The 112763-nt window shown below is 71.5% G+C and carries 96 protein-coding genes, 1 tRNA gene, 1 pseudogene and 1 riboswitch (2 of these 99 cut by a window edge); of the genes and pseudogenes, 53 read left to right on the plus strand and 45 right to left on the minus strand.

Going from position 1 to position 112763, the window contains the following annotated elements; all coding sequences use genetic code 11:
- From QSJ97_RS02760 to QSJ97_RS02775, 4 genes are all read left to right on the plus strand, one after another.
- Positions 1-957, plus strand: the 3' portion of a protein-coding gene (locus tag QSJ97_RS02760; RefSeq protein ID WP_285670012.1) for a hypothetical protein. 321 nt of this gene lie to the left of the window's left edge; the window shows 957 of its 1278 coding nt (coding positions 322-1278); its start codon lies off the left edge, out of view; its stop codon occupies positions 955-957.
- Positions 958-1001: 44 nt separating this feature from the next.
- Positions 1002-1643 (plus strand): TetR/AcrR family transcriptional regulator, encoded by a 642-nt coding sequence (locus QSJ97_RS02765; RefSeq protein ID WP_285670014.1) that lies wholly within the window; start codon positions 1002-1004, stop codon positions 1641-1643.
- Positions 1644-1704: 61 nt separating this feature from the next.
- Complete coding sequence (locus QSJ97_RS02770; protein WP_285670015.1) at positions 1705-2556, plus strand: class I SAM-dependent DNA methyltransferase; 852 nt, start codon at positions 1705-1707, stop codon at positions 2554-2556.
- Between the two features lie 71 nt (positions 2557-2627).
- The gene (locus QSJ97_RS02775; protein ID WP_285670016.1) at positions 2628-3482 is read left to right on the plus strand and encodes a class I SAM-dependent DNA methyltransferase; all 855 of its coding nucleotides are present in this window, start codon (positions 2628-2630) and stop codon (positions 3480-3482) included.
- A 9-nt stretch (positions 3483-3491) separates the two neighbouring features.
- Here the strand turns inward: QSJ97_RS02775 and QSJ97_RS02780 are convergent, their stop codons facing one another.
- Together QSJ97_RS02780 and QSJ97_RS02785 are read right to left on the minus strand one after the other, a co-directional pair.
- Complete coding sequence (locus QSJ97_RS02780) at positions 3492-7871, minus strand: translocation/assembly module TamB domain-containing protein (protein ID WP_285670017.1); 4380 nt, start codon at positions 7869-7871, stop codon at positions 3492-3494.
- Complete coding sequence (locus QSJ97_RS02785; RefSeq protein ID WP_285670018.1) at positions 7871-9754, minus strand: autotransporter assembly complex protein TamA; 1884 nt, start codon at positions 9752-9754, stop codon at positions 7871-7873. Before QSJ97_RS02785 ends, QSJ97_RS02780 begins: the two co-directional genes overlap by 1 nt.
- Positions 9755-10262: 508 nt before the next feature.
- On the opposite strand from QSJ97_RS02785, the gene QSJ97_RS02790 reads away from it, so the two are divergent.
- The 4 genes from QSJ97_RS02790 to QSJ97_RS02805 all read left to right on the plus strand — a co-directional run bounded on the left by QSJ97_RS02790 (position 10263) and on the right by QSJ97_RS02805 (position 18220).
- Positions 10263-15569: a choice-of-anchor I domain-containing protein gene (locus QSJ97_RS02790; protein WP_285670019.1), complete on the plus strand. Its 5307-nt coding sequence runs from the start codon at positions 10263-10265 to the stop codon at positions 15567-15569.
- A gap of 236 nt (positions 15570-15805) precedes the next feature.
- Positions 15806-16360: a hypothetical protein gene (locus QSJ97_RS02795; protein WP_285670020.1), complete on the plus strand. Its 555-nt coding sequence runs from the start codon at positions 15806-15808 to the stop codon at positions 16358-16360.
- A gap of 50 nt (positions 16361-16410) precedes the next feature.
- Positions 16411-17544 carry a trypsin-like serine peptidase gene (locus QSJ97_RS02800; protein WP_285670021.1) on the plus strand — a complete coding sequence of 378 codons (1134 nt, stop codon included), beginning with the start codon at positions 16411-16413 and terminating at the stop codon, positions 17542-17544.
- 184 nt (positions 17545-17728) lie between these two features.
- Positions 17729-18220 (plus strand): DoxX family membrane protein, encoded by a 492-nt coding sequence (locus QSJ97_RS02805; RefSeq protein WP_285670022.1) that lies wholly within the window; start codon positions 17729-17731, stop codon positions 18218-18220.
- Between the two features lie 81 nt (positions 18221-18301).
- Here the strand turns inward: QSJ97_RS02805 and tsf are convergent, their stop codons facing one another.
- Together tsf and rpsB are read right to left on the minus strand one after the other, a co-directional pair.
- Complete coding sequence (gene tsf, locus QSJ97_RS02810; protein WP_285670023.1) at positions 18302-19195, minus strand: translation elongation factor Ts; 894 nt, start codon at positions 19193-19195, stop codon at positions 18302-18304.
- A 164-nt stretch (positions 19196-19359) separates the two neighbouring features.
- Positions 19360-20199, minus strand: a complete 840-nt coding sequence (gene rpsB, locus QSJ97_RS02815; protein ID WP_285670024.1) for a 30S ribosomal protein S2 — start codon at positions 20197-20199, stop codon at positions 19360-19362.
- A gap of 253 nt (positions 20200-20452) precedes the next feature.
- On the opposite strand from rpsB, the pseudogene QSJ97_RS02820 reads away from it, so the two are divergent.
- Positions 20453-21203: pseudogene (locus QSJ97_RS02820) on the plus strand (SDR family oxidoreductase).
- 177 nt (positions 21204-21380) lie between these two features.
- Here QSJ97_RS02820 and pepN read toward each other — a convergent pair.
- Both pepN and QSJ97_RS02830 read right to left on the minus strand, forming a co-directional pair.
- The gene (gene pepN / locus QSJ97_RS02825; protein ID WP_285670025.1) at positions 21381-24092 is read right to left on the minus strand and encodes an aminopeptidase N; all 2712 of its coding nucleotides are present in this window, start codon (positions 24090-24092) and stop codon (positions 21381-21383) included.
- 96 nt (positions 24093-24188) lie between these two features.
- The gene (locus QSJ97_RS02830; protein ID WP_285670026.1) at positions 24189-24674 is read right to left on the minus strand and encodes a hypothetical protein; all 486 of its coding nucleotides are present in this window, start codon (positions 24672-24674) and stop codon (positions 24189-24191) included.
- A 225-nt stretch (positions 24675-24899) separates the two neighbouring features.
- Between QSJ97_RS02830 and QSJ97_RS02835 the strand changes: the two genes are divergently transcribed.
- Both QSJ97_RS02835 and QSJ97_RS02840 read left to right on the plus strand, forming a co-directional pair.
- Positions 24900-26591, plus strand: coding sequence for an ArnT family glycosyltransferase (locus QSJ97_RS02835; protein WP_285670027.1), 1692 nt, complete (start codon positions 24900-24902; stop codon positions 26589-26591).
- Between the two features lie 188 nt (positions 26592-26779).
- Positions 26780-27205, plus strand: coding sequence for a c-type cytochrome (locus QSJ97_RS02840; RefSeq protein WP_285670028.1), 426 nt, complete (start codon positions 26780-26782; stop codon positions 27203-27205).
- A 6-nt stretch (positions 27206-27211) separates the two neighbouring features.
- Here the strand turns inward: QSJ97_RS02840 and QSJ97_RS02845 are convergent, their stop codons facing one another.
- The 9 genes from QSJ97_RS02845 to QSJ97_RS02885 all read right to left on the minus strand — a co-directional run bounded on the left by QSJ97_RS02845 (position 27212) and on the right by QSJ97_RS02885 (position 37340).
- Positions 27212-27727: a macro domain-containing protein gene (locus tag QSJ97_RS02845; protein WP_285670029.1), complete on the minus strand. Its 516-nt coding sequence runs from the start codon at positions 27725-27727 to the stop codon at positions 27212-27214.
- 15 nt (positions 27728-27742) lie between these two features.
- Positions 27743-28270: a lysozyme inhibitor LprI family protein gene (locus tag QSJ97_RS02850; RefSeq protein ID WP_285670030.1), complete on the minus strand. Its 528-nt coding sequence runs from the start codon at positions 28268-28270 to the stop codon at positions 27743-27745.
- A gap of 76 nt (positions 28271-28346) precedes the next feature.
- Positions 28347-28988: a TetR/AcrR family transcriptional regulator gene (locus tag QSJ97_RS02855; protein WP_285670031.1), complete on the minus strand. Its 642-nt coding sequence runs from the start codon at positions 28986-28988 to the stop codon at positions 28347-28349.
- Between the two features lie 305 nt (positions 28989-29293).
- A complete protein-coding gene (locus tag QSJ97_RS02860; protein WP_285670032.1) occupies positions 29294-29713 on the minus strand; it encodes a hypothetical protein in 420 nt (139 codons plus the stop codon).
- A 556-nt stretch (positions 29714-30269) separates the two neighbouring features.
- Entirely contained in the window at positions 30270-32363 is a 2094-nt protein-coding gene (locus tag QSJ97_RS02865; RefSeq protein WP_285670033.1) for a dipeptide ABC transporter ATP-binding protein, read from the minus strand.
- A gap of 104 nt (positions 32364-32467) precedes the next feature.
- Positions 32468-33688, minus strand: coding sequence for an ABC transporter permease (locus QSJ97_RS02870; RefSeq protein ID WP_285670034.1), 1221 nt, complete (start codon positions 33686-33688; stop codon positions 32468-32470).
- A 13-nt stretch (positions 33689-33701) separates the two neighbouring features.
- A complete protein-coding gene (locus QSJ97_RS02875; protein WP_285670035.1) occupies positions 33702-34637 on the minus strand; it encodes an ABC transporter permease in 936 nt (311 codons plus the stop codon).
- A 123-nt stretch (positions 34638-34760) separates the two neighbouring features.
- Positions 34761-36404: an ABC transporter substrate-binding protein gene (locus QSJ97_RS02880; protein ID WP_285670036.1), complete on the minus strand. Its 1644-nt coding sequence runs from the start codon at positions 36402-36404 to the stop codon at positions 34761-34763.
- A 189-nt stretch (positions 36405-36593) separates the two neighbouring features.
- Positions 36594-37340 carry a GntR family transcriptional regulator gene (locus QSJ97_RS02885; protein ID WP_285670037.1) on the minus strand — a complete coding sequence of 249 codons (747 nt, stop codon included), beginning with the start codon at positions 37338-37340 and terminating at the stop codon, positions 36594-36596.
- A 102-nt stretch (positions 37341-37442) separates the two neighbouring features.
- On the opposite strand from QSJ97_RS02885, the gene QSJ97_RS02890 reads away from it, so the two are divergent.
- From QSJ97_RS02890 to QSJ97_RS02900, 3 genes are read left to right on the plus strand one after another with little or no spacing between them, the layout of a single operon-like run.
- Positions 37443-37739: a UxaA family hydrolase gene (locus QSJ97_RS02890; RefSeq protein WP_285670038.1), complete on the plus strand. Its 297-nt coding sequence runs from the start codon at positions 37443-37445 to the stop codon at positions 37737-37739.
- Position 37740: 1 nt separating this feature from the next.
- Positions 37741-38922 carry a UxaA family hydrolase gene (locus QSJ97_RS02895; RefSeq protein ID WP_285670039.1) on the plus strand — a complete coding sequence of 394 codons (1182 nt, stop codon included), beginning with the start codon at positions 37741-37743 and terminating at the stop codon, positions 38920-38922.
- The gene (locus QSJ97_RS02900) at positions 38919-39935 is read left to right on the plus strand and encodes an Ldh family oxidoreductase (RefSeq protein ID WP_285670040.1); all 1017 of its coding nucleotides are present in this window, start codon (positions 38919-38921) and stop codon (positions 39933-39935) included. The genes QSJ97_RS02895 and QSJ97_RS02900 overlap by 4 nt, the downstream gene beginning before the upstream one ends.
- A gap of 42 nt (positions 39936-39977) precedes the next feature.
- Here QSJ97_RS02900 and QSJ97_RS02905 read toward each other — a convergent pair whose 3' ends face one another.
- From QSJ97_RS02905 to QSJ97_RS02925, 5 genes are read right to left on the minus strand one after another with little or no spacing between them, the layout of a single operon-like run.
- Entirely contained in the window at positions 39978-41186 is a 1209-nt protein-coding gene (locus QSJ97_RS02905) for a glycosyltransferase family 4 protein (protein ID WP_285670041.1), read from the minus strand.
- Between the two features lie 8 nt (positions 41187-41194).
- Entirely contained in the window at positions 41195-42670 is a 1476-nt protein-coding gene (locus QSJ97_RS02910; protein WP_285670042.1) for an oligosaccharide flippase family protein, read from the minus strand.
- Positions 42667-43857, minus strand: a complete 1191-nt coding sequence (locus QSJ97_RS02915; RefSeq protein WP_285670043.1) for a glycosyltransferase — start codon at positions 43855-43857, stop codon at positions 42667-42669. Before QSJ97_RS02915 ends, QSJ97_RS02910 begins: the two co-directional genes overlap by 4 nt.
- A gap of 37 nt (positions 43858-43894) precedes the next feature.
- Positions 43895-44737 carry a metal ABC transporter permease gene (locus QSJ97_RS02920; protein WP_285670115.1) on the minus strand — a complete coding sequence of 281 codons (843 nt, stop codon included), beginning with the start codon at positions 44735-44737 and terminating at the stop codon, positions 43895-43897.
- Positions 44738-44748: 11 nt separating this feature from the next.
- A complete protein-coding gene (locus tag QSJ97_RS02925) occupies positions 44749-45636 on the minus strand; it encodes a metal ABC transporter ATP-binding protein (RefSeq protein WP_285670044.1) in 888 nt (295 codons plus the stop codon).
- A gap of 100 nt (positions 45637-45736) precedes the next feature.
- Between QSJ97_RS02925 and QSJ97_RS02930 the strand changes: the two genes are divergently transcribed.
- The 5 genes from QSJ97_RS02930 to QSJ97_RS02950 all read left to right on the plus strand — a co-directional run bounded on the left by QSJ97_RS02930 (position 45737) and on the right by QSJ97_RS02950 (position 51678).
- Positions 45737-46801 carry a zinc ABC transporter substrate-binding protein gene (locus QSJ97_RS02930; protein ID WP_285670045.1) on the plus strand — a complete coding sequence of 355 codons (1065 nt, stop codon included), beginning with the start codon at positions 45737-45739 and terminating at the stop codon, positions 46799-46801.
- Between the two features lie 1087 nt (positions 46802-47888).
- Entirely contained in the window at positions 47889-49247 is a 1359-nt protein-coding gene (hemN, locus tag QSJ97_RS02935) for an oxygen-independent coproporphyrinogen III oxidase (protein ID WP_285670046.1), read from the plus strand.
- A 70-nt stretch (positions 49248-49317) separates the two neighbouring features.
- Positions 49318-50004, plus strand: a complete 687-nt coding sequence (locus QSJ97_RS02940; protein WP_285670047.1) for a hypothetical protein — start codon at positions 49318-49320, stop codon at positions 50002-50004.
- Positions 50005-50239: 235 nt separating this feature from the next.
- Complete coding sequence (locus QSJ97_RS02945; RefSeq protein ID WP_285670048.1) at positions 50240-51409, plus strand: ParA family protein; 1170 nt, start codon at positions 50240-50242, stop codon at positions 51407-51409.
- Entirely contained in the window at positions 51406-51678 is a 273-nt protein-coding gene (locus tag QSJ97_RS02950; protein ID WP_285670049.1) for a hypothetical protein, read from the plus strand. Before QSJ97_RS02945 ends, QSJ97_RS02950 begins: the two co-directional genes overlap by 4 nt.
- Positions 51679-51855: 177 nt before the next feature.
- Here the strand turns inward: QSJ97_RS02950 and QSJ97_RS02955 are convergent, their stop codons facing one another.
- Positions 51856-52533 carry an HAD-IA family hydrolase gene (locus tag QSJ97_RS02955; RefSeq protein ID WP_285670050.1) on the minus strand — a complete coding sequence of 226 codons (678 nt, stop codon included), beginning with the start codon at positions 52531-52533 and terminating at the stop codon, positions 51856-51858.
- Positions 52534-52676: 143 nt separating this feature from the next.
- Here QSJ97_RS02955 and glmU point away from each other — a divergent pair, with 143 nt between their 5' ends.
- The 3 genes from glmU (at position 52677) to QSJ97_RS02970 (ending at position 56907) form a co-directional block, all read left to right on the plus strand.
- A complete protein-coding gene (glmU, locus tag QSJ97_RS02960) occupies positions 52677-54074 on the plus strand; it encodes a bifunctional UDP-N-acetylglucosamine diphosphorylase/glucosamine-1-phosphate N-acetyltransferase GlmU (protein ID WP_285670116.1) in 1398 nt (465 codons plus the stop codon).
- Between the two features lie 26 nt (positions 54075-54100).
- Positions 54101-55924 carry a glutamine--fructose-6-phosphate transaminase (isomerizing) gene (gene glmS / locus QSJ97_RS02965; RefSeq protein WP_285670051.1) on the plus strand — a complete coding sequence of 608 codons (1824 nt, stop codon included), beginning with the start codon at positions 54101-54103 and terminating at the stop codon, positions 55922-55924.
- A 131-nt stretch (positions 55925-56055) separates the two neighbouring features.
- Complete coding sequence (locus QSJ97_RS02970; RefSeq protein ID WP_285670052.1) at positions 56056-56907, plus strand: hypothetical protein; 852 nt, start codon at positions 56056-56058, stop codon at positions 56905-56907.
- Between the two features lie 120 nt (positions 56908-57027).
- On the opposite strand, the gene QSJ97_RS02975 is transcribed toward QSJ97_RS02970, so the two are convergent.
- Positions 57028-57708, minus strand: coding sequence for an SOUL family heme-binding protein (locus tag QSJ97_RS02975; RefSeq protein ID WP_285670053.1), 681 nt, complete (start codon positions 57706-57708; stop codon positions 57028-57030).
- Between the two features lie 68 nt (positions 57709-57776).
- A complete protein-coding gene (locus tag QSJ97_RS02980) occupies positions 57777-58718 on the minus strand; it encodes a LysR family transcriptional regulator (RefSeq protein ID WP_352231048.1) in 942 nt (313 codons plus the stop codon).
- 93 nt (positions 58719-58811) lie between these two features.
- On the opposite strand from QSJ97_RS02980, the gene QSJ97_RS02985 reads away from it, so the two are divergent.
- The gene (locus tag QSJ97_RS02985; RefSeq protein ID WP_285670054.1) at positions 58812-59393 is read left to right on the plus strand and encodes an FMN-dependent NADH-azoreductase; all 582 of its coding nucleotides are present in this window, start codon (positions 58812-58814) and stop codon (positions 59391-59393) included.
- Between the two features lie 61 nt (positions 59394-59454).
- On the opposite strand, the gene folE is transcribed toward QSJ97_RS02985, so the two are convergent.
- Together folE and metZ are read right to left on the minus strand one after the other, a co-directional pair.
- Positions 59455-60090 (minus strand): GTP cyclohydrolase I FolE, encoded by a 636-nt coding sequence (folE, locus tag QSJ97_RS02990; protein ID WP_285670055.1) that lies wholly within the window; start codon positions 60088-60090, stop codon positions 59455-59457.
- A 196-nt stretch (positions 60091-60286) separates the two neighbouring features.
- A complete protein-coding gene (gene metZ, locus QSJ97_RS02995; RefSeq protein ID WP_285670056.1) occupies positions 60287-61477 on the minus strand; it encodes an O-succinylhomoserine sulfhydrylase in 1191 nt (396 codons plus the stop codon).
- 55 nt (positions 61478-61532) lie between these two features.
- A riboswitch (SAM riboswitch) is annotated at positions 61533-61612 on the minus strand.
- Between the two features lie 188 nt (positions 61613-61800).
- On the opposite strand from metZ, the gene QSJ97_RS03000 reads away from it, so the two are divergent.
- The 3 genes from QSJ97_RS03000 to QSJ97_RS03010 all read left to right on the plus strand — a co-directional run bounded on the left by QSJ97_RS03000 (position 61801) and on the right by QSJ97_RS03010 (position 66358).
- The gene (locus QSJ97_RS03000) at positions 61801-62511 is read left to right on the plus strand and encodes a glutathione S-transferase N-terminal domain-containing protein (protein WP_285670057.1); all 711 of its coding nucleotides are present in this window, start codon (positions 61801-61803) and stop codon (positions 62509-62511) included.
- Positions 62512-62674: 163 nt separating this feature from the next.
- Positions 62675-63397 (plus strand): tetratricopeptide repeat protein, encoded by a 723-nt coding sequence (locus tag QSJ97_RS03005; protein WP_285670058.1) that lies wholly within the window; start codon positions 62675-62677, stop codon positions 63395-63397.
- A 57-nt stretch (positions 63398-63454) separates the two neighbouring features.
- Positions 63455-66358 carry a M28 family peptidase gene (locus QSJ97_RS03010; RefSeq protein WP_285670059.1) on the plus strand — a complete coding sequence of 968 codons (2904 nt, stop codon included), beginning with the start codon at positions 63455-63457 and terminating at the stop codon, positions 66356-66358.
- Between the two features lie 222 nt (positions 66359-66580).
- On the opposite strand, the gene cobT is transcribed toward QSJ97_RS03010, so the two are convergent.
- The 6 genes from cobT to QSJ97_RS03040 all read right to left on the minus strand — a co-directional run bounded on the left by cobT (position 66581) and on the right by QSJ97_RS03040 (position 72020).
- Positions 66581-68476, minus strand: a complete 1896-nt coding sequence (gene cobT, locus QSJ97_RS03015) for a cobaltochelatase subunit CobT (protein WP_285670060.1) — start codon at positions 68474-68476, stop codon at positions 66581-66583.
- Positions 68473-68979: a hypothetical protein gene (locus tag QSJ97_RS03020; RefSeq protein WP_285670061.1), complete on the minus strand. Its 507-nt coding sequence runs from the start codon at positions 68977-68979 to the stop codon at positions 68473-68475. The genes cobT and QSJ97_RS03020 overlap by 4 nt, the downstream gene beginning before the upstream one ends.
- Before the next feature lie 120 nt (positions 68980-69099).
- Positions 69100-69660 (minus strand): thermonuclease family protein, encoded by a 561-nt coding sequence (locus QSJ97_RS03025; RefSeq protein ID WP_285670062.1) that lies wholly within the window; start codon positions 69658-69660, stop codon positions 69100-69102.
- A complete protein-coding gene (locus tag QSJ97_RS03030) occupies positions 69657-70055 on the minus strand; it encodes a VOC family protein (RefSeq protein ID WP_285670063.1) in 399 nt (132 codons plus the stop codon). The genes QSJ97_RS03025 and QSJ97_RS03030 overlap by 4 nt, the downstream gene beginning before the upstream one ends.
- 172 nt (positions 70056-70227) lie before the next feature.
- Complete coding sequence (gene cobS / locus QSJ97_RS03035) at positions 70228-71214, minus strand: cobaltochelatase subunit CobS (protein ID WP_285670064.1); 987 nt, start codon at positions 71212-71214, stop codon at positions 70228-70230.
- 134 nt (positions 71215-71348) lie between these two features.
- Entirely contained in the window at positions 71349-72020 is a 672-nt protein-coding gene (locus tag QSJ97_RS03040; RefSeq protein WP_285670065.1) for a J domain-containing protein, read from the minus strand.
- A 128-nt stretch (positions 72021-72148) separates the two neighbouring features.
- On the opposite strand from QSJ97_RS03040, the gene QSJ97_RS03045 reads away from it, so the two are divergent.
- Both QSJ97_RS03045 and QSJ97_RS03050 read left to right on the plus strand, forming a co-directional pair.
- Positions 72149-72415 carry a BolA family protein gene (locus tag QSJ97_RS03045; protein WP_285670066.1) on the plus strand — a complete coding sequence of 89 codons (267 nt, stop codon included), beginning with the start codon at positions 72149-72151 and terminating at the stop codon, positions 72413-72415.
- Positions 72412-72660, plus strand: a complete 249-nt coding sequence (locus QSJ97_RS03050) for a hypothetical protein (protein WP_285670067.1) — start codon at positions 72412-72414, stop codon at positions 72658-72660. Before QSJ97_RS03045 ends, QSJ97_RS03050 begins: the two co-directional genes overlap by 4 nt.
- 135 nt (positions 72661-72795) lie before the next feature.
- On the opposite strand, the gene gatB is transcribed toward QSJ97_RS03050, so the two are convergent.
- Entirely contained in the window at positions 72796-74310 is a 1515-nt protein-coding gene (gene gatB, locus QSJ97_RS03055) for an Asp-tRNA(Asn)/Glu-tRNA(Gln) amidotransferase subunit GatB (RefSeq protein ID WP_285670068.1), read from the minus strand.
- Between the two features lie 195 nt (positions 74311-74505).
- Between gatB and QSJ97_RS03060 the strand changes: the two genes are divergently transcribed.
- The 3 genes from QSJ97_RS03060 (at position 74506) to QSJ97_RS03070 (ending at position 76767) form a co-directional block, all read left to right on the plus strand.
- Positions 74506-75189 (plus strand): hypothetical protein, encoded by a 684-nt coding sequence (locus tag QSJ97_RS03060; protein WP_285670069.1) that lies wholly within the window; start codon positions 74506-74508, stop codon positions 75187-75189.
- A gap of 183 nt (positions 75190-75372) precedes the next feature.
- Positions 75373-75669 (plus strand): hypothetical protein, encoded by a 297-nt coding sequence (locus QSJ97_RS03065; protein WP_285670070.1) that lies wholly within the window; start codon positions 75373-75375, stop codon positions 75667-75669.
- A gap of 135 nt (positions 75670-75804) precedes the next feature.
- Positions 75805-76767, plus strand: coding sequence for a DMT family transporter (locus tag QSJ97_RS03070; protein ID WP_285670071.1), 963 nt, complete (start codon positions 75805-75807; stop codon positions 76765-76767).
- On the opposite strand, the gene QSJ97_RS03075 is transcribed toward QSJ97_RS03070, so the two are convergent.
- Entirely contained in the window at positions 76700-77536 is an 837-nt protein-coding gene (locus QSJ97_RS03075) for a TerC family protein (RefSeq protein ID WP_285670072.1), read from the minus strand. The genes QSJ97_RS03070 and QSJ97_RS03075 overlap by 68 nt on opposite strands.
- Before the next feature lie 111 nt (positions 77537-77647).
- Here QSJ97_RS03075 and QSJ97_RS03080 point away from each other — a divergent pair, with 111 nt between their 5' ends.
- The 3 genes from QSJ97_RS03080 (at position 77648) to ccrA (ending at position 79829) form a co-directional block, all read left to right on the plus strand.
- Complete coding sequence (locus QSJ97_RS03080; protein WP_285670073.1) at positions 77648-78076, plus strand: DUF488 domain-containing protein; 429 nt, start codon at positions 77648-77650, stop codon at positions 78074-78076.
- 142 nt (positions 78077-78218) lie between these two features.
- Positions 78219-78295: transfer RNA gene (locus QSJ97_RS03085), tRNA-Arg, on the plus strand.
- A 262-nt stretch (positions 78296-78557) separates the two neighbouring features.
- Positions 78558-79829 carry a crotonyl-CoA carboxylase/reductase gene (gene ccrA / locus QSJ97_RS03090; RefSeq protein ID WP_285670074.1) on the plus strand — a complete coding sequence of 424 codons (1272 nt, stop codon included), beginning with the start codon at positions 78558-78560 and terminating at the stop codon, positions 79827-79829.
- A gap of 150 nt (positions 79830-79979) precedes the next feature.
- Here the strand turns inward: ccrA and QSJ97_RS03095 are convergent, their stop codons facing one another.
- The gene (locus tag QSJ97_RS03095) at positions 79980-80534 is read right to left on the minus strand and encodes an SEL1-like repeat protein (RefSeq protein WP_285670075.1); all 555 of its coding nucleotides are present in this window, start codon (positions 80532-80534) and stop codon (positions 79980-79982) included.
- Between the two features lie 122 nt (positions 80535-80656).
- Between QSJ97_RS03095 and QSJ97_RS03100 the strand changes: the two genes are divergently transcribed.
- From QSJ97_RS03100 to QSJ97_RS03135, 8 genes are all read left to right on the plus strand, one after another.
- On the plus strand, positions 80657-82279 hold the full coding sequence (locus QSJ97_RS03100; RefSeq protein ID WP_285670076.1) for an AAA family ATPase: 1623 nt from the start codon (positions 80657-80659) through the stop codon (positions 82277-82279).
- 80 nt (positions 82280-82359) lie between these two features.
- The gene (locus QSJ97_RS03105) at positions 82360-83220 is read left to right on the plus strand and encodes a TIGR01459 family HAD-type hydrolase (RefSeq protein WP_285670077.1); all 861 of its coding nucleotides are present in this window, start codon (positions 82360-82362) and stop codon (positions 83218-83220) included.
- A gap of 257 nt (positions 83221-83477) precedes the next feature.
- Complete coding sequence (locus QSJ97_RS03110) at positions 83478-83936, plus strand: MaoC family dehydratase (protein WP_285670078.1); 459 nt, start codon at positions 83478-83480, stop codon at positions 83934-83936.
- 60 nt (positions 83937-83996) lie between these two features.
- A complete protein-coding gene (locus QSJ97_RS03115; protein ID WP_285670079.1) occupies positions 83997-84977 on the plus strand; it encodes a bifunctional riboflavin kinase/FAD synthetase in 981 nt (326 codons plus the stop codon).
- Positions 84974-85813 carry a lysophospholipid acyltransferase family protein gene (locus tag QSJ97_RS03120; RefSeq protein ID WP_285670080.1) on the plus strand — a complete coding sequence of 280 codons (840 nt, stop codon included), beginning with the start codon at positions 84974-84976 and terminating at the stop codon, positions 85811-85813. Before QSJ97_RS03115 ends, QSJ97_RS03120 begins: the two co-directional genes overlap by 4 nt.
- Before the next feature lie 272 nt (positions 85814-86085).
- Positions 86086-87579 carry a DUF4214 domain-containing protein gene (locus tag QSJ97_RS03125; protein ID WP_285670081.1) on the plus strand — a complete coding sequence of 498 codons (1494 nt, stop codon included), beginning with the start codon at positions 86086-86088 and terminating at the stop codon, positions 87577-87579.
- A gap of 30 nt (positions 87580-87609) precedes the next feature.
- On the plus strand, positions 87610-88986 hold the full coding sequence (locus QSJ97_RS03130) for a DUF4214 domain-containing protein (RefSeq protein ID WP_285670082.1): 1377 nt from the start codon (positions 87610-87612) through the stop codon (positions 88984-88986).
- Positions 88987-89049: 63 nt separating this feature from the next.
- Positions 89050-90054: a DUF4214 domain-containing protein gene (locus QSJ97_RS03135; protein WP_285670083.1), complete on the plus strand. Its 1005-nt coding sequence runs from the start codon at positions 89050-89052 to the stop codon at positions 90052-90054.
- 24 nt (positions 90055-90078) lie between these two features.
- Here QSJ97_RS03135 and QSJ97_RS03140 read toward each other — a convergent pair whose 3' ends face one another.
- Entirely contained in the window at positions 90079-90699 is a 621-nt protein-coding gene (locus QSJ97_RS03140) for a dioxygenase family protein (protein WP_285670084.1), read from the minus strand.
- Positions 90700-90913: 214 nt separating this feature from the next.
- Here QSJ97_RS03140 and QSJ97_RS03145 point away from each other — a divergent pair, with 214 nt between their 5' ends.
- Positions 90914-93421 carry a GcvT family protein gene (locus QSJ97_RS03145; RefSeq protein WP_285670085.1) on the plus strand — a complete coding sequence of 836 codons (2508 nt, stop codon included), beginning with the start codon at positions 90914-90916 and terminating at the stop codon, positions 93419-93421.
- 102 nt (positions 93422-93523) lie between these two features.
- Here QSJ97_RS03145 and QSJ97_RS03150 read toward each other — a convergent pair whose 3' ends face one another.
- From QSJ97_RS03150 to hisI, 6 genes are all read right to left on the minus strand, one after another.
- The gene (locus QSJ97_RS03150; RefSeq protein WP_285670087.1) at positions 93524-93826 is read right to left on the minus strand and encodes a hypothetical protein; all 303 of its coding nucleotides are present in this window, start codon (positions 93824-93826) and stop codon (positions 93524-93526) included.
- 273 nt (positions 93827-94099) lie between these two features.
- Positions 94100-94489, minus strand: coding sequence for a hypothetical protein (locus QSJ97_RS03155; protein ID WP_285670088.1), 390 nt, complete (start codon positions 94487-94489; stop codon positions 94100-94102).
- A 104-nt stretch (positions 94490-94593) separates the two neighbouring features.
- A complete protein-coding gene (locus tag QSJ97_RS03160; RefSeq protein WP_285670089.1) occupies positions 94594-95280 on the minus strand; it encodes a VPLPA-CTERM sorting domain-containing protein in 687 nt (228 codons plus the stop codon).
- A gap of 136 nt (positions 95281-95416) precedes the next feature.
- Positions 95417-96598 carry a 2-keto-4-pentenoate hydratase gene (locus tag QSJ97_RS03165; protein ID WP_352231047.1) on the minus strand — a complete coding sequence of 394 codons (1182 nt, stop codon included), beginning with the start codon at positions 96596-96598 and terminating at the stop codon, positions 95417-95419.
- Between the two features lie 105 nt (positions 96599-96703).
- A complete protein-coding gene (locus tag QSJ97_RS03170) occupies positions 96704-97804 on the minus strand; it encodes an AbrB family transcriptional regulator (RefSeq protein ID WP_285670090.1) in 1101 nt (366 codons plus the stop codon).
- The gene (hisI, locus tag QSJ97_RS03175) at positions 97801-98178 is read right to left on the minus strand and encodes a phosphoribosyl-AMP cyclohydrolase (RefSeq protein WP_285670091.1); all 378 of its coding nucleotides are present in this window, start codon (positions 98176-98178) and stop codon (positions 97801-97803) included. Before hisI ends, QSJ97_RS03170 begins: the two co-directional genes overlap by 4 nt.
- Before the next feature lie 76 nt (positions 98179-98254).
- Here hisI and QSJ97_RS03180 point away from each other — a divergent pair, with 76 nt between their 5' ends.
- The 4 genes from QSJ97_RS03180 to QSJ97_RS03195 all read left to right on the plus strand — a co-directional run bounded on the left by QSJ97_RS03180 (position 98255) and on the right by QSJ97_RS03195 (position 103110).
- Positions 98255-98731, plus strand: coding sequence for an iron-sulfur cluster assembly scaffold protein (locus QSJ97_RS03180; RefSeq protein ID WP_285670092.1), 477 nt, complete (start codon positions 98255-98257; stop codon positions 98729-98731).
- Between the two features lie 540 nt (positions 98732-99271).
- Positions 99272-99988 carry a hypothetical protein gene (locus QSJ97_RS03185; protein WP_285670093.1) on the plus strand — a complete coding sequence of 239 codons (717 nt, stop codon included), beginning with the start codon at positions 99272-99274 and terminating at the stop codon, positions 99986-99988.
- Positions 99989-100233: 245 nt separating this feature from the next.
- Positions 100234-100788, plus strand: a complete 555-nt coding sequence (gene ppa, locus QSJ97_RS03190; protein ID WP_285670094.1) for an inorganic diphosphatase — start codon at positions 100234-100236, stop codon at positions 100786-100788.
- Positions 100789-100974: 186 nt separating this feature from the next.
- Positions 100975-103110 (plus strand): sodium-translocating pyrophosphatase, encoded by a 2136-nt coding sequence (locus tag QSJ97_RS03195; protein WP_285670095.1) that lies wholly within the window; start codon positions 100975-100977, stop codon positions 103108-103110.
- 116 nt (positions 103111-103226) lie between these two features.
- Here QSJ97_RS03195 and QSJ97_RS03200 read toward each other — a convergent pair whose 3' ends face one another.
- Genes QSJ97_RS03200 through QSJ97_RS03210 form a run of 3 tightly spaced genes read right to left on the minus strand, consistent with a single transcriptional unit; the run spans position 103227 to position 106728 of the window.
- The gene (locus QSJ97_RS03200) at positions 103227-103823 is read right to left on the minus strand and encodes a hypothetical protein (RefSeq protein WP_285670096.1); all 597 of its coding nucleotides are present in this window, start codon (positions 103821-103823) and stop codon (positions 103227-103229) included.
- Positions 103824-103864: 41 nt separating this feature from the next.
- Entirely contained in the window at positions 103865-104911 is a 1047-nt protein-coding gene (locus tag QSJ97_RS03205) for a hypothetical protein (RefSeq protein ID WP_285670097.1), read from the minus strand.
- A gap of 8 nt (positions 104912-104919) precedes the next feature.
- Positions 104920-106728, minus strand: a complete 1809-nt coding sequence (locus QSJ97_RS03210) for a hypothetical protein (RefSeq protein ID WP_285670098.1) — start codon at positions 106726-106728, stop codon at positions 104920-104922.
- Between the two features lie 166 nt (positions 106729-106894).
- On the opposite strand from QSJ97_RS03210, the gene QSJ97_RS03215 reads away from it, so the two are divergent.
- The 4 genes from QSJ97_RS03215 to QSJ97_RS03230 all read left to right on the plus strand — a co-directional run bounded on the left by QSJ97_RS03215 (position 106895) and on the right by QSJ97_RS03230 (position 110123).
- Positions 106895-107452 (plus strand): tetratricopeptide repeat protein, encoded by a 558-nt coding sequence (locus QSJ97_RS03215; protein WP_285670099.1) that lies wholly within the window; start codon positions 106895-106897, stop codon positions 107450-107452.
- Between the two features lie 64 nt (positions 107453-107516).
- Complete coding sequence (locus QSJ97_RS03220) at positions 107517-108398, plus strand: ATPase (protein ID WP_285670118.1); 882 nt, start codon at positions 107517-107519, stop codon at positions 108396-108398.
- Between the two features lie 10 nt (positions 108399-108408).
- Positions 108409-109341, plus strand: a complete 933-nt coding sequence (locus QSJ97_RS03225; RefSeq protein WP_285670100.1) for a dimethylarginine dimethylaminohydrolase family protein — start codon at positions 108409-108411, stop codon at positions 109339-109341.
- 89 nt (positions 109342-109430) lie between these two features.
- Positions 109431-110123, plus strand: a complete 693-nt coding sequence (locus tag QSJ97_RS03230) for a peptidoglycan-binding protein (RefSeq protein WP_285670101.1) — start codon at positions 109431-109433, stop codon at positions 110121-110123.
- Positions 110124-110181: 58 nt separating this feature from the next.
- Here QSJ97_RS03230 and QSJ97_RS03235 read toward each other — a convergent pair whose 3' ends face one another.
- Positions 110182-110709 (minus strand): peroxiredoxin-like family protein, encoded by a 528-nt coding sequence (locus QSJ97_RS03235; RefSeq protein ID WP_285670102.1) that lies wholly within the window; start codon positions 110707-110709, stop codon positions 110182-110184.
- Between the two features lie 198 nt (positions 110710-110907).
- Here QSJ97_RS03235 and metA point away from each other — a divergent pair, with 198 nt between their 5' ends.
- Entirely contained in the window at positions 110908-111834 is a 927-nt protein-coding gene (metA, locus tag QSJ97_RS03240) for a homoserine O-acetyltransferase MetA (protein ID WP_285670103.1), read from the plus strand.
- 70 nt (positions 111835-111904) lie between these two features.
- Positions 111905-112763: the 5' portion of an alpha/beta fold hydrolase gene (locus tag QSJ97_RS03245; protein ID WP_285670104.1), read on the plus strand. The gene runs 86 nt beyond the window's last position; 859 of the gene's 945 nt are visible here — the first part of the coding sequence; the start codon lies at positions 111905-111907; its stop codon lies beyond the right edge, outside the window.

Here is a 112763-nt window from a genome sequence, read left to right on the forward strand (position 1 = left end):
GACGACCACCGCACGCATTTCGACATCCGCGACATGAAGATCGAGCAGGTCTCGGGCGACTGGGCCGTCACCTTCGGCGTCGACCGCGAGTTCTGGGGCCGCACCGAGGCGGTGCATCTCGTCGACATCGTCAACCAGACCGACCTGGTGGAGGGCATCGACGGCGAGGAGAAGCTCGGCCAGCCGCTGCTCAAGCTCTCGCGGCTGACCGGGATCGGCGAGTTCTCGGCCTACTACTTCCCCTATTTCCGCAAGCGCACCCTGCCGGGGCCGGAGGGGCGGCTGCGCCTGCCGCTGCCCTATGCCACCGAGCGCGCCGAGTTCGAGACCGGCGCCGAGGAATGGACCCCGGCCTTCGCCGGCCGCTACACCGGCGTCTTCGGCGATGTCGATCTCGGGCTGCACGGCTACTGGGGGCTCTCGCGCGATCCCTCGTTCCGGGTGAGCCGGGGCCGGCTGCTGCCGGTCTACAGCCGCATCGCGCAGGCCGGCATCGACGCGCAGTACACCTTCGGCGCGACGCTCTGGAAGGGCGAGGCGATCCTGCGCCAGGGCCAGCGCAACGCCAGCTTCGAGCGCGAGCTCTATGTCGCCGCCACCGGCGGGCTCGAGCACACGCTCTACCAGATCGGCGGCACCGATGCCGATCTCGGGCTGCTGCTCGAGGGCGCCTATGACAGCCGCGGCGACGAGGCGCTGACCGCCTTCGACAACGAGGTGGTGGGCGGCCTGCGGCTCACCCTCAACGACACCCAGGACACCGCGGTGCTGCTCACCGGCGCGGTGGACGTGACCGACGGCTCCGCCTCGGTCCGCCTCGAGGCCGAGCGCCGCCTCACCCCGCACATCACCGCCGCGGTCGAGGCGCAGGGCTTCTTCAACACGGCGGACGACTTCGTGAACCGCGGCTTCGCCGACGACAGCTTCGTGCGCCTCAAGATCAAGTACTACTTCTGAGCCGGGATCACCGCTTCAAACCACCCGGGAGACCGTTCCGAACCATGACCAGTGCGAAATCCGAGCCGCTGCCCTCCGCCAACGACGAGGCCCACAGCCGCATCCGCGGCGAGATCCTCGACGAGGCGGAGGCGCTGTTCTGCCATTACGGCTTCTGGAAGACCAACATGAGCGACATCGCCCGCGCCTGCGGCATGTCGACGGCCAATCTCTATCGCTACTTCCGCAACAAGCAGGCGATCGGGCTGGCCGCGGTGGGCCGCCATTTCTCCGCCGAGGAGGCGGTCGGCGCGGCGGCCATCGCCGAGGCGGGGCCGGACCCCGAGGCGCGCATCCGGGCGCTGCTGCGCGCGGTGGTGCGCCACACGGTCGAGGCGATGGACACCTATCCGAAGATGATCGAGATGGCGGAGTTCGTCTGCGGCGACGAGGAGGGCTATTCGCTGCTCGAGGCGCATATCCGCTGGCGGCGCGAGCAGATCGCGGCGGCGCTGGCCGAGGGCGCGGCCGCCGGCGCCTTCGATGTCGACGACGCGGAGCGCACCGCCATCGCGCTGCAGCACGCGGTCAAGGCGTTCTGCATGCCGTTCTCGCTGGCGCAGTGGCGCGACCGCACGACCGTGATGCCCGAGCTCGAGGCGGTGCTCGACCTCGCCTTCAGGGGCATCCGGCGCGCCGGCGGCTGATCCGCGCGCCATCGCGCCCGGGGCTCTGGCCTCGGCGCCCGCGGCGGGCTATAGCGCGCCGATGAGCGATCAGGATGACATCACCGAGGCCGATCTCGACGCACTCGCGGAGGCCTACAATGCCGGCCTCGCGCATGAGCGCGCGGGCGACATCGCCGCTGCCGTCGCCGCCTTTCGGCGGGCGCTGGAGATCGACCCGGCCGACCGGGGCGGCGTCGCCGTGCGGCTCGCCGCGCTCGGCGAGGGGCCGGTGCCCGAGACCGCGCCGCCGGCCTATGTCGCGACGCTGTTCGACCAGACCGCGCCGCGCTTCGACGAGATCCTGGTGGAGCAGCTCGGCTATGCGGTGCCGATGATGCTGCGCGAGATGCTGGAGGCCCGCGGCATCGGCCCGGTCGGGCGGCTGCTCGATCTCGGCTGCGGCACCGGGCTCGCCGGGGTCGCGCTCTCCGACCGGGCGGCGGAGATCGTCGGCGTCGATCTCTCCGAGGCGATGCTCGACGAGGCGGCCGAGCGCGACTGCTACGACGCGCTCTATATCGGCGACGCGGTGGCCTTCCTCACCGGCGAGGAGGAAGGGCAGGAGGAAGACGACAGCCGCTTCGACATGATCGTGGCGACCGACATGCTGCCCTATCTCGGCGCCGTCGAGGCGCTCTTCGCCGGCGCGGCGGCCTGCCTGGTGCCGGGCGGGCGCCTTGCCTTCTCGACCGAGCGGCTGCCGGCCGATGCGGCGCCGCCCGAAGGCTATGCCGTGGGCCCGGCGCACCGCTTCGCGCACAGCCTCGCCTATCTCGAGGCGCAGCTCGCGGCGGCCGGGTTCGCGCTCGAGGCGGCGGAGCCGATCACCGTGCGCTTCAACGAGGGCGAGCCCGTGCCGGGGCATCTGATCCTCGCGCGCCACACCGGCTGAGGCGGCTTTCCCGGCCGGGTTTCCTTGGGGTCAGGGTTTCGCTATGATCGCCCGGACTTCAGGTGATCGCCATGGCTCGACACGGTTCTGGAACCGGGTCTTCCGGCCCGGATATCGACACGCTCGCAAGGACATTCGAGGCCGCCTATCGCGCCGAGGCCGGCGGCGATCTGGATGCCGCGGTGGCGGCCTATCGCGCGGCGCTGGCGCTCGACCCCGAGGACCGCGGCGGCGCGCTGCTGCGTCTCGCGGCGATGGGGCTGGCGCCGACGCCGGACCGGGCGCCGCCGGCCTATGTCGCCACGCTGTTCGACGAGAATGCCGAGGAGTTCGACACCCGCCTCGTCGACGATCTTGGCTACCGCGTGCCGGAGCAGCTGGCGGCGTCGGTCGCCGAGCAGGGCCTGCCGGCAGCGGCGCGGGCGCTCGACCTCGGCTGCGGCACCGGGCTGGTCGGCCGGGCGGTGCGCGGCATGGTCGGCCATCTGACGGGGGTCGATCTCTCCGCCGAGATGCTGCTGCAGGCCAAGCGGCGCCAGATCTACGACCGGCTGATGCTCGGCGATGTGGTGGCGGCGCTCGAGGCCATCGCGGCGCGCGGAGAGCCGCCGGCCGACCTGATCCTCGGCGCCGATCTCCTGATCTATATCGGCCGGGTCGAGCCGCTCTTCGAGGCGGCGGCGGCGGTGCTGGCGCCCGGCGGGCTGCTCGCGGTCTCGACCGAGACCCTGCGCCGGCCGCCGCCGGGAACCTGGCGCTGGCGCGTCGGCGAGGGCTCGCGCTTTTCCCATGCGCCGGACTATGTGGCGGATGCGGCCCGCGGCGCCGGGCTCTCGGTGGAGCGGCTCGAGCCGATCACCGTCCGCCAGCAGGCCGACCACCCGGTGCCCGGCCATCTGCTGCTGGCGCGGCGCCCGGGGGCCTGAGCCGCGGGCTCAGAAATCGGTCTTCCAGTTGATGCCGACGGAGGTGTTGCCCTCCTGATCGACCTCGCTGTCGACGATGATGTCCTCATAGACCTCGACCTCGACGCTGAGCCGGGTCTCGGCGCCGTCGAGCGACTGCTTGGCCCCGACATAGACGGTGTCGGTGACGTTCTTGCCGATGGAGATCTCGGCGCTGTCGTCGGTCGGATCGATCGCCAGCGTGTCGAGCCCGACGCTGGAGCGCACGTCGTCGACCAGCCCGCCGGAGCCGTCGAGCAGGGTGGCGAGGCCGGAGGCCAGCCGGATCGCCTGGCTCGCGCTCAGCGACTGCGAGGAGGTGCCGAAGAGGATCCGGGGCAGCACCTCGTCCTCCGGCAGCCCCTGCTGGGAGTAGAAGGTGATCTCCGGGTCCGAGGCCGAGCCGTCGACCGCGATGCCGCCGGTGACGTCGTTCTCGTCGGCCTGCAGCCGCACCTCGATGCGCGGGTCGATCTCCCGCCCGCCGGTGAAGCTGATGGTGCCGGTCTCCAGCTCGAAATTCGTGCCGATCAGCGAGAGCCGGCCGCGGATGCGCTCCACCGAGCCGGTGAGCCGCGGCGCCGCCGCGGTGCCGCCGACATCGATGCTGGCCCGCCATTCGCTGTCGAGCCCGCGGCCGCGGACGAAGATGTCGCGCGGCGCGCGGATCTTGACGTCGAGCGCCACGGTGCTGCCGGCGGCCTCCTCCTTGGGCTCCACCGGCGCGCCCTTGATGCGCACGTCGCCGAGGGTGACCACCGAGGGCGGGGTCGCGCTCACCAACCGGATCTCGGCGCGGTCGATGGTGACGGTGCCGGAGATGTCCGGCCCGTCGAGCGGGCCGGCGGCGAGGATGTCGAGGCTGATCGCGGCGGTGGCGTCGTCGCGGCGCACCAGCACCGCGCCCCGGCTCTTCAGCGTCGCCTCGACCGCCTCGGGCGAGACCGTCGCCGTGGCCTCGAGCCGACCCTCGGCGCCGTCGCGGGCATCGAGGTCGAGCCGGATGCGGTCGCCGCCGAGCAGCTCCGAGCGGAGGTTGATACTGGTGAGGATGGTCCCGGTGTCGAGGTTTTCGTAGCGCCCCTCGGTCATCGCCACCCGGCCGGTCAGCTTCGGCGCGTCGAGGGTGCCGTCGATGCCGAGATCGATCTCGAGCGGGCCGTCGAGCACATGGCCCGGCGCCGGCACCAGCGCCCAGAGCCGTCCGATATCGCCCGACCAGACCACCCGGCCCGAGAGCGGCGCCGATGCCGGCACCCGGGGCAGGGGGCCGCCGGAGGCGCGCAGCGGCACCGCCGCGGTCACCCGGAACGGGTCGCCGAACGGCCCGGCGAGCGCGGCGTCGAGATCCGCCTGCCGCCCGTCCCAGTCGCCGCGGGCGCTGATGCCGAGCTGGCCGATATCCGTCACGCCCTCGTCGAAGCGCAGCCCGTCGAGGCTGAGCTGCATCTGCCCGCGGGCGCGGCCGGGGCGGGTGTCGATGCCGAGCCTGAGATCGAGCGAACCCTCGGCGATCGGCGCATCCGCCAACCGCCTGGCGATGCCGAGATCGGCGAGCGCCAGCGCCAGCTCCGCCGAGAGGCCGGCGGGGTGCAGCGCGGCCTCGCCGGTGAGCCCGCCGCCGGGCAGCGCGAGGTCGATGCCGTCGAGCCGGATGCTGTCGCCCGCGGTGATGCGCAGCGGCGCGCGCAGCGCGGCCTGCTCCTCCTTGTAGCGCGCGGTCAGCTCGGTCACGCGGATCAGCGGCGCCTCGCGCGCGGCGTCGATCTCGGCCCTGACGGAGAGCGCGACCGGCTCGCCGTCCGCCGCGCCCTGCGTGGCGACCTGCGCCACCAGCCGCGACAGCACGCCGTTCACCGTCGCCTCGATGCGCTCGAGCCGGGCGCTGCCGGCGGTGACCGCGCCGCTCTCGAGCCGGGCGGCGATCCGCGGATCGGTGGCCGGGTCCTCGACCCGGGCGGTCAGGCGGACGGCCTCCACGGTCGCGCCCTCGGCGGCGATCCGCGGTGCGGTGAGGCGGGCCTCCGCGCGGGCGCCGGCGCCGAGCAGGTCGGTCCCGCTGGCGTCGATCCGCGCCGAGGGGATCCTGGCGCCGCCCGCGGCGAGCCCGCCGAGCGCGATCTCGGCCTCCGCATTGGCGCGCCCGGCATCCGGGGTCAGCCGGGCCGTCACCTCAGCCGTGTCCAGGGTGACGCCGGAGGCGGCGATGCCGCCGGCGCTGGCCGTGATCCGCCCGCCGGGCAGGTCGGAGAGCGCGTTGACGGCGACGATCTGGGCCGTCAGCCGGGCGATGCGGGCACCGGCCGCGGCATAGCCGAGCCCCTCGGCCTCGAGCTCCGCGCCGACCGCATCGAGGTTCTCCACATCGTCGATCCGCGAGGTCAGGCGGGCGCGCTCGGCGGTGGCGCCGAAGCCGTCCACGCCGTCGAGCGCGAGGTCGAGCCGCAGGCCCTGCGTGCCGTCCTCGCCGGTGAGCCCCACCGAGCCGCTCGCCGCGCCCCGGACCGGGGCACCCGCGAAGGCGGCGAGCGGCGCGAGGTCCGGCGCGTCGAGCTTCACCGTTCCGGTGGCGAGGCCCGAGGCGAGATCATAGGCCACCACCCCGTCGATCCGCGCGCCGAGCGCGGTCGCCTCGAGCCGCGCGAGGTCCAGCACCTCGTCCGCCAGCGCGAAGTCGAGATCCGCCGTCAGCGGGCCATAGGGCGAGCCGGTGGCGTCGAGATCCAGCGTGCCGGAGACGGTCTCGCCCGCCGTCACGTCATGGTCGAGCCGCACCGTGCCGTAGCGCTCGCCGGCATAGCTCAGCCCCTCGGCGGCGAGCTGCCCGGTGACACGGATCGCCGCCAGCGGGCCCGCGGCATGGCCGGTGATGCGCGCCGCGCCGCCGGCCATGACACCATAGGCCGCCGCGAAGGGGCCGAGCTCCGGCGTCGCCAGGCGATAGTCGAGCGCCGCGGTCTCGGCGCCGAGATCGAGCCCCCCGGAGGCCGCGAGATGCAGCGGGTTGCTGTCGAGCGTCAGGCCCGAGAGCACCAGGCGCTGGTTCTCGAAGCTGCCGCGGATGTCGAGCAGCGCCGCGCCGAGCAGCTGCGCCCCGATGCGGTCGAGCCGCAGCGCCTCGGCATTGCCGTTGACCGCGAAGTCGATGCGCTCGCCCATGCGGGTGACCTCGGTCTGCAGCCGCGCGCGGCCGATATCGGCCGGGTCGGTGGTCAGCCCGTCGAGGCGCAGGAGGCCGGTGGCGGCGAGATCCTCCACCGTGCCGCGGACCTGGCCCTCGAAGCCGAAGCCGTCGAACGCCACCCCCTCGGCGAGCTTCGCGAGATCCGCCTTGCCGTCGAGCAGGATGTCGAGATCCGCCGCGCCCGTGGCCTTGTCGTAGGAGCCGGCGGCGTCCAGCGTCAGCGCCGGCGAGCGCACCGCGCCCTTGCGGATCGCGATCACCCCGGCGGCATCCTCGGCGATGTCGATGTCGATCCGTGCCTCCGCGCCGAGCAGCGCGGCCGCCGTCGGGTGGATCGCCGGGCCGGGCGCCACGCGGAAGGCCGCGCGCACCGCGAGCGGACCCTCGATATCGACCCGCGCGGTGCCGTCGGCCTCGAAGACCCGCTCGGTGGCGGCGGCGAAATCCATCGCCCAGTCGGTCAGCGGGCCGTCGGCCTTGAGGGTGACGCGGCTGGCGCTGTCGTCCGGGAAACCGGCCAGCGCCGCGACCAGCCCGCCGGCGGCCTCCTCGGCCTCGAGATTGGCCTTCAGCCGGTTGCTGGAGAACTGGCGCACATAGTCCACCGCGATGCGCCCGGAGATCGCGTCGGTGCGGGTCAGGGTGAGCTGGAGCGACTGCTCGTCGCCCTCGTCGCGGGCGCTGCCGGTGGCGTCGAACGCCAGCGACTGGTCGGCGATCACCCCCTCGGCGATGAACACGCGGGTCAGCTCCAGCACCTCGACGCGGGTGGTGATCGGCGAGCGCGGCCAGTCGAACGGCTCGCCGTCCTGCTCCGCGATCTCGGCGCCTTCCTTGACCTCGACCTCGCCCTCGGGCGCGCGCAGCACCCGCACGCCGGAGGCGGCCAGCCGGTTGATCTCCAGCTCGCCCGAGAGGATCCGCCGGGCGTTCCATTGCAGCCCCATGCGCTCGGCCTCGAACCAGACGCCGCGCCGGTCGGAGATCTGCACCCCGACGAGATCGGTCACCCCGTCGCCGGGGCTCTCCACGTTCTCGGCGGTGATCGAGAAATCCTCGGTGGAGATCTGCTCCAGCGCGAACTGGATCAGCGAGTTCTTAAGGTTGAAGAGGTCCAGCGCCGGCGCCGGCAGCACCGCGGCGAGCCAGATCGCGAGGGCGAGGGTGAGGCGCAGCAGGGATCGCATCAGAATGCCTGTCCGACTGAGAGATAGGCCTGGAAGCTGTCGTCGACATCGCGGCCGTTGATCGGGAAGGCGATGTCGATCCGCACCGGGCCGATCGGGGAATAGTAGCGCACGCCGAAGCCGGCGGCGACCTGGAGGCGGTCGGAAAAGTCCGGCAGCGTGTCCTCGGAGATCGCGCCGGCATCGGCGAAGACCACGACGCCGAAATCGCCGTAGACCCTGGCGCGGAGCTCGGCGCCGAACTCGATCACCGAGAGCCCGCCGATCGGGTCGTTGGTGCTGTCGAGCGGGCCGATGAAGTCCTCCTGGTAGCCGCGCACCGAGCCGCCGCCGCCGGAATAGAAGCGCCGCGTCGCCGGCACCTTCGAGAGCCCCTCGGTGACGATCGAGCCGATCCGGCCGCGTTCGGCCAGCACGAAGCGCTCGTCGCCGAGGATGTCCTGATAGGCCGAGGCCCGCGCCGAGACCCTGAAGAAATTGGTGCTCTCGCCGGCGAACAGGCCGGTGAAGGGGGTCGCCTGCACGCGCAGCCGGTAGCCCTTGGTGGCGTCGAGCAGGTCGTCGGTGCTGTCGTATTCCACGAAGCCCGGCACGCCGAACAGCAGCACCTCCTCGTCGCCGAAGCCCTCGTCGACCCGGCTCGCCTCGATCAGCCCGCCGAGGCCGATCTTCCAGCGCTCGGTGAGGCGGCGGTTGATGCCGATGCTGAGCGTGGCGCCGACCTCCTGATAGGCGTCCTCGTCGACATGGCGCAGCTCGAGCCCGCCGACCAGGTCCTGCCCGTGGCGCAGCAGGAACTGCGGCTTGAGGAAGGTGGCCGCGGCAATCTGCTCGTCGAAGCTGATCTCGGTGGCGAGGCCGATCCGCTCGCCGGCACCGAAGACGTTGCGGTGCTCGAAGCTGCCGCGGAAGGCCGGGCCGTCATCGGTGCTGATCCGCGCGCCGAGGGCGACGGTGCGCGGCGGCGCCTCGTCGAGCTCCATGATCACCGGCGCGGTGGCGCCCTCGGGCGGGGTCTCCGGCGGGTGCAGGCTGGCGCCCGAGAACAGGCCGGTGGAGAACAGCCGCTTCTGGTATTCCTTGAGCTCGGCGCTGGAATAGAGCCCGTCGGCCTTCCAGGGGCGGTAGCTCAGCAGGTAGTCGTTGTCGATGTCGGGCGCGCCCTCGATGACGATCTCGCCATAGCGGTAGACCGGGCCGGTGGCGATGAAGCTCTCGACCTCCAGCGTGCCGGCCTCGAGATCGGCCACCGCGTCGCGGTCGCGGAACTGGGCATAGGGCCGCCCCGCGTTGCGCAGCCGGGTGACCGCCGCGCCCTCGGCGCCGACGATCCCGGCCGCCAGCGCCGGGCCGCCCACCGGCGAGCCGAGCGCCGCCGCCGAGAGCGGCTCGGGCGGCGTGCCGCCGGTGTCGATCAGCTGCATCCGGTGCTCGGCCAGCGTGAGCTGCGGCCCGGGCGCGATCTCGAAATGCGCGGTTGCCCGCATCTTCGGCGGTTCCGCATCCGGGTCGGCATCCCCCGGCGGCGGGGGCGGGGTCTCATCGACCTCGATCCGGGTCTCGATCTCGGCCTGGTAGTAGCCGCGCGAGCGCAGGATCTTCTGCGCCGTCTCGATGTCGCCCTCGGCCCGGCGGCGCAGGAAGGCGGCGCTGTTGGCGCCCTTCTCCTGCTGGCGATAGAGCGCCAGCGAGCGCTCCATCAGGTCGGCGATCTCCTCGCTCGGCGCGCCGGTCACCACGACCTCGTAGTCCAGCGCGGTCTCGGGCTCGGAGAACAGGGCGAACGGCTCGTCCTCGCCATTGCTGCAGGCGGTGAGCAGCAGGCCGCAGGCCGCGACGAGGGCACGGGCCAGACGCCCGAAGCGGGGGGAAGCGTGGTTCATGGGTGTCCGGCGTTCTGTCATCTCCCTCGGTGGTCGCCGCTGGGCAGGCGCGAGTCAAGGCCGGCCGGGGCGGCGGCGGCCCGCCACGCGATATCGGCTTCTGCCGGATGGAGCCGTGCAGTGCGCCGGCCTGCCGGAACGGTGCGTCCCTGCGCCCGCCCCGCGGCGGAATCTGCCGCCCTGGCCAGCCATTCCGGCCGGCGGCGGCCGGAATTTCCGCGCCCGGCCCCCGCGGCGGGCGGCGTGCCCTTCCCGGTCCCGAACTGCAATCCACTGTCACGAATATTACACCGGCCCGTCGCATCCCTGAGATCAACGATCCCTAACCGGAACCGGTCCGACGGGGTGGCCATGCCGCCCCCGCCGGGCTGTGCCGGTGTTGCCGTCTGTGCGGCCGGCGGCGGGGGGCCGAACGAGGCGGCCGGCCTGCGTGTTGCGGCTCCCGAGCGGGAGCGGCTGGGCCATGCGGCGCGCCTTCGGGTGCGCGAACAGGAAACGGGGACGTGAGATGGCTTTCACTCTGCAAATTCTACATGCGTCGGATCTGGAGGGCGGTGTCGACGCCATCTCCAACGCGCCGAACTTCGCGACCATCGTCGAGGCGCTCGAGGCCGAGGCGGCCGATGCCGGGCATCCCTCGATCCTGCTCTCCGCGGGCGACAACTACATCCCCGGCCCGTTCTTCAACGCCGGCGGCGATTTCAGCCTGAGCAACACCTATGAGGGCTTCTACAACGCGCTCTTCGGCCTGATCGACGAGAGCGCGCTGGATGCCGCCGACGACACCGACGGCAACGGCTTCTTCGACAATGCCGAGATCGAGGCGGCGATCCGCGCCGGCACCGCGAGCTTCGACGCGGTCTACACCACCGACATCAACGGCGACGGCTTCAGGGACTATTTCGAGGAGATCGACACCCAGGAGGGCCGCGTCGACATCGCGATCATGAACGCGCTCGGCTTCGATGCCTCGGCCGTGGGCAACCACGAGTTCGACGCCGGCACCGACTACTTCGAGAACATCATCAACTACGACAGCGAGGAGGGCAACGGCCTCTCCGGCAGCCGCTACGACGATGCCGCGCTGGTCCCGGGCCATGTCAACTATCTCCAGGAGATCGACACCCCCGGCGCGCAGTTCCCCTATCTCTCGGCCAACCTCGACTTCTCCGGGGATTTCGATGTCGGCCCGCTGTTCTCGGGCGCGATCCAGCCCGCCTCCGCCTTCGCCTCCGACCTGCTGAGCGCCCGCGTCAATCCCGATGACCCGGCCGAGACCGGCGCCGACAGCAACGACATCAAGGGCGCGCCGGCGACCGTGCTGACCGTCGATGGCGAGCGGATCGGCGTGGTCGGCGCGACCACCCAGCTGGTCTCGCAGATCTCCTCCACCGGCGCCGTCGCCGACGCCACCTCGCCGGGCGTCAACGACATGGCGGCGCTGGCCGCCGCGCTGCAGCCCTTCGTCGACGAGCTGACCGCCAGCGGCATCGACAAGATCGTCATCGTCAGCCACCTGCAGCAGTTCGCGCTGGAGCAGGAGCTGGCCTCGCTGATGACCGGCGTCGACGTGATCATCGCCGGCGGCTCGGACACCATCTCCGCCGATGCGCAGGACCGCCTGCGCGAGGGCGCCGCGGCCGAGCAGCCCTATCCGCTGATTGTCGAGGATGCCGAGGGCAACCCGACCGCGGTGGTCTCCACCGATGGCGAGTACCGCTATGTCGGCCGCCTAGTGGTCACGTTCGACGAGGACGGCAACATCGTTCCCGGCTCGATCGACGAGGACGTCTCCGGCGCCTTCGCCACCGATGAGCAGGGCGTGCTCGACGTCACCGGCGCCGACAGCCTCGAGGCGGCCATCGCCGGCTCCGAAGCGGGCGCCGACGTCGCCGCGCTGACCGGCGCCGTCACCGATGTGGTGATCGCCGCCGACAGCACCGCCTTCGGCGAGAGCACCGTCTATATCGAGGGCAGCCGCTCGGCCGTGCGCACCGAGGAGACCACCCTCGGCAACCTCACCGCCGATGCCAACATCTTCGCCGCCCAGGCGGTGGACCCGGCGATCACCGTCTCGATCAAGAACGGCGGCGGCATCCGCGCCTCGATCGGCGAGGTCGACAGCGAGGGCAACGAGCTGCCGACCCAGGCCAACCCGGTCTCGGGCAAGGAGGAGGGCGAGATCTCGCTCCTCGACATCCAGAACGCGCTGCGTTTCGACAACGGCCTGGTGGCGGTGGAGACCACCCCCGAAGGGCTGAAGATCGTGCTCGAGCACGCGGTGGCCGCCACCGCCGAGGGCGCGACCCCCGGCCAGTTCGCCCAGGTCGGGGGCCTGCGCTTCTCCTTCGACCCGGAGGCCCCGGCGCAGGAGCTGACGGTGATCGACGGCACGCTGGTCACCCTGCAGCAGGGCGAGCGCATCCGGAGCGTCGAGATCGACCTGCCGGACGGCTCCAGCTTGGTGATCGTCGAGAACGGCGAGGTCGACGACGACGCGCCGGAGAGCATCAAGGTGGTCACGCTCGACTTCCTCGCCGGCGGCGAGGGCGACCTGCTCGGTGGCGACGGCTACCCCTGGCGCGGCGTCGGCACGGTGACCGATCTCGAGATCGGCGAGCAGGACGCGCTGGCCGACTATCTCGCCGCGACCTTCCCCGTGGATGGCGACGACGCCTTCTCCGAGGCCGAGACCGGCCCCGAGGCGGACAGCCGGATCCAGAACCTCGGCCTGCGCGAGGACGACATCTCCGAGCCCGGGCCGGTCGAGCCGGTCGACGTGCCGGTGGTGCCGCCCTTCGAGGCGGTGCTCGGCTCTGGCGAGCTCGCCATCACCCCGGTGGTGACCTTCCAGGGCGCCTTCGAGACCGATGGCGACGCCGAGGGCGCCTCGGAGGTGGTGAACACCATCGACGGCATGCTCTACGTCACCAACGGCAACATCCAGACCATCGACATCTTCGACATCGCCGCCGGCGAGACCGCGGGGCGCATCCAGCTCTCCGACCTGCCCGGCTTCGACGGCGTGCAGTCGGTCGCGGTGAACGAGGAGGTGATCGTTGCGGTGGTCGATGTCGAGCCGACCGACGGCGTGCCCAACAACGGCATGGCGGCGATCTACGACCGCGACAGCCTCGAGCTGATCACCACCGTCGAGACCGGCAACCTGCCCGATTCGGTGACCTTCACCCATGACGGCAGCCGCGCGCTGATCGCCAACGAGGGCGAGTTCAACTCCGAGAGCGATCTCGTGGTCGATGCGCCGGGCGGCGTCACCGTGGTCGACCTCTCCGATCTCGGCGCCGTCACCGCCACCACCGTCGACTTCTCCGGCGCCGCCGACCTGATCGCCGCCGCCGCGACCCAGGGACTGCGCCTCAACCCGGAATACGACCCGGTGACCGATCTCGAGCCGGAGTACATCGCCGTCGCGCCGGACGACAGCCATGCCTATGTCTCGCTGCAGGAGGCCAACGCCTTCGCGGTGCTGGACCTCGAGACCCTCGCTTTCACCGACATCATCACCCAGGGCACCCGCAACCACTGGCTGGGCGACCCGGAGCTGACCACCGTCGCGTTCACCGACCTGCCGCTGCTCGGCACCGATGCCAACGGGCTCGACATCGATCTCGGCGGCTTCTCGGGCCTCTGGTTCGACGGTGCCGAGGCGGACGGCACGCTCAACTTCCTCACCGTGCCGGATCGCGGCCCGAACGGCTCCGAGGTGGTCGAGGGCGCGCGCACCTTCAACCTGCCGGACTACCAGGCCCGCGTGGTCGCGTTCTCGGTCGATCCGAGCACCGGCGAGGCGACCATCGGGAACCAGATCTTCTTCACCGATGGCGCCGGCAACCCGATCACCGGCCTGCCCAACCACCCGGCACTGGACGAGACCCCGGTGGATGCCGCCGGCAACCCGCTGGACTACGACCCGCTCGGCGCCGACATGGAGGGCATCGTGCGCGCCGGCGACGGCACCTTCTGGACCGTCGACGAGTACCGCCCGGCGATCTACCACTTCGACACCGACGGCACGCTGATAGACCGCTTCGTCCCGGCCGGCACCGCCGCCGCCGCCGGCGAGGAGGTGGGCAGCTTCGGCACCGAGAGCCTGCCGGAGGCGTATTTCTCGCGCGTGCCGAACCGCGGCTTCGAGGCGATGGCGATCGACGAGGCCAGCGGCATCCTCTACGCCTTCATCCAGACCCCGCTGGCCAACCCGGACAAGGCGGCCTCGGATGCCTCCGGCGTGATCCGCATCCTCGGCATCGACATCGCCACCGGCGAGCCGGTCGCCGAGCATGTCTACCTGCTCGAGGATCCGAGCGCGGCGATCCGGGCCGGCGGCCGGGTCGACAAGATCGGCGATGCGGTGTTCCGCGACCTCGGCGACGGCACCGGCGAGATCCTCGTGATCGAGCGCGACGGCAATTTCGGCTCGGATGCCGACAAGAACGTGTTCTCGATCATCCTCGACCAGGCCACCAACCTGATCGCCGACCAGGTGGCGCTGCCGGCGGGCGAGACCCTCGAGCAGCAGTCGGCCGCCGATCTCGCGGCGCTCGGCATCGAGCCGGTGGCCAAGAGCAAGCTCTTCGGCGTGCCGGAGATCGGCTACACCCCCTCCGACAAGACCGAGGGCCTGGCGCTGATCCAGACCGCGGAGGGCGAGGCCATCGCGCTGCTCAACGACAACGATTTCGGCATCGAGGACAGCGCCGGGCTGGTGCCGCAGCTCGGCATCGTCACCGCCGCCTTCAATGCCGGCTTCGACGCCACCGACGACGGGGTGATCGACATCGTGCCGCGCCAGGTCCTCGGCCTGCGCATGGCCGATGCCATCGCCGCGGCGGAGATCGGCGGCATCACCTACCTGCTCTCGGCCAACGAGGGCGACGGCCGCGGCGATGCCTTCGACGACGGCGAGGCGGTGCCCTTCGGCGACGAGGCCCGGGTCGGCGATCTGCTCGAGCTCGGCCTGATCGACGAGGCGGTCAACACCGACGGGCTGGAGCGGCTGGTGGTCTCGACCATCGACGGCGACACCGACGGCGACGGCGACATCGACGTGCTGCACAGCTTCGGCTCGCGCAGCTTCACGATCTTCGACAGCGCCGGCAACGTGGTCTTCGACTCGGGCTCCGAGTTCGAGCGCTACATCGCCGCCAACTTCCCCGAGCGCTTCAACGACGATGACGGCGGCCTCGGCCAGAACCGCTCCGACGCCAAGGGCCCCGAGCCGGAGGCGCTGGCGGTCGGCGAGGTCGATGGCCGGACCTATGCCTTCATCGGCGCGGAGCGCGATTCGGGCGTCTTCGTCTACAATGTGAGCGAGCCGGAGAACGCTTATCTCGTCGACTACATCGACGGGTTCGGCGCCGGCAACATCGCGCCGGAGACCATCGCCTTCATCCCGGCCGACGAGAGCAGCTCGGGCAAGGCGCAGATCGCGGTGGCCTACGAGATCTCGGGCACCACGGCGGTGTTCGATCTCGACCTCGACACCGGCGTGGCGACGGTCGAGGACTTCTACGATGTCGCGCTCGGCCGCCAGTTCGACGCCGCCGGCCTCAACTTCTGGTCGGAGGTCTACGAGACCGCCTCGATCGAGTTCGTCTCGGAGGCCTTCGACCTCTCGACCGAGTTCAACGCCGCGATCGACGGGCTGAGCGATCTCGAGGGGCTGAACCTCGTCGCCAACAACGCGCTCGGCCGCGATGCCACCGAGGCCGAGCAGGAAGCATTCCTGCCGATCATCGCCGAGGACGGCTACGACCAGGTCTTCCTGGCCTTCATCGAGCCGGACCTGGCCTGATGCGCCGCGCCCGGCCCCGCGCGGGCCGGGCATCGCCAGAAACCGGGAGGGCCCCCAGGCGGGGCCCTTTCGATTCGGAGGCGCCCGATGCCGGCGCTCCCCGCTTGTGCGCGGCCCCCGATTCGCGGGAGACTTCGCCGGCCCGAGGGGGCGGGCGCAAGACCGCTCCCGGCCCGGCCATTGCAGGAAACCGAGACCACGGGCCGCCGCCGCCGCTGCCCGACCGGGAGGGACCGATGAGACCAGCCGCCGAGATCACCGCCGCCGGGATTGCCGGGGCCGCCGCGCTCCTGCTGCTGGCGCTGGCCTCCGGGCCCGGCACGCCGATGGCGCGGGCCGATGCGGCGGCCGCTGCCGCGGCCGATCCGGCGGATACCCCGGGACCCGCCGCGGCGGCGCAGGAGCAGCCCGCCTTCCGCACCGCGCCGCCCGCGCCGCAAACCCCGCTCAGCCTTTTCCAGTGGGCGCTGAAGGCCGAGGGCCGGCTTCTGCTGGTGCCGCTCGAGGGCCATCTCTGGCCGGCCGAGCGCGCCGGCACCGGCATCATCGAGACCCTGCCGCCGAAGATCGCCGTGCGTCTGCACCATGACGGGCGCGAGATCAGCCTGCCGCTCGCGGCGGTGCTGGCGCCGCAGGAGCTGGCGCCGGGCTATGTGCTGGAGCGCCGCGAGGGCTCTGCCTGGCAGCCGCTCGACGCCGCGCATTTCGACGACATGACCTTCTATGGCCGGCGCGGGACCGGCGCCTTCGAGCCGCTCGGGCTCGGGGAGATCCGCATCCGCCCGCGCTGAGCCCGCAGCGCCGCCCGAGCCCGCAGAGCTTACTGATGAGGAGACCGCGCATGACCCGCCCCGCTTCGCGCCGCCTGTCCGCCGCGCTCGCCCTTGCCGTCGCCGCCGGCCTCGCCGTGCCCGCCGCGGCGCAGTCGCTGCCGGGGGTCGAGGGCTTCCTCGCCGCGCCGAAACGGGCGGCGCCGATGCCCGAGGGCCGCTTCCGCCTCGCGCCCCGGGGCGATCCCTCGCGCCGCGCCGAGGCGGTGCAGGGCGAGGCCAATTTCGTGCGCATCGCCAGCCTGCCGGAGGCGGACCCGAACCGCGCGCTCAGCGCCATGGTCGGGCAGATCTGGGTGCGGCGGGGCGAGAGCTTCGCGCCGCTCTGTTCGGGCTTCCTGGTGGGGCCGGACCTGTTCATGACCAATTTCCACTGCGTCGCCGACATGGCCTCGCTGCAGCCGACCGACCCGCGCAGCCTGATGATCGCCATGGCGCATCTCGCCGAGGGCGATGTGGGCGGTGCCGAGACGGTGAGCCCGGTGCTCGGCGTGAAGAAGATGGACTACGAGCTCGACTATGCGCTGATCGCGCTGGAGCGCCGCCTCGGCGACCGGTTCGGCTGGCTGGCGCTGGAGACCGACCGGGCGGCGATCGGCCGGGCGCAGGCGGTGAAGATCATCCAGCATCCCGATGGCCGGCCGAAGGAGATCGTGCTCGAGGACACCGAAATGGTGCAGCAGGACGCGCTCTTCATGCACTACATGGCCGATACCGAGGGCGGCTCCTCGGGCTCACCGGTGTTCGAGCTGGCCGGCGAGCGGGTGATCGGGCTGCACCATGTCGGCACGCGGAGCTACAACGAGGGCGTGCGCATGGCGCGGATCGCCGAGGAGGTGGCGCTCTACCTGCCGGAGACCGCGGGCGCGCCGGCCGCGGCGCCGGCACCGGCGGCCGTGGCCGCGGTGCAGCCGGCCGCCGCCGGGGCAGGTGCCGCGGGCACGGTGCTCGAGCTTCTGCGGGCGCCGCCGCCGCCGCTGACCGAGGCGGAACGGGCGGAGCCGCTGAGCCTCGGCCTGCCGCCGGCCGCGGGCGCCGGCGCCGGCCAGCCGGAAGCGGCGGGGCAGGGTGCCGCCGGCGGGGAGCAGAATTTCGGCATAGGCGGCGGCGGCCAGTCCGGCACCGTGAAGCTCAATTTCGACTGAGGCGCGGCCGTCCGCAGGCCCCACCCACCCCAGAGAGGACGGCGCCCGGCATCGCCTGCGGGGAAGCCCCCCGGCCTGCGGACGGCCGCGCCTTCGCTCCGCCGCCAGCCCTCTCATGGATGTGACGGCGCCCGGCGGCCGCTGTTGCTAGGCTGCCGCGGCGCGGCAATGGGGGGAGGGGCGGATGACGACCGGCGGCTGGGAGACCTCGGAGCGGGCGCAGCGGCTCTGCCTGCTGGCGCTCCGGGTGACGACGGGTTTCCTGCTGGTCTGGTTCGGGCTCAGCAAGGTGGTGACGGCCAGCCCGCCCCTCTTCCTGAAGCGCAGCGTCGAGCTCGGCCCCGACCTGGCGCAGGCGGTCGGTGTCGCGGCGGGGTCGGCGGAGGCGGTGATCGGCGTGCTCTGCGTGCTCGGGCTCTGGCGCCGCCTCGTGCTGCCGCTGCAGGCGCTGATCAACGGCTTCACCGCGGCGGCGGTCTGGTGGGCGATCCTCGATCCGTTCCGCTGGTACATCACCGGGGTGGACCGGATCGTCTTCAACTCGCATGTGTTCTACCCGGCGAGCATCACTTTTGCCGCCTGCCTCGTGCTGATCGCGTTTCGCGAGCACGATGCCTATGCGCTCGACAGGCTGCGCCGCCGGGCCGCGGCGCCTGCATTGCCCGGGGGGACATGAAAAACGCCCCGGCCGCTGGGGCCGGGGCGCTCGGTGTCTCGCGGCGGCTATGTGACCGCGCCGGAGTGACTGCGCCGGGGCTCAGCCGCCGAGGGTCTTGGCGACCTCGGCCGCGAAGTCCTCCTCTTCCTTCTCGATGCCCTCGCCGACCTCGAGCCGGACAAAGCCCGTCACCGTGGCGCCGGGGGCGGCTTCGGCGACCGCCTTCTCGACGGTGAGATCGGGGTTGATCACGAAGGCCTGCTTGAGGAGGCAGACCTCCTGGTAGAACTTGTTCATGCGGCCGACGATCATCTTCTCGATGACGTTGTCGGGCTTGCCGGACTCGCGGGCCTGGTCGGTGAGCACCTGCTTCTCGCGCTCGACGAGGGCCGGATCGAGATCGGCGACGTCGAGGGCGGCCGGGTTGGTCGCCGCGACATGCATCGCGACCTGCTTGCCGATCGCCTCGGCGGCGGCGGCATCGGCGCCGGAGATGCCGACCAGCACGCCGATCTTGCCCATGCCGGGGGCGGCGGCGTTGTGCACATAGGCGGCAACCGCGTCGGCCTCGAGCCGGGCCATCCGGCGCAGGGTCATGTTCTCGCCGACGGTCGCGACCTTGTCGGTGACGGTCTCGCCCACGGTCTTGCCCTCGAGCGGGGCCGCGGCCAGCGCCTCGATGTCGGCGACACCGAGCGCGGCGCGGGCGATGCCGCCGACCATCGACTGGAACTCGGCGTTGCGCGCGACGAAATCGGTCTCGGAGTTGACCTCGACCGCGACGCCGGTGCCGCCCTGCACGGCGACCGCAACCAGGCCCTCCGCCGCGGTGCGGCCGGATTTCTTCGCCGCCTTGGCGAGGCCCTTCTTGCGCAGCAGGTCGACCGCCGCCTCCATGTCGCCCTCGGTCTCGGTCAGCGCCTTCTTGGCGTCCATCATGCCGACGCCCGTCTTCTCGCGCAGCTCTTTCACCTGGCTCGCACTGATCGCCATCGCTCGCTCTCCATATTGTCTCGTGCCCGGGGGCCGGCCTTGCCGCCGCGCCGCGCTCCGGCACCGCCTCGTATCGCAGTTATGTGACGCGGACGCGACAGCCGGGAAACCCCGCTGCCGCGCCGCCGCATCGCTGTCCGGCCGTGGCGGCCGGATCTGGCCGATCAGCCGGCCGTCGCCGTGTCGCTGCCGGCCTCGGGGGTGCCGAGATCCTCGGGGGTCGGGTTCTCCGCCGCGCCCGGATCGACCGCCGCGCCGAGGTCTTCCTCCATCGGCAGATCCTCGAGCTCGCCGAGATCGAAGCCGGCGGCGCCCATCTGGCTCGCCATGCCGTCGATCACCGCGCGGGCGGTCAGGTCGCAATAGAGCGCGATGGCCCGCGCCGCGTCGTCGTTGCCCGGGATCGGGAACTGGATGCCCTCGGGGTCGGAGTTGCTGTCGAGGATCGCCACCACCGGGATGCCCAGCTTGTTCGCCTCGGCGATGGCGAGGGCCTCCTTGTTGGTGTCGATCACGAAGAGCATGTCCGGCAGGCCGCCCATCTCGCGGATGCCGCCGAGCGCGAGCTGCAGCTTGGTGCGCTCGCGGTCGAGGTTGAGCCGCTCCTTCTTGGTGAAGCCCGAGGCGCCGTCGTCGAGCCGCGTGTCGAGGTCGCGCAGACGGTTGATCGAGTTCGAGACGGTCTTCCAGTTGGTCAGCGTGCCGCCGAGCCAGCGGTGGTTCATGTAGTACTGCGCGCAGCGCTGCGCGGCATCGGCCAGCGGCTGCTGCGCCTGGCGCTTGGTGCCGACGAAGAGGATCCGCCCGCCGCGTGCCGCGACCTCGCGCATCGCGTTCAGCGCGGCATCGAGCAGCGGCACGGTCTGCGTCAGGTCGATGATGTGGATGCCGTTGCGGTCGCCGTAGATGAACTCGCCCATCTTCGGGTTCCAGCGGTGGGTCTGGTGGCCAAAATGCACGCCGGCTTCGAGCAGCTGACGGAGGTTGACGTCGGGCAGCGCCATGTGTCGGTTCCTTTCCGGTTTCACCTGGGCAGGGCTCAGGGCATGCGCCCAACCGGTGGACCTCCGGGGATGTCTCCCCCGACCGGCCCGACCCTGCCTGTGGATATGTGGCGGTGCCCTTACACGCTGCGCCGGCCGCTGGCAAGGGGCGGCGCAGCATTCGGGCGCAACTTCTGGGCGCAGGAAGCGGGTCGCGGCGCCGCCAGGGGCCGCGCAGTCTGCCGGCGAACAGGCACGGCAGAGGAGCATGGCCATGGAGTTCGACGGCAAGGTGGTGATCGTGACCGGGGCGAGCAGCGGCATCGGGGCGGCCAGCGCCCGGCGGCTGGCCGGCGCCGGGGCGCGGCTGGTGCTGGGGGCGCGGCGCGCCGACCGGCTGGCGGCGCTGGCGGCGGAGATCCGGGCGGGCGGCGGCGCCGCGGTCGCGGTGCCGGGGGATGTGCGCGAGGCGGCCCATGCGGCGGCGCTGGTGGCGGCGGCGGAGGCCGAGTTCGGCGGCCTCGACGCGGCGTTCAACAATGCCGGGACCACCGGCGCGCTCGGCCCGGTGCCGGCGATGGCGGAGGGCACCTGGGACACGGTGCTGGCGGTCAACCTCACCGCCGCCTTCCACGCCGCGAAGGCGCAGATCCCGGCGCTGGCGGCGCGCGGCCGGGGCGCTGCTGTTCACCGGCTCCTTCGTCGGGCACGGCGTCGGGCTGCCGGGGATGGGCGCCTATGCGGCGGCCAAGGCCGGGCTCGTCGGGCTGGTGCAGGTGCTCGCCGCCGAGCATGGCCGGCAGGGCATCCGGGTGAACGCGCTGCTGCCCGGCGGCACGCGCACGGCGATGGCCGGCACCGATCCGGCGGTGCTGGAGCGCGTCGCCGGGCTGCACGCGCTGGGCCGGATCGCCGAGCCGGCGGAGATCGCCGAGGCCGCCGCCTTCCTGCTCTCGGAGCGGGCGAGCTTCGTCACCGGCGCGGCGGTGCTGGCCGATGGCGGCAACTCGGTCTTCAAGGGCTGAGCGGGGCGCTTCGCTGCGGGAGGCCCTGGCGGGCCGCCCTGCGCTCCGCGCGAAAGCCCCGCCCCCACCCCCGGCCGCCCGCCGCGCTGCGCGCGCCGATGCGGCGGGGGCGGGCCTCTGCCGTTCCGAGCTCATGGCGGACCGGGGCCCGGTCCGCTGGGCCCGTGCCGGGACGGATCAGCCGCCGCGCATGCGCTCGACGATCTCGCGGGTGTTCTTCGAGAGGCCGGGGGTCGCGGCCATGCGGTCGAGCTCGGCGCGGATCAGGCGCTGGCGGTCGGGCGTGTAGCGGCGCCAGCTCTCGAAGGCGCCGGCGAGGCGCGCGGTGGTCTGCGGGTTGACCGGGTCGAGCCGCAGCAGCCAGTCGGTCACCAGCCGGTAGCCGGCGCCGTCGGCGGCGTGGAAGCCGCGCGGATTGGCCATGGCGAAGGCGCCGATCAGGCTGCGGAAGCGGTTGGGGTTCTTCCAGTCGAAGGCCGGGTGCGCGGCGAGCGCGGCGATCCGGCCGGCGGCGCCGTCGAGCGGGGCGGTGGCCTGCACCGTGAACCACTTGTCGACGACCTGGGCATCGCCCTGGAACCGGGCGTGAAACGCCGCGAGACGCGGGGCGGCGCCGGGCAGGTCGTGATGCGCCAGCACGGTGAGCGCGGCCATCCGGTCGGTCATGTTGTTGGCGGTGTCGAACTGCGCCTCGGCGGCTTCCGCCGCCTCCGGGCTGCCGGCTGCGGCGCGCAGGTCGAGGCAGCGGTTGCGCAGTGCGCGGCGGCCGGCGGCCGCGGCATCGGGGCTGTAGGGGCCCGAGCCGGCGAGCGCCGCGCAGGTCTCGGCGAGCGGCCCGGCGAGGCGGCTGCCGAGGGCGGCACGCATGGCGCTCCGGGCGGCGTGGATCGCCTCCGGATCGGCGAGGCCGCCGGCGCCGGCGATCTCCCCGGCGATCTCGTCGGCGCCCGGCAGGGTCAGGGCGCGGGACCGGAAGGCCGGGTCGAGCCCGGCATCGGTCAGCAGGCGCCCGAGGGCATCGGTCCAGGCCTCGGGGATCGCCGCATCCTCGCGGATCGCGGCCAGCGCGACGTCGAGGGCATAGCGGTGACCGGCCTCCCAGCGGGCGAAGGGATCGGTGTCATGGGCCAGCAGCAGCGCCCGGTCCGCCGCCGTCATCCGCTGGCGGAAGATCGCCGGTGCCGAGAAGCCGCGGGCGACGGAGAGCACCGCCGGCCCGTCCGCGGGGGCGTTGCCCTCCGGCGCCGGGGCGGGCTCGGGCAGCGGCTCGGCCGTGCCGGCGGCGGGCGCGATCCGCCAGCTCTGCCGCGCCTCGGTCAGCTCGAGCAGCGTGGTGGGCAGCATCTCCGCCCCGTCGCGCCCGATCAGCCCGATGGCGACCGGGATCACCAGCGGCGCCTTCTCCGCCTGGCCCGGGGTCGGCGGGGTCTCCTGCGCCAGCGTCAGCACCAGCGTCTCGCCCTCCCAAGCCTCCTCGACGGTGACCCGCGGCGTGCCGGCCTGGCTCCACCAGCGGGCAAACTGGGTGAGGTCGCGCCCGCAGGCATCCTCGAAGCAGGCGCGGAACTGCTCGATGGTGCAGGCCTGACCGTCATGCCGCTCGAAATAGAGGTCGAGCGCGGCGCGGTAGCCCTCCGGTCCGACGAGGCGGGCCAGCATGCCGATCACCTCCGCGCCCTTCTCGTAGACCGTGGCGGTATAGAAGTTGTTGATCTCGACGTATTCCTCGGGCCGCACCGGATGCGCCAGCGGGCCCTGGTCCTCGGGGAACTGCGCCGCGCGGAGCGCCACCACATCGGCGATGCGCTGTACCGGCTCGGAGCGCATGTCGGCGGAGAAGCGCTGGTCGCGATAGACCGTCAGCCCCTCCTTCAGGCAGAGCTGGAACCAGTCGCGGCAGGTGATGCGGTTGCCGGTCCAGTTGTGGAAATACTCGTGCGCGACGATCGACTCGATGCGCTCGTAGTCCTGGTCGGTCGCGGTCTCGGGGCTCGCCAGCACGTATTTGGCGTTGAAGATGTTGAGCCCCTTGTTCTCCATCGCGCCCATGTTGAAATCGTCCACCGCGACGATCTGGAAGATGTCGAGATCGTACTCGCGGCCATGGGTCTCCTCGTCCCAGCGCATCGAGCGCTTGAGGGCATCCATGGCATAGGCGCATTTCGCCTCGTCGCCGGGGCGGACCCAGATGGCCAGCTCGACATCCCGCCCGGAGGCGGTGGTGAAGCGGTCGCGATGCGCCACCAGGTCGCCGGCGACCAGCGCGAAGAGATAGGCCGGCTTGGGGTGCGGGTCGTGCCAGACCGCGACGCGGCGGCGGGTGCCGCCGGTCACCACCAGCTCGCTGGTGCCGCCGCCGGTCACCGGGTTGCCGTTGGAGAGCAGGACGGGGATCTCCTCCGGCGCCTCGATGCGCACCTCGAAGGGCGCCATCACGTCGGGCCGGTCGGGGTAGAAGGTGATCTTGCGGAAGCCCTCGGCCTCGCACTGGGTACAGTACATGCCCTTCGAGATGTAGAGCCCCTCGAGCGCGGTGTTGGCGGCTGGGTCGATCTCGGTCTCGCAGCGCCAGGTGAAGCGCTCCCCCGGCAGGTGCGCGGCGGCGACCGTGAGGCCCTCGCCGTCGATCGCCACCGCGTCGTCGGCCAGCGGCGTGCCGTCGATCTTCGCGCCGCGCCAGATCAGGCTGCGCCCGTCGAGGCGGAGATCCGCCGGGCCTTCCGCGGCGCGCTCGGGATTGCGGCGGAACTCGATCTCGGCGGTGACGCGGGTCGCGGTCGGGTCGAGCTCGAACTCCAGCCGCACCCGGTCCACCAGCCAGTACGGCGGGCGGTAGTCGGCGAGGCGGGTGGGGGTCTGCCGGGGGTCGGTATCGGTGCGGTGGCGCAAGGGTGTCTCCTGTGCAGGGCCCCCGCATCCAGCCCATGCGCCCCGCCCCCGTCAAGACCGCACAAGGCCTCGGGGGGGGGGCGCCGGCGCGGCCGGTCAGTGCCGGCGCCCGGCCTCCTCGATCAGGCTGCCGACGATGGCGCCGATGACGACGCCGACGCGCACGGCATCCGCCTCCGGGGAATGGCCGTAGCGGTCGTCACGGCGATCCTGCCGGCCGTGATGCCCGTCCTGGCGGCGGTCGTCGCGCCTGTCGAGATTGCCGCCGGGCCCCTGCCGGGTGCCGCGGCCGCGCTCGTCGATCCATACCTTGCGGACCGCGCCGGAGCGGGTGGTGTTGCAGGCGAAGCGGTCGTTGGCGCCGCGCCGCTCGACGATCACGCCGGTGACGCGGAAGCCGCTGCCCTGGCGCGCGGCGGCGACATCGCGCAGCCGGCGCGCGCCGGTCTCCGCCTTCACCGCCTGGATGCAGGCGCGTTGGGCGCGGTCATGCGGCGCCGCCTCGGCCGCGGAGGGCAGTGCCAGCACCGGCAGCGCGAGGGCGGCGGTCAGGGTGACGATCTGTCGGGTGAGCCGTTTCATGGCAGTCTCCTTTGGTTCGTCCACGTCAAACGGGATGCGCGGTCGGTCCCGCCGCGCAACCGGGATAAAGTTTTGCTAACGGTGCGCTCGCGTTTTCGCGAGGCGGGGTTGCGGCCATCCGGCAGCGCTGTCGCGGAGCCGAGAAGCGGCCTTTTGCACCGCCGCGGGATGGCGTATCAGGGGCCCGCGGCGGAGGGGGTTTCCGCCGGCTTGGAGGGGGCTCGGATGGCGGGTGCGGCAGGCTCGGACGATGGCGAGACAGGCTCGGGCCGGGCCGGGGCGCAGCCGGGCGCGGAGGCCCCCGAGGCGCCGAAGCCGAAGACCAGGGCAAAGCCGAAGCCCGCGGCGCCGAAAGCCGGCCAGACGGGCGCCGCAAAGCCGAAGCCCGCCAAGCCGAAGGCCAAGGCCAAGGCGCCCCGCGGCGCCAGGGCGAAGGCGGCGGCCGCGGCGGCCGAGCGTGCGCGCTGGGGCTGGTGGGCGCTGGCGCTGGTGCTCGGCGTCACGGCGCTGCGGGTCGGGCTGCTGGCGCTCGACCTGATCCCGCCGCATTTCGACGAGGGGCAGTACTGGGCCTATGGCCAGGAGCTCGCCTGGGGGTATTTCTCCAAGCCGCCGGGGGTCGGCGCGCTGATCCGGCTGAGCACCGAGCTCTTCGGGCAGGGCGGGCTGGGCCTACGCCTCGCCAGCCCGCTGGCGCACGGGCTGATCGGCTGGCTGCTGTTTGCCACCGCGCGGCGGATCTGGGACGGGCGCACCGGCTTCTGGGCGGCGGCGGCCTATCTCGCGGCGCCCGGGGTCACGGTCTCGGCGCTGATCGTCTCGACCGACCCGCCGATGATGGCGGCCTGGGCGGCGGCGCTCTATGCGCTGGTGCGGGCCGGCGAGCCGGGCGCCTCGAAGCTCTGGTGGGCGGTGCTGGGCCTCGCTCTCGGCCTCGGCGGGCTGGCGAAATACACCGCCGTCGCCTTCGCCATCGGCGGGCTCGGCTACGGGCTCTTCTCGGCGCGCGGGCGGGATCTCGCGGGGGTGGCGATCGCCGCCGGCGTGGCCTTCCTGGTGCTGCTGCCCAACATCCTCTGGAACGCGGAGAACGGTTTCGCCACCGTCAGCCATGTCGCCGAGGATGCCGATCCGGGCGATGGCTACGGCAATCCCGGGGCGCTGGCGGAGTTCCTCGGCGCGCAGCTCGGGGTGATCGGGCCGGTGATCTTCCTCGGCATCCTCGCGGCCTTCTGGAACCGGCGGCAATGGCTGGACGACTGGGGCATGCGGCTGATGGCCTGGCAGACCGCGGGGCTGCTCCTGCCGATCGCGGTGCTGGCCTTCACGACGCGGGCGCAGCCGAACTGGGCGGCGCCGGCCTATCTCGCCGGGACCGTGCTGGCGGTCCGCTTCCTGCTCGAGGCCGGGCGGCGACGGCTCCTGCTCGGCGGCCAGCTCGGGCTCGGCGCGCTGGCGGCGGCGGCGATGGTGGGGCTCGCCGCGCTCTATGGCGCGCGCGGGCCGGAGCTGCCGCGCTGGGGCGACCCGTTCAAGAAGGTGCGCATCGGCCCGCCGTTCTGCGAGCTGGCGCTCGGGGCGATGGCCGAGGAGGGCGCCGAGGCGCTGCTCGCCACCGACCGCCGGCGGCTCTCGGAATGCATGGTGCTCGGCGGGCTCGGCTGGGACCGGATCGCCGTCTGGAACCCGGACCTGCTGCCGGCGAACCATCACGAGATGGTGGCGACGCTGCAGCCGGGCGACGACCGCCGTCTGCTCCTCGCGGTGCTGAACCCGGCGGCGGCGGGCGCGATCGCGGCCCGTTTCGACGAGGCGATCGAGGTGGATGCCGGGCGCTTCGCCACCCATGGCGACCGCCAGTATTCCTATGCGCTCTGGGTGGTGCAGGGCTTCCGGGGCTACGACACGACCTATTGAGAGGCCGGCCGCCCCGCGGCCGGCGGCCTTCAAGCCACCCGCCCGAAGCGGGTGCCGCCCCCCTGATCCGCGCGGGGGACGGTCCCGCACCCGCCCGGCGGGCCCCCGGCATTGACGGGTGTCAAGGCCGCGCGGCGGGCCGCTGTGCCAGTCTGCTCCCAGCCACCCACAGCCAGGGAGAGAGATCCATGCCCGTCCTTCGCCACATCGCGCCGGCGCTCGCGCTCGCTGCAACCGTCGCCGCGCCGGCACTCGCCGCGGAGATCGACGGCGCCCATGAATACGCCGTGCGCTGTGCCATCTGCCACGGTCTCGAGGGCCGCGGCGACGGTCCCTACGAGCTCTATCTCAAGGTCAAGCCGGCGGATCTGACCGTGCTCGCCATCGACAATCGCGGGCGCTTTCCCTTCGAGGACATCTACCGGGTGATCGACGGGCGCACCGAGCTGCTCGCCCACGGGCCGCGGGAGATGCCGATCTGGGGCTACGAGTATCGCCGGCTGGAGAACCGCCAGAGCGATGCCGATCGCGGCGGCGCCTCGGCCGAGACCGTGGTGAGCCAGAAGATCCTCGCGCTGATCGAGCACATCCGGGCGATGCAGCGCGCCGAATAGGCGGTTTCAGCCCTGCTGCCCGGCCAGCGCGGCGCGGAGCGGGGCCGCCGCCGCCGCGTCGAAGGCGCAGAGCACCACCAGCGCGATGCCGGGATGCTGCGCCAGGCTCCCGGCAACCGTGGCCACCGCGACCCGTGCCGCCGCCTCCGGCGGATAGCCGAAGATGCCGGTGGAGATCGCCGGAAAGGCGATCGAGGCGAGCCCTTCCTCCGCCGCCAGGTTCAGCGCGTTGCGGTAGCATCCGGCAAGCAGCGCGGCCTCGCCCGAGCCGCCGCCATGCCAGACCGGCCCGACCGCATGGATCACGCGGCGCGCCGGCAGCCGATGCCCGCCGGTGATCCGCGCCTCGCCGGTGGGGCAGCCGCCGAGCCGCGCGCAGTCTGCCGCCAGCCCCGGCCCGGCGGCGCGGTGGATCGCCCCGCAGACCCCGCCCCCCGGCGCCAGCGCGGTATTGGCCGCGTTGACGATGGCATCGACGTCGAGGGTGGTGATGTCGGCGACCCGGATCTCGATGCGGCCCATGGCAGGTCTCCCCGGTCAGCGCTCGCCATCGGTCAGCCGGGCGCGCAGCAGCAGCGTGCGCTCGCCCGTCATCTGCATGAAGCAGGCGGCATGGACCACGCGGCCATGGCTGCCGATGCCCCATTCCGCGGCCTGGTTCATGCACTCCGCCTCGCGCCAGGCGAGCCAGGCCCGCTGCGCCGTCAGCAGGGTTTCGGCATAGGAGGGCAGGGTCATGCCCTCCACCGCCTGGTCCTCGTCGATGCGTTTCGCCAGCGCGCGGAGCTTCGGCCAGTCGGCATTCAGGATCACGTCCCAGGCAAGCTGCTCGCGGTGGAGGCAGGCGGTCATGCCGATGGTGGTGCCGCCCTCCGGGGTGCCCATGCAGGGCTCCGAGATGCTGCCGATGCAGCGCGCCTCGGCCTCGGCGAACGCCGGCAGATGCGCCGCGGTGCAGGCCTCGAGCGCCGCGACATCGCCGGGCTCGGCCTCCTCCGGCATCCAGCTCCAGGCCGGAGCGGCCGGGAACACCAGGGCGGCGAGGAGAAGGGCGGTGCGGATCATCGGTGGCTCCTCTTGCGGCGTGCCCGGACGGCGTGCCCGGCCGGGGCGCTCGGACGGCGTGCTCGAACGGCGGCGCTCAGGCCGGGGCGGAGGTGGTCTCGGGCCCGCTCGCGCGCTCCTGCGGCGCGAGGCCCACCATGCCGGCGACCAGGCGCCAGTAGATCGCCTCGACTTCCGACGGGGTCAGCGGCCCGCTCTTGCGATACCAGGTGGTGAGCCCGGTGAGCATGGCGATCACTGCTCGGGCGGTCACCCGCGGCGCCGGCGCGGCGAGGCTGCCCTCGCGCCGCCCGGCCTCGAGAATTGCCGCCAGGTCGCTCTCGTAGCTGCGCCGCAGCCCCTCGATGCGGTCGAAATTGTCCGGCGTCAGGCTGCGCAGCTCCATGTAGCTGAGGAACACGCCCTCGGCGCGCGGCAGGTGGTGGCGGATATGGAAGCGCGTGAAGCATTCCAGCCGTTCCGGCGCCGGGCGCGCGGCGGGCAGGCGGGCCTGCTCCCACGATGTCAGCAGGTCGAGCATGTGGCGCTCGAGCAGCCCCATCAGGATCGCCTGCTTGTTTGGGAAGTAGCGGTAGATCGCGGCGGCGCCGAGGCCGACCTCCTCGGCCAGCCGGCGCATCGAGAGCGCCTCGTAGCCGCAGCGTGCGATCAGTTTCAGCGCCGCGTCGCGGATCGCCGCCTCGGTCTTCTCGCCCTGTGAGCCGGCTCGCCTGGCCATGCGCGTCTCCCTCAGAGCGCGAGCCTAGGTGAACGCATGTTCAATTCCAAGCCGGAATTGCGCATGACCGGCCGGGGTCGGGGGGCCGGGGGAGCAGGTGCTGAGCCGCGGCGAGACCCCCGCGGCCCGGCCCGGCTCACTCGGCGCTGGGGGTGATCGGTCCGACCTCGAGGCTCTGCAGCCGCAGGCCATGGGCCGTGCCTTCCTCGTTGATCGCGAAACAGGCGATCTCGGCCGAGAGCGCCGCCTCGACGATGCCGGCCTCGCTGTCGACCTCGAGATCTCGGCATCGACGCCGAGGTTCATCAGATTGCCCGCGCGGAGCCCTTCGATGATCGCCGGGGCCATCCGCGGCTCAGCGACCTGCTGCCGATCTGCAGGTCCAGTGAGGCCCCTGTGGCGCGCCTGCAGCTGGTCTCGCTGCCGGCGGTGAGGCGGCCGATCGCGGTCTCCGAGCCGATCTGGAAGGCGTTGGCCTCGACGGTCGGGAAGCCCATGATGCCGGCGGCGGCGGGGCTGTCGGCCAGCAGCCGGGCCAGCACCGCGCTGGCATTGGCATCGGCGTCGAGCGCGGCGATCTCGCCCGCGGTGGTGGCGGCCGTGTCGGGTTTCGGCATGCCGCGGGTCTTGGCCTCGGCCTCGACGCCGGGGAGCGCGGCGACAAGCGTAAGCGCAGCGGTTCCGGTGAGCAGTGCGCGCCGGGCGATGGTGCGGGTGAACGCCATGATGTGTCCTTCCTCGGGCAATCTGCGAAGAAGCGTGGTCGCGGGCGACCGCGGCACGCCGCAGCGAGGCACGCGGCGAGACCGCTTCATGTCATTCCAACAGATCTTGGATGATCTGGCGCCGGCGTGACGCCGCGTTTCTGCGCCCGCCACCGCGTGCGGCAACGTCGCAGGAGGCTCGATCACCCGGAGAGGGCAACCCGTGTGATTGAACCGTCTGTCCTCACATCCCTTCGGCCGTGCCGCCGCGTGCGTCAGGCCCGACCGGCTGCATCCCGGTCTCGAGCGGCTGCAGCATCCCGCTGGCGGCCGCGATCGCGGCGAAGACCACGACGGGCAGGGGCGGCAGGCCTGGCTCCCGCAGCGCTGTGCGGAGCGGCTGGCGGCACCGGCTGCGCGGCATGCCGGTCGTCGACACGGAGACGCTGGCGCGATCTCTGCCGAAATGTCGGCGCGCGCGGGCCGCAACCTTACATGCAACGCCCGGCGCCGCCGGGAACACCGGCGGCCCGAACGCAGCCTTCGCGAGCGCCCGCGACGCAGGTGCGCGCAGCCGTCACTCGGCGGCGGGGGCTTCCTCGAGGGTGATCACCGGCTCCATGGCGTTGAGCTTCTCCGTGGAGAGGTGGCAGGAGATCACGTGACCCTCGCCCATCTCGCGGCGCGGCAGCGGCTTCTCGCAGGTGCCCGGCATGAAGTAGCCGCAGCGGGTCTGGAACGGGCAGCCCTGCGGCCGGTTGAGCGGCGAGGGCAGCTCGCCCTCGAGCACCACGTGGCGCTTCTTCACATGGGTGTCGGCCACCGGCACGGCAGAGAGCAGCGCCTCGGTATAGGGGTGATAGGGCGGCGAGAAGATGTCCTCGGTGCGGCCCTGCTCCATGATCTCGCCGAGATACATCACCACCACGCGGTCGGAGAGATAGCGCACCACGCCGAGATCGTGGGAGATGAAGAGCATCGTCGTGCGGCTCTCGCGCTGGATGTCGGTGAGCAGCTTGGTGACCGCCGCCTGCACCGAGACGTCGAGCGCGGAGACCGGCTCGTCGGCCACCACGAGGCGCGGGCGCCCGGCAAAGGCGCGGGCGATGCCGATGCGCTGCTTCTGCCCGCCGGAGAGCTGGCGCGGCATCCGGGTGGCGAACTCGCGCGGCAGCTTCACCAGGTCGAGCAGCTCCAGCATCTTCTCCCAGCGCTCGGCACCGTTGGCGCCGATCTCGAAGATCTCGAGCACCCGGCAGATCTGGTCGCCGATGGTCATCGAGGGGTTGAGCGTGTCGAACGGGTTCTGGAACACCATCTGCACCTGGCTGACGGTGGAAGGCCCGCGGCTCTCCACCGGCAGATGCGCGAGATCCATGTTGCCGAGGGTGATCTCGCCCTCGGTGGCGGTCTCGAGCCCCATCAGCACCTTCGCGAAGGTGGACTTGCCGCAGCCCGACTCGCCGACGATGGCGACCGTCTCTGCCTCCCTGGCGTCGAAGGTGAGGCTCTCGTTGGCCTTCACCGTGCGCCGGTCGCCGCCGCCGAACATGCCGGTGGAGACCGAGTAGTGCTTCTTGAGGTTGTCGACCGAGAGCACCACGTCGCCGAGCTCGATCGGCTCGGCGATCTCGGCATCGGCGGCATCGGCCTGCCAGTCGATCTCGTCGATGCGCACGCAGCGCGAGCGGTGCCGGTCGCCGAGATCGGCCATCCTGATCAGCCCGGCATCGCATTTCGTCTCGAAATGCGGGCAGCGCGGGCCGAAATTGCAGCCCCGGGGCCGCTCGTGCGGCAGCGGCAGCTGGCCCGGGATCGCCACCAGCGGGCGCGAATACTTGTCGGCCCCGGGCACCGGGATCGAGCGCAGCAGGCCCTTGGTGTAGGGGTGGCGCATCTTGTTGAACACGGTCTCGATGTCGCCCTCCTCGACCGCCTCGCCGGAATACATCACGGTGATGCGGTCGCAGGTCTCGAGGATCAGCCCGAGATTGTGGCTGACGAAGACCATGGAGGTGCCCATCTCGCGGGCCAGTTCCTTGATCAGCTCGACGATGCCGGCCTCGACGGTGACGTCGAGCGCGGTTGTCGGCTCGTCGAGCAGCAGGAGCTGCGGGCGCGAGAGCAGCGCCATGGCGATCACGATCCGCTGCTGCTGGCCGCCCGAGAGCTGGTGCGGATAGGCGCCCATGATCCGGTCCGGGTCGGGCAGGCGGACGGCGGCGACCATCTCGGCGGCGCGCTGGCGGGCTTCCTCCTCCGAGATCGCCTCGTGGATGGTCAGCACCTCGGTGAGCTGCTGGCCGACCTTCATCGCCGGGTTCAGCGAGGCCATCGGCTCCTGGTAGACCATGGAGATCTTGGAGCCGCGGAGCTGGCGCAGCTCCTCCTCGGACATCGCCGCCATGTCGCGGCCCATGAACTTGATGGAGCCGGACTTGATGCGCCCGTTGTTGCCGAGATAGCGCATGATGCCGAGCGAGACGGTGGACTTGCCGCAGCCGGACTCGCCGACCAGCCCCATGGTCTCGCCGGGCATCACCTTCATCGAGAAGTCCATCACCGCGGGGATCTCGCCCTTGCGGGTGTAGAAGGAGATATTGAGGTCCTCGATCTCGAGGATCGGGGTGGTGCCCTGCCGGGCCTCGGTCTGCTCGAGCGTCGCGGTCATCGCGGTCTCCTTCCTGTCTGGCGTCCCCGCCCGGCGCCGGGCTCGACGCGCGCCCCGCCCGCCCACCCGCGCGCGCCGATCCCGGCGCCGGGCGGGGACGGGTCTCAGTCCTTCAGGCTCTCTTCGCGCAGGCCGTCGGCCATCAGGTTGAGGCCCAGCACCAGCAGCATCAGCGCCAGCGCCGGGAACAGCGCCATGTGCGCGGTCGAGGCGAGGCGGACGAACTGCCGGCCGTGGTTGATCATCGAGCCCCAGTCCGGGCTCTCCGGCTCGAGCCCGAGGCCGAAGAAGCCGAGCGTGCCGAGCAGGATCGTGGTGTAGCCGATGCGCAGGCACGCATCGACGATCAGCGGCCCGCGGGCATTGGGCAGGATCTCCCAGAGCATGATGTACCAGGGCCGCTCGCCGCGGGTCTGCGCCGCCGCCACGTAGTCGCGCGTCTTGATGTCCATGGTGAGGCCGCGGACGATGCGGAAGACGCCGGGCGAGGAGGCGAAGACCACGGCGGCGAAGACGTTGAGCTCGTTCGGGTCGAGCGCGAGGTTGAGCGGGATCTCGCCGATCTTCGGCTCCCAGCCGAAGGCGATGCCGAAATAGATCCAGAAGCCGACGAGCGCCGTGATCCCGCCATAGGTCAGCAGCCTGGTCCGGTTCTTCTCGTATTTCGTGAACCACATGATGGTGAGGAACAGGATCGGGAAGAGGAAGAAGAAGGCGGCCATCGCCCGCGGGATCGACCAGCCCACCCCCATCCAGCCGAGCAGCCAGGTGTCGTATTGCAGGGCGCGGATCTCCGGTGTCACCAGCAGGTAGAACAGCAGGATCACCGGGAAGGCGAGCACGAGGTTGGCCACGAAGGAGAGCACGCTGTCGATCCAGCCGCCGTTGTAGCCGGCCGGAAGCCCCAGGGTGATCCCGACCATGTAGGCGATCAGGGTCGCGGCGGGGGCAATGATCAGCACCACCCGGGAGCCGTAGACCACCCGGGAGAAGACGTCGCGCCCCAGGTTGTCGCCGCCCCAGAGGAAGGCGATGCCCGATTGCGGGTCGATGCCGCCGGGCTGCGCCTTCTTCATCAGGAAGGCCACCTCGCGCGCCTCGAGCACCGCGATCATGTCGGCAAACAGCGCGGTGAAGACCCAGAACAGCACCAGCGTGATGCCGGCCAGCCCCACGGGGGAGCCGTAGAGCCGGCCGAAGGTCGAGAGCCGGTCGCGGACGAACCAGCCGCCGACCAGGGTGACCGCCAGCGCGATCCAGACCGGAATGAACCGGCTCAGGCTCTCGGCGATGATGCCGCCGGTGGTGAGGTATTCGAGCTCCATGTCCGGGTCTCCCTCAGCGCACGCGGATGCGGGGGTTGAGATAGGCGTAGCCGATATCGGAGATGAGCTGCGTCAGCAGCACCACCACCACGGCGACGCAGGAGCAGGCGAGCAGGAGATCGATGTCGTTGTTCTCCGCCGCGCGCACGAGCAGCCAGCCGAAGCCCTTGTAGTTGAACATCGCCTCGACGATGACGACGCCGGTCAGCAGCCAGGGGAACTGCAGCATGATCACCGTGAAGGGGGCGATCAGCGCGTTCCTGAGCGCGTGCTTCAGCACCACCTGGCGGAAGGCCATGCCCTTGAGCCGGGCGGTGCGGATATACTGGCTGGTCATCACCTCGGCCATCGAGGCCCGGGTCATGCGTGCGATGTATCCCATGCCGTAGATCGACATGGTGAGCACCGGCAGGGTGAAGTTCTCGAAGGTGATCTCGCGGGTCGAGGCGATGCCCTTGAACCAGCCCAGGGTCGAGGCGAAGATCACCGTGAACAGGATGCCGGTGACGTATTCCGGCGCCGATGTCGATGTTATCGAGGCCACCGACAAACTTCGGTCGAGCGTCGAACCCTCGCGCATCCCTGCCAGCACGCCGATGATCAGCGCGCCGGGCACCATCACCAGCATCACCCAGAACATCAGGATGCCGGTATAGCCGAGGCGCTCGGGCATCACCTCCTCGACCGGCTTCTGGAAGCGCAGGCTGTCGCCCATGTCGCCCTGGACGAAATTGACCAGCCAGCTGCCGTATTGCTCGAGGAAGGGCTCGCGGTAGCCGTTGCGCTCGAGCCAGCTCTCGACCTCCGCATCGGTCATGCGCATCGAGCCCTGGGTCTTGGCGATCTTCTCGAGATTGGGGTCGAGATTGACCATGTAGAAGACGACGAGGGTCAGGCAGACCATCGAGAGCGCGATCACGCCAAGGCGCTTGAGGATGAAGATCAGCATGCGATGCCCCCTGGAGAGCGGCCGTTTGGCTTCTTATCGGCTGTCGGCCCGTCCCCCGTCTGCGGCCCGGCGGTGGGGCGGGGCGGGCGGCCGCGCGGGCCGCCCGCCATCATGCCGGCGCGCTCAGCTCTCGATCCAGACGTTCTCGAGATGGTGCTCGAAGGCCTGGTGCTGCTCGAAATTGTGCACCCAGGGATGCTGGTGGCGGTAGAGGCTGCGCCAGTAGGGCTGGATGATGACGCCGCTGTCCTGCAGGATCTTCTCGACCTTGGCCATCACCTCGCGGCGGGCGTCCGGGTCGGCGATGCCCATGGCCTTGGTCAGTTCGGCGTCGAACTCCGGATCGGAATAGGAGCTCTCGTTCCAGGCCTCGCCGGAGCGGTAGGCCAGCGCCAGCACCTGCACGCCGAGCGGGCGGCCGTTCCAGTTGGTGGTGGAGAAGGGATACTTCGTCCAGTCGTTCCAGAAGGTCGCGCCGGGGATCACGGTGCGCTTCACGTTCATGCCGGCATCGCGCATCTGCGCGGCGATGGCATCGGTGGTGGCGCGGCGCCAGTCGTCGTCGATCGAGATCAGCTCGAACTCGTGATCGGTCTGGCCGGCCTCGGCGAGCAGGCGCTGGGCCTCCTCGACATTGCGGCTGATCGGCGGCAGCTCGGCATATTCGATATGCATCGGGCCGACATGGTGGTTCTCCGCCGGGGCGCCGCGGTTGTCGTAGCCGAGCGCGAGCGTGATCGCGTTGTCGCAGGCGAGCTGCGCGGCGCGGCGCACGCGCACGTCGTCATAGGGCGCCACGGTGACGTTGAAGCGCGCGACGATGGTGCCGCCGGTGGTGATGTCGCTCTTCTCGAGGCCGACGGCGTCGAGCTGGTCGATCGAGTCCGCCAGCGTCTGGTGGTTGCAGTCCACCTCCTCGGACTCGAGCGCGGCGATCATCGCGGTCGGGTCGGTGCCGTGGTCGATCCACTCGACGCGGTCGAGATGGACATCGCCGTTCCAGTAGTTCTCGCGCTTCACCGCGACGGCGCGCACGCCGGCCTGCCACTCGGTGATCTCGAAGGGGCCGGTGCCGATGTTGAACTGGCTGAGCAGGTCGCCCGAGGGGTCGAAGCTGCGATGCACGATCGAGGCCGGATAGTCGGACATGCCCGGGATGATGGTGATGTCGGGGCTCAGCAGGGTGAGCTTGACGGTGTGGTCGTCGACCATGGTGATCGCGCCCTCGCGGGCCATGCCGGTTTCGGCGTCGATCAGGGCCGCCATGCGGCCGGCCATCGAGTTGCCCTCGGCGCCCTTCTCGCACCAGCGGTTGAGGTTGAACACCACGTCCTCGGCGGTGAAATCGTCGCCGTTCGACCACTTGACGCCCTGGCGCACGTTCAGCGTGAACTCGGTGGCGTCGTCATTGGCCTCCCAGCTCTCGAGCAGCCAGGGGGAGAAGGTGAAATCGCGGTTCCAGCGGATGAGATATTCGAGGCTCTGCCGCGCCACGTTGCCCATTTCCGACCAGTCGAAGCTGCGCGGGTCCTTGAGCTCCTTGACCTCCATCGAGATGCGCAGCGTGCCGCCCTTCTGCGCCTCGTCGGCGCGCGCCGCGCCGGGAAGGGCGAAGCCGCCGAGTGCGGCGGCGCCGGCCGCGGTGACGCCCACGCCCATCATCGAGGCAAGATACTCGCGCCGGTTCATCTCGCCGCGCCGCAACGTCTCGACGAACTGCTCCGCCATCGGATGCAGTTTGCGATCGGTCATCATAAGCTTGGACATCTTCGTCTCCCAGCCCTGTCAGGATTCAGGTTTTCTTGTCGCCCCGAGCGAAACATGCCGAGCGCGGCCGGGCAAGAAAAATTCCGGCGACAGAGGGAGCGTTTCCGCCGGTTTCAAGCATGAATCCGCCAGCCGGCGACAGCTTGTGTCGCAGGCCTCGTTGCAGCGGCTCGCAGCAGTTCGTTGGCGCTACTTGCTGAGATCGACCCGATAGGCGATGCCGGCGGTCAGATAGAGGCTTCGACGCAGTTCCACGGGCTCGCCCGAGAGGTTGCGCGCGACGCGGGCGGCGCAGAGCAGCGGCGCGCCCTCGGCCACCGAAAGCGCCGCGGCGGCCTCCGCATCCGCGGGTTCGGCGGTCAGATCGTCGCGGGCTGCAACTACCGACTGCCGGAAGGCGCTTTCGTAGAAGGGATAGAGCGAGTTCGGCAGCGGCCGGTGCGCGCCTAGCTCGGGAAACCGCGCCACCGGCAGCACCATCCGCTCGAGCGACACCGCCCGCCCGGCATGGCCGCGGCAGCGGGTGAGGCGCCAGACCCGCGGCTCCGCAAGCGCCAGCTCCTCCACCTCTGCCGGGGTCGCGGTGTCCTCCGCCAGCGCCTCGGAGAGCGGCTCGGGAATCACCCGCTCGCCGCCGGTGTCCCAGAGCCGCAGGAAGGCATAGACCGCGGCCTCGTCGGTGGTCCGCGCAACGCGGGTGCCGCGGCCCGGGCGGCGCTCCACCAGCCCCTGCGCCTCGAGCGCGGCCAGCGCCTTTCGCAGCGTGCCGTGGCTCACGCCGAACTCTTCGGCCAGCCGCGGCTCGTTGGGCAGGCGGGCACCCGGCGGCCATCGTCCGTCGGCAATGCGGGCGCGCATCGCCTCCTCGGCCCGCTTGTAGAGGGGCAGGGCGACCAGCCGCGCATCCTCCGGCCCGCTCGCGTCGGTCTCGCTCATCGAATGCTCCGATCCGCTCTGTTGTCTCTTGCCATTGGTCCGACTCGCCGATACATGTACAAGATATCTTATATCACAACTCTGGAAAGGGAAGGAGGCCCGATGACCTCATCATCCGTGCCCCAGCTCCTCGTGCACGACCGCAAGGACAATTGCGGCGTCGTGGTCGTCGAGGGACTGACCGCCGGGACCGACATGCTCTGCGTCGTGACCGAGGACAATTCTGAGTTCCGCCTGACCGCGAAGGACGACATCCCGATCGGCCACAAGGTCGCGCTAGACGACCTGAAGGTGGGCGACACGGCGACCAAGTATGGCGAGGACATCGGCAAGATCGTCGCGCCGGTGGCCAAGGGCGGCCATCTCCACACCCAGAACCTCAAAACCAAGCGGTGGTGACATGGCTTTCGATGCAAGCAACGTGACGGTCAATGCCTGGCGCCGCGAGAACGGCCGCGTGGGCGTGCGCAACCATGTCCTGATCCTGCCGGTGGACGACATCTCCAACGCCGCCGCCGAGGGCGTCTCGCGCCTGATCCAGGGCACCATCGCGATCCCGCACTCCTATGGCCGGTTGCAGTTCGGCGAGGATCTCGAGCTGCATTTCCGCACCATCATCGGCACCGGGGCCAACCCCAACGTCGCCGCGGTGGTGGTGATCGGCATCGAGCCGGGCTGGACCAAGATCATCGCCGACGGCATCCGCAAGACCGGCAAGCCGGTGGCGGAGTTCTCGATCGAGCAGAACGGCGATCTCGAGACCATCCGCGCCGCCTCGTGGAAGGCCAAGGAGTTCGTGCACTGGGCCACCGAGCTGCAGAAGGAGCCGTGCCCGCTCACCGATCTCTGGGTCTCGACCAAATGCGGCGAGAGCGACACCACCACCGGGCTGTCCTCCTGCCCGACGGTCGGCAACATGTATGACAAGCTGATCCCGCACGGCCTCACCGGCTGCTTCGGCGAGACCTCGGAGATCACCGGCGCCGAGCACATCTGCAAGTCGCGCGCCGCGACCCCCGAGGCCGGCGAGAAGTTCATGAAGATCTTCCAGGCCTACCAGGACGAGGTGATCGAGCCGAACAAGACCTCCGATCTCTCGGACAGCCAGCCGACCAAGGGCAACATCCTCGGCGGGCTGACCACGATCGAGGAGAAGGCGCTCGGCAACCTCGAGAAGATCGGCCGGACCAGCACCTATATCGACGCGCTCGGCCCGGCAGAGGCGCCGGAGCAGGGCCCGGGGCTCTACTTCATGGACACCAGCTCGGCGGCGGCGGAATGCGTCACGCTGATGGCGGCGGCGGGCTACGTGATCCACACCTTCCCGACCGGCCAGGGCAACGTGGTCGGCCATCCGATCGTCCCGGTCATCAAGATCTCGGGCAACCCGCGGACGCTGCGCACGATGTCGGAGCATATCGATGTCGACGTCACCGGCGTGCTGACCCGCGAGATGACCATCGACCAGGCGGGCGATGCGCTGATCGAGATGATCACCCGCACCGCCAACGGCCGCAACACCGCGGCGGAGACCCTCGGCCATCGGGAGTTCTCGATGACCAAGCTCTACCGCTCGGCGTGACGGAGGCGGAAAACGGCGGCGAGCGGCTCACGCTCGCCGCGGCCGAGGATCTGGTCGCGGCCGCGCTCGAGGCCAGTCGCACCGGCGCCGCGCAGGCCCGGGCGGTGGCGCGGGCGCTGGTCGCGGCCGAGGCCGAGGGGCAGGGCGGGCACGGGCTCGCCCGGGTCTCGTCCTATGCGGCGCAGGCCCGGGCCGGCAAGGTCGACGGCTTTGCCGAGCCCGCGGCCGAGATGGTGCGACCGGGCTTCCTCTCGGTGGATGCCGGCACCGGCTTCGCCTATCCCGCGCTCGATCTCGCGCGGGAGAAGCTGGCCGCGATGGCAGCGGCGCAGGGCATCGCCGCCGCGGCGATCCGGCGCTCGCATCATTGCGGCTCGCTCGGTCTGCAGGTCGGGGCGCTGGCCGAGGCCGGGCTGATGGCGCTGATGGTGGCCAACACGCCGAAGGCGATGGCGCCCTGGGGCGGCGGCACGGCGCTGTTCGGCACCAATCCGATAGCCTTCGCGGCGCCGCTGGCCGGCGCGGCGCCCATCGTGATCGACCTCTCCCTTTCGGAGGTCGCCCGCGGCAAGGTGATGGCGGCGGCCAAGGCCGGGCGCGAGATCCCCGAGGGCTGGGCGCTCGATGCCGAGGGCCGGCCCACCACCGACCCGAAGGCGGCGCTGGCCGGCACCATGTTGCCGGCGGGCGGCGCCAAGGGCGCGGCGCTGGCGCTGATGGTCGAGCTTCTCGCGGGCGCGCTCGCCGGGCCGTCGCTCAGCTTCGAGGCGAGCAGCTTCCTCGATGCCGAGGGGGCGGCGCCGGCGGCGGGCCAGCTCCTGATCGCGATCGATCCGGGCTGCGGCGACGCCGTGGCGGCGCGGGTCACCCGCCTGGCCGAGGCCATCGAGGCCGATCCCGGCGCGCGCCTGCCGGGCCGCCGCGGGCTCGCCGCGCGGCAGAAGGCGGCGGCCGAGGGGCTCGCGGTGCCGGCGCATCTCCTCACCGAGATCCGCGCGCTTGCGGCCGGCTGAGAGGCCCGCACCAACAGGGTCCCGGAGACGATCCGGGGCCCTCTATCCTGCCGCGGAAAGGCCTCGGTAGAGCGCCTCGAGCCGGTCCGCCAGCAGGTCCCAGTCATAGCGCTCCCCGGCAAGCTGCCGGCCTGCGGTCACCAGCCGGGCGGCCAGCGCGGGCTCCCGGTGCAGCCGGATCACCGCCGCCGCCTGGTCCGCGGCGGGCCCGGCCAGCAGCAGCGTCTGGCCATCGGCCACCGCCAGCCCCTCGGCGCCCAGCGGCGTGCTGACCACGGGCCGCCCGAATGCCATCGCCTCGATGATCTTGTGCCGCGTGCCGCCGCCGGCGCGCAGCGGCACGACCACGGCGCTCGCGGCTTCGTAGAGCGGGCGGATCTCGGCCGGGTCGACGACGATCTCGACGCCGGCGGTGTCGATCCCGTCCATCAGGTCCGGCGGCGGCGAGCGCCCGGCAACCGTGAACACCGCCCCGGGGAGGGCGGTGCGCACAGCCGGCAGCACATCCGCCGCGAAATGCCGCGCCGCGTCGATGTTGGGCAGATAGACCATGTTGCCGACGAAGAGCAGCCGCGGCGGCCCCGGCCGCGGCGGCGCCAGCATCGCATCCCCGAATTCGACGCCGTTCGGCACCGGTTCGATCCGCCCGCGCGCGCCGATCGCCCGCAGCGCCTCCGCATCCGCCTCGGAGCAGGTGACCGAAAGGTCGAACCGGTTGGCCCACTCCGCCTCCCAGCGCTGCATCAGGAGCGCCTTGGCCCGCTCGGCGGCGCGGCGCCGCCAGGGCCCGGGCAGGGCGGCGATGCGGCCATGCTGGAGCGCGCCGACATTGTGCAGCGACAGCACCGTGGCGATCTCCGGCGCCCGCCGCACCGCCTCGACATAGGGCGCCAGCAGGGAATGCTCGATCTGCAGGATGTCGGGCCGGGATTCCGCGATCATCGCGCGAAGCCGCGCCTCGACCGGAGCATAGACGTAGTGGGCCGTGGCCAGCGGCCGGCGCTTGGCCAGGTGCCGCGCCAGATGCGCCGCGAGCCCGGCCGGCCCGAGCGCCGGGCGCACCATCGCCTCCGCCGAGGCGCAGATACCGCCCATCGCGGCGATGTCGGACGGGTCGGGCGCCGTCTCGCAGAAGGCCAGCAGCCGGACCTCGTGGCGCGCCGCGATCCGCCGGATCAGCGCGAAATCGCGGATCTGCCCGCCGGTGACGGGCGGACAGGGCAGGTCGCGTGTCAGATGGAGAATGCGCATCGGGGCGCTCATCCGGCCGCGCCGGCGCCGCGCCGAAGCGCCAGCGCGAGGGCCCGCCGGATCAGGTCGCGGTCGATCAGCGCGAGCAGCACGGCGTAGAGACAGGCGCCCCCCGGCACCAGCAGCGCCAGCGCGGCCGCCTCGCTCCCGGTCAGCGCCTCCGCCGGCCCGGCCAGCAGATGCACGGCAATCCCCATGACCAGCGCCGCGAGCCCCGGCCGCGCCAGCGCCGCGAGCCAGCCGCCGGCGCCGAGGCCGAGCGCCGTCAGCGACAGCCCGGCCATCACGGCGCCCTGCACGATCACCGCCGCGAGATAGCCCCAGGCGGCGCCCTCCGGCCCCCAGCCGGCGCCGATCCAGATCCCCGTCACCATCGCCACCAGCGTCACCGCCTCGCCCGCCATCATCCGGTCCGACCGGCCGAGCGCCATCAGCGCCGCGCCGACCATGCCGAGCGCCCCCTTGACCGCACCGGCAAGCGCCATCACCGGCAGCAGCGCGGCCACCGGAGACCAGTCCCACCCGGCGCCGCGGCCGAGCATCACCGCGACCAGCGGATCGGCCAGCGCCGCCATGCCGGCATAGACCGGGAAGGCCGCCGCCGCCAGCACCCGGCTGCCGAGGGTATAGGCCGCCGCCATTCCCGCCCGGTCGGCGCCATAGCGCGCGAACACCGGGAACATCGCTGCCGCCGACCCCCAGGCCAGCAGCTGCAGCGGCATCATCGCGAGGTTGCGCCCCTGGTGATAGAGCCCGAGCCCGGCCGCGCCGAGCCGTGCGCCGAGCACCGCCCGGTCGATCTGCAGGCTCGCCATGCCGAGGATCTGCGCGCCGAGCAGGCTGCGGCTGTAGGGCCAGATCCGCGCGATTTCCGCCCGGTCGATCCGGAACCGCGGCCGGAACCCCGCCGCCGCCAGCAGGAGGCCGGCGCGCAGCGGATACTGGACGACCAGCAGCATCACCAGCGCCGTCGCCCCGTGGCCGGCCCAGGCCAGCGCCAGCGAGACCGCCGTGGCGATCGCCTGCGCGGCGGTGTCGCAGAGCGCGATCCGGCCGAAGCGCTGCGCCCGCTGCAGCAGCGACCAGGGCACCGCGGCCATCGCGCCGGCCGGGATCATCACCGCGGCCAGCAGGATCAGCGGCGCGGCGCGGGGCTCGTCATAGACCGCGGCGAGCGGCCCGGCGGCGAGCGCCACCGCCGCCGCAAGCGCGAGGCCGACGCCGGCCTGCAGCCAGAACACGCTCGCGGCCAGCGGCGCCAGATCGGCGGTATCGCGCGTCTCGCGCACCAGCGCGCTCGACATCCCCATATCGGTGAAGTTGCCGACCATGAAGGCCACCGCCCAGGCCATCGCCGCGAGCCCCACCGCCTCGGGCGGCACCAGGCGGGCGACGATCACCAGATGCCCGAGGCGCAGCGCCAGCCCCGCCAGCGCCGCGCCGTTGAGCAGGAGCGCGCCGCGCAGGCCGGGCGAGCTGGTCACGCGGCGCCCCGGCGAGCCGCGGCGCCGGCCGGGCGTTCGGCGAGAAAGCGTTCGAGCACGCCCCGGAAGGCGGCGCAGAACCGCTCCGGCGTGAACAGCGGCGCCCGCGCCGCCAGCGCCGCCAGCAGCCGCTCGCGCAGCGCGTCGTCCGCCAGCGCGCGGGCCATCTTCCCGGCCGCCTCGTCGGGCGTGCGGAACAGCAGTTCCGGCGCGCGGCCGAGGATCTCCACCTGCCCGCCGCTGTCATGGGCGAAGGTCAGGCAGCCGGCCCGCAGCATCTCGGCCACGGCGATGCCGAAATGCTCGTCCTCCTTGGCATGGATGCCGATCTTCGAGGCGGCCATCAGCGCGCAGAGCGCATCGCGCGGCAGATCGAAATGCAGCTCGATCCAGGGATGCTCGGCGGCCGCCCGTTCCACCATCATGCGGGCCGGCGCGACGGTGTCGAGCGTGCCGGCGATGCGCAGGCGGAAGCCCGGATGGCGCTCGCGCAGCGCGGCCACCGCCGCGATGATCCGGTCGAGCCGCTTGTCGTCGGCGATCCGGCCGACACAGATCGCCGCGTCGTCGCGCGCCGCCCAGGGCCGCCGGGGAAAGTCTCCCGGCACCGGCGGATACAGCGTTTCGGGCAACCGGCCGTAGATGCGGCCGAAGCGTTCGGCGGTCCAGTCGGAATTGGCCAGCGTCAGGTTCGCCGACATGCGCGCGATCTCGAAGCCCGAGACCAGCCGCCAGGGACGCCAGCGCTGGCCCCGGCGCAGGCGCGGCGGCATGCCCTCGACATGGATCTCGCCGAGATGGGGATAGTGGATGTACTGCACCCCGCGCCCGCCCATGTCGCGCTCGTTGGAGCAGCTCAGCAGGATGTCGTAGGCCGGCCCCATCCGGCGGGCGATGCGTTCGAGCAGCGCCATGCGCTGGATGCTGAAGGGGTCCGGGTCGAGCGCGTCCAGCGCATCGCCGAACGCGCGGAGGCCGGGGGAGGGGCGCAGGACGCGGATACCGGCGGCGGCGAGATCGGTGCCGGCGAAGGCGTCGAGCGACGCGAAGTCGGGCCGCGACCAGCTCAGCAGGGTCGGCTCGGCCCAGCCGCGCAGCGCCTGCAGCATCCACAGCCCGACGATCTGCCCGCCCCCCATGCGGGGAAACAGGGGCTCGAGAAACAGAACCCGCGGACCTTCGCTCATACCCACCCGACGCTTGCCTCGGGGATTGTGTCGCGCGTCAGCCCTCGCCGCGCAAGCCCTCGCCGCGGCCGGTGCCGATGCGCCCGGCGACGATCGCCCAGATGCCGGCCCCGATCGCGCTCAGCAGGAACAGCCCGGCGGCCACGCTCACGATGGTCGGGCCGGTCGGCGTGTCCCAGCGGAACGAGGCCCAGAGCCCGGCCAGCGCCGCCAGCGCCCCGATCAGCGCCGCCGCCGCCGCCATCGCCTCCGGCGTGCGCACCAGCGGCCGCGCCGCGGCGGCCGGCACGATCAGCATCGCGGTGATCAGCAGCGCCCCGACCACCTTGAGCGCCACCGCCACCACCACCGCGATCATCAGCGTCAGCCCGATGCGCTCGGCGCGCGGGTCGATGCCGCCGGCATGGGCGAGGTCGGGGCTCAGCGTGGCGGTCAGCAGCGGCGCCCAGCGCCAGGCGAGCACCGCCAGAACCGCCGCGCCGCCGCCCCAGATCGCCGCCAGGTCGGCGCGGGTGACGGCAAGGATCTCGCCGAAGAGATAGGCCTCGAGATCGAGCCCCCGTGGCGCGATCAGCGCCACCGCGACGAGCCCCGCCGCCAGCGCCGCATGGGCCGCGACGCCGAGCGCCGTGTCCATCGCCAGGCGCCGCCCCGAGAGCGCGCTCACCGCGAAGGCCATGGCCGTCGCCGCCGCGAGCACGCCGAGGGTGATGGATATCTCGAGCGCCAGCGCCAGCGCCACGCCGAGCAGCGCGGCATGGGCGGTGGCGTCGCCGAAATAGGCCATCCGCCGCCACACCACGAAACAGCCGAGCGGCCCCGCCGCCAGCGCCACGCCGAGCCCGGCGAGCGCCGCGCGCACGAGGAAATCGTCGAGCAGTGGGGCGAGGCTCACGGCGTCTCCTCCGGCGCCGCGGCCCGCGACCGGGGCGCCTCGCGCGCATGGTCGTGTGCATGGTCGTGCGTGTGGTCATGCCCGTGATCGTGCGCATGGTCGTGCCCGTGGTCATGGGCATGGCGATAGAGCGCCAGCGCCCCCGCGGTGCCGAGGCCGAACAGCGCGCGGTATTCCGGCGCCGAGGAGACCACCGCGGGGGTGCCCTCGCAGCAGATATGGCCGTTGACGCAGATCACCCGGTCGGAGGCGCTCATCACCACATGCAGGTCGTGGCTCACCATCACCACCGCGCAGCCGAGTCGTGCCCGGATATCGGCGATCAGCCGGTAGAACTGCGCCGTGCCGGGCTGGTCGAGCGCCTGGGTCGGCTCGTCGAGCAGTAGCACCTCCGGCCGGCCGAGCAGCGCCCGCGCCAGCAGCACCCGCTGGAACTGCCCGCCGGAGAGCTCGGTCAGCTGGCGCCGGCCGAGGGCGCCGAGCCCCACTTCCGCGAGCGCCGCAGCCTTGTCGGCGCGCGGGCGGCGCACCGGCAGCGAGAGGAAACGGTCGACCGTCAGCGGCATGGTGGCATCGATCGCGAGGCGCTGGGGCACATAGCCGAGGCGCAGCCCCGGCCGCCGCCAGACCGTGCCGCGCGCCGGGCGCACCGCGCCGATCAGCGTGCGCAGCAGCGTCGACTTGCCCGATCCGTTGGGGCCGAGCACCGTCAGGATCTCCCCCGGCGCGACGGCGAGATCGACCCCGTGCAGCACCGGCCGCCCGCCGAGCGCCACCGTGACGCCGGCGAGCCGGATCAGCGCCTCCGCCGCGGGCGGATCCGTGGAGGGCGGCGCGTGCAGGTGGATCTCGGCGGCGGCAGCGGGATTCGGAGAGGGTGGCATACGGGTACTCGTTGCATTGTGATGATATAACATTTACTGGGTTCTTCTGCCGCGGGCAATGCCCCCCCGCGGCCTGCATGTGCACCAGCCGGAGGTCCCGATGATCGCTGCCGCCCGCCGCCCTCGCCTTGCCATCCTCGCCGCTGCCGCGACCGTCCTCGCGGCGCAGGCCGCGGCGGCCGGCCCGCCGCGGGTCGTCACCGACATCCCGCCGGTGCACAGCCTTGTCTCCCAGGTCACCGCAGGGATTGCCGAGCCGGTGCAGATCATGCCCGCGAATGCCTCGCCCCATGCCCATTCAATGCGGCCCTCCGAGGCGGCGGCGCTGGCCGATGCGGATCTCGTGGTCTGGATCGGGCCAGAGCTCACGCCCTGGCTCGACCGGGCGACCGGCGCGCTCGCCGGCACCGCCGCGCGGCTCACGCTGCTCGAGGTCGAGGGCACCCGCTTGCTACCGGTCGATCCGGAGGCCCACGACCACGCGCATTTCGGCGGCGAAGCGGGCGATGACGACGATGACGGCCACGAGCATGACGAGCATGACGAGCATGACGAGCATGACGGCGAGGGCCATGACCACGAGGATGACGAGCACGGCCACGACGATGATCACGGCGATGACCACGGCGACGACCATCACGACCATGGCGACGGCGCCGACCCCCATGCCTGGCTCGACCCGGACAATGCCCGTGTCTGGCTCGGTGCCATCGCCGGCCGGCTTGCCGAGCTCGACCCGGAGAATGCCGCCGCCTATCGCCGCAATGCCGCCGAGGCGCAGGCCCGCCTCGCCGCGGATGCCGCATCCCTCGAGGCCCGCCTCGCGCCGCTGCGCGGCCGGCCCTACATCCTGTTCCACGACGCGTACCGCTATTTCGAGACGCGGTTCGACCTGCCGGCGGCCGGCACCATCGCGCTGAGCGATGCCGCCGCGCCGGGGGCGGCGCGCCTCGCGGCGCTGCGCGAGCGGGTGCGGGAGCTGGGCGCGGTCTGCATCTTCTCCGAGCCGCAGCTCTCCGACCGGCTGATCGGCACCGTTGCCGAGGGCAGCGAGGCGCGCTTCGGCCGGCTCGATCCGCTCGGTGCAGAGCTTGCGCCTGGGCCGGGTCTCTATGGTGCGGTGCTCGAAGGGATGGCGACGGCACTCGAGGACTGCCTCGGCTGAGCCGGGCCGGCCATCCTCCGGCCGCAGGGACCGGGCGGAGGATGGTCATGCGCCGCCGCAACCGCCGGGCCGGGCGCGTCGGATGGTAACCAGGGCTGCGGAGGGCACTTCGCCGGAGCAGTCTTGCGAGGTCCGGCCGTGTCGCGAGCCCTTCCATGCCGGACGCCCGAGCGCAGTGCCAAAGCCCATGTCCCCGCAGCCGGGGGTCTGCCGCTCGCCTTATCCGTCCGCGAAAGCTCCTTCGCCTACATAGCTGCCGCTTGGCAGCGCCGGTCGCCTCGTACTTTGAGGCTGCCGGCTCAGAAGGTCTGCACCGGCCTCGGTCGTCCGACGGGTAACCCGGGCCTGTTGGTGCTCGTCGCCCGCGCGCCAGGCGGCCAGGCGAGGCTACCCCGCATCGGCGCTGTACCGAATGGGCTCGCTCCGGATGGCGGTGCGAATCCTGCCCGCGCGTCGCTCTTCTCCGGGCTGCCTGGCCACCCGGACATCGCACGGCACGGGCTGACGCGGCGCGAAACGACCGGCTGCCCGGTGCAAACCTGCGCGCGCTGCGGCTCGACGTGGCAATCGCGGCACTGCCTGCGGCTGTGGAGTCTTCCTTTCGCGCGTTCCGACTCCGTCTGCCGGGTCCGGAAATCGCGCGGCAGGGCGATTCGCCGCCCACGGGTTGGCGCCGCCGCCCCCGCCGCACTTCGCCGTGTTCCCTCGGCGGATGGCCGGCGATGTGCATCTTCGGCGCGCGGTGCAGGCGGCACGGGAGCTCGGAGTTGGCCGCGTCGCTGGCGATTCATCGCGGCATCACGCGGTCGGAGGGGGATGTTGCTCGCGCCCGAGCTTGCCGGGGAGGCGGCCATCGTGCGCCCGTTCGCCGATCGGCAGGACGGGTTGCAGACGGCGCAGATGCATGGCTGGCCACCGGCGCTCAAGGCAGCGGTGGCGGTGAGGCGGCCGCCGGCAGGCATGCATCCCGCCTTGGCCGGCATGGGCGCCGGTGCGTGTGCGGACCGGCGCGCGGCCGGCCAGCAAAGCCCCCGCGGGCTTGATCCCGATCAAGGACGGCCCCCCGGCGCGCGCCTAGAACGGCGGCATGGACCAGGCTGTTCTCAGATGCGCGCAGGCCCGCGCGCCCCGCTACACGAGCTATCCCACCGCGGCGCAGTTCGGCCCCGAGGTAGGCTCGGATACCGCCGCGGGCTGGCTCTCGGCGATCCCCGAGGGCGAGGCGGTGTCGCTCTATCTCCATGTGCCGTTCTGCGCGCAGATCTGCTGGTACTGCGCCTGCAACATGAAGCTCGGCCGGCGGCCCGAGCCGCTGCTTGCCTATGCCGACGACCTGCGCGCCGAGATCGCGCTGGTGGCGGCGGCGCTGGGCCGGCGGCAGCGGGTGGTGCGGGTGCACTGGGGCGGCGGCACGCCGACCTCGCTCCCCTTCGCCGCCATCGAGGCGATCATGGCGGAGGTTCGCGCGCGCTTCGACCTGGCGCCGGATGCCGAGATCGCCTTCGAGCTCGACCCGCGCAACGTGCCGGAGGGGCTGCCGCGGCGGCTGGCGGCGCTCGGCGTCGGGCGGGTCTCGCTCGGGGTGCAGGAGTTCGACCCGAAGGTGCAGGCGGCGGTCAACCGCATCCAGCCCTACGACATCGTCGCCCGGGTGGTGGAGACGCTGCGCGGCGCTGGGATCGAGGCGATCAATTTCGACCTGATCTACGGGCTTCCGCACCAGAGCGTCGAGACGATCTCCGAGACCATCCGCCTGACCCTCGGCCTCGCGCCGAGCCGCATCGCGCTCTTCGGCTATGCCCATGTACCCTGGATGGCGAAGCGCCAGCGGATGTTGCCGGAGCAGGCGCTGCCGGGGGCCGAGGAGCGCTTTGCCCAGGCCACCCGCGCGGCGGATATGCTGGTGGAGGGGGGCTACCGGCGCATCGGGCTCGACCATTTCGCCCGCCCCGGCGACGGGCTGACCCGTGCCGCCGAGGAAGGCCGGCTGGTGCGCAACTTCCAGGGCTACACCGACGATCCGGTGGAGACCGTGATCGGCATGGGGGCGACCGCGATCTCGGCGCTGCCGGAAGGGTATCACCAGAACATCTCCGAGACCGGCGCCTGGGCGCGGGTGGTGCGCGGGGGGCGGCTGCCGGTGGCCCGCGGCGTCGCGCTGACGCCGGAGGACCGGCTGCGCAGGGCGGTGATCCTCGAGCTGATGTGCGCGATGGAGGTCGATCTCGGCGATCTCTGCGCCGCCCATGGCCGGGCTCCGGGCGCGCTCGATGCCGAGCTGGCGGCCTGCCTCGGCTTCGTCGAAGACGGGCTTGCGCGGATCGAGGACCGGCGGCTCAGCGTCACCGAGCGCGGGCGCCCGGCATTGCGGGTGATCGCCGCGGCCTTCGATGCCCATCTCGCGGCGGCGCAGGCAACCGGGCCGCGCCATGCGGTCGCCGTCTGAGCCTCCGGCGGGCTGACGACGCCCCGGACCTCTGATAGTCTCGCGCCGGATACCGGTGGAGGATGGCGGCATGTGGACACGCGGACTGGCGGTCGGCTCGGCGGCGGCGTTCGGCATGGCGATGCTGATGCCGCAGACGGCCCTGCGCATGGGGCGCGAGGCGGTGGCGCTCGGGCAGTCGGTGAACCGGGCGATGCAGCGCGAGATGCTGCGCGCGGCGGCCGAGGCTGCCGAGGTGATCGAGGACCTGCTGGCGGAGATCCGCGCCGATGCGGCGGCGGCCGAGGGCCGCGGCGCCGGGCAGGGGCCGCTGCCGGAGGTTCTGGCCGGCCGGGCGGTCTCGGGCGGCGCGGCGGTGCAGCCCCAGGCGGCGGATGCGGCGGTGCTGCACCGGGCCGGCGGGCGCCTCAGGCTGCGGTTGCTCGGAGCCGGCGGGCCGGAGGAACTGGCGGCGCTGGCCGCGGCCTTGCGGGCCTTTCCCGGGGTCACGCGGATCGAGATCCGCCCGGCGACGATGTGCCTGGTGCTGCAGGCCGATGCGCCGGCCGGGCAGCTCGCCGCGGCGCTGGAGCGGGCCGGGCTGCTGCGGCTCGCGCCGCTGGCCTTCCGCCACCCCGCGGCGATCGCGACATCGGTGGCGCTGGCGCGGCTCGATCTGCTGATCCGGGCGCGCAGCCGCGGCCAGGCGAACCTCAGAACCGTGCTGGCCATGGTGCTGCGCGCGGTCGACACGATCCGCAGCCGGCAGGGGTTCTGATCCGGCGCCTGCTGCCGGGCGGGCCGGCAATGCCGGGCGAGCGGATCGCGCCGCCGCAGCCTTCGGCTCGCCTGACGGCCCTGCCAGCCCCTGCGCCCGGTCCCGAAGCGGCCGGATGGCGGGGCGGCCGACCCGCTGCGGCCGGCGGGCCGGCATCCGGTCACAGCCGTCTGGCCTCCGCCCGGCGGCGGCGCTAGGCTCGGCGCCCTGACCAGGGGCCGGCGACGGAGGGGGCGTGGACCGGATCGAGCTACTGATGGCGACGCTGACGCCCTCGGCGGTGCTGCTGCTGGTGGCCGTCGCCGGGATCTTCGTGCTGGTGATCGGCTGCATCGCGGTGCTGATCCTCGCGCTGATGCGCCGCTCGGCCGATATCGGCACGCTGAGCGCGAAGCTCGAGGCGGCGGAGGACGAGCTGGAGAGCGTCACCGGCCAGCGCGATGCGGCGGAGGCGGCGCTCGAGCGTTTCGTCACCCTGGCGGACGGTGCCAGCGAGGTCTGGACCCGCACCCCTTTCGAGCCGCCGGACGGCTATGCCGAACGCATGGCCGAGAGCATCCCGATCATCGCCGCGGCCAATCTGAAGGGCGGTGTCGGCAAGACCACGCTGGCGGCCAATCTCGCGGCCTGGTTCGATGCCCGCGGCGAGCGGGTGCTGCTGATCGATCTCGACTACCAGGGCTCGCTGACCGCGATGGCGCTGGGCGGCGATGCGCGGGGGCGGGACTTTGGCGCGCCGGGCGCGCGGACGCTGCTGCGCGGCGAGATGCCGAAGGTCTTCCCGATGGCCGGGGCGGAGAGCAATTCCGGCGTGATCGATGCCTCCTATCCGCTGCTCAACGAGGAGAGCCGGCTGCTGTTCCGCTGGCTGCTGGGGCTGGAGCCCGGCGATGTCCGCTATCGCCTGGCTTCGCTGCTGCTCGCGCCGCGGGTGCAGACGATCTATGACCGGGTGATCATCGACACGCCGCCGCGGGTGACGCTGAGCCTCGTCAACGCGCTCTGCGCGGCGACGCATCTGGTGATCCCGACGCAGCTCAACGGGCTCTCGACGGAGGCGGTGCAGAGCTTCCTGGCAACGCTCGATGCGCTGCGCCCGCGCCCGCTGCCACCGGTGCAGCGCTATCGCATCCTCGGCATGCAGAAGACCTGGTCGACCGAGCGGATGAGCCGGGCGGAACTGGCCGCGGTGGCCGAGATCGACCGGATGCTGGCAATGCGCGGCGAGCCGCCGGGGCTGTTCCTGCGCGACGCCATCCTGCCCAACATGTCGGGCTTCCAGCGCGCCGCGGGGCGCGGGCTGGCCTATCGCACCGAACCCTCGGTGCGCCCGGAGCTCGACCGGCTGGGGGCGCGGATCGGGCGCTTCGCCCCCTCCTTCGCCGAGGAGCTGGAGGAGGAATGAGCGGGGCCGATGCGGCACAGGTGAAGGCCTGGGCGGCGCGGCTCGAGGCCGCCGGGCCGGAGGACGCGCTCGCGGCGCTCGATGCGCTGGCGGCGGACCGGGGGATGCGCAAGGCGGAGCTGCGGGCTCTGGGCGAGCGGCTCACGGGCAGGATGCCCCCGGCGGCGCTGTCGCGGGATGCGCTGCTGGCCGAGCTCGCCCGGCCCTGGCAGGAGGCGCTGGCGGCGCAGGCCAAGGCGGCGGCGTTGAAGTCGCCGGGGGCGATCTGACCGCGCGGGCGCCGTGCTCCCTGTTGTCGATCCGGCATGGTCCTGGCAGGGTGAGCGGTCGGGCTCTCGCGCCGGCCCCCAAGGGCGGGTTTCCCCGCCGAGCCGCCGCACGGCGCAGGACCGGGGGAGCGGCGGGACCGGACCGGCAGTGCCTCCGGCCCGGCGGGCGTTTCGGGCTCAGGCCGGCATCAGCAGCTCCAGTACCTCGGGCGCCTCGCGGTAATGGCCGATCACGTGATCCGGTGCCAGCTCGTCGAGCGGCTCGGCGGCGAAGCCGAAGGCGGTGAGCACCACCGGCGCCCCGGCGGCGCGGGCGGTGTCGAGATCGGTGCGGGTGTCGCCGAGCATCACCGAGCGGGCGGGGTCGGCGCCGATGCGCCGGGCGGTCTCGCGAAAATGCTCCGGGTCGGGCTTGCGCACCGGCAGCGTGTCGGCCCCCAGCACCGCGCCGAAGCGGCCGAGCACGCCGAGCCGGTCGAGCAGGATCAGCGCCAGCCGCTCCGGCTTGTTGGTGCAGATGCCGACGCGCCAGCCCGCCGCCACCAGTGCGTCGAGGCAGGCCTCGACGCCGTCGAAGAGGCGGGTCTCCTCGGCGATGCGGGTCTCGTAGGCCGCCAGCAGATCGGGATAGAGCGCGTCGGTCAGCGCCCGTTCGTCGGCGCCGTCCGGGTCGCGCCCGGCCAGCACCAGCGAGCGGCGGATCATCTGCCGCCCGCCGCGCCCGGCATAGGGCTTGTCGGCGCCCGGATCGAGCAGCGGCAGCCCGGCCGGCGCCAGCGCCGCATTGGCCGCGGCGAGCAGGTCGCCCGCGGTATCGGCGAGGGTTCCGTCGAGATCGAAGATGGCGCCGCGCATGTCTGCTCCCCTGTCGGCCTGCGTTGACGGCTTCTTAACCATCTTTCGCAATCTTCTGAAACACGAACTGAAGGCGCGCGGCGCCGCGGCGGCTTTGCAGCCGCGAGGCCCGGGGATATACGGGCGCCATGATCGAGCAGGACATGACGGCGGCAGGCCGCGGACGGGCGGGCGACGGGACGGAGCGACCGGTCGCGGTGGCGATACTCGCGGCGGGGAAGGGCACGCGCATGCGCTCCTCCCGGCCCAAGGTGCTGCACGAGATCGGCCATGCACCGATGCTCGTCCATGCCATGCGGTCGGCGCTGAGCCTCGCGCCGCGTCGCCTCGCGGTGGTGGTGGGCCATGGCGCCGAGGCGGTGGCGGAGGCGGCGCGGGCGGCGGCGCCCGATGTCGCGGTCTGCCTGCAGGAGAGCCAGCGCGGCACCGGCGATGCGCTGCGTGCCGCGGCGCCGGCGCTGTCGGGCTTCGAGGGGCGGCTGCTGGTGATGTTCGGCGACACGCCCTTCGTGCGGCCGGAGACGCTGGCGGCGATGGCGGCGGCGCTGGAGCGCCACGACCTCGCGGTGCTCGGCTTCGAGGCGGCGGAGCCCGGCCGCTATGGCCGGCTGGTCACCGGGCCGGCGGGGCTCGAACGCATCGTCGAGGCCAAAGATGCGACGCCGGAGGAACTGGCGATCCGGGTCTGCAATTCCGGCGTGATGGCGGGGGATTGCGCGACCATGCTGCGCCTGCTCGGCAGCCTCTCCACCGAGAACGCGCAGGGCGAGTATTACCTCACCGATCTGGTGGGGCTGGCCCGCGGCGAGGGCCGCACGGTCGGCCTCGTGCTCTGCCCGGAGGCGGAGACCCTCGGCATCAACGACCGTGCCGGGCTGGCTGCGGCGGAGGCGGTGTTCCAGGCCGGCGCGCGCGCCGCGGCGATGGCGGCCGGCGCCACGCTGACCGCGCCGGAGACGGTGTTCTTCGCCCATGACACGGTGCTCGCCCCGGATGTGGTGGTGGAGCCCAACGTGGTCTTCGGCCCCGGCGTGCGGGTGGCCGAGGGCGCGCGGATCCGGGCCTTCTCGCATCTCGAGGGCGCGGAGGTGGGCCCCGGCGCCGTCATCGGCCCCTATGCCCGGCTGCGCCCGGGCACCCGACTGGCCGAGGACGTGCGCATCGGCAACTTCGTCGAGGTCAAGAATGCCGAGATAGGCGCGGGCGCCAAGGCCAACCATCTGAGCTATCTCGGCGATGCCACGGTGGGCGCCGGCGCGAACATCGGCGCGGGCACCATCACCTGCAACTATGACGGGGTGAACAAGCACCGCACCGAGATCGGGGCGGGGGCCTTCATCGGCACCAATTCCTCGCTGGTGGCGCCGGTCACTGTGGCGCCGGGGGCCTATGTCGCCACCGCCACCACGGTCACGCGCGACGTGCCGGCGGAGGCGCTGGCCATCGGCCGCGCGCCGCAGCAGAACCGCGAGGGCGCGGCGGCGCGGCTGCGCCAGGTGCTCGCGGCGAGGAAGGCGGCGCGCGCCGCCCGGAAAGATTGACCCGGAAAGATTGAGGGAGAGCCCCCATGTGCGGCATCGTCGGCGTGCTCGGCCAGCTCGAGGTGGCCCCGCGGCTTCTGGATGCGCTGCGGCGCCTCGAGTATCGCGGCTATGACAGCGCTGGGCTGACCACGCTGGAGAACGGCAGGCCCGTGCGCCGGCGCGCGGTCGGCAAGCTCGGCGAGCTGGTGCGGCTGGTGGCGGCGAACCCGGCGCGCGGCACCATCGGCATCGGCCACACGCGCTGGGCGACCCATGGCGCGCCGACGGTGGACAACGCCCACCCCCATGCCGCCGGCCCGGTCCATGTGGTGCACAACGGCATCATCGAGAACTACCGCGAGCTGCGCGCCGAGCTGGCCGGCGAGGGCTTTGCCTGCAGCACCGAGACCGACACCGAGGTGGTCGCCCAGCTCGCCGCGCGCGGCCTCGCCCGCGGCCTCTCGCCGGAGCAGGCGGTGGCCGAGACGCTGTCGCGCATCGAGGGGGCCTTCGCGCTGGCCTTCCTCTTCGAGAATCAGCCGGACCTGATGATCGTCGCGCGTCATGGCAGCCCGCTGGCGATCGGCTGGGGCGAGGACGAGATGTATGTCGGCTCCGACGCGCTGGCGCTGTCGCCGATGACCAGCCGGATCACCTATCTCGAGGAGGGAGATATGGCGGTGCTGACCCGCGCCGGCGCCCGCATCCTCGACCGCGCCGGCAATCCGGTGAGCCGCGAGATCCGCTCGGTCTCGGTCGAGAGCACGCTGGTCGACAAGGGCCGCCACCGGCACTTCATGGCCAAGGAGATCCACGAACAGCCCTCGGCCGTGGGCCGGGTGCTGGCGCGCTATATCGGCGCCGACCGCAGCCGCGTGGTCTCCCCCGCAGAGGCGGTGGACTGGTCGGCGGCGAGCCGGGTGCTGCTGATCGGCTGCGGCACCGCGAGCTTCGCCGCGCATGTCGCGAAATACTGGTTCGAGCAGCTCGCGGGCATTCCCTGCGAGCTCGATATCGCCTCGGAGTTCCGCTACCGCGAGGCGCCGCTCGACGGGCGCGAGGTGGCGATCTTCGTCAGCCAGTCGGGCGAGACGGCGGACACGCTGGCGGCGCTGCGCCATGTCGCGGGCCGGGTGGCGGCGACCCTCGGAATCGTCAACGTCACCGAGAGCTCGATCGCGCGCGAGGTCGACACGGTGCTGCCGATCCTCGCCGGGCCGGAGATCGGCGTGGCCTCGACCAAGGCCTTCACCTGCATGCTGGCGACGCTGGCCACCACCGCGATTCTCGCCGGCCGGGTCCGCCGCCGGCTCGATGCGGCCCGCGAGGCGGCGCTGCTCGGCGAGATGCTCTCGCTGCCGCGGCTGATGGCGGAGACGCTGCGCCTCGAGACCGAGATCGCCGAGGCCGCGGCAGAGATCGCCCCGGCGCGCGACGTGCTCTATCTCGGCCGCGGGCGGCTCTTCCCGATCGCCCTCGAGGGCGCGCTGAAGCTGAAGGAGATCAGCTACATCCATGCCGAGGGCTATGCCAGCGGCGAGCTCAAGCACGGGCCCATCGCGCTGATCGACGATGGCGTGCCGGTGGTCGTCACGGCGCCGTCGGAGCCGCTCTTCTCCAAGACCGTCTCGAACATGCAGGAGGTGCTGGCGCGGGGCGCGCGGGTGGTGCTGCTGACCGATGCGGCCGGGGCGGAGGCGGCGGGCTCGGAAGCCTCGATTCGCATCGTGCTGCCGAACATCGGGCCGGAGATGGCGCCGATCCTCTACTCCCTGCCGGTGCAGCTTCTGGCCTATCACGCGGCGCTGGCGCGGGGCACCGATGTTGACCAGCCGCGCAATCTCGCCAAATCGGTCACCGTGGAGTAGTCTCGGCCGAGGTCGAGCGCCGGGGGCTGAACCCGGCCAGTCTGAGAGGCGGGACGGATATGCGAGAGACACTTTCCTATCGGCGGCGGTTCCTTGCGCACGCGGCCGTTCTGGCCGGAGCGATCGGGCTCATGGGCTGCAATCTGATGCAGGAGGAGGCGCCGCCCCTGGCCGCCACGCCCGACACGATCTCGCTGCGCGAGCCGGGGTGCTACACGGTGGATCTGTTCCGCGAGGTGAAGATCAACCGGACCAAGGGGTTGCCGAAGAAATACGCCGCCTTCCTCGGCGAATGGGGCAACGGGGTGTGGAACGGCAAGTGGTGCCACGACCTGCTGATCCACACCGTGACGGCGGATGGCACGGTGGAGCTGCTCGACATGCACGCGCCGTCGGAGCACTACCGCCAGCCGGCCTCGATCTTCAAGCGCAAGGGCCAGATCCGCGATGACGGGGTGCTCTATTTCGCCCACGGGCTGACCACGCGGCAGTACAAGATCGGCAAGGACGGGTTCCTCTACGGCTATGCCGAGGGCCAGCCCTGGGGCGATGCGCGAATCGTGATGTCGCGGAAGGGTGTGGTGCCGCTGCCAAGGGCGCGGCCGGGGCCGGGCGGGCTGAGCGAGCCCGGCGAGGGCGAGGTCGAGACCGTGCTGGCCGCCGCCGGGCCAGTGCCGAAGCCGCTGCCGGCGGTGGTGGCGCGGCCCGGTTCGACGCCGGCGCTGCCGGTCTCGGGCACCGGAACCAGCGCCGCGGAGCGGGTGGTGCCGGCAAGCTTCACGCCCTCCGGCCCGCCGGTGCCGCCGGCCGGCACGGGCTCGCCGCTCGCACCGGCAAGCGCCGCGCTGCCGCCGCGCTCGCCGGCCTCGGGGCCGGTGCTGGCCGCCGTGCCGAAACCCGCCCCGGCGCCCGCGCCGAAGGAGGAGCCCGGCTTCTTTTCGCGGCTCTTCGGCACCGGCGAGGACGCGAAGCAGTCGGAGTGACCGGGGCCGGCCGTCGCCGGCTGATGCGGCGCCGGGCGGCGGCGCCAGGCTCTCCCGGAGGGCCGGGGGCGGCAGCCGCCGCGCCCGGGGGCAGCCGCGGCGCCGGCGATGCCGGACGGCTCAGGGGGCGAGCGTCACCAGCACCTCGTTGCGGCGCAGGAAGGGCAGGGTCCAGGGCGGGTTGTAGCCCGCCGCCTGCCAGTCGCCTTCATGCGCGAGACCTTCGGCTTCGAGCCAGGCCGTGAGCCGCCCGCGGGCCTCGGCGATGGCGTCATCTGTGAAGAAGCCGGAGAAGCGCAGCGCCGCGACCCGCCGGGCCGGGATCTCGCCGAGGCGCACCGCCGGGTCGCTCGGCCGCGGCGCGGTCTCCGGCGTCGTGCCCTCGGGCAGCACGAAGGCAATGGCCCAGCCCTCGGCCCCCCGGTCGACCAGCACCGGTGCGGTCATCGCGATCTCGGTGCCTTCGGCGCCCTCGGCGGGCGCGGTCAGCACCGGCGCGGTCATGGCGATCTCCGCCGCACCGGAATTGGCGCCGGAGATGTAGTCGAACAGCCGGCCGAAGCCGGTGCGCACCGCGGCGTCATAATCGCCGCCGGCAACCGTCCGCGCGACCGTCACGGCGCCGTAGCTGCGGATCTCCACCGGCGGATCGGCGCGCAGCAGCGCATAGGGCGGCTCCTCCGCCGCGGTGCCGCCGAACACCGAGCAGGCCCCGGTCAGCAGCAGCGCCGGCAGCGCGGCGAGGCGGCGGAGCCAGGGCGGGAAGGGCAGGGCGCACGAATCGGCGGGAAGGCGGGGCATGGCGTCTCCGTTTGCTGGAACAGCCCCGTATACGCGGGCCAGGCCCGGTCGGATCTCCGCCGCCCGTTTCAGGTGAGGCCGAGCTCGCGCTCCCAATGCGGCTCGGCGCCGAAATGCCCGCGCGCCGCCTCGATGAAGGCGCGGGTCTTCGGCGCCACATGGCGGGTGTTGGGATAGACCAGCTGCAGCGCGATGCCGCTCCAGTCGGTCTCCGGCAGGATCACCTCGAGCGCGCCGGCGCGGATCGCCCGTGCCACGATGAAGCTCGGCTTGAGCACCACGCCGAGCCCGGCGATCGCGGCATCGCGCAGCATGTCGCCATTGGTCGCGCGCAGGCGGACATCGAGCTGCACCGCCTGCTCGTTGCCGTCCTCGTCGCGATAGCGCCAGATGTCCGGCCGCGTGCTGCCGGCATAGCAGAGCGCCGGCATGCCGCGCAGCTCCTCCGGCCGCTCGGGCCGGCCATGGGTATCGAGGAAGGCCGGCGCGGCGCAGGCGATCATCCGCATCTCGCAGAGCTTGCGCGCGATCAGCGAGCTGTCGCGCAGCGTGCCGATGCGCAGCGCGACGTCGAACCCCTCGCCGACGAGATCCACCAGCCGGTCGGAGAGGTCGATGTCGAGGGTGAGCTCGGGGTTGGATTTCGCGAAGCTGCAGACCAGCGGCGTCAGATGCGCCAGCCCGAAGCTGAGCGGCGCGGCGAGGCGGAGCTGGCCGCGCAGGCCCTTGCCGCCATCGGCGATCTCGGCCTCGGCCTCCTCGAGATCGGCGAGGATGCGCTGGCAGCGGCGGAAGAACTGCTGGCCCTCCTCGGTGAGGCTCATGCGCCGGGTGGTGCGGCTGACGAGCTGCACGCCGAGCCGGGTCTCGAGCTCCTTCAGACGGCGGCTGACCGCCGAGGGCGCAAGGCTGAGCTGCTCGGCGGCGCGGGTCACGCTGTTCTGCTCGGCCACGTGCACGAAGCAGCGGATGTTCTCCAGACGGTTCAGATCATTCTCTCCCGGGCAAATGTATTTGCGCGAATGCGTCGGTTATTGCGCAATCTGATGCGGTCCATCTCCAGACGCAAGGGCCTCGGCCCGTTGGCAAGAGGAGATGGGACCATGAACATTCTGCGGCTGGATGCGAGCATGCGTCGACAGGGCTCGGTGACGCGGGCGCTGGCCGGCAAGGTGGTGGGGCGGCTCGGCGAGGCGGGCGCGGTGCAGGTGGTCCATCGCGATCTCGCCGACGGGCTGCCGGCGATCGACGAGGCCTGGATCGGGGCCAACTTCACCGCGCCGGAGGAGCGCTCGGCGGCGCAGCGCGCGGCGCTCGGGCTCTCGGACCGGCTGGTGGCGGAGCTGAAGGCGGCGGATGTGCTGGTGATCGGCCTGCCGGTCTACAATTTCGGCATGCCGGCGGCGCTGAAGGCCTGGATCGACCAGATCGCCCGGGCGCGGGTCACCTTCCGCTACACCGAGAACGGGCCGAAGGGCCTGCTCGAGGGCAAGCGGGCGATCGTGGTGATGGCCTCCGGCGGGGTCGAGGCCGGCAGCCCGGCGGATTTCGCCACGCCCTATCTGCGCCATGCGCTGGCCTTCGTCGGCATCACCGAGGTCGAGATCATCTCGGCCGGCGGGCAGAGCCTGCGCGCCGATGCGGTGGAGACCGCCGAGGCGGAGATCGCGGCGCTCGCCGCCTGAGGCCGGGCAGGGCGCGGGCGGTGGCCGGCGCCCCCTCTGTCCGTCCCCATCCGCTGCCGGCTCAGAGCCCGCGGGAGGATGGGTTGCCGATGATGTCCATGAATTCCTTGCGGGTGCGCGGGTCCTTGCGGAAGAGCCCGAGCATCGTCGAGGTCACCATGGTCACCCCCGGCTTGTGCACGCCGCGGGTCGACATGCAGTGATGCTCGCCCTCGAGCACCACCGCCACGCCGCGCGGGCGCAGCACCTCCTCGAGCGTGCTGGCGATCTGCACGGTCATCTTCTCCTGCACCTGCAGGCGCTTGGCGAAGGCATCGACGAGCCGCGCCAGCTTGGAGATGCCGACCACCCGGTCGGTCGGGATATAGCCGACATGGGCGACGCCGATGATCGGCGCGAGGTGGTGCTCGCAATAGCTCTCGAAGCGGATGCCCTTGAGGGTGACCATCTCGTCATAGCCCTCGACCTCCTCGAAGGTGCGCTGCAGCATGCCCTTGGGGTCGTCGTCGTAGCCGCGGAACCAGTCGCGATAGGCCCGCGCCACGCGGCCGGGGGTGTCGCGCAGCCCCTCGCGGTTCGGGTCGTCGCCGGCCCAGCGCAGCAGCGTGCGCACGGCGGCCTCCGCCTCTGCCTCGGTGGGACGATCCTCCGCCGCCTGCGCGACCTGCAGGACATCGGGCTTGTCGATCCGGTTCATGGCAACCTCCGCAGGTTGGGCCTCTTGCCGCCGTGAGCGGTGCTCCGTCCGGCCTTGGCCAGACCTAAGCCGGCGCGGACGGGGCGCAAGCACCCCGGTGCGCGGGGGAGCAATTTTTGCACGGCGTCCGCCCCGCCGTCCATGCTCCGCTGCCGGGCATCGCAGGGTGCGCGCCCGCAGCGGCCGACCGGCCGGCTCAGACCGCGGCCAGCGCCCGGTCGAGATCGCGGCGCAGATCCTCCGGGTCCTCGAGCCCGACCGAGAGCCGCACCAGCCCGTCGGAGATGCCGAGCGCCGCGCGGGCCTCCGCCGAGAGGCGCTGATGCGTCGTCGTGGTCGGATGGGTGATCAGGCTCTTCGCGTCGCCGAGATTGTTGGAGATGCGGATCAGCTCGAGTCCGTTGAGGAAGCGGAAGGCGCCGGCCTGCCCGCCCTCGATCTCGAAGGAGATCACCTGGCCCGGCCGCTCCATCTGCACGCCGACGAGGTTGTGCTGCGGGTGGCTCGGCAAGCCGGGATAGAGCACCCGCTCGATCCCCCGCGATGCCGCGAGATGGGAAGCCACCGCCTCGGCCGCGTCGGTCTGGGCGGCGACGCGCAGCGGCATCGTCTCCAGCCCCTTCAGCATCACCCAGGCGTTGAACGGCGAGAGCGCCGGCCCGGTATGCTTGACATAGGGCTCCACCTCGTCGCGGATGAAGGCGTTGCCGCCGAGGATCACGCCGCCGAGGCAGCGGCCCTGGCCGTCGATGTGCTTGGTGGCGGAATAGACCACCACATCCGCGCCCCAGGCGATCGGGCGCTGATACATCGGGGTGGCGAAGACGTTGTCGACCACCAGCCTGGCGCCGACCGAATGGGCGATCTCGGCCACCGCCGCGATGTCGATGATCTCCAGCGTCGGGTTCGAGGGGGTCTCGAGGAAGCAGACCCGGGTCTCCTCTCGCATCGCGGTGCGCCACTGGTCGAGATCGGTGCCGTCGACCAGCGTCACGTCGATGCCGAAGCGCGGGCACAGCGTCTCGACGATGTAGAGGCAGGAGCCGAACAGCGCCCGCGCCGCCACCACATGGTCTCCGGCGCGGAGCTGGCACATCAGCGCGGCATGCACGGCGGCCATGCCGCTGGCGGTGGCGAAGGCCGCCTCGGCGCCCTCGAGCGCGGCGATCCGGTCCTCGAACATCGCGACCGTCGGGTTGCCGTAGCGGGCATAGATGAAGCTCTCCTCGCCGGCCGGCAGCTCGCCCTTGAAGCGGGCCTCGGCAGCCTCGGCATCTGGATAGACGAAGCCCTGCGTGAGGTAGATCGCCTCGGAGGTCTCGCCGTAGTGGCTGCGCCGCGTGCCGGCGTGGACCATGCGGGTGCGCTGGGAATACTGTTCGGTCATCGCATTTCCGGGGGGTCTGCCCCGGCCTCCTTGTACGGGACCGGGTCCGGGAGCGCCGGAGCGCTCCACGACCTCTTTAGCGGATTTTTTTACGTGGCCCGCAATCCGGTCCGACAAATCGCCACGTCGATCCCGGTTATTCGCTTGCACCGGCGCGGTCAAGCCCGGATCGGCGGCGGGCCGGTTTGCGCGCTCAAAGCTCCGTTGCGGAGGGCCGCAGGGCTTGCGCGCGGGCGGGCATGGCCCAACTCTCTGCGAAGCGGCGAGGGGCGGACGGGCTGCCCGGCGCGCGGACAGCATCACGGACGAGGAAGGAGGCCCCCATGGCCAAGCCGATCGAGCTTCACTACTGGCCCACCCCGAACGGGTGGAAGATCTCCATCGCCCTCGAGGAGATGGGCCTGCCCTATGACGTGAAATACGTGAACATCGGCAAGGGCGAGCAGTTCGAGCCCGGCTTCCTCGCCATCGCGCCCAACAACCGGATGCCGGCGATCATCGACCCCGAGGGGCCGGACGGCGAGCCGGTCTCGATCTTCGAATCCGGGGCGATCCTGCAGTATCTCGGCCGCAAGTCCGGCAAGTTCTACGGCAGCTCGGAGCGCGAGCGCATCGAGATCGACCAGTGGCTGTTCTGGCAGATGGCCGGCGTCGGCCCCAATGCCGGGCAGGTGCACCATTTCCGCAACTATGCCGACGAGAAGGTGGAATACGCCACCACCCGCTTCATCAACGAGGTGAACCGGCTCTACGGCGTGCTCGACACCCGGCTGAAGGACCGCGACTTCATCGCCGGGGACTATTCCATCGCCGACATGGCCACCTGGCCCTGGGTGCAGGGCTGGGAGCGCCAGGGGCAGGACATCGCCGAGTTCCCGCACATGAAGGCCTGGCTCGATCGCTGCTGGGAGCGCCCGGCGGTGCAGACCGGCCGCAAGCTCGGCGAGGAGCGGCGCATGGACCTCGCCACCGATGCCGAGGCCAAGAAGGTGCTCTTCGGCCAGCGCGCCCGCCCCGCCGCCGCCGCCAGCTGATCGCCCGGTCCTGCGCCCGGCGGCATCGCGCGCCGCCGGGGCCTGCCGGCCCCCCGTTTCGTCCACTTGCGGCATCAAGGCTTGCGTGCAGCCCGCAGGTTTGGCATCCGCTTGGGGCGCGGCGCGTTCTGGCGCCGCGGGGAAGAGACAGGAGCGGAGACCAATGCGTGCCATCAGGGGAGCTGCCGTCATCGCCCTCGCCGCCGGCGCGGTGCTCGCCGCACCCGCGGCCCGGTCCCAGGGGACAGCGGAGCATCAGAGCTTTGTCGACGGCTGCATCCAGGAGGCGGACGTCTTCCTGCGGATCGAGAGCTGCACCCGCGTCATCAAGGGCGGCGAGCTGACCGGGGGCGCACTGGCCTGGGCCTTCAACAACCGCGGCCTGGCCTATGAGCAGGTGAAGCGGCCCGAGCGCGCGCTCGGCGACTACAACACCGCCCTCGTGCTCGATCCGAACTATGCCGTGGGCTTCAACAACCGCGGCAACGTGCGCGCCGCGATGGGCGATCTCGAGGGCGCCGTGGCCGATCACACCCGCGCCATCGAGCTCGACCCGGACTATTCCCACGCCTTCTACAACCGCGGCGCCGATTTCGAGGAACTGGGCGATGCCGAGGCGGCGCTGCGCGACTATGACCGCGCGCTGGCGGCGGACCCGGAATACACCCTCGCCCGCGTCAGCCGCGCCGCGGTGAATTGCGGGCTCGGCAACATCGACGCCACGGTCGAGGACCAGCTCGCGCTGCTCGAGCTCGGCCACTACACGCCGAAGCAGATGCAGGAATATCTCAAGGATCGCGGGTTCTACTCGAGCCGGATCGACGGCATCTTCGGCCGCGGCTCGCGCGCCGCCCTGCGGCGATGGGCGGAGGCCAAGTGCCCCTGACCCGGGCGGCACCGCGCCCTATCTGCCAGTGAGACCCCGGCAGAGGAGAGGTTCCGCATGATCCGCCACCTGCTCGCAGCCGCCTGGCTCGGCGCCGCGCTCGCCCCCGCCGCCCTGGCCGGGAGCCCGATCGGCGCGCCGCGCCAGCTCACCTTCGAGGGCGCCCGCGCGGGCGAGGGCTATTTCTCCGCCGATGGCCGCGCGATGATCTTCCAGAGCGAGCGCGAGCCCGGCAACCCGTTCTACCAGATCTACCGGATGGATCTCGAGACCGGCGACATCCGCCGCCTCTCGCCCGGCCATGGCAAGACCACCTGCGGCTGGCTGCACCCGGACGGCCGCCGCGCGCTCTTCGCCTCGACGCAGGCCGATCCCGCGGCGCGGGCCAAGATGCAGGCGGAGCGCGAGTTCCGCGCCTCCGGCCAGACCCGGCGCTATGCCTGGGACTACGACCCCGCCTTCGACCTCACCGAGTTCGACATGGCGAGCGGCACCTACACCGCGCTGGCCCCGGCCGAGGGCTATGACGCCGAGGGCGCCTATTCGCCGGACGGCGGCAGGATCGTCTTCGCCTCCAACCGCCATGCCTACGCCGGCACGCTGGCCCCGGAGGCCGCGGCGCGGCTCGAGCACGATCCGTCCTACTTCATGGATCTCTACGTGATGAACGCCGATGGCACGGGGCTGCGCCGGCTCACCGACACCCCGGGCTATGACGGCGGGCCGTTCTGGAGCGCCGATGGCAGCCGCATCACCTGGCGCCGCTTCGCGCCGGACGGCGCCACGGCGGAGGTCTTCACCATGGCCGCGGACGGCAGCGATGCGCGCCAGGTCACCCATCTCGGCGCGATGTCCTGGGCGCCGTTCTTCCATCCCTCGGGGGAGTACATCGTCTTCGCCTCCAACCTCGAGGGCTTCGGCAATTTCGAGCTCTATCTCGTCGATGCGGCGGGCCGGCGCGAGCCGGTGCGGATCACCGAGCGGGAGGGCTTCGACGGGCTCGCCAGCTTCTCGCCGGACGGGGCGACGATCGCCTGGACCTCCAACGCCACGCCGGCGCGCCGGAGCCAGATATTCCTCGCGCCCTGGGACCATGCCGCCGCCCGCACCGCGCTTGCCGCGGCGCCGCTGCGCGGCGGTGCCGAGGCCGCCGTGCCGCGCCCGGAGATGGACACGACCGACCCGGCGATCACGGAGGCCGATCTCGGCCGCCATCTGCGCGCGCTGGCCTCCGAGGCCATGGCAGGCCGGCTGACCGGCACCCCCGGAGAGGCCATGGCGGCGGACTATGTCGCCGCGGCCTTCGCGGCGCTCGGCCTCGAGGGCGCGGGCGATGGCGGCGGCTTCACCCAGAGCTTCGGCTTCACCGCCGGCGTCGCCCTCGGCCCCGGCAACGCGCTCGAGATCACCGCCGGCGGGGCCCGCCTCGCGCCGGAGATCGACCGCGGCTGGCGCCCGCTCGCATTCTCCGAGAGCGGCCCCGCCGCGGCGCGGGAGGCGGTCTTCGCCGGCTACGGGCTGGTCGCCCCGGCCGGCGCCGATCAGCCGGCGCATGACAGCTATGGCGAGATCGACCCGTCCGGCAAATGGGTGGTGATCTGGCGCGGGCTGCCGGGCGCGGTGCGCCCCGAGCGGCGCACCTGGCTCGCCCGCTTCGCCGATCTGCGCTACCGCGTGGCGGTCGCGAAGTCGCGCGGGGCCGCCGGGGTGATCCTGGCACCGCCGCCGCGGCTCAGCCTCGATACCGCGCTGCCGCGGCTTGCCTTCGAGGCGCGCTCCGGGCGCTCCGGCCTGCCGGTGCTGGCGCTGGCCCGCGGCCCGGCAGAGGCGCTGCAGGCGGGGCTCGCGCCGGGCACGGCGGAGGCGGTCGATGCCGGCGAGCCCCGGCCGCAGGCGCTGGGCGGCGTCGAGGTCGCGGCGCGGATCGATCTCGTCCGCGAGGCCCATACCGGGCGCAACGTGCTGGCCCGCCTCGATCTCGACGGGCTGCCCGCCGGCGAGGGCCGCCCGCCGGTGCTGATCGGCGCGCATCTCGACCATCTCGGCCGGGGTGAGACATCGGGCTCGCTGGCCCGTCCGGAGGAGCGGAACGAGATCCACTACGGCGCCGACGACAATGCCTCCGGCGTCGCCGCGCTGATCGAGATCGCGCAGCATCTCGCCGCCGAGCGCGCATCGGACCGGCTACAGGCCGCGCGCGACGTGGTGTTCGCCGCCTGGTCGGGCGAGGAGCTGGGGCTGCTCGGCTCGGCCCATTTCGTCGAGGCGGCGCAGCAGGCAGCCGGGACGGAGAGCCTGGCCGACAGCGTTTCCGCCTATGTCAATCTCGACATGGTGGGCCGGCTGCGCGACCGGCTGGCGGTGCAGGGGCTCGGCTCCTCCCCGGTCTGGGCACGGGAGATCGAGCGGCGCAACGCGGTGGTCGGCCTGCCGGTCGCCACCGCCGAGGACACCTATCTGCCGACGGATGCGACCTCGCTCTACCTCGCCGAGGTGCCGATCCTGGCGCTCTTCACCGGAGCGCATGCGGAGTATCACACGCCGCGCGACCGGGTCGAGACGATCAATCTCGCGGGGCTGAAGGACATCGCCCGGTTCGCCGCGCTGGTGGTGCGCGGCCGGGCGATGGATGCCGAGGAGCCCGCCTATGTGGCGGTGGCGCGGCCGCGCGGCCAGGGCGGGCGGCGCAGCGGCGGCGTGTTCCTCGGCACGATCCCGGACTATACCGGCGGCGACCGCACCGGCGTGCCGATCTCCGGCGTGGTCACGGGCGGTCCCGCGGCGGCGGCAGGGCTGGCGGGGGGCGACGTGATCCTCGCGATCGCCGGTGCGGACCTGGCCAACATATACGATCTGGTGACCGCGCTCGACGGGTTGAAGGCGGGCGAGACGGTGCCGATCGTGGTGGAACGCGGCGGCCGGCGGCTCGAGCTCGAGATCACGCCGGCGCTGCGCGACTGAGCCCCGCCGGGCCGGACCTCGGAGCGGCACCTGCCCCGCCCACCCACCCGCAGGCGCCGCCCCGAGGTCCGGCCCGGCGGGGGCGGATCGATGCAGGTTCGGACAAGCGGCGTGGCCCGGCGCCTCCCTTGGGTGGGCCGCGATGCCGCTTCAGCCGCCGCGACGGTGCAGGGGTGGGGGAGGTGGCGGGCCACGCCGCCGGCGCGGCCCTTCGGCGCGGTGTCAGGCGGCCCGGCCCCGATGGCCGCGCTGCCCCTTGGTCTCGGCCCTCGCGCGGGCCTTCGGGTCGGCGTCGAAGAGCGCTGCGAGCTGTTCGGTGACGGCGCCCGCGAGCTGGTCGGCATCGGTGATCGTCACCGCCCGCTCGTAGTAGCGCGTCACGTCGTGGCCGATGCCGATGGCCAGGAGCTCCACCGCCCGGCGCCGTTCGATCATCGAGATCACCTCGCGCAGATGGTGCTCGAGATAGTTCGACGGGTTCACGGAGAGCGTCGAATCATCCACCGGCGCACCGTCGGAGATCACCATCAGGATGCGCCGCTGTTCCGGCCGCCCGACCAGCCGGCGATGCGCCCATTCCAGCGCCTCGCCGTCGATGTTCTCCTTCAGCAGCCCCTCGCGCATCATCAGCCCGAGATTGCGCCGCGCCCGCCGCCAGGGGGCGTCTGCCGCCTTGTAGACGATGTGGCGCAGGTCGTTCAGCCGGCCCGGGCCGGCCGGGCGGCCATCGGCGAGCCAGCGCTCGCGGCTCTCGCCGCCCTTCCAGGCCCGCGTGGTGAAGCCGAGGATCTCGACCTTGACCTGGCAGCGCTCGAGCACCCGGGCCAGCACGTCGGCGGTGATCGCGGCGATGGAGATCGGCCGGCCGCGCATCGAGCCGGAGTTGTCGAGCAGCAGCGAGACCACGGTGTCGCGGAACTCGGTCTGCTTCTCCACCTTGAAGGAGAGCGGCGTGGTGGGGTTGGCGACAACGCGGGCGAGCCGGCCGGCATCGAGCAGCCCTTCCTCGCGGTCGAACTCCCAGGAGCGGTTCTGCCGCGCCTGGAGCCGGCGCTGCAGCCGGTTGGCGAGGCGGTTCACCGCGCCCTTCAGCGGCTCGAGCTGCTTGTCGAGATAGGCGCGCAGGCGCTCGAGCTCGGCCTCGTCGGCCAGCTCCTCGGCGGTGACGACCTCGTCGAACTCGGCGGTGAAGACCTGGTAGTTCGGATCCGCCTCGGAGGGCGGTGCCGGCATGTGATCCGGCGGCGGCAGCCCGTCGTCGGCATCGAGCGCGTCGGTCTCCTCGGCATCGTCGTCCGATTCGTCCGGCACCAGATCCATCTTCGCGCTTTCGGCATCCTCCGAGCGCATGTCGTCCGGCGCCATCTCCTGCTCGTCGTCCTCTTCCGAGCCGGACTGGTCGCCGTCGGTCTGCTCCTCGGTCTGGTCCTCCTCGGACTCCTGTTCGAGATCTTCCTCGGACTCGCCCTCGGGATCCTCGCCGAGCTGGTCGCCATAGCCCAGCTCCTCGATCATCGCGCGGGCGCGCCGGGCGAAGGCGGCCTGGTCCTCGAGCCCCTCGCCGATGTTCTCGAGGCTGTGCGTCAGGTGCTCGTCGAAATGCTTCTGCCAGAGGCCGAGCAGGTGCTCGCAGTCCTTCGGCAGCGCGCGCCCGGTGATCTCCTTGCGCAGCAGCAGCCCGGCGGCCTCGGCCATCGGTGCGCTCTCGGTGGAGGTCATCGCCTCCCAGCCCTGGCGCTTGGCGGTATGGGCAAGGCGGGCATCGATGTTGTCGGCCACGCCCGGCATGGCGCGGGCGCCGATCGCCTCGCAGCGGGCGCTCTCCAGCGCGTCGAAGAGCGCGCGGGCCATCTCGCCCTGCGGCGCGAACCTGGCGTGGGTGGCGTCGGAGTGGAACCGGTCGCGCAGCGCATAGCCATCGGCGGTGCCGCGCGCCAGCATGATCTCCTCGCGGTTCAGGCGGCGCGAGACCTGCGGCAGGCGCACGCCCGAATTGGTCCGGCCCGAGGGGTCGGAGGAATAGCTGACCTCGAGCTCCGCCTCGCCGGCGAGCGCGCGGGTCGCCTCGGCCAGCGCCTTCTTGAAGGGATCGGCAGGGTTCTCGAGCTTCTTGTTCATGGCGTTACCGGCAGGTTCAGGGTGATGTCGCGGCAGGTCCTGAGATCGGCGGAGAAGATCCCGCTGGCGGCGTTGGAGAGCGTGTCCGCCGCCGCCTTCTCGTAGATGCCGCGATAGAACGGCAGGGAGGCGTCGATGCGGTTCTCGAGGCCGGGATAGACCGCGCCCTCGGCGCGCAGCCCCTCGAAGGCCGCGGCGCGCACATCGCCGCAGAAGGCGTGGCTTTCGTCACGGCAGATGTTCTCGACCTCGGCGATTCGCAGGGCGAGGCAGCGCGGCACCAGAACCTCCGTGGTCCAGGCCATCGAGGGCGCGTCATTGGCGCCGCGGCCCGCGTCCGGCACCCTGGCGATCGGCAGCGGCAGCGCCTCTGCGCTCATCGCCGAGGCCGGCGCCGGAACGATGCCGGCAGCGCCCAGCGCCGCACAGGCCGCGAGTGCGGCGACAAAGCTCCGGAGCGCGGATTTCGGTGCGGCGGCGCGCATGTCGTCGGTCCTGATCACATGATCCTCGTCTGCTGTCGTCCTGCCGCGCCCGGGCCTCATACCGAGAGATAGGGCGGGGCCGGCGGCTTGTCTCTAGGGCTTTTCCCCGCGCCGGGCAAATCCCGGCAAAGGGCCGGCTTACTTGCGCGTCGCGCGGGCCTTCGCGGCGGCGATGCGGGCGCACCAGTCGATCCGCCTGCCGCCGGCATAGGGCACCGCCAGCCCAGCTGCCACCATGCGCTCGGCCACGTCCTCGCCGTCGAGCGCGAGGCGCAGGAGCGGGCGGCCATAGCGGTCGCGCCCGGTGACCTCGCCCTGCACCCGCTCGGCCTCGAGCAGCCATTCCGAGAGCCGGATCGCCGCATCGAGCCCCAGCGCCTTCTCCTCGGCGCAGCCGGGATCGGTGGTCTCGGGCGTGTCGTAGCCGACCAGGCGGACATTCATCTCCTCGCCCCCGGCGCAGCCGAAGCGCAGCGTGTCGCCGTCCACCACGCGGAGCACGCGGCAGCCCGCGAGCTGGTCCTCGCCCGGCGGCAGCGCGGCCTGCGGGCGGGGCACCGGCGCCGGCGCCTCGGCCGCGCTCCGCTCGCCCCGGGCGGCCTCGGCGCGCGGAACCGGCGCGGGGGCGGTGCCCGGCGCCTCGGCGCAGGCGAGCAGCGGCGAGAGCGCGGCCAGCGCCGCCAGCGCCCGGCGTCTCACGCCTCCGCCGCCTCGGGCAGGCGCTGCGCGATCCACCAGAGATTGCCCGCCATGTCGTAGATGCCGGCCGCGCGGTCGCCGTAGAACTGGTCGGCCGGCGCCATCATCTCGCGCCCGCCGGCGGCGATGGCGCGCAGGAAGCTCGCGGTGCAGTCCTCGACATAGAGATGCAGCATCGCGGTCATCCGCTGCTGCGGGTCCGGCGGGCAGCCGAGCAGCACCACGCTGTCGCCGATCCGGAGCGCCAGATGCAGCAGCCGCCCGTCATCCTCGGCATAGACCGGCCCTGCGACCGTCTCGGCATCGAAGACCTCGCGCGCGAAGGCGGCCACGGCCTCGGCCTCCGGCACGGCGAGATAGGGGCTGAGGGTGCGGTAGGGGCGGGGCGCTGGCATGGGCGGCTCCTCGGTCGTCAGAGTGAGGGGGCGTCGCGGCGATCGAAGCGGGCAGGGGCCGTGGCCTTGCGGCGGCAGCGCCGGGCTGCCGCGGCGTTTCCCGCGCATGGCCCGGCCTGCTTCGCGCCGCCCGCCCCGGGGTGCCGGCGCCGCCCCGGGCGGCGCGCAGGCGTCAGCCGAGGCTGACCGAGACGGCGCTCTCCGGCAGCTCCTCGCCGAAGCATTTCTGGTAGAGCTCGGCCACCAGCTTGCGCTCCAGCTCGTCGCACTTGTTCAGGAAGGTCAGGCGGAAGGCAAAGCCGAGGTCGCGGCCGAAGATCTCCGCGTTCTGCGCCCAGGCGATCACCGTCCGCGGCGACATCACGGTGGAGAGATCGCCGTTCTTGAACGCCTCGCGGGTGAGATCCGCCACGGTGACCATGCGCTTGACGATGTCCTCGCGGCCACCCTGGTATTCCGGGCACTTGGCCAGAACGATGTCGGTCTCGGCCTGGTGCGGCAGGTAGTTGAGGGTGGTGACGATCGACCAGCGGTCCATCTGCCCCTGGTTGATCTGCTGCGTGCCGTGATAGAGGCCGGTGGTGTCGCCGAGGCCGACCGTGTTGGCGGTGGCGAACAGCCGGAACGACGGGTGCGGGTGGATCACCTGGTTCTGATCGAGCAGGGTCAGCTTGCCGTCGGTCTCGAGCACGCGCTGGATCACGAACATCACGTCCGGGCGGCCGGCATCGTATTCGTCGAACACGATCGCGGTCGGCGTGCGCAGCGCCCAGGGCAGGATGCCCTCCTGGAACTCGGTGACCTGGACGCCGTCGCGCAGCTTGATCGCGTCCTTGCCGATCAGGTCGATCCGGGAGATGTGGCTGTCGAGGTTGACGCGCACGCAGGCCCAGTTGAGCCGCGCCGCGATCTGCTCGATATGCGTCGATTTCCCGGTGCCGTGATAGCCTTGGATCATCACGCGCCGGTTGTGCGCGAAGCCGGCGAGGATTGCGAGTGTGGTGTCGCGGTCGAATCGATAGGCCTCGTCGATCGCCGGCACCCGGTCGGTGGGCTCGGCGAAGCCTCTGATCTTCATATCCGCATCAATGCCGAAGGTCTCGCGGACATCGAGCTCGACGCTCGGGATCTCGGCGGGATTGACGCTCCCATCGGGCATGTCGGTCTCCTTAGCCTCTCTGGCGCACCCGTGTGAAGGATAGACAGCGCATTGGCAAGGGCAAGCATGCGCCCGGGGCTGTCCAGTCGCCTGCCGGAAACTGGCCGGATCGGCAGCCTGGCAGGGTGCGGGGGTCAGTCGGTGAAATTCGGGCTCCGGCGCAGGATATCCCAGGCCTTGAGCACGCGGGCGAGGCGCTCCGGGTCCGGGTTCTCGCCGCCGTTCATGTCGGGGTGCAGGTCCTTCACGAGCCCGCGATAGGCGGCGCGCACCGCGGCCCGCTCGGCCACCTGATGCGGCACGCCGAGGGTGTCGAGCGCGCGCTGCTCCTCGCGGCTGAGGCGGCGGCGCGGGCGGGTCGGGTCGGCCTCCGCCTGCGGCCCGGGGCTGATCGTGGCGGCGGCGCCGAGCACGTCCATCGGGTCGGATATGCCGAAGCGCGCCCAGGCCCGGCCCGGCTCGTGCGCGGCGGTGCCGCCCTCGCGCGCGCCCTGGCCCAGCGTCCAGGTCGGCCGCTCCCAGGTGGTGGCGCCGCGCAGGATCTGGTCCACCTCGTCGTCGCTGCGATTGGCGAAGAAGTTCCACGAGGCGTTGTAGTCGCGCACATGCTCGAGGCAGAACCAGCGGAACTCGTTGAGCCGGTCCGGCGCGGCGGGGGCGCGGTACTGCGCCGTGCGGTCGCAGCCGGGGTTCTCGCAGACCCGCTCGGAGGTCTCGAAGGCGCCGGACATGCCGCGCGTGCGCATGCGCCGCCGCTTGTCGGCGGCCACCGAAACGTCGTAGTCGAATGGCGAACGGCGGGCCATCCCGTCTTCCTTCGGCTGTCCTGTGTCTGTCCTTCGGCAGGCGGATGCGGCACGATGCGTCTCCGGCACCGGATCAACATACCCTTCCCGCGCCGCAATTCGATATCTTGACAGGGAAAAAAGCGCTCATGTCGGTAACCGAAACCATCGAGACCAAGCTTCGCGCCGCCTTTGCCCCGGCGGAGATGGAGCTCGTCGACGAGAGCGACCGCCATCGCGGCCATTCCGGCTATCGCGAGGGCGGCGAGAGCCATTTCCGCCTGCGCATGGTCTCCGAGGCCTTCGCCGGGCAGAGCCGGGTGGAGCGCCAGCGCGCGGTCAACCGGGTGCTCGCCGAGGAGCTGGCCGAGCGGGTGCATGCGCTGGCGATGTCGCTGAAGGCGCCGGGGGAATGAGCCGGCGCGCCGTCCTTGCGCTGGCGCTGCTGCCGCTCGCGCCTTCGGGCTGCGTGGTGGCGACGGTGGTCGGCACGGCGGTGGAGGTGACGGCGACGGTGGTCGAGACGACGGTGGAGGTCGGCGCGGCGGTGGTCACCGCGCCGGTGCGCATCGTCGGTGCGGTGATCCCCGATGACGACGATGACGACGATGCGCCGCGCCGCGAGGCCGCCCGGCGCGAGCCCGAGCCGGCGGACGACTGAGGCCCGCCACCCCGGCCGCGGGCTGTACGCGCCCGGGCGCGGCGCCGCCGGTGGGGGGCGAGGCGGGGGCGGCAAGCCCGGGTCGGGCGAGGCATTGCCGGGGCGGGCGGCGCCCGGAGGCGCCCCGCCCGCGCCTCACTCCACCCCGAGCTTGGCCTTCACCAGCTTCTGCACCGCCTGCGGGTTGGCCTTGCCGCCGGTCGCCTTCATCACCTGCCCGACGAACCAGCCGGCCAGCGAGGGCTTGGCCTTGGCCTGCTCCACCTTGTCCGGGTTGGCGGCGATCACCGCGTCGACCGCGGCCTCGATGGCGCCGGTGTCGGTGACCTGCTTCATGCCGCGAGCCTCGACGATCTCCGCCGGGTCGCCGCCCTCATTGTAGACGATCTCGAAGAGGTCCTTGGCGATCTTGCCGGAGATGTCGCCCTTGGCGATCAGGTCGAGAATGCCGCCGAGCTGCGCCGCCGAGACCGGGCTCTCCGCGATGCCGTGGCCCTCCTTGTTGAGCCGGCCGAAGAGCTCGTTGATCACCCAGTTGGCCGCCGCCTTGCCGTCGCGCCCCTCGGCCACCGCCTCGAAGAAGTCGGCATTGGCGCGCTCGGCCACCAGCACGCCGGCATCGTATTCGGTGATGCCGTAGCTCGCCACCAGCCGCGCCTTCTTCTCGTCCGGCAGCTCCGGCAGCCCGGCGGCGATCTCGTCCACCAGCTCCTGCCCGAACTCGAGCGGCAGCAGGTCGGGATCGGGGAAATAGCGGTAGTCATGCGCCTCCTCCTTGGAGCGCATCGACCGCGTCTCGCCCTTGGTCGGGTTGTAGAGCCGGGTCTCCTGGTCGATCGTGCCGCCATCCTCGAGGATCGCGATCTGGCGGCGCGCCTCGTACTCGATCGCCTGGATGATGAAGCGCATCGAGTTCATGTTCTTGATCTCGCAGCGCGTGCCGAGATGGGAGAAATCCCCGGTCTCGCGGAACTTCTCGTAGGCGCCGCGCCGGCAGACCGAGACGTTGACATCGGCCCGTAGCGAGCCCTCCTGCATGTTGCCGTCGCAGGTGCCGAGATAGCGCAGGATCTGGCGCAGCTTGCGCACGTATTCCGCCGCCTCCTCCGGCCCGCGGATGTCCGGCCGGCTGACGATCTCCATCAGCGCCACGCCGGTGCGGTTGAGATCGACGAAGGAGAGCGCCGGGTCCATGTCGTGGATCGACTTGCCGGCATCCTGCTCGAGATGGATGCGCTCGATGCGCACGCGGCGCGCGACGCCCGGCTCCATGTCCACCAGCACCTCGCCCTCGCCGACGATGGGGTGCTTGAACTGGCTGATCTGGTAGCCCTGCGGCAGGTCGGGGTAGAAGTAGTTCTTCCGGTCGAAGACCGAGCGCAGGTTGATCTCCGCCTTCAGCCCGAGGCCGGTGCGGATCGCCTGCTCGACGCAGCCGCGGTTGATCACCGGCAGCATCCCCGGCATCGCCGCATCCACCAGGCTGACCTGGGTGTTCGGCTCGGCGCCGAAGGCGGTCGAGGCGCCGGAGAACAGCTTCGCCGCGGATGCGACCTGGGCATGGACCTCCATGCCGATGACGATTTCCCAGTCCTCCTTGACGCCGGCGATCGTCTTCGGCGTGGGCTCGCGGTAGCTCAGTCCGGTCATGGGTGCCTCGGCTCTTCGGGTCTCTTCAACGTCCCAGCTTCTAGAAATCCCGCTGCCCGCAGGCAAGGGCCGGTCGCCGGTCATCGCGTGCATTACGTTGACGTAATTGCCTGTGTGCCGGAACCTCGGGACAGGACCACGACTCTGTTTCGACCCTCGGGAGACCCGGGAATCCAAGGAAGACAGGAGGAGACGATGACCAATCTGCAGGCTGGCGGGATCGCGATGATGGCGGCCGCAACCCTTGCCCTCGGCGCCGAGCGCGGCGCGGCGGCGACCTTCGATCTCACCGGTGCGGGGCCGGACATGGCGACGCTGGTGCTGAGCGTCGACGGCATCGGCCTCACGATCTCGCCGGCGGGCAGCACCGGCACGCCGTCGATCACCCAGAACGCCGGAGGCATCGGCGTGATCGGCACGGCGGGGGCGATGATCACCGACGGCGTGGCCGAGATCGACAGCCGGCTCACGGTGCTCGGCTTCAGCTACGGCAACGATGTCATCCTCACCTTCGACCAGGTGGTGGAGCTCGACCTGCTCTCCTTCGGCAATTTCGAGGATGGCGACGATTTCGGGCTGGTCGTCGACGGCAACACCCTGTTCGGCGCCAATGCCGTCTCGCAGGCGGATCTCGGGGTCGACGACATGCTCGAGCTCGCCGCCGAGCTGACCCTCGCCGAGCGGACCGGCACCGTGTTCCGGCTCAACACCGCCGTGGTCGACGGCGGCCCCTTCGGCACGGACGACGTCGACAGCTTCCTGCTTTCCGAGGTCACCGTGACCGCGTCCAGCTCGGAGATCCCGGTGCCGCCGGCGCTGCCGCTGATGCTCGGCGCGCTGGCGCTGCTCGGATACCGCGCGCGGGGGCGCCGCAGCTAGGCCGCGCGCCGGGGCACCGCGCCCGGGCGGCCCCCCCGGCCGGAGCGGCGCGGTCGCCGCCGCGCCGGCCGATACACGCGCGCGCCAATTGAAACGCGGGCCGAAATCAAGCGGATACAGGGGCTGCCCATCTGCCTCGTCGCGGCAGGCAAGGCCGCGAGCACAGAGGCAATGGAGAAAGACATGCCCGTATACATCAAGTTCGACGGCGTCGAGGGCGAGAGCCGGGCCGCCAGCACCCCGAAGCTGCAGGAGGCCTGTGCCGACGGCACCTTCATGGCCGGCGACGACGGCTTCGCCTTCGCTCCGGTCGAGGCGCCCATGCAGACCCGCGAGTCGCTCGAGGCGGCGGGTCTCGAGGTGGTGGTTGCGGCCGCCACCACCGAGTCGCTGCCGGCAGAGGACCTGCAGCTCAACTACATCGAGATCGTGTTCGATCATTCCGTCGAGGGCGGCGCGACCGACGCCATCATCGGCTGACCGCACGACCGTCCACGACAGGGCTGTCCACGACAGGGCTGTCCACGACACGACCGCCCGCGCAGGAAACGGGCGGACACCGTCGCCCACCCCGGCTATCCCTCCTTCCGGCAATGCAGGGCACGGGAGGCAGGGATGGCCGGACAGGGCATGACGAGCGGCGTGGGGGCAATGCTGCTCGCGCTCTCGCTCCTCTGGGGCGGGTCCTTCCTCTTCGTCGGCATCGCGGTGGCGGAGCTGCCACCCTTCACCATCGTCGCGCTGCGCGTCGGGCTCGCCGCGCTCGCCCTCTGGGCGGTGCTGGCGCTGACCGGCGCGCGCGTGCCGCGGAGCGCGCGCATCTGGGCGGCCTTCCTCGCCATGGGATGCCTGAACAACGCGATCCCGTTCAGCCTGATCGTCTGGGGGCAGACGCAGATCGCCTCCGGCCTTGCCGCCATCCTCAACGCGACGACACCGATCTTCACCGTGCTGCTGGCGCACTGGCTGACGGCGGACGAGCGGCTCACGGGGGCGAAGCTCGCCGGTGTCGGGCTCGGGCTCGCCGGGGTCGCGGTGATGGTCGGGCTCGATGCGCTGGAGGGGCTGGGCGCGGCGGTGCCGGCGCAGCTCGCGGTGCTGGCGGCGGCGCTCTCCTATGCCGCGGCGGGGATCTTCGGCCGGCGGTTCCGTGCCATGGGGGTGAGCCCGCTGACCACCGCGGCGGGGCAGGTGACCGGCTCGGCGCTGCTGATCCTGCCGCTGGCGCTGTGGCTCGAGCGGCCCTGGGCGCTCGCGGCGCCCTCTGCCGGCACCTGGGCCGCGGTGGCGGCGCTCGCGCTCCTCTCCACGGCGCTCGCCTATCTGCTCTATTTCCGCATCCTTGCCGCGGCGGGCGCGACGGTGCTGCTGCTCGTCACCTTCCTGATCCCGCCATCGGCCATCGCCATGGGCTGGCTGGTGCTGGACGAGCGGCTGGAGCCCCGCCACGCCGCGGGGCTCGCGCTGATCCTCGCCGGCCTCGCCGCCATCGACGGCCGGGCGGCGCGGCTCATTCGGCGGGGGAAGCGCCCGCCGCCGCCTTCGCCGCGACCTGCTCGGCGGCCTCCCGCTCCCTGAGGCGGGCGAGCTTCTTCTGGTAGCCGGTCTGCAGGATGTCCACCGCCACCAGCACCGCGATCGAGAAGTAGAAGGTCGCCTTCGACATCGGCTCCACCGCATAGCCGAAGAGATGCAGGTGCGGCTCCGCGGCATGGCCCGATTCGCCGAGCAGCACGACGCCGACGATCAACAGGATGAAGAGCCCGAGCACCTCGTATTTGCGATTGTTGCGGATGAAGCTCGAGACCGTGTCGGCCAGCAGCAGCATGCCGACACCCGAGGCGATGATCGCGATCGCCAGCAGCGGGAAGAGATCGGTGATCGCCAGCGCCGAGAGGATCGAATCGAACGAGAAGATCAGGTTCATCAGCACGATCATCGCGATCACCGCGGTGGCCGATTTCGGCTCGCGGCCCTCGGTGTGCTCGGGGTCCTCGATCTTCAGCAGGTGGTTGATCTCCTTCACCGCGGTATACATCAGGAAGGCGCCGCCGAAGACGAAGATCACGGTGGAGAAGTTGACCCCGCCCTCGATGATGCCCGGAATCGCGAACACGTAGAAGGGCTCGGCCAGCGCCTCGATCAGCTGGATCATCGCGAACAGCAGCACGATGCGCAGGCCGATCGCGATCAGGATGCCGGTGCGGCGCACGCGGGCCTGGTCGGCCGCCGGTGCGCGCTGGCTCTCGATGCTGATATAGAGCAGGTTGTCGAAGCCGAGAACGGCCTGCAGGAAGATCAGGACGCCGAGATTGAGGAGGCTCGTGAGGGTGAACAGCTCGTCCATGGCGGGCTCCTTTGCCGGGGTTGCCGTGGCTCTGCGCCGGGGCGCGGGGCGGTCCGAAAGCTCGGGGGCGTTCTACCGGTGCCGCGGGGTCCGCTCAAGGAAGGAAAGCCCATGATCGCAACCATCGGCTATGCGAAGGCAACCCAGGACGCGCTGATCGCGCGGCTGCAGGGGGCCGGAATCGGGCGGCTCGTCGATGTGCGCGCGGTGGCCGCCTCGCGCCGGGCCGGCTTCTCCAAGCGGGTGCTGGCGGCGAGCCTCGGGGAAGCCGGGATCGACTATGTGCATCTGCGGGGGCTCGGCACCCCGAAGCCCGGGCGCGACGCGGCGCGCAAGGGCCGGGTGGACGAGATGCGGGCGATCTTCGCCGCGCATCTCGAGACGCCGGAGGCGCAGGACGACTGGGCAAGGCTGCTCGCGCTGGTCGAGGAGGGGCCGCTGGCGCTCCTCTGCTACTGCGAGCATGCCGCCGGCTGCCACCGCCGCGTGCTCAGCGAACGGCTCGAGGCGGAGACGGGCCGCGGCTGGACGGATCTCTGATCCCCGCCCCCCTGTCCCGCAGCCGGAGCGGGGCGCGCCCGCCCGCCCACCCCGCGCCCCGCTCCGGCCGCGGGACAGGGGGGCGGAACCGGCCGCCGCGCCGCGTTGCGCCCCGCCTGCGGCGAGGGTAAGGAGGGCGCATGGCCCCGTAGCTCAACTGGATAGAGCACCGGACTTCTAATCCGACGGCTGCAGGTTCGAGTCCTGCCGGGGTCGCCAGTGCTGCCGCGCCAGCGCGGCGTCCGGCCGGCATGCCGGCCCGTTTCCTCGGCTGACCGACACCGCGCGCCCCGCCGCCGCCGGGTGTTCTCCGATGGCCCGGCGCCGGTGCCGCCATGCCCGGCCGGAGGGCCGCGTGCATTGCACCTAGTGCGCTGCACAAAGACCCTTGTCAGAGCATTCGTGAAATGTCAGGAACGCAAAAGGCTCGGGAGAGCACGAATCTTGCGCGCAGGGTTGCGCGAAGCGCTGGGAGACGAAAATGGACGCTACCGCGGATGCCCCGCTGAAGGACCTCTACGAGATCGGCCAGATTCCCCCGCTCGGCCATGTGCCGAAGCAGATGTACGCCTGGGCGATCCGCCGCGAGCGCCATGGCGAGCCGGACACCGCGATGCAGGTGGAGGTGGTCGACACCCCCGAGATCGACAGCAACGAGGTGCTGGTCTTCGTCATGGCCGCCGGCATCAACTACAACGGCGTCTGGGCCGCGCTCGGCACCCCGATCAGCCCCTTCGACGGGCACAAGGCGCCCTATCACATCGCCGGCTCCGATGCTTCGGGGATCGTCTGGAAGGTGGGCGACAAGGTCAAGCGCTGGAAGGTCGGCGACGAGGTGGTGATCCACTGCAACCAGGACGACGGCGACGACGAGGAGTGCAACGGCGGCGACCCGATGTTCTCGCCGAGCCAGCGGATCTGGGGCTACGAGACCCCGGACGGCTCCTTCGCGCAGTTCACCAATGTCCAGGCGCAGCAGCTGATGAAGCGCCCGCAGCACCTGACCTGGGAGGAGAGCGCCTGCTACACACTCACCCTCGCCACCGCCTACCGGATGCTGTTCGGCCACCGCCCGCACATCCTGCGGCCGGGGCAGAACGTGCTGGTCTGGGGCGCCTCGGGCGGGCTCGGCTCCTATGCGATCCAGCTGATAAACACCGCCGGCGCCAATGCCATCGGCGTGATCTCCGACGAGGACAAGCGCGATTTCGTCATGGGCCTCGGCGCCAAGGGCGTGCTCAACCGGCGCGACTTCAACTGCTGGGGCCAGCTGCCGAAGGTGGGGACCGAGGAGTACAAGACCTGGTTCGGCGAGGTCCGCAAGTTCGGCAAGGCGATCTGGGACATCACCGGCAAGGGCAACAATGTCGACATCGTCTTCGAGCATCCGGGCGAGGCGACGATGCCGGTCTCGACCTTCGTGGTGAAGCGCGGCGGCATGGTGGTGATCTGCGCCGGCACCACCGGCTACAACCTGACCATGGATGCCCGCTATCTCTGGATGCACCAGAAGCGCGTGCAGGGCAGCCATTTCGCCAACCTGCTGCAGGCCAGCCAGGCCAACCAGCTGATGCTGGAACGCCGGCTCGACCCCTGCCTGTCGGAGGTGTTCAACTGGGGCGACCTGCCGGCGGCACACATGAAGATGCTGCGCAACGAGCACAAGCCGGGCAACATGTCGGTGCTGGTCTCGGCGCCGCAGACCGGTCTGCGCACCATCGAGGATGCCCGCGAGGCGGCACCGCGGGGATGACCGCGCGCGGGTGAAACGGCCCGGTCCTGGGGAGGACATCGCGAGACGGAGAGGGGCGCCCTGGGCGCCCCTTTTCATGCCGGCCCCGTGCCTCGACATGCCACGCCTCGACATGCCACGCCTCGCCCTGCCCTGCCGCGGGCCCGGCAGTCAGAGGATGCCGGCGCGGTAGAGATAGAGGCGAGCGGCCTCGGCCTCCTCCGGGTCGTAGAGCCCGGAGCCGGGGTCGCGGTAGAGCGCGAGCAGGCCGAAGGCTGCCTCGCGGTAGCCCGCCTCGAGCGCCCGCAGATAGAGCGCGTGGGCGCGGGCGGTGTCGCGATCGACGCCGGTGCCGGTGTGGTGGAGCTGGCCGAGGATGTAGTAGGCGGCGGCGTTCCCGCGGGCTGCGGCGGTGACGAGATGCGCCCGTGCCTCGTCGTATTGCCCGAGCTTCAGCAGCGCCCGCGCGAGCTGCAGGTGGTGGCGCGGGCGGGCGCCGGACGAGCGGATCGCGGCGCGGCAAGCCGAGGCGGCGGCCGGCGCGTTCAGCTCGGCCAGCTTCACCGGCGGGACCGGGGCGCTGCCGTCATTCGTCGCCGCGAGACGGTCGCAGCTGGCGCCCGGATCGCTGTCCTGCCCGGCCGGGAGCGCGGCGGCAGGGCCGGCGGCGAGGATCGCGGCGAGAAGCGCCGGGGCGAGGGCGGTCATGGAGAGAAACCGTTCCATGTCGGGATCGTCACACAACCGTCACAAATCCGCAAACGGAATGTGATCCGACCCGGCCGCGGCGGCGCCAGGGCGGCGATGGCGTCTGGCGGCGGCCCGCGCCGCGTGGCAAGGTGCCGGCCATGTTGCACCACCGTTTCACCGCACCGCGCCGGGCCGCTGCACCGGCGGCCGAGGGCGCCCCGGGCGCCGCCACCGACCTGCTCGGCCGGGCCGATGCCGCGCAGAAGGCCGCCGCGCTGCCACCGCTTTCCGAGGAGCAGGCCGATGCCTGGGACCGGATCTCCGAGCTGCTGGCGGGGCAGGGGATCGATCTCGTTGCCGGCACCGCCGCGCCGCGCAGCGAGAAGAAGCAGCCGTCCGAGGTGATCGCCGTCTCCGGCAAGGCCGGCTCGGGCAAGACGGTGCTGCTCGCCGGGCTCGGCGCGGCGCTCTCGGAGGCCGGGCTCGCGGTGGTCACGCCCGACTGGGAGAGCCGGCGCAAGGGCAGGGGGCGGTCCTATGCCGTGCTCGCGCCCACCAACAAGGCCGCCTCGGTGCTGCGCGGCAAGGGCGTGGCGGCGACGACGCTGCACCGCATTCTCTACACCCCGGTCTACGACCCGGAATTCGAGAAGATCGCCGAGTGGCTCGAGGATGCCCGCAAGGCCCGGCCCGAGACCGACGTACTGGCCCCCGAGGCGCTCGACCGCGCGCGGGCGGCCTTCGACGAGCACGGCTCGGTGCCCGGTGCGCTGGCGGCGGCAGGTGTCCGCGGCGCCGACTTCATCACCGGCTGGACCCGGCGCGAGGAGCCGCTCGACATCGCGCTCGTCGACGAGGCCTCGATGCTCGAGCCGCGCCAGCTCGACGACCTGCGCGAGATCTTCGGGCTGATCGTGCTGTTCGGCGACCCGGCGCAGCTGCCGCCTGTGCGCGGCGCGGCGAAGGGGGCCAAGGCCGACGAGGGCATGGTCTTCGAGCAGCTTCCGGCGCCGCGGATCTGCCGGCTCGCGCGGGTGCACCGCCAGGCCGGGGACAACCCGATCATCGAGCTCGCGCACCGGCTCGGCGAGCCCGATCTCGGCTTCGAGGATTTCGAGGCGGCGGTGGAGCGCGCCGCGGCCGAGGATCCGCGCGTCGAGGTCGCCCAGCGCGCCGATGCCGACCTGATGCGCGAGAGCCCGGTGCTGGTCTGGCGCAACAAGACGCGGGTGCGGCTGATCGGGGCGTTCCGCGGCGCCCATGGCTGCCCGGAGGCGGCGCTGCTGCCCGGCGAGCCGCTGATCTGCGACGGGCTCGAGCTGCCGCTCAAGCAGCGCAAGCGCCGGGTCGAGCTGGAGAGCCGCGGGCTGATCAAGGGGGCGCAGGCGCGCTATCTCGGCCCCGGCTCCAGGCCGGGCTTCGCGCGCGTCGATGTCGCCGGCACCGACGAAGGCGGCATCTCGGTGGCCGCGATCATCCAGGTGGAGCACCCCGACGAGACCGAGCCGCGGCTGCTCTCGGCGGCCCGCATGGGGGCGCTCTTCGTCCATGGCGCGGCCTGCACCATCCACAAGGCGCAGGGCAGCCAGTGGCCCGCCGTGCAGGTCTTCGCGCCCGATCTCTTCGCCGCGGCGCGGGCCGGCGCGGTGGAGGCCGGCGTGCATCTCTGGAAACGGCTGGCCTATGTCGCGATCACCCGCGCCGAGGACCGGCTGCTCTGGGTCACGCGCTACCGCATCTCGCGCCCCGCGGCGCCGCTCTCCGAGGCCGCGCAGGGCTGACCGACGGCCGCTGCCCGGGGGGATGGATTTCGCGCCCGCGAGAGACTATGCAGGCGGCGCCGAACCGAGGGGAGAGGGCCATGACCAACCGCATCGCGCGTCTCAGCGAGGTTTCCGGGCGCTACCGCGCGCTGCTCTGCGATCTCTGGGGCTGCTATCACGATGGCGTCAGGCCCTTTCCGGCGGCGCTCGAGGCGCTGCGCGAATACCGGGCGGCCGGCGGGATCGTCATCCTGCTGACCAACGCGCCGCGGCCCGTGCCGGGGGTGCAGCGCTTCCTCGACAAGATCGGCGCGCCCTCGGACACCCATGACGCGGTGCTCTCCTCCGGCGAGGTCTGCCTGACGGCGCTGCGCGAGGGCGTGCATGGCCGCCGCATCCACTATGTCGGGCCGGACCGCGATCTCGGCATGCTCTCGGATGCCGGGCTGGCGCCTGTGCCGCTGGCGGAGGCGGAGGCGCTGCTCTGCACCGGGTTGCGCGACGACAGCACCGAGACGCCGGAGACCTATGCCGGCGAGATCGCCGACTGGGCGGCGCGCGGGCTGCCGATGCTCTGCACCAACCCCGATATCGTGGTGGATCGCGGCGCCGACCGCCTCTGGTGCGCCGGGGCGCTGGCGCGGGACTATGCCGCCGCGGGCGGCGTGGTGCATTACTTCGGCAAGCCGCATCTGCCGGTCTACGACGCCTCCTTCCGCCTGCTCGAGGCGATCACCGGGGCGCCGGTGCCGCGTGCGGAGGTGCTGGCGGTGGGCGACGGAATCCATACCGACATCGCCGGTGCCGCGGCGGCGGGCATCGATTCCGTGTTCCTCACCGGGGGCATCGCGGCCGAGCGCTGCGGGCCGGATCCGCTCGCGCCGGAGCCCGGCAGGGTGGCCGCGTTCCTCGCCGAGGAGCGCCAGGCGCCGACCTTCTGGATGCCGCGGCTCGCCTGAATCCCTGTTGCGGCTGCGAACGGCGCGGCTCGCAGCGGGGAGCGCTGCCGAGCGATCTGCAACTGATTCTTCAAAGCGTTGAAAAACGGGGAAACCTTGCCTCAAACGGGGCGGGTCGCGTTGTGTGCGCTCGTGACATGGCCGCAACATGCGATCTGCACGCCCGGTCTTTAGGAAATTTTATTGCGCAATAATCTTGCGCCTGCTGCGCTGCAGCGTTATTGAGTCGGCATGGCCGAGCTTCAGGAGGGACAGTCATGCTCGACACGGCACAACAGGGCGGCATCCGGCGCGGAACCATTCCGATCGAGGAACTCGAGGTGGGCGTCGTCCGCACCCTGACCAAGACGGTGGCGGAGCGCGACATCCAGCTCTTCGCCGAGGTCTCGACCGACCGCAACCCGGTGCATCTCTGCGACGACTACGCCAGGGACACCATCTTCGGCGGCCGCGTGGCGCATGGCATGCTGACCGCGGCGCTGTTCTCGGCGGTGATCGGCGAGCAGCTGCCGGGGCATGGCTCGATCTATCTCGAGCAGTGGCTGAAATTCGTCCGCCCCGTGCGCCCGGGCGATGTGGTGACCGCGACCGTCACCGTCACGGCAATCGACAGGGAGCACAAGCGCGTGACCCTTGATTGCCTCGCCACCGTGCGCGAAAAGGCGGTGCTCCGGGGGGAGGCGCTGGTTCTGGCGCCCTCCCGGGTAAAGGGCTGAGAGGAGGCCGGCAGCGGGGGCGTGAGGCTCGGCCTGCCCGCCTCACCCGAGGGGGCAGGGATGGACGTCATCCGCGGCTGGCACGGCAGCGAGGCCGGCGAGGGGAGCGCACGCACCTGCGGGGCGAGCGCTGCGCTCGGCAATTTCGACGGGGTGCATCGCGGGCACCAGGCGCTGCTCGCGGCGGCCCGCAAGGCCGCCCCCGGGGCGCCGCTCGCGGTGGTGAGCTTCGAGCCGCATCCGCGGCGCTTCTTCCAGCCCGATGCCGCGCCGTTCCGCCTGACATCGGCCGAGGCGCGGCCCCGGGTTCTCGCATCGCTGGGGGTCGAGCGGCTCTATGCGCTGCCCTTCGACCGGGCGCTGGCGGCGATGTCGCCCGAGGCCTTCGCCCGCGACGTGCTGGCCGAGGGGCTCGGCCTCGGCCATGTGGTGGTGGGCGCGGATTTCCATTTCGGCAAGGGCCGGGCCGGCACGGCCCAGATGCTGGCGGAGCTCGGGCAGCGCTTCGGCTTCGGCGTCACGATTGAGCCGATGCGCGGCGGGCCGGGCGGCGCGTTCTCCTCCACCGCGATCCGGCAGGCGCTGCGCACCGGGCATCCGGTGGCCGCGGCGCGTGCGCTCGGGCGCTGGCATGGCATTTCGGGCCGGGTCGCTCAGGGCGACCGGCGCGGGCGCGAGCTCGGCTATCCCACCGCCAATCTCGATTTCGGCGAGCAGCTGGTGCCGGCCTTCGGCGTCTATGCCGCGCGGGTCACGGTGCATGAAGGCCCCCATGCCGGGCGCCATGACGGCGTCGCCAGCATCGGCGAGCGGCCGACCTTCGGCTACAACAAGCCGAATTTCGAGGTGCATCTCTTCGATTTCGCCGGCGATCTCTACGGCGCCGAGATCACCGCCGAGCTGATCGCCTTCCTGCGCGGGGAGGAGCGGTTCGACAGCATTGCCGCGCTCGTCGCACAGATGGACCGTGACAGCGTGGAGGCCCGGGCAGCGCTTGCCGCCGCCGGCGAGCCCTGGCGCGAGGAAGGAGATCTCCGATGACCGGGCTGCGCGTGCTGGGCTTCAACCTGTTCTTCTACGGCTACACCTTCGCCACCGCCTTCTCGCTCTACGTGCTGGCAAAGCTCTCGACGCGGGAGCGGATGCAGGGGCGGATCCGGCGCTGGGGGCGCACGGTGCGGCGCGCGCTGCGGCTCTTCCTCGGCAGCCGGGTCGAGGTGCGCGGGCTGGAGAACCTGCCCGAAACCGGTGGGCGGCTGCTGGTCTCCAAGCACCAGTCGGAGCTCGACATCGTGATGATCGCCGAGCTCTTCCCCGATGCCTCCGCGGTGGCGATGGCCGAGCTCAAGCGCTACCCCTTCTTCGGGCCGATCCTCGACAAGCTCGGCGTGGTGATGGTGGCGGTGGATTCCGGGCCGCAGGGGCGCACGGCACAGGTGGTCGAGGGCGCCCGGCGGGTGATCGCCGAGGAGGCCCGGCCGATGATCATCTATCCCGAGGGCGAGCTGATGGCGCTCGGCGCGCGGGAGCGCTACCGGCGGGGCGCCGGGCACATCTATGCCGCGCTCGGGGTGCCGGCCTATCCGGTTGCGGCCTCGCTCGGCGCGATCTGGCCGCAGCGGCGCTGGGCCAAGAATGTCGGCCGGGTGGGCGCGATCGAGTTCCTGCCGCCGGTGGCGCCGGGCCTGGCGCTCGAGCCCTTCATGGCGGAGGTGCAGGAGCGCATCGAGACCGCCACCATGGCGCTGATCCGCGAGCATGCCGGCGCCGAGGAGCTTGCCGCGGCGGAGGACCGTTTCGCCCGCGGGCTCAACAATGCCGGCGAGCCGGCGGCGCCGGCCGGGGCCCCGGCCGAGGGTGCCGGCGCGCGGTCTTAGATGCGGCCCCGGGCGCGGCCTTCGCCGGGCCACGGAACCCGCCCTCGGGTGGGTTGATCGTGGCGCGCGGCAGTCATCCGGGGCGTGTGGGGCCCCGAGGCCGGTCCATGCCGGATAAGCGCGGCTTCCGAGTGGCTTGATCGAATTTCGCGTGGTAGGGTGCGAAGGCTTCAACGGCGCGTGCAGGGCGACCGGGCGCGGCAGCACGCCCGGCGTTCCGCGAGACGGCACCGCCAGCCTGTCGACTGACCGAGCCCAGGAGGGACCTCCCGATGTGCTTCTTCTGTTCGATGTACACCGGTGACTGCGATTTCAGCGTCGCCGCCGTGGCCAGCGCGGCGCTCGCCGCGACCGGCGGCAATGGAGATCCCGGCGTGGGGATCGCGACCTTCTCGGGCACGCTGGTGCGCCTGCCCCCCGGCGGGTTCGGCGAACGCCCGCTGGACGAGGAGCCCGAGCCGCCGATCGGCAAATGGGGTGACGACGCCCCCGGCACCCCCGGCGGCACGGTGAGCTGGAGCATCGCCGGCGGCGGGCTCGCGGTGCCGGGGCTTGCGGAAGGCCAGTTCACCATCGACCCGGACGCGGCCTATGATTTCGAGCTCGAGCCGATCCTCGAGAACGTCTTCGCGCAATGGTCCTCGGTCGCGGATATCGAGTTCGAGCAGGTCGAGGACGACGGCGCGCCGCTGACCGGGCCGAGCAGCGCCGACATCCGCATCTCGCTCGCCGACACGCAGGTGATCGGGGCGCTCGGCTATGCCTATTTCCCCCAGGTCGGCGAGGTGGTGATGGATGCCAACCTCGAGGACGTGGTGGACGACTACGAGGCGGAGACGGCGGGGGAGCTGTTCTTCGCGATCGTGCTGCACGAGGTCGGCCATGCGCTGGGGCTGGAGCATACCGACGTGTTCACCGCGGTGATGGCGGCGGGCAACTTCCTCACCCCCACGGAGCTGCAGCCGGACGACATCAACAACATCCAGGCGATCTATGGCGCGCAGGACGACGACATCGAGGTCCCGCCCATCGATCCGTCGCTCACCCCCGAGCCGCAGCTCTTCGCCGCGCCGGTGGAGCTGGTGGGCAATTCGGAGGCCAATGCGCTCACCGCGGACAATGGCGACGACACGCTGCGCGGCGGGCAGGGCAACGACACCCTCGACGGCGGCGCCGGCAACGATCTGATCGAGGGCGGCGGCGGCAACGACCTGATGGAGGGCAATGCCGGGCTCGACACCGCTTTGTTCTCGGGCAATTACGGCCCGTCGCGGCTCGCCTTCACCGATGACGGCCTGCTGGTGCGCGGCGATGATTCGCGGCTCGACACGCTGAACGGCATCGAGCGGCTGGCCTTCGACAACGGCATCCTGGCGCTCGACCTGCCGGGCTCGGAGCTCGGCTATGTCTACCGGCTCTATACCGCGGCGTTCGGGCGCGAGGCGGATGCCGGCCTGCTCTACTGGCAGGAGGCGCTGTCCGAGGGCATGACCCGGCTCGATCTCGCCGAGGCCTTCGTGATGAGCGACGAGTTCGGGGATCGCTACGGCGTGCCGGACGACGAGGATTTCATCGACGCGCTCTATCTCAACGTGCTGGGCCGCGAGGCCGAGGACAAGGGCCACGACTTCTGGCTCGACGCCTTTGCCGAGGGCACCTCGCGGGCCGAGATGCTGGTCTATTTCACCGAGAGCGGCGAGAATGTCGCGGCGGCGGCGGCCGAGCTGGAGAACGGCCTGTTCTTCGAGGGCGCCGTCCTCGGCTGACCGGCCGGGACCTGGGGAGACGGGCGCGGCATGTGCGAGTTCTGTTCGATGCAGGCGGGGGGATGCGATTTCGCGCCGTTCGCCGGGCTCGCCGCCGCCACCAGCGCCAGCGCAAATGGCGACGACGGTGCCCCGGTCACCGCCGGGAAATGGGGAGACGGCGGCTGGGGCAGGCCGGGGGGCGTGATCACCTGGTCGCTGGGCGCCGCCGGGATCGACATCGACAACTTCCCCTTCAACGATCTCTCCTTCGATCCGGATGCGTTCTTCGGCTTCGACATGGCCGAGGTGGTGCGCGAGGCGCTGGCGATCTGGTCCGCCGCGGCGAATATCGAGTTCGTGCAGGTGGCGGATGACGGGCTCGCCTCCGGAGTGGGCACCATGGGCGATATCCGGGTGTTCCTCGGCGCGCATTCCGGGCGCAACATCATCGGGCGGGCCTATTACCCGACGCCGCTGACCGCGCAGGGCGGGGATGTCCTGATCGCCAATGACAGCCGCCTGAAGGGCCTCTTCGACGGCGAGCCGGACTATCTGCTCTATCTCCTGCTGCACGAGATCGGCCATGCCCTCGGCCTGCCGCACAGCGCCGACCCCGAGGCGGTGATGTATGCGCAGGTGCCGGTCGGCAGCATCAAGACCGAGCTGTCCGGGATCGATATCGGCGAGATCCGCGAGCGCTACGGGCTGCAGGACAATGCGCCCATGGTCTACGAGCTGCCCGAGGCCAGGGCCGAGCTCGCGCTGCTGCACAGCCCGGCGCCGCTGACGGTGATCGGCAATGCGCGCGACAACCGGATCTCGGGCAGCGCGGCGGACGAGACCATCGAGGGCGGCGCCGGCGACGACACGCTCTCGGGCGGCGGGGGCACCGACGCGCTGATCGGCGGCAGCGGGCTCGACCGGGTCGAGGTGGCGGGCGAATACGCCGCCGACCGGCTGGACTTCGCCGGCGGCCTCACGCTCGACGGGGACCGGCTGGAGGGCGTCGAATGGGTGGATTTCGAGGACGGCATCCTTGCGCTCGACATCGAAGGGGCGGAGCTCGGCGCGATCTACCGGCTCTACACCGCCGCCTTCGGGCGCGCGGCGGATGACGGCATCCTGTTCTGGCAGACCCGGCGGCTGGACGGGATGCAGCATGACGAGATCGCCCGCGCCTTTGCCGAGAGCCCGGAATTTGCCGAGCGCTACGGCGCCGAGCCGGAGGCCTTCGTGGCGGCGCTGTTCGGCAATGTGCTCGGGCGCGGCGCCGACCCGGCGGGGGAGGCGTTCTGGCTCGCCGCGATCGAGGCCGGCACCCCCGCGCATGCGATGCTGAGCGCCTTTGCCGACAGCCCGGAAAACCGCGCCGCGACCGATCCGCTGCTCGCCGAGGGTCTGTTTTTTGCCGACATCATTGCCTAGATCTCCGACGGAAACGGCGCTGCAGCGTGTTAAACTGCGGGAGGCGCATCCAAGGAGGCGGCGATGGCGCAGGTGTCGGGGTTCTTCTTCGGCCCGATCTGGGACGACGATTACTACTACGACGACTACTATGGCTATGATCTCATCGGCACGGGCTATGACGACTACATCGTCGGCAGCTATGGCAGCGACGAGGTCGACGGGCGCGATGGCAACGACACAATCGAGGGGCTCGACGGCAATGACACGCTCGCCGGCAAGGACGGGCATGACGATGTCTATGGCGACGACGGGCACGACATCGTCACCGGCGGGCGCGGACGCGACTGGCTCGATGGCGGGCGCGGCAACGACCGGGTCGGCGGCGGCGACGGTGCCGACACGCTCTGGGGCGGGCCCGGCGACGACCTGATCGGCGGCGACAACGAGCCGGACAATCTCTATGGCAATTCCGGCCGCGACACCCTCGTTGGCGGCAACCAGAACGACACCCTCGACGGCGGCGACGGCAACGACACGCTGGAGGGCGGCAACGGGCTCGACACCGCGCTCTACCGCGACTGGCTCGGCCGCGAGGCGCGCTTCACCCGGATCGATTCCGACACCATCCTGATCGACCTGCCGGACGGCTCGCGCGACCGGCTGGTGACGATGGAGCAGGCGGAATTCGCCGATGGCGTGTTCGACATCCGCGAGGTGACGCAGGAGGAGGCCTTCGTCTTCCGGCTCTACGACGCGGTCTATGACCGGCCGGCGGATGACGGGCTCGATTTCTGGGTCAACAAGCTCGAGGCCGGCATGAGCGAGGCGGAGGTTGCCGCCTCCTTCCTCGACAGCGCCGAGTACAAGGCGAAGTTCTCCGACGATCTGTCCGACAAGGCGCTGATCGAGCAGCTCTACGAGGTGGTGCTGGGCCGCGAGGGCGACACCGCCGGCTGCGATTTCTGGCTCGGCCGGCTGGAGGACGGGCTGGCGCGGGAGGACATGCTGTTGCTCTTCACCGAGAGCCCGGAGAACGTGGCCGCCCATGCGGACGAGCTCGAGGCGGGGATGTTCTACCTGGGCTGAGCGGGCGGGCGGCGATCCCGGCGCTCAGAGCACGATGTCGATCGCCGTCTCCCAGTCGCCCCCGGCATTGCGGGCCAGCTCCATGCTCGCCGCCGCCTGCCCGCGGGCGCCGAGGCGGCGGAAGATCCAGTCCCGCGCATTGCCCGGATCGCCGGCGACATAGAGCTGGGTGGTCAGCCATGTGCCGTCGGGCCGGGCGATGCGGGCGTGGATATGCGGCGTGCGGCCGGGATAGGGCACCGGCCTGATGGTGCGGAAGCGGAAGCCGCCCTCTCCGTCGGTCACGGTCCGGCCGAAGCCCTGGAAGGCCGGGTCGCGCTCTGCCGCGCAGCCGTCGCGCGGGTGGTGGTAGCGCCCGCCCGCATCGCATTGCCAGATCTCGACGGCGCGGCCCGGCAGCGGCTTTCCCCCCGGCCCGACCACCCGGCCCGTCAGATGCAGCACCTCGCCGCCGGCCTCGCGGACCGCGCCTTCGATCTTCACGAGATCGCGGTCGGTGTCGGCCGGGCGGTCGGCCGGCTGGGGGTAGAACGGCCCCTCGGTCTGCGGCGGTATCGGCGTGAGGCCGCGGGCCGCGGCGCTCCATCCGGGCATGGCAAGCCCGAGGGCGGCGAGCAGGCTGCGGCGTCGGAGGCGAGGTGGCATGGGCTTTCTCCCGTGGCTTCCCCGAGAGATGGGGTGCCGCGCGCAGGTGGCCAACCCCGGGGGCAACGCCGAGGTCATCCCCGGGGCCAACCCCGTGCGCCATCGCCCCGATGTCGCGAAAACGACGCTTTCGGTCGTTTGATCCCGTGAAGGTGGCGCGCGGCGGGCGCATAGAGGATCGGAACCCTTGAACGCGTCCCGGGAGACACGCCCCATGAAGACCCATGCCCGTGCTGTCGTCGTCGGCGGCGGTGCCGTCGGCACCTCGATCGCCTATCACCTGGCAAAGGCCGGCTGGACCGACACGGTGCTGCTCGAGCGCGACGAGCTGACGAGCGGTTCGACCTGGCATGCCGCGGGGCTGCTGCCGCTGTTCAACATGTCCTATGCGGTGAGCCACATCCACGACCACTCGGTGAAGCTCTACAAGGCGCTCGAGGCGGAGACCGGGCTCAATGCCGGCTTCTCGGTGGTGGGCAACCTGCGCATGGCACAGACCAAGGAGCGCATGGACGAATACATGCTCTACGCCTCCACCGCGGAGACCATGGGCATTCCCTTCGAATGGCTGAGCCCGGCCGAGATCAAGGAGCGCTGGCCGCTGGTGCGCACCGAGGACCTGCTCGGCGCGGTCTACCACCCGACCGACGGTTACATCAATCCGGCCGACGTGACCCAGGCGCTGGCCAAGGGCGCACGCCAGCGCGGGGTCGAGATCGTCCGCAAGGCGCAGGTCGATGCCTTCCGCCGCGAGGGCGGGGAATGGATCGTCTCCGGCCGCATCATGGGCGAGAAGGGCGGCAACCTGATCGCCACCGAGGAGCAGTTCGAGATCCGCTGCGAGGTGGTGGTGACCGCCACCGGCAACCACGCCCAGCGCACCGCCGCGATGGTCGGCTGCTACATCCCGGCGATCCCGGTGGAGCACCAGTATATCGTCACCGAGCCGGACCAGGCGCTGGTCGACTGGCGCAAGGCCGGCAACCCCGAGCACCCGGTGCTGCGCGATGCCGATGCCAAGTGGTATGTCCGCGAGGAGCGCGGCGGCTGGATCCTGGGGCCCTACGAGCGGAACGCCCCGGCGCGCTTCATCCACGGCGTGCCGGACAGTTTCCGCGCCGATCTCTTCCAGCTCGATCTCGAGCGCATCGAGGAGGAATATGCCTCGATGCTGCACCGCGTCCCCTCCACCGAGAACTGCGGGCTGAAGGACGATTTCAACGGCCCGATCTGCTACACGCCGGACGGCAACCCGCTGGTCGGCCCGGCGCCGGGGGTGGAGAACTTCTATTTCGCCGAGGGCTTCTCCTTCGGCATCACCGCCGCCGGCGGCACCGGGCACTATCTCGCGCAGGTGATCACCGAGGGCGAGGCGGAGATCGACATGTGGTCGCTCGACCCGCGCCGCTATGGCCGCTGGGTCAACCGCGAATACGCCGCGCGGAAGAACGAGGAGGCCTACGAGCACGTCTTCATCCTGCACCACCCGGACGAGGAGCGCCCGGCCGTGCGCCCGCTGCGCACCGCGCCGAGCTATGACCGGATGAAGGCGCAGGGCGCGCAGTTCGGCCAGGTGAACGGCTGGGAACGGCCCAACTATTTCGCCCCCGCGGGCTTCGACGACCACGGCGCGCGCAGCTTCCGCCGCGGTGGCTGGTGGCAATATGCCGAGGCCGAGGCGAAGGCGGTGCGCGAGGGGGTGGGGCTGTTCGATGCCACCGCCTTCACCAAGCACATGGTGAAGGGGCCGGGCGCCACCGCCTTCCTCGACTGGCTCACCTGCAACCGGCTGCCCAAGGTCGGCCGCATCAACCTGACCTACGGGCTCACCGATGCCGGCACGGTGCGCACCGAGTTCACCATCGTGCGGCTGGCGGAGGACGAATACTATGTCGTCACCGCCGGCGCGGCGCAGCTCTACGACAGCGACTACATGGTGAAGATGGCCGAGGCGAAGCGCGGCGAGCTGGGCTGGATCGAGGTGCAGGACGTCACCACGCAATGGGGCGTCTTCGCCGTGGCCGGGCCGAAGAGCCGCGAGCTGCTGCGCCCGCTGCTGGTCGATGCCGATCCGGCCAGCGCGCTCTCCAACAGGCGCTTCCCCTGGCTCTCGATGCGCCGGATCGACCTCGGCGCGGTGCCGGTGTTGGGCATCCGGGTGGCCTATACGGGCGAGCTCGGCTGGGAGCTGCACCACCCGATCGAGATGCAGAACCATCTCTTCGACCGGCTGATGGAGGCGGGCGAGGGCGTCGGCCTCAAGCTCTGCGGCGCGCGGGCACAGAACTGGCTGCGGCAGGAGAAGTCCTACCGCGCCTTCGGCTCGGATCTCGGGCGCGACGCGACGCCGCTCGAGAGCGGGCTCGACCGCTTCGTCGACATGACCAAGGCGTTCAAGGGCAAGGCGGCGATGGAGGCCACCGGCATCCGTGCGAAATGCGTCACGGTGCTGATCGACGGGCCGGCGGATGCCGATCCCTGGGGCCGCGAGGCGCTGCTGGCCGATGACGGCAAGGGCGGGCTGCGCAAGGTCGGCCGGCTGACCTCGGGCGGCTGGTCGGTGGCGATGGGCAGGCAGATCGGCATCGGCTATGTCGAGCCCGGTTTCGCCGCGGAGGGGCAGAAGCTTCGCCTGCGCATGTTTCGCGAGCTCTACGATGCCGAGGTGGTGCCGGAGAGCCCCTATGATCCGGGCAACGCGAAGATCCGCATCGACGGCTGAGGCCGGGGCGGGGCTTTCCCGGCCCTTCGGGGCAAGACGCCGGTGCGGCCAGGGGCGGCGCCGGCGTTTCTCGTCAGGCGCGGGCCGGGCCGGCCCTGCCGGTCACCGGACCGCGCGGTCGATGCTGTCGGCCGCGTCGTCGGCGGCATCGGCGGTCGCGTCGCCGGCGTCCTCGATCGCATCGGCGGTGTCCTCGGCAGCCTCCTCGGCCGCGCTGTCGGCGCCGTCGGCGGCGTCGGAGATGGCATCGCCCGCCGCATCGCCGGCCTGCTCGACTGCCTGCCCGGCAGTATCGAGCGCTTTACCGGCATCCGACTGCCCGGCTTCGGCGAGGTAGATCGCGGCGCCCGTCCCCAGGGCGGCAACGGCAGCGACGGCAATGATGACCTTGCTGTTCGTGTTCATGGCTTCCTCCTCGACAAGTGGTCGATGCCGGGGAGGTAGGTGACGTGAACGGGGAGTCCAGTCCCTCACGAAAATGAAAACCCAGGGCGGCGGCTTGCCTTCGTGACCGAAAGTCCTACTGCGCGGGCGGGCGCGCCATTTCGTTTTCTGTTCTGGCCCGCACGGCTTCCGGGACTGACGGGCCGGCGGCATATACGGCCGCCCGCGCGACCCCCGCCGCACGTGATTGCAGCGTGACTTTCCGGATCGCCGGCAGGATCTGCCGCCGCGCCGTCAGCTCAGCTTCTGCCGATGTGTCCGGGCGCTCAGCGACATGGTGCGGGCGACGGCGGCAGCGTCCTCGTACTGCTTCTTCTCGTCGCCTTCCTTGGTCTTGGCCTGCTTGGTCAGCTCGCCATGGGTCTTGGTTCCGGCGGTGTCGATGCTCCCGAGCGCGGTCACGACCTTCTTCAGCTCGGTCGCGGCGGTGCTGTAGACATCGCGGGCGCCCTCGAGTTTCGAGACCTTGAAGTCCGGCAGCTTGGCGAGGACCATGATGTCCTTCTTGGTGGCCGTCTCGTAGGCCTTGAGCGCGTTGGTGAGATCCGCGCCCTTGTAGCTCTTGGGCTTGGCCGCGTTCCAGGTGGCGACCTTCAGCGAGGTGTCGACGACGGTGGCTCCCATGGCAGACTCCCGGGTTGATATCTGCTCGGCAGTCTACACCAGAAGCCTGCCGCCGGGGGAACGATCCTGCCGCAGCGTCGCCCGATCGGCGGAGCCGTGCCGCTTCAGACGCGCCGCCGCGCGAGAAGCCCGAGCCCGCCGAGCCCGCCGAGCAGCAGGAACAGGCTGGCCGGAATCGGAACCTCCGTTCCCTCGGCACCTTCCGAACCCTCGCCGCCGCTGCCCTCGCCGTCGAGATCCTCGGCCTGGACGACGAGCCGGAACATGAAGATCGTGTCCAGCGCTCCGTCATCGAACTCGCCGATGGTGATTCGGGCGGAATAGGGGGCGAGCAGCTCCGTGGTGACCGCCGGGGCAGTGCCGCGGCCGGCGGGGTGATCGTCCTCGTCGATCCGGAAGCCGACATACTCGATTTCGAGGATCTCGCCGAGGATCGGGCTGCTGATCACGTCGGAGAAGTCGAAGTTGGTCAGGAAGTGGACGGTCTCCGGGAAATCGGCGTTCCCGTCCGGGCTGGCCTCTTCGTCGAAACGGTAGATGATCTCGAGACCCTGCGGGCCGATCATGTCGATGCCGACAACGGGCGACTCGGGGTCGGACTCGATCAGATGGTCGGGGCCGCTGCAATCTGCCGTCAGCGAGGCCACGGGCCTGTCCGTGCCTCCGACCGTTGCGGTCCAGTCGTAATCCGCACCGCACAGATCCGCCCGTGCATCCGGCGCCGCCACGGACAACATGAGCCCTGCGGCCACGGCGATTCCCGAGCCAGTCGACATGAAGTTCAGCTGCATCGCATCCACCCTCGAATACTCCGGGTCTCCCCGGTCCCAAGCCTGACGCTCCCCCCCACGGCGCACGCTGCACGGCAACGTTACCTCAAGTTGTACCGATTTGAAATGCTCAATGCAGGGAGGTGCGCGGCGGCGGTCACTCGAGGAGCTGCCGGACCGCGCCCTCGACGGCTTCGCCGGTGGATTTCAGGTCCTTGCCTGCCTGGTCCACCGCCGCCGCGGCATCGTCGGCGATCTGGCTGCCGATCTCCGAGCCCTGCCTGGCGGTGGCGTCGATGGCGGCCGAGCCCTCGGTGACGATCTGGTCGGCCTGGCGCTCGAGCAGCGAGCGGTCGTCGGCGGCCGGGGCGGGCCGCGGGATCGGCACGCGGATGGTCTCGCCGGGCTGCGCGAAGCGGGCCACCGGCAGCGGGCTCACCTCCACCGCGGCCGCGCTCTCGACGAAGCTGACCGAGACCGTCGGGTCCCCCGGCAGGCCGGCATAGACCACGCGCGCCGCGCCGCCCGCCTTGGCAGGGGGCATCAGCGGCCCGATCGAGCCGACCGAGACCATGTCGCCCGGTGCGAGCACCACGCCCTGGCGCATCAGCCAGAGCAGGCTGTTGACCGGGTGGCCGAGCACCGAGGCGCCCTTTGCCTCGGCGATGGTGGCGCCCGAGGCATCCTCCACGCGCACCGTCATCTCCGCCAGCGCGGCGACGAGATCGACCCCGGCGGCCTGCGCTTCGGCCACCACCAGCGGCGCGCCGAGCACGCCGAGCCGCGCGCCGACATTGCCCGCGGTGAGCGTCACGCCGGTGATCGGCTCGCCCTCGGCCACGGCGAGGTCCGGCAGCTCGAGGAACGGCCGGATCGCCGCAAGATGCGCCAGCGCGCCGGGGATGTCGGTGGCCTCGTTGATCGCCGCATCGCCGACCACGAGGATCAGGTCCGCCTCGAAGAGCGGGCGGGCGCCGAAGGCCAGCGGCACCGCGGCGCCGTTCTCGAGCAGCATGTTGCGCAGGAGCACGCCGCGCACCGGTTCCGCCACGCCGAAGCGCTCCTGCGCCGCCGGCGAGGTGAGCCCGGCCTTGTGGCCGATGATGCCGCCGAGCTCCGGTGCCAGCGCGGCGACGAGCCTGCCCTGCGTGCAGAGCGCATCGGCCATGCTGCCGCCGGCGCCGAGCGCCTTGGTCGGGAGCCCGGCCCGCCAGTCGGAGAGATAGGCGGCGATCTCGCCGTCGCTGGCGCAGGCGGCGAAGGCCGGGCCGGTGCCGAGGGCGGTGCCGGCGGCGAGGATGGCGGCGAGGGCCGCGGCGGAGAGGCGGATGCGGGGCATGGGGATCTCCTTCGATCTCGGCAGGCGGCGGGCCGGGACAGGCGCCGCACTGCTTGTCCCCGAGTCCACTCCCTCCGGCCTCCCCGGTCAAGCCGCCTTGGTGCCTCAGCCCGGCCCCGGAGCCTCGTCGCGCGCCCGGTCGAGGCGGCTCGACAGCCAGGCGGCGAAGAGCGGCAGCGCCACCAGGATGAAGCCGATCCGCACCACGTGGTGCAGCGCGACGAAGCCCGGATCGGCGTCGATCGCCAGCGCGATGAGGCTCATCTCCGCCACCCCGCCGGGGGCGTAGGCGAGCAGCGCCGCGAGATAGTCGATGCCGGTCAGCGCCGCCACCGCCCAGGCGAAGACCGCGGTGACCGCCATCAGCACCAGCGTGCCGCCGAGGGTCGCCAGCGCCACCGCCAGCCAGGTCGAGAGCTTCAGCCCGTGGAAGCGGCAGCCGATCGAGGAGCCGGTGACCACCAGCGCGATCTCCACCAGCCAGTGGGGCAGGGCGCCTTCCACCAGGCCGGTCATGCGCAGCACGGCGCTCGCGAAGATCGGGCCGATCAGGAACGGGATCGGCAGGCCGAGCCGGTCCATCGCCCACATCGTCGCCAGCGCCGCGGGCACCAGGATCGCGATGCCCTCCCAGCCGATCGGCGCGCGGGCCGAGAGCAGCTCCTCAGAGGGCGGTGTGAAGCCGAGCAGCCCGAAGGCGACGATCGGGGCGGCGAAGATCACGATGGCGATGCGCAGCGACTGCGACAGCGCCACCGCGCGGTCGTCGCCGCCGAAGGCCTCGGCCAGCAGCACCACCGCCGTCAGCCCGCCCGGGATCGCCGAGCAGACCGCGGTCATCACCGGCTGGCGGATCAGCCAGTGGTAGTAGAGATAGGCCACCCATCCCGCCACCGGCACATAGAGGATCGCCCCGGCGATGGTGGCCGGCCAGCGCGAGAGCTCCGCCAGCCCGATGCCGTCGAAGCTCTCGCCGAGGAAGAGCCCGATCAGGAACATGAAGTTGGCCCGCAGCCAGAGCGGAACCGCCACCGGCGCGCCGGCCAGCGAGGCGATCATGCAGGCGAAGAGCGCGCCGAGCATCCAGGCCAGCGGTACCTCCGCCCAGGCCGCCAGCGCGCCGCCCAGCCCGCCGACCAGGAGGCCGAGCGCGAGGCGCCTCAGCACCTCCGGCCGGAGCCGCTCGGCCCAGCGGCTGGCGCTCATGCCGTCTCCCCGGCCGGCGGCGCGATGATCTCGACCTCCGTGCCCGCGTGCACCGCGGTGTAGAAGCAGCTTCGGCGGCCGGTATGGCAGGCGGGGCCGGTCTGCTCGACCAGCACCAGCAGCGCGTCGCGGTCGCAGTCGAGGCGCATCTCCACCAGCCGCTGGATGTGGCCGGAGGTGTCGCCCTTGCGCCAGAGCTCGCCGCGCGAGCGCGACCAGTAGGTGACCCGGCCCGTGGCCAGCGTCGCCGCCACCGCCTCGGCGTTCATCCAGGCAAGCATCAGCACGGTGCCGTCGGTGGCATCCTGGGCGATGGCGGGGATCAGCCCCGCCTCGTTGTAGCGCAGCGTGGCGGGGTCGAAAGGCGTGGTCATCGGGAGGCTCCTTTGCAGAAGGCGCTCTTTTACCCCGCCGGGTGCCACGCTATCTAGGGGGTCGGGAGGGCCGATCATGACCACAGCCGAGACCAAGCCCCGCGCGTCTGCCGATGGCGACCTGATGAAGCTCTATTCGCAGCGCATACTGGCGCTTGCGGCGAGCATTCCGCATGCGCGGCGGCTCGAGGCGCCCGGCGGCACGGCGATGAAGCGCTCTCCGCTCTGCGGCTCCACGGTGACGGTGGATCTCAGCCTCGATGATGGCCGGGTGGCGGCGTTCGGCCAGGACGTGAAGGCCTGCGCGCTCGGCCAGGCCTCGGCGGCGGTGCTCGGCCGCTCGGTGATCGGCCTGAGTCGCGCGGAGATCGAGGCCGGCCGCGAGGCGCTGCGCCAGCTCATAAAGGAGGACGGGCCGGAGCCGGCAGTTCCCTTCGCCGATCTCGAGGCGCTGCGCCCGGCGCGGGATTATCGAAACCGCCACGCCTCGATCCTGCTTGCCTGGGATGCGACCCTCGCGGCCATCGATGCGGCCGACGAAGCGGCGGGTTGACCTTCTCGCATTCTGCGAATCCCGGCCGACGCCGCGCCGCTAGGGTGCGGCTGCGCGACAAATCCTGCATTTGCCCGAGACCCGCGGTGCGATTCGCTCCGGACACGGGGGCATGACTGCCTGAAGGGGAAATAAGGCGCAAATTTGTCGAAAAATTGAACGTAAGTTCAATATTGATACTTTGCTGCACCGCCCCCGAGTGCCGTATTTCTGCCACGCGCAAATGACCGCACTCGCCATTCCTCCCGGAAGAAACGGGTTGGGAATCGAAAAAATCTCAACGCCTTACACGGCTTAAGTCATTTGGTGCCTTGATTGGCGATGCTCGTGCACCCTGCATCGCGTTTGGCGATGCAAATTGCGAATATGGCGGGAAACTGTTGCACTTTCAAAAAATTGCCTTCATTCCGGTGTATGGAGAAGTGTGGGTGAGAAGGGTGGTAACGTTTTCTTCCCTTGTTGCGTGACAGAAGAAACGCGGCCTGGCCGGTTCATAGTTTGGGGTGAAATCGAACACGGCGCGGGAAACGGGGTGAAGCTATGTCATATTATTCAGAGATCGAAGTCGATCTTGACCGTCTCGACCGGTGCGAAGCGTTTCGGACCGCGCGCAACACCATCAGGCCCGGCTTTGTCATGCGCCGGGCGAACGATCCGGAATTCATTGCCTACCGGCAATATATCGCCGAGATCGAACGCTATACCGAAAACGAGGACGCGATGCGCGCCATCGCGCGGGAGCCGATGCTGAAGATCGCCTTCTTCCGCACCTTCGGCTATCGCGGCGAGGTCGAGTTCACGCTGATGCCGGAGGTCTGGCTCCGGGATCTGCCCCTGCTGGTGATCGGGCGCGATGCCCATCTCGGCTACGGCATGATCCTCGGCACCGGGCAGGTGAGCCAGGACGGCAGCGGCGTGCGGCTGCGGCCCATCGCCATCGGCGCGCGGAGCTTCTGCAACCAGCATGCGGTGATCGAGGGCGGCACGGTGATCGGCGACGATTGCCTGGTGGGTATCGGCAGCTCCATCGGCGAGGCCTGCCGGATCTCCGACCGGGCGCAGATCGGCGATTGCGCGCGGCTCGGCCACGAGGTGGCGATCGGCGAGCGCACGGTGATCGGCCACAATGCCCGCATCGGCAACGGCTCGGTGATCGACCCGGACCTGCGGGTCGGGGATGGCGCGCGGATCCCGCCGCAGCACCGGCTGACCTCGGCGGGGCTGTTTCCGCTGCTGGCGGGCCGGCTCGCGGCCTGAGCCGCTCCGGGCCGTGCGCGGCCCGAACTGAAGGCGGCCCCCGGGCCGCCTGCCACCGGCGGTAAAGCCGATTGTCCCCAGGTTGACCGCTTGCGGCGCATTGACGCGGAGATCGCGCAATCGCCGCAAAAAGCCGTTGCCCGCGGGTATCCTCGAGGCGTATCGGAGCCGGCGCAGACCATTCATATTGCGGTGCAGCATGAACCGTGGTACTGCGGCTCGACCGATCTCAGAGGAGTAGCCCCATGAACCTGCACGCCATTCCGCCCGGTGTGAACCCGCCCCATGACGTCAATGTGGTCATCGAGATCCCCGGCGGCGCCAGCGGCGGCCAGCCCGTGAAATACGAGATCGACAAGGACTACGGCATGGTCGTGGTCGACCGCATCGTCAACGTGCCGATGTTCTACCCCAACAACTACGGCTTCGTGCCGAACACGCTGCACGAGGACGGCGACCCGGTCGATGTCATGGTGCGCACCGAGGTCACGCTGGTGCCGGGCTCGATGATCCGCTGCCGGCTGATCGGCGTGCTGCACATGGAGGACGACGGCGGCATCGACGACAAGCTGATCGCCATGCCGATCGAGCAGGTCGATCCGTTCCAGGCCGAGATCCAGGATCTCGAGGACCTGCCGATCCGTCATCGCGAGCGCATCTGGCACTTCTTCGAGCACTACAAGGCGCTCGAGGCCGGCAAATGGGCCAAGATCACCGGCTGGGGCGACAAGGCCGAGGCCGAGCGCATCCTGATGGCCTCGATCAAGCGCTACGAGGCGAGCAAGGTCGCGGCCGAGTAATCCGGCCGCCGGCGGCCCGGCATCGCGGGCCGCACCGCCTTCCCTGACGACATCTGCCAGGCGACGCGCCCCCCGGCTTCCGGGCGGGCGCTTAAATCCGTTGCGTGGGTGGGTCTCTTCGGTCACGTTAACCGCGCCGTTTCAGGCTCGCGACAAGACCGAAAGAATTCCGAGGGGAGGAGCAACATGCTGTTGGGGATCGTGATATGCGGCGCGCTGGCGCTCGCATATGGGTTCTGGACCATCAAGCAGGTGATGGAATCCGATGCGGGGTCCGCCCGCATGCAGGAGATCGCAGCGGCGATCCAGGAGGGCGCGGAGGCCTATCTGCGCCGCCAGTACCAGACCATCGCCATCGTCGGCGCGGTGATCTTCGTGATCGTGGCGCTGCTGCTCGGGATAGCCGTGGCGATCGGCTTCCTGATCGGCGCGGTGCTCTCGGGGCTGGCCGGCTTCATCGGCATGCATGTCTCGGTGCGGGCCAATGTGCGCACCGCGCAGGCGGCCTCGGTGAGCCTCGACAAGGGGCTCGACATCGCCTTCCGCTCCGGCGCGGTGACCGGCATGCTGGTGGCCGGGCTGGCGCTGCTCGGCGTCGCCATCTACTTCACCATCCTGACGCAGTTCGGCCTCGGCTTCGCGCCGACCGACCGCGTGGTGGTGGATGCGCTGGTGGCGCTCGGCTTCGGCGCCTCGCTGATCTCGATCTTCGCGCGGCTCGGCGGCGGCATCTTCACCAAGGGTGCCGATGTCGGCGGCGATCTCGTCGGCAAGGTCGAGGCCGGCATCCCGGAGGACGACCCGCGCAACCCCGCCACCATCGCCGACAACGTGGGCGACAACGTGGGCGACTGCGCCGGCATGGCGGCGGATCTCTTCGAGACCTATGCGGTGACGGTGGTGGCGACCATGGTGCTCGCCTCGATCTACTTCGCCGGCACCGGGCTCGCCGAGACGGTGATGATCTATCCGCTGGCGATCTGCGCGGTCTGCGTCATCACCTCGATCGTCGGCACCTATTTCGTGAAGCTGGGCTCCAACGGCTCGATCATGGGGGCGCTCTACAAGGGCTTCATCGCCACCGGGATCCTCTCGGTGATCCTGCTGTTCCCGACGACGATGCTGGTGTTCCCGGACGGCATGTCGACCGAGCTCGTGGCCGGGGACAAGAGCTTCACCGCCCGCGATCTCTATATCTGCGGCGTGATCGGGCTGGTGGTGACGACGCTGATCGTGGTCATCACCGAGTACTACACCGGCACCAACTACCGCCCGGTGCGCTCGGTGGCGGAGGCCTCGATCACCGGCCACGGCACCAACGTGATCCAGGGGCTGGCGGTCAGCCTCGAATCCTGCGCGCTGCCAGCGATGGTGATCATCGCGGGCATCATCTCCACCTTCGAGCTGGCCGGCCTCTTCGGCATCGCCATCGCGGTGACGACGATGCTCGCCCTCGCCGGCATGGTGGTGGCGCTCGACGCCTTCGGCCCCGTCACGGACAATGCCGGCGGCATCGCCGAGATGGCCGACCTGCCCGCCGAGGTACGCTCCACCACCGATGCGCTGGATGCGGTGGGCAACACCACCAAGGCGGTGACCAAGGGCTATGCCATCGGTTCGGCCGGGCTCGGCGCGCTGGTGCTCTTCGCGGCCTATACCGAGGACCTGAAGTTCTTCGCCTCGAAGGCCGAACCGGGGAGCTATTTCCACGGCGTCTCGGTCGATTTCGCGCTCTCCAACCCCTATGTGGTGGCCGGGCTGTTCTTCGGCGGGCTGCTGCCGTTCCTGTTCGGCGGCATCGCGATGACCGCGGTCGGCCGCGCCGCCGGCTCGGTGGTCGAGGAGGTCCGGCGCCAGTTCCGCGAGAAGCCGGGCATCATGCAGGGCACCGAGAAGCCTGACTATGGCCGCGCGGTGGACATGCTGACCCGGGCGGCGATCCGCGAGATGATCGTGCCCTCGATGCTGCCGGTGCTCTCGCCGATCGCCTGCTTCGTGCTGGTGAACTGGATCGCCGGCAAGGATGCCGCCTTCTCGGCCCTCGGCGCGATGCTGCTGGGGGTGATCGTGACCGGGCTCTTCGTCGCGATCTCGATGACCTCGGGCGGCGGCGCCTGGGACAATGCCAAGAAGCTCTTCGAGGACGGCTTCACCGACAGCAAGGGCGAGAAGCACTTCAAGGGTTCCGAGGCGCACAAGGCGGCGGTGACCGGCGACACCGTGGGCGATCCCTACAAGGACACCGCCGGCCCCGCGGTGAACCCGATGATCAAGATCACCAACATCGTGGCGCTGCTGATGCTGGCGGTGCTGGCGCACTGAGGCCCGCCCCTGCCAGACGCGAGAAGCGCGCCCCTCGGGGCGCCCTTTTCATTTCCGGCCCGGCGGCATGTGGCATCGGGTCGGCTTCCCCGCGCCGGCCCTTTCGGGCCGCGCGCTCAGCGCAGCTCGATCAGCGCGGGCAGGGGCTTCATGTCGTCCTTCCACTGGGTGCTCCAGTAGAGGCCCACGAGCCGGCCCTCGGGGCCGAGTTCCATCCGCCCGCGCCAGTGGCTGTTCTTGAAATGCACGATGGTGCCGAGGATCTGCAGCGCGCTGTCGTTGCAGCTGGCGCGGTGGAAGGAGACGCAGTTCTCCTCCGGCACCGCCTGCGAGACCGACCAGATGTGCGAGGGCGTCTGCTTCACGAAATCCGCCTGCTCGCGCGTCAGGCCCTCGGCGGGCAGGAAGCGCACCACCACCTGGTTCATCCCGTAGAGCATGGGCGCGAGCACCTGCGCGCGCACCGAGGGGCTCGGTGCGGTCAGCGCGGTGCGCGCCGCGAGATCGCGCAGCGCCACGCGCTTCGCGCAGATCAGCGTGTCGATGGCGAAGGCCTGGTCGACCTCGTCGGCGGCCGGGTCCTTCAGGAAGGCCACGGCCTCCTTCGCCTCGGCGCGGTCGACCTCGTAATATTCCTCGCAGGCCAGGGCCGGGGCGGCCAGCAGCACGGCGGTCATGCTGGCGGCGAGGGCGGCGGAATCGGTGATCTTCATGCAATGCTCCGTGTCGGCGGGTCGGTGGCTGCGGTCCCGGGTCAGGGCAGCCGGGCGAAGATCGCGACGAGGTCGAGCTTGCGCGTGGTGCGCAGGAGACGCAGGCGGCAGTCGGGCGCCAGCGCGATCTCCTCACCGGGGGCGATGCCGACCGAGCCTTCGCGGCCCGGCGGATACCAGCGGATTTTCTGCCGGTAGCCGGGGCTGGAGGCCTGCCGGACCACCCGGACCCGCAGCGCATGGGTGCCACAGACGGTGGCCTGCCGGCCGGAGACGAGCTCGATCTCCGCGGCCCCGGCAGGCGCCGAGACCGGCGCCGGCTCCGCGGGTTGCGGCCGGGGGGTCTCGCGGCGCCGGGTCTCGGCCTCGGTCGGCGGCACCATGGCAAAACCCAGGGTCTCGCCGAAGGGCTCGTCGCGCTGGTCGAGCGGCTTCACCACCGCCCAGTCGCCCTCGGCCCAGGGCACCCGGCCGAGCAGGCGGAAATGCGTGCCGGCCTCGATCACCCCGATCTCCTCGGAGAAGATGCTCGGCGTGCGATGCAGGAAGAGCGGCGCCTCGGCGGTGAGCAGCCGGTTCACCACCCGGATCGGCGCGAGGCAGGCGCGCGGCTCCGGGCCGAGCCCATCGGGCGAGACGGGCAGGGCGCCGCTGCCGATCTCGGCGATCTGCTCTGTGCCGAGATCGCCGAGCCGGAAGCTCAGCACCATGTAGGGGCCGGCCGTCAGCCAGTTGACCACCAGAACGTATTGCCCGGGCCCGCTGCCCTGCATCTGCACCAGCCGCGCGCCATGGCGGCCGGCGCGCTCGAAGGCGGCCGGCAGCCGCGCCCGCAGCGCCTCGGCGAGCCGCGCCGAGAGCGGCGGGCAGACCACCCGGTTGCTGCCGTCGAAGGGCGCGCGGAGATAGATGAAGGCGGGGTCGCGGCGGCCGATATCGTTGGCGTCGAGCGATTCGGCGATGCGCGCGGTGAAGCGGTCGAGATCCGGGCCCCAGCCATCCCCCGGTGCGGCGGGCTGCTGGGCCCCGGCCATGCCCGCCGCGAGGGCGAGCGCCGCGAGGGCGGATCGGAGCAGGCGCAACGGCATGGCGGCGCTCAGTTCGAGCGCTCGCAGGTCATCTCGCCCCCGGTATCCGGGTTGACCGCCGTGATGCTGTCCTGGCTGCTGCGGGTGATCGTCACGGAATAGGGGAAGCGCGACACCTGGGGCAGGCCGCCGAGCGGCTGCATGTCGACCTGCCAGCCCTTGACCTGGAAGAGCCCGTACTCGCCGAACATGAAGGAGCCCATCTGCGAGTTGTCGAAGGGGTTCCGGCGCACCGCATTGCCGCCGAAATTGTAGCCGCCGCCGGCCTTGAACTCGAGCCGGAAGGCGAGCTGCAGCTCGGTGCCGGTTTCCTCCGCCTCGCGGCCGGTGCACTGCCAGGCGCCGACCAGGTTCTCCGCCGGCTGGCGCATGGCGAGCTGGGTTCCGCCGCCCTGGCCCGACTGACCCGCGCCGCCGCCGCCGCCTTTGCCGAGTTCGATCTCGTCCTCCTCGCCGAACCGGCCGCCGCCCTGGCCCGACTTCGGCTTGCCGTGGAGATCGGAGAACTCGCCGCCGTCATCCTCGCCGTAGCCGGCGCTGTATTCCTCGACCGCGCCGCCGCCGTCCTTCGAGACGAAATCGCCGAGCTCGCCGGCGTGGCCGCCACCATCCTGGCCGCCGCCGCCGATCTCGCCGCCATCCTTGCCCTGGGCGAGCCGGCGGCGTTCCTCCTCCTCCTGCTTGCGCCGCGCCTCGGCCTGTGCCGCCTCGAGCTTGCGCGCGGCTGCCGCCTCGGCCTCGGCACGGCGGCGCTCCGCCTCGCGCTCCAGCCGCTCGGCCTCGGCGCGGCGGGCGGCCTCCTCCTCTTCCTTCTTGCGGCGCTCGGCGGCGAGGCGCTCGGCCTCGCGCTCCAGCCGCTCGCGCTCGGCCTTCAGCCGCGCCAGTTCCTTCTGCACCAGTTCGTGCTGGCGGGCGGCCTCTTCCTCGGCCTTGCGGCGGGCCTCCTCCGCCCTGGCCCGGGCGGCCTCCGCGGCCTCGCGGGCGGCCTCGGCCGCGGCCTCGTCGGCCGCCTTGCGGGCGGCGGCTTCCTCGGCCTCGCGGCGGCGCGCCTCCTCGGCGGCAAGGCGCGCCGCCTCCGCCTCGCGCTCGAACTTGGTCGGCGGCACAGAGGCGAAGCCCACGGTCTCGGCGAAGGGATCGTCCGGCGCGCCGTCGAGCAGCTTGACCACCGCCCAGTCGCCGTCGGTATAGGGCATCCGGCCGAGCAGCCGGTATTTCTCGCCGGCCTTGATCATCGCGATCTCGGTGGAGAACACGTCCGCCGAGCGGTGCACGAAGAGCGTGGTGTCGGCGGTGGCCACCCGGTTGATCACGTCGAGCTCGGCGAGGCACTGGCGCTCGGTCTCGCGCAGCTCGGTCATCGGGATGGTCATGGCATGGCCGCCCATGGTGGCGACCTGCTCGCCGTTGAGATCGCCCAGCTCCACCGCGATCTCCAGCGAGGCGTCGTCGAACAGCGCGCGCCAGGTGACGTTGAGCATGAAGCGCCCCTCGCCCATCCCGGGGTCCTGCACGAGGCGGGCGCGGCTGAGGTTCTTGGCGTTGAAGGCCCGCGGCAGCTCGGAGCGGATCGCCCGCGCCAGCCGGCGCGAGAGCGGCGGGCAGACGACGCGGCTGGCATCGTCGAAGGGCGGGCGGATGTAGAGATCGGCATCGCTCAGGCGGCCGAGATTGCGGATCGAGAAGGCCTCGGCCACCCGTTCGGTCAGGCGCTGCATGGCCTGCTCGAAATCCTGCGCGGCGGCGGGTGTCGTCGTGGCGAGAGCACCGGCCAAAGCGAGCAGGAGCGCGGCGGCGGGTGCCTTGGGGAACTGCATGTCAGCCCTCTGTCCGAGAAAGACGCGGTCAACGCGATACGAAGTCTAGGCCAATTTTCGCGTCTGCAAAAGGCTGCTCCTGCGGGCGCGGCGCCGCATGATTGACAGCCCGTCGGACGGCTGGGACGATCGCCGGACCGGCGGGAGGCCGGGACGGAGGCGCGGCATGTGGCGGAGCGGCTGGCTCGCGGGCCTGCTGGCGCTCGGCCTGGCTTGCGGGCCGGGGCAGGCGGCGCCCTGCGCCCCGCCAGGATGGTCCGAGGCGCGCGCCGATCTGCGCGCGGCGCTGCTCGGCCAGCTCGCCAGCGCGGCGAGCGAGGCCGAGGGGAGGGCGGCGGAGGAGGCGCTCTGGCAGCTCTGGTCGGCGGCGCCGGGCGATGCGGCCCAGGCGCTGCTCGACCGGGTGCACGACCGCCGCCGCTGGTACGATCTCGCGGCAGCGGAGGCGGCGGCCCGGGCGCTCACCCGGCTCTGCCCGGACTATGCCGAGGGCTGGAACCAGCTCGCCACCGTGCTCTTCCAGCGCGGCGAGGGGGAGGCCGCGCTGGCCGCCATCGCCGAGACGCTGGCGCGTGAGCCGGCGCATTTCGGCGCGCTCTCCGGGCGGGCGCTGATCCTCCTCGGGCAGGGGCGCGGCGCGGCGGCGCAGGCGGCCCTGCGCGCGGCGGTGGCGCTGCATCCCTGGCTGCGGGAGCGCCATCTTCTGGCGCCTGCGCCAAAGTGATCTGGCCCGTGCATTTCCGTTTGGCATGGCCGCGGCGGATCGCTATGGGGAGGGCATGAGGGAGCTGCTCTATCCAACGGCGGACGCCTATCTCGCCGCGCCGGCAAAGTCGGTCGCGCTGTTCGGCATGTCGGGTCTCGGCAAGACCCGCACGGCGGCCATGTTGCGCGAAGAATCCGGCTGGTTCCACTACTCGGTGGATTACCGGATCGGCACGCGCTATATGGGCGAGCACATCGTCGACAACTTCAAGCGCGAGGCGATGCGGGTGCCGTTTCTGCGCGACCTGCTGCGATCGGACTCGATCTACATCGCCTCAAACATCTCCTTCGCCAATCTGAGCCCGCTCTCGACCTATCTCGGCAAGCCGGGCGATCCGGCGAAGGGCGGCATCCCCTTCGCGGACTATCTCGAGCGCCAGCGCCAGCACCGCGAGGCCGAGATCCGGGCGCTGCTCGACACGCCGCTGTTCCAGCACAAGGCGACCGATCTCTACGGCTACGAGAACTTCCTCTGCGACACCGGCGGCTCGATCTGCGAGGTGGTGAACCCCGAGGACCCGGCCGACCCGGTGCTCACGGCGCTGGCCGACTGCACGCTGCTGGTGCAGATCGAGGGCACCGCCGCGCTCGAGCAGGAGCTGGTGCGCCGCTTCGAGCGCCACCCCAAGCCGATGTACTATCCGGAGGATTTCCTCGTGACGCTCTGGGAGGAGTATCGCGGGAGCCACGGCTTCGCCGAGGACGCGGTCGATCCGGATGCCTTCATCGTCTGGGGATATCGGCGTTTGCTCGCGCACCGGGTGCCGCGCTATGGTGCCATGGCGCGGCACTGGGGCGTCAGCGTCACCGCCGCGGAGATCGAACGGGTCCGCAGCCCGGCCGCCTTCGATGCGCTGATCGCCTCGGCGATCGCTCGAAGGGCCGGCGGCGAGGCCCCATCCTGAGGAACCCGCCATGGACCATCCCTCCGCTTCCCCGTTCTCCCTGCGCGCGCGGCGCGATGGCGGGGGCACGCCGCGGCTCAACGGCTGGGGCGCCGACAGCGACTACGGCGTGCTGCGCGACGTGCTGCTCGGCCCGATCGGCAACTATCGCTGGCTCAAGACCTCCTCGCTCTCGAAGAAGACCCTGCGCCGCGGCGTGGCGTTCGACCCGGCGGTGGCGGCGAAGCAGCACGCCGAGATGGTCTCGGCCTATCGCTCGGCCGGGGTAGAGGTGCATTTCCACGAGGCCGACCCGGAGCTGCCCTATCAGGTCTATGCCCGCGACAGTTCGGTGATGACGCCCTTCGGCGCGGTCATCACCAACATGGCGCAGTGGTGGCGGCGGGGGGAGAACTTCCGCGCCATCGAGACCTATCAGCGCCTCGGCATCCCGATCTACGACTATGTCACCGCCGGCTGCTTCGAGGGCGGCGACTTCAACGTGATCGAGCCCGGCTGCGTGCTGATCGGCTGGGAGGGCGAGGAGGGGCGCAGCCAGTTCGAGGGGGCGGACCAGCTCCGGCGCTGGTTCGAGGCCGAGGGCTGGGAGGTCCGGCTGGCGGATATCGACCCCTATTACGTCCATATCGACCTGATGGTGGTGATGCTGGCGCCGAAGCTGGCGGCGGTCTGCCTCGAGACCACGGATGCCGATATCGTCGACTGGATGAAGGCCAAGGGCATCGAGATCGTGCCGGTGCCTTTCAAGGAGACCATGGCGCTCGGCTGCAACGTGGTGGCGCTCGGCGACGACCGGGTGCTGCTGCCGGCGGAATCGCTGACGCTGAAGGAGAAGCTGAAGGCGCTCGGCTTTACCGTCTACGACCCCGAGCTGGCGATGATTACCCAGGGCGGCGGCGGCGTGCACTGCATGTGCCAGGCGCTGCGCCGCGATCCCGGCTGAGGCGCCGCCCGCGGTTGACGCTGCGGAAACTTTCCTGCTCGTGCTATGGCTTCCCGTGATCGCAGCGGGAGACCGAGGGGGCCGGGAGCATGGCGAATCTGTCCTATGGCAGCACCGGGCGCGCGGTCAGCAAGCTCCAGACGATGCTCAACAAGGTGAAGGCGCGCCCGAAGCTGAAGGTGGACGGCATCTTCGGCCCGCTGACCCGCAAGGCGGTGCTTGACTTCCAGAAGCGGCACAAGGACCTCGCCGACGACGGCGTCGCCGGCAGCAGGACCATGAAGCGCCTCGGGGAGGCGGCGAAGGGCGGCGGCGCGCCGAAGGAGGACCCGAAGGCGGCGGCGACGATCCGCGAGCTCGAGCAGTTCCACGCCAAGATCCAGAAGGCCGAGAAGCAATCGGCCGAGGAGCGGAAGCGGTACCGGGCGGCCTGCATCAAGACCTCGAAGGTGATCGCCGAGCAGCGCAAGCTGCTGGAGGCGGCGCTCTCCAGCGCCGACCGCTCGATGGGCTGGTTCGTCGAGGAGATGACCCAGGGCGCCAAGCGCGAGGGCATCGAACTGAAGAAGGTCAAGGCCAGCCTCGCCGCCCTGATGAAGGCGAAGGACAAGCAGGCCCATTTCGCCCGGCACAAGGCCGAGCTGATGAGATGCCTCGATGCGGTCGATCAGCACCACATGGTCATCGCCGACTGGAAGGTGGCGATGCACAGCCTCCACAAGCTGCTCGCCGGGCTGAAGCAGGCGGGCGCCGCGATCGAGAAGGCCGCCGACGGCAAGTGACCCGGCGGCCGAGGGCGGCAGGGCAGGGCGGGCGGCGCCGGGCCGCCCGCGCGCCGGTTCAGGCGGCCGCGGCAGTCAGGTCGCCGCGGGCCGGGTAGTCGTTGCGCGCGGCGAAATCGAGCCCGCGCAGCAGCGCGTCGATGGCCGGCCGGGTGAAGGGCGCGCTCTGCACCGCCATGAAGAACATCGTCCCGTCGGGCCGGATCACCATGGTGCCGGGCTCGGAGAAGCGCGCCGGCTCCTGGCTGCCCGGCCGCTGCGAGGAGATGTAGAGCCCCCATTCCCGCGCCGTGGCCTCGCTCATGTCGAAGCCGAGCGGCAGGCGGGAGATCCCCCAGTCCTCGGCGGCGGTGCGGGCGCGCTCGGCGCTGTCCATCGAGACCGCGAGGATGTTGATGCCGGCGGCGGCGATGTCGTCGATCTGCGCCTCGATAGACTGCAGGTAGTCGCGGCAGATCGGGCAGTGCTTGCCGCGGTAGAAGACCACGATGGTGAAGCGCTCCGGCCGGCGCTCGGCGAGGGTCCAGGTGCCGCCCTGCAGGAGCGGGACGGAGAGGGCGGGGGCGGGCTGGTTCGGCATGAGCATCGGCGGTCTCCTCCGGGGGGGGTGCGTGCGCCTCGCAGATAGGGCGTGCGGGCATGGGGCGCCAGTGTGCGCCGCGCCTCGCGGCGGCGTGAGTCGAAACCGGCCATGCGGGGCTGCGGGCTTTTCCTTTGCAGCGCGGGGGGGTAGGGACAGGGGCGCGGCGCCTTTCCCTGCCGCGAAGCGATCCCGAGGACCCCGATGCCGATCAAGATTCCCGCCCAGCTGCCCGCCCATGACGTGCTGCGCCGCGAGGGCGTCATGGTCATGTCGGAGGAGACGGCCGAGCGGCAGGACATCCGGCCGCTGCAGATCGCGCTCCTGAACCTGATGCCCAACAAGGTGCGCACCGAGACCCAGTTTGCCCGGCTGATCGGCGCGACGCCGCTGCAGATCGAGCTGACCCTGGTGAAGATGACCGAGCATGTCTCGAAGAACACCGCGGCCGAGCATCTCGATGCCTTCTACATCCCCTTCGCCGAGGCCCGCGCGCGTCGGTTCGACGGCTTCATCGTCACCGGCGCGCCGATCGAGCACCTGCCCTTCGAGGAGGTGACCTACTGGGACGAGCTGACCGAGGTCTTCGACTGGACCCAGAGCCACGTCCACGCCACCTTCGCGATCTGCTGGGGCGCGCAGGCGATGCTGCACCATTTCCACGGGGTGCAGAAGCACATGCTGCCGGCCAAGGCCTTCGGCTGCTTCCGGCACCGCAACTGCGCCCCGGCCTCGCCCTATCTGCGCGGCTTCTCGGACGATTTCACCATCCCCGTCAGCCGCTGGACCGAGGTGCGCGAGGCCGAGCTGCCCGAGGGCCGCGGCCTGCGCCTGCTGATGAGCGCGGCGGAGACCGGGCCGTGCCTGGTCGAGGACCCCGAGCACCGGGCGCTCTACATGTTCAACCACATCGAATACGACACCACCTCGCTCGACGAGGAATACCGGCGCGACGTGGACCGCGGCGAGGCGATCGCGGTGCCGGCCAACTACTATCCCGGCAACGATCCCGCGCGGCCGCCGGAGAACCGCTGGCGCAGCCACGCGCATCTGCTCTTCGGCAACTGGATCAACGAGCTCTACCAGTCGACCCCCTACGACCTGGCGCAGATCGGCAGCCGCAGCCGCTGACCGGGCGTCTTGCAGGCGCGCCGCATCGCCCCATCTCTTAGGGTGAATGCCAACATCGGAGAGCGGTGGAATGCAGCGACGCAGGTTCCTCCTCGGGGGCGCAGCGCTCGGCGTCGGGGCGCTGGCGGGCTGCAGCTCGCCGGTGCCCTTCGACGAGGCGCAGATCCGCGCGGAGTATCCCCCCATCGGCAAGTTCACCGAGGTCTGGGGCCTGCGCGTGCACTACTGGGAGGCCGGCGAGGGGCCGCCGGTGGTGCTGGTGCACGGCGCCAGCGGCAACCTGCGCGACTGGACCTTCGACATCGCCCCGAAGCTCGCCGAGCGGTTCCGCGTGATCGCCTTCGACCGGCCCGGCTTCGGCTATTCCGACCGGCCCTCGGTGGCGGGCTGGGACCCGGGGGTGCAGGCCCGCGTGCTGCAGGCCGCCTCGCGGCAGATCGGCATCGAGCAGCCGGTGGTGGTGGGGCACAGCTGGGGCGGCGCGCTGGCGATGGCCTGGGCGCTCGAGTTCCCGCGCGAGACCCGCGGCGTGGTCTCGGTCTCGGGCGTCACGGTGCCCTATGGCGGCATGGTCTCGATCCTCGGTGCCATCGGCCTCGATGCGGTGATGGTGGAGGCCTACATGGACCGTCTGCTGCGCCGCGCGCGCGAGGGCGGCATCCGCGACTTCATCGCCCGCGTGTTCCGCCCGCAGCGGGTGCCGCCGGGCTATATCGAGCATGTCGGCGCGACCCTGGCGCTGCGCGAGCACACGCTGCGCGCCAATGGCGAGGACCTGCAGAACATCGACGCCTCGCTCGCCCGCATGGCGCCGCGCTATGGCTCGCTGCCGGTGCCGGTGGAGATCATCCACGGCCAGGCCGACTTCATCGACTGGGACCACCAGGCCACCGGGCTGGCGGAGCTGGTGCCGCATGCGCGGCTCAACC

Source organism: Paralimibaculum aggregatum (genome assembly GCF_030270585.1).
GTDB lineage: Bacteria > Pseudomonadota > Alphaproteobacteria > Rhodobacterales > Rhodobacteraceae > Thermohalobaculum > Thermohalobaculum aggregatum.

What these genes read in the sequence shown, in the direction of transcription:
- QSJ97_RS02765 (WP_285670014.1), top strand. Translation starts at nt 1,002, where the DNA reads ATGACCAGTGCGAAATCCGAGCCGCTGCCCTCCGCCAACGACGAGGCC.
- QSJ97_RS02770 (WP_285670015.1), top strand. Translation starts at nt 1,705, where the DNA reads ATGAGCGATCAGGATGACATCACCGAGGCCGATCTCGACGCACTCGCG.
- QSJ97_RS02775 (WP_285670016.1), top strand. Translation starts at nt 2,628, where the DNA reads ATGGCTCGACACGGTTCTGGAACCGGGTCTTCCGGCCCGGATATCGAC.
- QSJ97_RS02780 (WP_285670017.1), bottom strand. Translation starts at nt 7,871, where the DNA reads ATGCGATCCCTGCTGCGCCTCACCCTCGCCCTCGCGATCTGGCTCGCC.
- QSJ97_RS02785 (WP_285670018.1), bottom strand. Translation starts at nt 9,754, where the DNA reads ATGAACCACGCTTCCCCCCGCTTCGGGCGTCTGGCCCGTGCCCTCGTC.
- QSJ97_RS02790 (WP_285670019.1), top strand. Translation starts at nt 10,263, where the DNA reads ATGGCTTTCACTCTGCAAATTCTACATGCGTCGGATCTGGAGGGCGGT.
- QSJ97_RS02795 (WP_285670020.1), top strand. Translation starts at nt 15,806, where the DNA reads ATGAGACCAGCCGCCGAGATCACCGCCGCCGGGATTGCCGGGGCCGCC.
- QSJ97_RS02800 (WP_285670021.1), top strand. Translation starts at nt 16,411, where the DNA reads ATGACCCGCCCCGCTTCGCGCCGCCTGTCCGCCGCGCTCGCCCTTGCC.
- QSJ97_RS02805 (WP_285670022.1), top strand. Translation starts at nt 17,729, where the DNA reads ATGACGACCGGCGGCTGGGAGACCTCGGAGCGGGCGCAGCGGCTCTGC.
- tsf (WP_285670023.1), bottom strand. Translation starts at nt 19,195, where the DNA reads ATGGCGATCAGTGCGAGCCAGGTGAAAGAGCTGCGCGAGAAGACGGGC.
- rpsB (WP_285670024.1), bottom strand. Translation starts at nt 20,199, where the DNA reads ATGGCGCTGCCCGACGTCAACCTCCGTCAGCTGCTCGAAGCCGGCGTG.
- QSJ97_RS02830 (WP_285670026.1), bottom strand. Translation starts at nt 24,674, where the DNA reads ATGAAACGGCTCACCCGACAGATCGTCACCCTGACCGCCGCCCTCGCG.
- QSJ97_RS02835 (WP_285670027.1), top strand. Translation starts at nt 24,900, where the DNA reads ATGGCGGGTGCGGCAGGCTCGGACGATGGCGAGACAGGCTCGGGCCGG.
- QSJ97_RS02840 (WP_285670028.1), top strand. Translation starts at nt 26,780, where the DNA reads ATGCCCGTCCTTCGCCACATCGCGCCGGCGCTCGCGCTCGCTGCAACC.
- QSJ97_RS02845 (WP_285670029.1), bottom strand. Translation starts at nt 27,727, where the DNA reads ATGGGCCGCATCGAGATCCGGGTCGCCGACATCACCACCCTCGACGTC.
- QSJ97_RS02850 (WP_285670030.1), bottom strand. Translation starts at nt 28,270, where the DNA reads ATGATCCGCACCGCCCTTCTCCTCGCCGCCCTGGTGTTCCCGGCCGCT.
- QSJ97_RS02855 (WP_285670031.1), bottom strand. Translation starts at nt 28,988, where the DNA reads ATGGCCAGGCGAGCCGGCTCACAGGGCGAGAAGACCGAGGCGGCGATC.
- QSJ97_RS02860 (WP_285670032.1), bottom strand. Translation starts at nt 29,713, where the DNA reads ATGGCGTTCACCCGCACCATCGCCCGGCGCGCACTGCTCACCGGAACC.
- QSJ97_RS02865 (WP_285670033.1), bottom strand. Translation starts at nt 32,363, where the DNA reads ATGACCGCGACGCTCGAGCAGACCGAGGCCCGGCAGGGCACCACCCCG.
- QSJ97_RS02870 (WP_285670034.1), bottom strand. Translation starts at nt 33,688, where the DNA reads ATGGAGCTCGAATACCTCACCACCGGCGGCATCATCGCCGAGAGCCTG.
- QSJ97_RS02875 (WP_285670035.1), bottom strand. Translation starts at nt 34,637, where the DNA reads ATGCTGATCTTCATCCTCAAGCGCCTTGGCGTGATCGCGCTCTCGATG.
- QSJ97_RS02880 (WP_285670036.1), bottom strand. Translation starts at nt 36,404, where the DNA reads ATGTCCAAGCTTATGATGACCGATCGCAAACTGCATCCGATGGCGGAG.
- QSJ97_RS02885 (WP_285670037.1), bottom strand. Translation starts at nt 37,340, where the DNA reads ATGAGCGAGACCGACGCGAGCGGGCCGGAGGATGCGCGGCTGGTCGCC.
- QSJ97_RS02890 (WP_285670038.1), top strand. Translation starts at nt 37,443, where the DNA reads ATGACCTCATCATCCGTGCCCCAGCTCCTCGTGCACGACCGCAAGGAC.
- QSJ97_RS02895 (WP_285670039.1), top strand. Translation starts at nt 37,741, where the DNA reads ATGGCTTTCGATGCAAGCAACGTGACGGTCAATGCCTGGCGCCGCGAG.
- QSJ97_RS02905 (WP_285670041.1), bottom strand. Translation starts at nt 41,186, where the DNA reads ATGCGCATTCTCCATCTGACACGCGACCTGCCCTGTCCGCCCGTCACC.
- QSJ97_RS02915 (WP_285670043.1), bottom strand. Translation starts at nt 43,857, where the DNA reads ATGAGCGAAGGTCCGCGGGTTCTGTTTCTCGAGCCCCTGTTTCCCCGC.
- QSJ97_RS02925 (WP_285670044.1), bottom strand. Translation starts at nt 45,636, where the DNA reads ATGCCACCCTCTCCGAATCCCGCTGCCGCCGCCGAGATCCACCTGCAC.
- QSJ97_RS02930 (WP_285670045.1), top strand. Translation starts at nt 45,737, where the DNA reads ATGATCGCTGCCGCCCGCCGCCCTCGCCTTGCCATCCTCGCCGCTGCC.
- hemN (WP_285670046.1), top strand. Translation starts at nt 47,889, where the DNA reads ATGGACCAGGCTGTTCTCAGATGCGCGCAGGCCCGCGCGCCCCGCTAC.
- QSJ97_RS02940 (WP_285670047.1), top strand. Translation starts at nt 49,318, where the DNA reads ATGTGGACACGCGGACTGGCGGTCGGCTCGGCGGCGGCGTTCGGCATG.
- QSJ97_RS02950 (WP_285670049.1), top strand. Translation starts at nt 51,406, where the DNA reads ATGAGCGGGGCCGATGCGGCACAGGTGAAGGCCTGGGCGGCGCGGCTC.
- QSJ97_RS02955 (WP_285670050.1), bottom strand. Translation starts at nt 52,533, where the DNA reads ATGCGCGGCGCCATCTTCGATCTCGACGGAACCCTCGCCGATACCGCG.
- glmU (WP_285670116.1), top strand. Translation starts at nt 52,677, where the DNA reads ATGACGGCGGCAGGCCGCGGACGGGCGGGCGACGGGACGGAGCGACCG.
- glmS (WP_285670051.1), top strand. Translation starts at nt 54,101, where the DNA reads ATGTGCGGCATCGTCGGCGTGCTCGGCCAGCTCGAGGTGGCCCCGCGG.
- QSJ97_RS02970 (WP_285670052.1), top strand. Translation starts at nt 56,056, where the DNA reads ATGGGCTGCAATCTGATGCAGGAGGAGGCGCCGCCCCTGGCCGCCACG.
- QSJ97_RS02975 (WP_285670053.1), bottom strand. Translation starts at nt 57,708, where the DNA reads ATGCCCCGCCTTCCCGCCGATTCGTGCGCCCTGCCCTTCCCGCCCTGG.
- QSJ97_RS02985 (WP_285670054.1), top strand. Translation starts at nt 58,812, where the DNA reads ATGAACATTCTGCGGCTGGATGCGAGCATGCGTCGACAGGGCTCGGTG.
- folE (WP_285670055.1), bottom strand. Translation starts at nt 60,090, where the DNA reads ATGAACCGGATCGACAAGCCCGATGTCCTGCAGGTCGCGCAGGCGGCG.
- metZ (WP_285670056.1), bottom strand. Translation starts at nt 61,477, where the DNA reads ATGACCGAACAGTATTCCCAGCGCACCCGCATGGTCCACGCCGGCACG.
- QSJ97_RS03000 (WP_285670057.1), top strand. Translation starts at nt 61,801, where the DNA reads ATGGCCAAGCCGATCGAGCTTCACTACTGGCCCACCCCGAACGGGTGG.
- QSJ97_RS03005 (WP_285670058.1), top strand. Translation starts at nt 62,675, where the DNA reads ATGCGTGCCATCAGGGGAGCTGCCGTCATCGCCCTCGCCGCCGGCGCG.
- QSJ97_RS03010 (WP_285670059.1), top strand. Translation starts at nt 63,455, where the DNA reads ATGATCCGCCACCTGCTCGCAGCCGCCTGGCTCGGCGCCGCGCTCGCC.
- cobT (WP_285670060.1), bottom strand. Translation starts at nt 68,476, where the DNA reads ATGAACAAGAAGCTCGAGAACCCTGCCGATCCCTTCAAGAAGGCGCTG.
- QSJ97_RS03030 (WP_285670063.1), bottom strand. Translation starts at nt 70,055, where the DNA reads ATGCCAGCGCCCCGCCCCTACCGCACCCTCAGCCCCTATCTCGCCGTG.
- cobS (WP_285670064.1), bottom strand. Translation starts at nt 71,214, where the DNA reads ATGCCCGATGGGAGCGTCAATCCCGCCGAGATCCCGAGCGTCGAGCTC.
- QSJ97_RS03040 (WP_285670065.1), bottom strand. Translation starts at nt 72,020, where the DNA reads ATGGCCCGCCGTTCGCCATTCGACTACGACGTTTCGGTGGCCGCCGAC.
- QSJ97_RS03045 (WP_285670066.1), top strand. Translation starts at nt 72,149, where the DNA reads ATGTCGGTAACCGAAACCATCGAGACCAAGCTTCGCGCCGCCTTTGCC.
- QSJ97_RS03050 (WP_285670067.1), top strand. Translation starts at nt 72,412, where the DNA reads ATGAGCCGGCGCGCCGTCCTTGCGCTGGCGCTGCTGCCGCTCGCGCCT.
- gatB (WP_285670068.1), bottom strand. Translation starts at nt 74,310, where the DNA reads ATGACCGGACTGAGCTACCGCGAGCCCACGCCGAAGACGATCGCCGGC.
- QSJ97_RS03060 (WP_285670069.1), top strand. Translation starts at nt 74,506, where the DNA reads ATGACCAATCTGCAGGCTGGCGGGATCGCGATGATGGCGGCCGCAACC.
- QSJ97_RS03065 (WP_285670070.1), top strand. Translation starts at nt 75,373, where the DNA reads ATGCCCGTATACATCAAGTTCGACGGCGTCGAGGGCGAGAGCCGGGCC.
- QSJ97_RS03070 (WP_285670071.1), top strand. Translation starts at nt 75,805, where the DNA reads ATGGCCGGACAGGGCATGACGAGCGGCGTGGGGGCAATGCTGCTCGCG.
- QSJ97_RS03075 (WP_285670072.1), bottom strand. Translation starts at nt 77,536, where the DNA reads ATGGACGAGCTGTTCACCCTCACGAGCCTCCTCAATCTCGGCGTCCTG.
- QSJ97_RS03080 (WP_285670073.1), top strand. Translation starts at nt 77,648, where the DNA reads ATGATCGCAACCATCGGCTATGCGAAGGCAACCCAGGACGCGCTGATC.
- ccrA (WP_285670074.1), top strand. Translation starts at nt 78,558, where the DNA reads ATGGACGCTACCGCGGATGCCCCGCTGAAGGACCTCTACGAGATCGGC.
- QSJ97_RS03095 (WP_285670075.1), bottom strand. Translation starts at nt 80,534, where the DNA reads ATGGAACGGTTTCTCTCCATGACCGCCCTCGCCCCGGCGCTTCTCGCC.
- QSJ97_RS03100 (WP_285670076.1), top strand. Translation starts at nt 80,657, where the DNA reads ATGTTGCACCACCGTTTCACCGCACCGCGCCGGGCCGCTGCACCGGCG.
- QSJ97_RS03105 (WP_285670077.1), top strand. Translation starts at nt 82,360, where the DNA reads ATGACCAACCGCATCGCGCGTCTCAGCGAGGTTTCCGGGCGCTACCGC.
- QSJ97_RS03110 (WP_285670078.1), top strand. Translation starts at nt 83,478, where the DNA reads ATGCTCGACACGGCACAACAGGGCGGCATCCGGCGCGGAACCATTCCG.
- QSJ97_RS03115 (WP_285670079.1), top strand. Translation starts at nt 83,997, where the DNA reads ATGGACGTCATCCGCGGCTGGCACGGCAGCGAGGCCGGCGAGGGGAGC.
- QSJ97_RS03120 (WP_285670080.1), top strand. Translation starts at nt 84,974, where the DNA reads ATGACCGGGCTGCGCGTGCTGGGCTTCAACCTGTTCTTCTACGGCTAC.
- QSJ97_RS03125 (WP_285670081.1), top strand. Translation starts at nt 86,086, where the DNA reads ATGTGCTTCTTCTGTTCGATGTACACCGGTGACTGCGATTTCAGCGTC.
- QSJ97_RS03130 (WP_285670082.1), top strand. Translation starts at nt 87,610, where the DNA reads ATGTGCGAGTTCTGTTCGATGCAGGCGGGGGGATGCGATTTCGCGCCG.
- QSJ97_RS03135 (WP_285670083.1), top strand. Translation starts at nt 89,050, where the DNA reads ATGGCGCAGGTGTCGGGGTTCTTCTTCGGCCCGATCTGGGACGACGAT.
- QSJ97_RS03140 (WP_285670084.1), bottom strand. Translation starts at nt 90,699, where the DNA reads ATGCCACCTCGCCTCCGACGCCGCAGCCTGCTCGCCGCCCTCGGGCTT.
- QSJ97_RS03145 (WP_285670085.1), top strand. Translation starts at nt 90,914, where the DNA reads ATGAAGACCCATGCCCGTGCTGTCGTCGTCGGCGGCGGTGCCGTCGGC.
- QSJ97_RS03150 (WP_285670087.1), bottom strand. Translation starts at nt 93,826, where the DNA reads ATGAACACGAACAGCAAGGTCATCATTGCCGTCGCTGCCGTTGCCGCC.
- QSJ97_RS03155 (WP_285670088.1), bottom strand. Translation starts at nt 94,489, where the DNA reads ATGGGAGCCACCGTCGTCGACACCTCGCTGAAGGTCGCCACCTGGAAC.
- QSJ97_RS03160 (WP_285670089.1), bottom strand. Translation starts at nt 95,280, where the DNA reads ATGCAGCTGAACTTCATGTCGACTGGCTCGGGAATCGCCGTGGCCGCA.
- QSJ97_RS03165 (WP_352231047.1), bottom strand. Translation starts at nt 96,598, where the DNA reads ATGCCCCGCATCCGCCTCTCCGCCGCGGCCCTCGCCGCCATCCTCGCC.
- QSJ97_RS03170 (WP_285670090.1), bottom strand. Translation starts at nt 97,804, where the DNA reads ATGAGCGCCAGCCGCTGGGCCGAGCGGCTCCGGCCGGAGGTGCTGAGG.
- hisI (WP_285670091.1), bottom strand. Translation starts at nt 98,178, where the DNA reads ATGACCACGCCTTTCGACCCCGCCACGCTGCGCTACAACGAGGCGGGG.
- QSJ97_RS03180 (WP_285670092.1), top strand. Translation starts at nt 98,255, where the DNA reads ATGACCACAGCCGAGACCAAGCCCCGCGCGTCTGCCGATGGCGACCTG.
- QSJ97_RS03185 (WP_285670093.1), top strand. Translation starts at nt 99,272, where the DNA reads ATGTCATATTATTCAGAGATCGAAGTCGATCTTGACCGTCTCGACCGG.
- ppa (WP_285670094.1), top strand. Translation starts at nt 100,234, where the DNA reads ATGAACCTGCACGCCATTCCGCCCGGTGTGAACCCGCCCCATGACGTC.
- QSJ97_RS03195 (WP_285670095.1), top strand. Translation starts at nt 100,975, where the DNA reads ATGCTGTTGGGGATCGTGATATGCGGCGCGCTGGCGCTCGCATATGGG.
- QSJ97_RS03200 (WP_285670096.1), bottom strand. Translation starts at nt 103,823, where the DNA reads ATGAAGATCACCGATTCCGCCGCCCTCGCCGCCAGCATGACCGCCGTG.
- QSJ97_RS03205 (WP_285670097.1), bottom strand. Translation starts at nt 104,911, where the DNA reads ATGCCGTTGCGCCTGCTCCGATCCGCCCTCGCGGCGCTCGCCCTCGCG.
- QSJ97_RS03210 (WP_285670098.1), bottom strand. Translation starts at nt 106,728, where the DNA reads ATGCAGTTCCCCAAGGCACCCGCCGCCGCGCTCCTGCTCGCTTTGGCC.
- QSJ97_RS03215 (WP_285670099.1), top strand. Translation starts at nt 106,895, where the DNA reads ATGTGGCGGAGCGGCTGGCTCGCGGGCCTGCTGGCGCTCGGCCTGGCT.
- QSJ97_RS03225 (WP_285670100.1), top strand. Translation starts at nt 108,409, where the DNA reads ATGGACCATCCCTCCGCTTCCCCGTTCTCCCTGCGCGCGCGGCGCGAT.
- QSJ97_RS03230 (WP_285670101.1), top strand. Translation starts at nt 109,431, where the DNA reads ATGGCGAATCTGTCCTATGGCAGCACCGGGCGCGCGGTCAGCAAGCTC.
- QSJ97_RS03235 (WP_285670102.1), bottom strand. Translation starts at nt 110,709, where the DNA reads ATGCTCATGCCGAACCAGCCCGCCCCCGCCCTCTCCGTCCCGCTCCTG.
- metA (WP_285670103.1), top strand. Translation starts at nt 110,908, where the DNA reads ATGCCGATCAAGATTCCCGCCCAGCTGCCCGCCCATGACGTGCTGCGC.